The organism is Vagococcus fessus, assembly GCF_003987565.1.
GTDB classification, from domain to species: Bacteria; Bacillota; Bacilli; order Lactobacillales; family Vagococcaceae; genus Vagococcus_D; species Vagococcus_D fessus.
In genome coordinates this window covers 173,015-288,357 of the sequence record NZ_NGJY01000001.1, presented here as the reverse complement: position 1 = coordinate 288,357, position 115,343 = coordinate 173,015, and the positions used below count along the sequence as shown (strand labels likewise).

Genomic DNA, 115,343 nt, shown 5'->3' with positions numbered 1-115,343 from the left:
CATTGGCAATCACATTATCTGTCGGCAAATAAATCATATCGACCTCTGATGTCATTACTTGGACCATCTGTGCAATTTGATTACTTGATGGAACAGGGTACGTTTTAACGGTTAAGCCTCTTTTCTTCCCTTCTTCTTCAACACGTTTTGCTTGATAAGCTGAGTTATCCTCAGCTGATGAGTATAACACCCCAATTGTTTTAGCTTTTGGTAAGAGTTCAACTGCTAAATCTAATTGAGCATCAACAGGCGATTGATCGCTGACACCTGTAATATTTCCGCCTGGTTTTTCGTTATCCATGACTAAGTGAGCTGCTTTGGGATCGGTTACTGCGCCTAGTACGAGTGGTACTTCTTTTGTTGTATTGGCTAATGCCTGTGCTGCGGGTGTGGCAATACCTACTAAAACATCCGAGTCTTTTTCAAGGAGCTGCTGACTCATTGTTGCCAGTTTACTTTGATCGGCTTGTCCATTTTGAAAAACCAATTTTAGATTCTTGTTCTCTTCATAGCCTTTTTCTTTTAGACCATCTTGTACCCCACGGTATATCTCATCTAATGCGGGATGGCTCACATACTGCAAAACACCTACTGTCTTCATTTGAACAGTGGTCTCTTTCTCTTGTGACATCTCTTGTTTTCCAGTAATAAATTGACTAGCTAGTACCCCTAAAATAATTAGTACTAGTGCTATTAATCCTCTATTTTTCATTTTTGTTTCCCCATTTCTTATTTTTTTATATACAAAAAGGCAATGACCTTATATACGGTCATTGCCTTAGAATACGCCCTTAATAAACCATTAAGTCGCCAAATAAATGCAAAAAACCACATAGATATCCTCTATGTGGTCGGTAAAAAACGCTATAGTTAGCCACATAGATACAAGTTTAGAATGTACTCTAAAGTTGTATCTATGAACGGATTGTCATACATACAACTATCTACGCCAGCTTTGCCAAGATTGTCTTTGCTCGTTTGTCGTTAATGATAGTTGTCTCATGAAAATCCCTCTTTTCTGTATGATTTAATATAATACGCAGTTTACTTTGAAAAAACAAGAATGTCAATACTTAAATTTTTTAACCAGTTTCTACTGCTAAAAATAATTAGCTAGAAAAAATCTTTCCATCCACCAATCGAACCACTCTATCGCATCTTTGGGCTGATTGTTCATCGTGTGTCACTAATAAAATAGTCTTACCTTCTAGTTGTTTTGCCTTTAATATAAGCATCACTTGTTCAGAATTAACCACATCTAAATTCCCAGTTGGCTCATCTGCCAAAATAATGGCAGGATCATTAATCAAAGCTCTAGCAATCGCTACCCGTTGCTTTTGTCCTCCAGATAACTTTTTCGGTAATTTTTTTAATAATGCGGTAATCCCTAATTCCTCTGCCAAATCATCTAAGCGCTCACGACAAGCGTTGCGTTCGTTTTTTGGTAAATAAGAAACAGGCAACATGATATTTTCTTTGACTGTAAAATCATCCACTAAACCAAAATTTTGCAAAACGAAGCCTATTTTTTGACTTCTAAGCCGTGCTTTTTCTTTATCACTCAGCTTACCGGTACTCTTTCCTGCAAGCTTCACCTCACCACTTTCAAATCCATCAAGAACGCCAAGGACATTTAACAACGTACTTTTCCCACTGCCACTTTCTCCAACTATCGCAACAAATTCCCCTTCTAAACACGTAAATGCCTCGATATCAAGAACATTAAATGACTGATTTTCACCATCTTGATAGGTTTTAATGACCTGATTTAACTGATAGATTACCTTTGTCACGTTATCACCATCCGTTCTTTTTTTAATTGTTTCATACAGGTCATACTCACGATTAAGAGATACGTCACCACCCAAAATCCAAGTCCTATTACGATACTTTTTAACTCCCATTCATGTTGAAGGTAGTAGACTTGCAGTAAATATAATAACAGCAGCATAATAATAAATAAAAAACTGTACGCTAGTATAATCCCTAAGAATAAACTCTTTTTATCTAAACCTGTCGCATAAAAAATACGATAGGTTCGCATTCTTTTTCTAATTAACAAGGCCGAAACCACCATGACTTGTAATAACGTAAATAGCATAAATAAAACAGACTCATAGCCCAAAACTACCGCCTTATCTTTGAAAAAAGTCTTCTCAGAATCTTCGTATTGCCTTTTGTCTTGAACAGTCACTCTTGTGTACCCCGTTCCAGTCAGATTATCTCTGATGACTTTATCAAGGTGATAGGCTGTAAGGTCACGTTTTTCAAGAGGGAAATAATAATGGCTTAAATCATATTGTATAATTTTATTTTGGGGTAGTGTTTCAAAAAATAATGGGACTATCAATTCCGGACTTGGTGTGTCAGACGTTTCAGGTAACTTTTCGAAAAAACCACGTATGGTAAATGGAAGATTCTCCATTTGAAGGTCATTAGGTTTTGTTTCTCTTAACCAACTTAAATTAAACGTTTGACCTACCTTGTAATAGGCTTGAAAATCACTATTTAATAATAGTCCTCTATCCTCTTTTTTTGCCGTGAAATCGCTCGATTTCAAACTTTTTCCTTTTATTATCTTGATAGGCCACTCTTTTAAACCTTGTTCATTAACAATCACTTGATTAGGCATAGCATAGGAGTTATTGTCATACGTTAATGGAGGATTAACTTGTTTGACCTTCCAGTCTTTCTCTTTTGCAAAAAAGGTCGCATCCCCCCCTTTATATCTAGCGGATACACCTGACGCTTTTTCAAGTGCTTTAATAATGGGATAAGGATTAAGAGCAGTATCCTCCTCCCATCCCCCATAGACCACTTCAAGCATGTGCTCACTTGTTGAAGAAGAAAAAATGTCTGATTTGAGATAGTTGCGTTCACCTTGAATAAAATCAAGAGACATCACAACGGATAACAAGATGAGTAAAATGATGCCTCCTTTAATTACAAGATAGCTTGTCAATTCATTCCAGATTAGGAGCCGATACTTAGACATCTCGCACCTCCCTAAGTAACTGTGAGACCGTCATAATTTTGACTGATACCACACTTAATGAAAAGAAAAATAAAACCATAACGATAAAGACACCTGTCACCTGAGTACTCCCTAATAATGCAGACTGAAAAGTAAAGGGTAGACTTTTTTCCATGAATTTAGTGCCACTAAGTACAACAACTAAACTCAGTATAAAACTCAAGGTCATTGTTTTTAGGTATTTTTGAAACGTATCCCAAACCAAGCGGGCTTCGCTTGCCCCTACAAGTTTTCTAATAGCTAATTCCAATCGCCATGCATCCAGACGTTGATAAAACTGCATCATAACTGAAAGACTACTGACGAGAAGTAATTCGAGATAAAAGAGATCAAAACGATGACTGCCTTGTTCAAATTCATCTCTCGTTAAACTATAACTGGGCGAGCGAAACCCACTATCTGATTCAGGTATTTTTACTTTGTCTACTATCTGTTGCCATTTCTTATCCTGTTTGTATCGTGTCATAGAAAGGCCGGTCACACCAGATAAATACTTCTTTAAAAAATGAGGAGAGGCTGGATTTAGAAATACATTTGCATCAAACGGACTTTTAGCTAATACACCTACAATTGGGACCCACTCATTATCTAGTTTGACTTTACCTCTACTTCGTTCTTCTTTTGACAATAATTTAAACACGTCTTTTCCTATTACAACACTATCTTCTCGCTCACTCGGTTTAAAAAAATGACCAGAAGACAGTGTAAGACTATCCCTATACTTTCCAGGAAGAAGAAAGGAGTAATCTAATGCCCAGTTAAAACCTGAAAAATTTGCTTCTTTCAAATTAGCTTTATCATTTGACAGCGTCTGCCAGACTTCCTCGTTTAACCCTACTTTTGGGTAGGAAACGTTTTCGCTGGAATAATACTCCTCATAGGAAGTATAAAATGAACGCTCATCACTCACAATTGAAAAAAGAAACAAATACGTTGTAAAGACTAAGAAAAAAGTGGTCATTAAGACGGTTTGTTTCGAAATCATTATGGACTCCTTTCTATGCTTTGGATTTTACCGACTGTGTCAGCAAGTCATTACCTATCGTTAACTGGAGCGTGATATCTAATAGGTGGTTTTTCACCTCATCATATGGTATTTCAAAGCCTACTAAATATTCTGTATACACTCCTTGAACAGACCGTTCTTCACTAAGAGAAGGATCTGCATGATAGGTGGTATTAACCTGGTGATTGACAATATCAAAAGAGGTCAATTGATTTTTTTTAGAAGTTTCGACAAATAATGGGACATAATAGTAATACTTTCCTTCTTTTTTCGCATCAAAATCAACATCATAATCCGTAATACTATTTTCTGTTACACCATTCCCTCTATCTATATCAACTGAATTCTTTTTGTTAGGACTTTTCAAAAACGAACTATGTTCAGTTAAAGTATCAGGGGCTACATAGTAAATCTCATCCTTATGACCAGAGGAATCAAAACTAGTCAAATTCTTCGTTAATTTAGCTGTCTCTTGTGTGGCAGAATTTTTCATTACTTGGACAAGAGTTGGACTTGCGATAGGTTCTAAGTCATAATAGGTCACTGTTAAAGCTGAGTCCTTTTCCTTTGGATTTGCTTCTTTTTTAGCATTAAAATGAGTACTGACACTAAAAAATGCAACACTACTAAGTAAAACTAACACCGTTATGACTACTAATTTCTTCATAATTAAAACTCCTATCTTTATTTGCGATACGGATTAAAATCCTATTTATGTATTGTAACATGCTAAATAAATCCTAAGATTGTGTTTTTTGTGATTTATTTATGTTTATTTTTAGATATAGAAAAAGTTCACTATGATTATATTACGTATTAAAAAAGCACATGCTAGTTTATCACTAGCATGTGCTTTAATTTTATTCTTCCTATTCAAATACGAATTGGTTGTGGTACAACTCTGCGTAGAACCCACCTTGTTTAAGTAGTTCTTCGTGAGTTCCTTCTTCGATAATTTCACCCTGGTGTAACACCACGATAAAGTCAGCGTTAAGGATTGTTTTCAGTCTGTGTGCAATTACGAAACTTGTACGTCCAGCAATGATGTTTTCCATTGCTTTTTGGATACGACTTTCCGTTACAGTATCTACGTTTGATGTTGCTTCATCCAAGATTAATAAATCTGGATTAGTAATAATCGTACGGGCAATACTGATTAATTGTTTTTGACCCACACTGAAGATGTTATTTTCATCGCTTACTTTTGTATCATAGCCGTCTTCTAAGCTCATGATAAAGTCATGAATGTTGGCTTGTTTCGCTGCATCAATCATCTCTTCCTCTGTCGCATCAGGTTTACCAAAGACGATATTATCACGGATTGTTCCGCTAAATAACACTGACTCTTGTAACACGATACCGATTTGAGAACGTAAGCTTGGTAATGAAATATCACGGATGTCTTGACCATCAAGTAAGATTTCGCCACCGTCTACGTTATAGAAACGATTTAATAGATTCATAATTGTTGTTTTACCTGAACCTGTTGGTCCAACTAAGGCAACCATCTGACCTTTGTTCGCTTTGATGTTGATGTTTTTAAGAATGGGTTTATCTGGATTATATGAGAAATCAACATTTTTAAGCTCGATTGACTCGTCTAAACCAGTAATATTTGAAACATTCTCACGTTCAAATTCATCATCTTCTGCGAAGACTTCATTCAAACGACGAGCGCCTGTAAAGGCTAATTGCAACATGCTAAATTGTGATGAGATTTGTGTTAATGGCATGTAGAATTGTTGTGAATACATAATGAATGTTACGATTAAGGCTAAACCTGTCGCTCTATCCATCGTACCGTCTAACACTAACATACTACCAAAGAAAATCACGATTGCTGTATTTAAAACGGATAATCCTTGCATTGTTGGGAAAAGTAAACCTGAGTAAACTTGACCTTTAAAAGTTGATTTCTTAACTTTGTCATTTAAAACATCAAAACCTTCAATTGTTTCTTCTTCTAAACCATTGGTGATGATTACTTTTTGACCTGAAATACGTTCGTCAATATAAGCATTTAATTCACCAATACTATCTTGTTGGATGTTCACATTTTTACGTGCCTGACGGATAATAACAATCGCTACGATAATCGCAACTGGTGCTATACCTAATGTTACCCATGTCATTTTCACATTTTTTTGGAACATCATAATCAGAACACCAATCATCATTGAAAAGTTGGTAAGCACTTGAATTAACGCTTGGTTCATTGTGTTAGAAATATTATCTAAATCACTTGTAAAACGACTTAAAATTTCTCCATCTTGATGACTATCAAAGAATTTGATTGTCATGCGTTCCATCTTTTTAAATAATGAGATACGCATGTTATTTGTAGAATTACCAGTCACACCCGCCATCAACATATTTTGGATGAACATTGCGACCCAGTTCATAACATACATCATGATTAATAACTGGATGACTTTGATAAATGGTGATTTATCTGCATCACCAAGTTGGGTATACGTAAAGGCATATGTTGCTAATTCTTTAATCGCATCTCCGATGAAGCTTGTTGTATGAACTTGTAACCATGTCGATGCGATAATCGCAATGATAATGATGAAGAGTTGTAACTTAAATGCTTTTAGATACGTCCAGAAAAAGCCTGGAATACTATTTTTTTTGTTCATACTACTCCACCTCTTTCCCTTTTTGAGTATCGTAAATTTCACGGTAAATTGGGCTAGACTCAACTAATTCTTTATGAGTTCCCTCTGCTACTAATTTACCATCATCTAAAACTAAAATCTTATCGGCTTGTACCACTGATGAGATTTTTTGAGCAATGATAAATGTTGTTGTATCGTTTAATTGACTTGCTAACGCTTCTTTTACAAGCTTCTCTGATTTGGCATCTAAGGCACTTGTACTATCATCTAGAACTAATACTTTAGGTTTTCCAATAACACCACGAGAGATAGATAAACGTTGTTTCTGACCTCCTGAGAAGTTAGCTCCACGTTCTTCAACATCACCCATGTAACCATTTGTTTGACGGTCGATGAATTCTTTGGCTTGAGCAATCTTAGACGCTTTTTCCATGTCTTCACATGTGGCATCTTTTTTACCATGACGTAAGTTTTCTGCAATCGTACCAGAGAATAAAATAGCTTTCTGTAAAACTAACGCTACAGACTCACGTAAATCTTCTTTTTTCGTCTTTTTAAGATCAACATGACCAATCTCAATTGATCCTTCAGTTGGATCATACATACGCGCAATCATTTGAGCCAGTGTTGATTTACCAGAACCTGTCGCTCCGACTACCCCAACAACTTCTCCGTGTTTTGCGTTGAATGTAATATTTTCTAATGATGGACGTTCGTCTCCTACATATTGGAATGTCACGTTATTGAATGCAACATCACCATTTTGGATTTCTTCGCCATTTTCATCATCAAATGTAATATCTGCTTCTGTGTTTAAGATTTCTTTCATACGTCCTAATGATACAAACGCACGTGACGCCATCATTGTCATCATACCACCGATGATAATTGACATCATGATTTGCATTAAGTAGTTAATAAATGAATTTACTTTACCAATAATTTCTAAATTATCTTTAGCTAAATCAGCTGAGAAGAAAATAGTTAACGCCATAGCTAAACTTGAAATCAGTGTGAATGTTGGCACCATAACTGAGAACAAACGTCCTACAATAATCGTGTGCTTTGTTAAGTTTCCACTAACATCTGAAAAACGTTCTGTTTCGTTTTCTTCTTGTACGAATGATTTAACCACACGCATTCCGGCTAAGTTTTCTTTCGCGATTCCGTTAACACGGTCTAAGAAACGTTGAATCATTCCAAAATGTTTGCCCATGATACCGAATAGTCCCATTACGGTAACAAATACTAAGACAACAAGTGCAATAATGACCCACCATAATTGAGGAATTGTCATCATAGCTAGGATAAAACTCCCGATAAATAAAATCGGAATACGTAATAATGTTTGTAACATCATCATCACTAAGTTCTGAATTTGAGTGATATCGTTAGTTAAACGTACCACTAAGTTACCTGTTGAAAATTGTTCAATATTACTGAATGAGAAAGTTTGAATTTTCTCAAATCCGTCTTTACGAATATCTGCAGACACATCACGTGCAACACGTGCTGCTATCACAGTATTTAAGACACCAGCAAGTAAGCCAATTGATGCAATGATTAATAGCTTAATTCCTAATGACATAATCTTGTCTTTGTCATCCATTGATACAGCGTTGATAACATTTTCAAGTAATTTCGGTTGCCATAATTGCGAGGCAACAATCACAATAGTAAGGAGTAACGACATAAAAACGTACCCTTTTTGTGCTTTCATTTTATTTATTATTAAAGACATATCATACCCTCTTTCCTTTTTGCTAGAACCTCTTAATGATACAGAAATATATTTCATATATCAAGTGATAAGTATTATTTTTTGAACATTTTTTATAATCAAAAAGCCTCACAGTATTGTGAGACCCTTTTCATAACCTACTTATTTTGAAACAGGTTTATAAATAATATGATGACCTATAATTGCAATTAAACCATAAACCATTCCAAGTAGACAGACACCTGTCCATCCTGCTAATTGCCAAGCGAATGAGCCTAATAATGACCCACTTGCTCCTCCTACAAAGAAAGAAAACATGTAAATCGTATTATTACGACTTCTATTCTCATCACCTAACGACTGGATACGCGATTGATTTGATACTTGAGTAGTTGATGTTCCGAAATCTAACAACGTTAACCCTACGACAAGACCAGCAATGCTTGAGCCAAAAATCCATAACACAAGGAAAGATAACATCGCGATAAAAGAACCGATACCAACACCAAAGCGTGCTCCTTTTTTATCAGCGACACGTCCCATTAAGACAGATGCAGCCGATCCAATAACACCAACAAGCCCAAAATACCCAACTTCTTTTGAGCCTAAATTATAGGCTGGACTCTCCATATAGAAAATCAAAGTTGACCAGAAAATACTGAAGGCACCAAAGGCAAAGAAACCATTAAATGCACTTTCTCTTACAACACGTTGTGTCATAAATAAGCGCGGAAGTGATGTCATTAATTCGGCATAACTCATTTGAGAAACCGGCGTATTTCTTGGGAACATGAACCAAACTAGTACTATTAAGACTAAAGCTAACACAACACCTGCAAAATAAACGACGCGCCAACCAAAGGCATCTCCAACTAATCCACTAAATGTACGTGATAATAAAATCCCAATCAAGAGTCCTCCTGTGACAATTCCTAAAACAGAACCACGTTCTTCCGGTTTTGCTAACTGACCTGCAAATGGAATAATAAGTTGCGGTACAATCGAAGATAACCCAATCAATAACATTAAAATCATTAATACTAAATAATTGCTTGTTGATCCTGTAATAAATAATACGACTGCAACGATAGACAACATCGTCATGATAAGTTTCTTACGTTCAAAGATATCTCCTAGTGGTACTATGAATAATAGACCTAAAGCGTACCCCATCTGACTTAATGTAGGGGCCAAACCGATCTTAGCAACATCCACTCCAATTTCTTTTGCTACTAAGCCTTCCAATGGCTGAATGTAATATAGACTCGCTATCGAGATACCACACACAATCGCCATAATAAATGTCAATTGTTTCGTCATTTGTATTTCTTTTAGTTTCAAACAATCACCTTTCTTTCTCTCTATTTAACCTATGTTTATTCTACTACTAAAGACATTAAGCTTCTAGTCTATAATGCCATAAAATAAAAAAACTAGCTTGCGCTAGTTTTTAGAAATCGGTAATTTTGGTAATTTTTGTCGATCAGACGATTTCACATCCAATAAATCGAGTAAGAACACAAATACTGGAATTCCAATCACAAGTCCCCACACTCCGAAAAAGTGTTCTGAGAACATTAAAATAATGAAGATGTAAAATACTGGTAGATCGGTTTTACTACTCATTAGTTTAGGATTTAAGAAGTATGATTCAAACATATGAATCACTGCAATCATAATTAACACATAAACAACATCTTGAATTCCACCGACTGTATAGCCGATTAAAGCTAATGGAATACATGAAATGATTACTCCCGCTACAGGAATCAAACTAAAGATGAAAATCATCAACGCTAAACTCAGTAATTGCGGAAAGCCCATTAATGATAATCCAATCGTTGTTAAGGCTGTATTCACTAAGGCAATTAGAAATTGTGCTTCTAGAACTACACCAAATGTATTGATGAATTTTTTACCTAAGTAAGCAACATCTTGACTAAAACAGCCAATTTTACTTGTTAAAAAGCTTTTGCTAAAATCTTTAACCCAGTTTTCTTCTAAACAGAAGAAGAAACTTAAAATAAAGGACATTAAGAATGTCATACCCATTGACCCAACACTGGTCACATACGTCACTAACATCTTAGCACCAGATTTTAATTGATCTGTTATTTCTGAAAAACTAATTTTCTTACTTAACCATTCCACTAGACTATTGTCCGTTTTAGGATTTTGATAAAAATTAATCACAGATTCTACCATTGAAAACGTTTGGTTAATCAATCTTGGGACATAAATTGTAATCGAAAAATACATAAATACTACTATTAATATATAAAGCATGATCGCCAATATTTTTTTAGGTAATTTTATCCACTTATTTAATACACTTACAACACGAGTGATAAGATACGTTAAAATAAAAGTTAGTAATATTAGACTAATGATATCTCGAATCAAATATAGTACTAATAAAATAACTAACAATACTGCAAATCGTCTTAATCCATCATTCTTTTTGAATTTTTCAAAAAGTTCCACAAACATTCCCCCACTTCTAAATCTATACTTTTTAATTATCTCATACTCTAATCAGATAACAAGAATATTTTACAGAATTCTATTCTTTTTACAAAAATCCCACGTTATTATTATAACGTGGGATTTTTGTCGAAAGTCTTTATTATTTTGTATTATCAGTTGTATCTTTTTTAGGATCGGATACTTCTTTTTTTACCTCAGGTAACTTTAAATCATACCCCTCAAGATTATCAGTAATCATTTTAATGTAAATCGGAATTCCTTCTTCATTAGGATGCACAGCATCGCTGTTTAATAATTGAGGATTTGCTACCGCAATCGAATGCCAATCAATTAATCTGACATTATCTCTTTTATTTGCCGCAGTCAATAACATGTCATTAACTATTTGTTCCCAAGGCTTAGGTACTCTTGAATTGATAACTACAACATGAGCTTTATCAAAAAGATCAAGCAACTCATCTAATTGTTCCTGTTTAAACTCACTATTTGTACCCAATTCCAAAACAACAAGGCTATCTTCCGAATTATAATTTTTATATTTTTTCTTAATTAAATCCGTTGCTTGCCAAAGTTGTCTGCTAATCTTACCATCCACTTTGATACCAGGTATTTCTTCTTCTAGTTCTTTTTGAAGACTTAGCATGATTGAATCCCCAACAGCTAACATTTTATGAATCTCAACATTGTTTTGAGCATCTTTCAGATTGTCATCAGATTTTTTAGGAAGTACTGTAACCTCTTTTATATAGCCTAAAATTTTTCCTGAATCATAATAATCATATGCCATCGTTAGAGCTCCGCTAAGTCCTACAATAGCCAGTAAACAATACATTAATTTTTTTGAACGATAATTTAAACCATCTTTCAGTTTCTCAGCATACGCTTTGAATCCTAAACGACGAACTGGCTCTTCTAACCATTCATAGGATACCATTGCTAAGACCATTGTCAATGCTATCTGCAATACAATAAGTACTGGATGTAACGTTCCACTCGTTTTAATCGGTGTTGTTAAAACTGTGACAGGAAAATGCCACAAATAAATACTATACGAGCGCTTGCCTAACCAAACTAACCACGGATGCGAAAATAACAACCCCATTTGACTATCGGGGTGTACTAATGTCCCCAATAATAGCCCTGAAAGAATCGCTACTAATAAAAAGCCACCATAGTATAAGAAAGGCTGACCCGCACTCACCGTTGTTGCTATCACAAGCAAACTCACTAATGAAACTATACCAACACTATCGATAACATTCCGAGCAAATTCACTGATACCCGATTCTAAATAATAATACGGCCAAACAAAAGCTAAACTACATCCCACCGCTAATGTCAAAAGACGTGTATCTGTTCCGTAATAAACACGATCTATATTTTCTGGTGAGTAAAGAAAGGCCATCCATACAGCTGACACTAAAGCAGAACCTAATATGACTTTAAGAACATGTTGTCGTTTCTTTAAAGTTTTCAGTAGACCCACAAAAACTAACGGCCAAATCAAATAAAATTGTTCCTCAATTGCTAATGACCACAGATGCTTAAATGGACTTGGTATACCAAATGAGTCAAAGTACGGAATTTCTTTAACTATATACCACCAGTTACTTACATAGAATAGTGAAGCAACACCATCTTGCCAACTTTTTTTAAATACGGCTGGGAATAAAATCAGACAGACAAGTAGAGTCACACTGATCAAAATAATAACAGCTGGCATTAAACGCCTAATTCGTTTGATCCAAAAAACTTTCAAATTAATTTCTTTATGTGTTTGCCATTCTTGTAATAATTTACTCGTTATGAGGTAACCCGATAATACGAAGAATATATCCACACCAATAAATCCACCTTTAAAAAAGGACATATTAAAATGATAAGCTAATACTAAAATAATGGCTAACGCTCTGACCCCGTCAAGGCTGGCTAAGTAACTTGTTTGGTTACGGTTGGTCGTCATCTTTCCTTCCCTCCCGATTTATTTTTCTTTTGATAATACTATGTAACCCTACAGTAATTACTTGAATTTTTCATGAAAAATATCAGTACTTTAAAATAATTTATGACTAAATCTCTCATATAAAAATAAAAAAACATGAGTAAGCTTTTTGGGCTTCCTCATCTAGCACATGTTACATTGTATCATAATAATTACAGTAATGTAACAAAAAATACTATAACAAAACAAAAATTAATAAACAATTCATATTGTTGTGCGATTATCTTTTTTATTACCAAAATATTACTAAAAAAAGTACAGCTTTCGCTGTACTTTTAATTATGTTCAAGATATAATTCCCAAGCTTCATCAAAAATGGTCATATTATCTAAATAAGTTGTTGTCATTTCTAAATAATCACTTATCTCATGATAATCAGTCGACTGTTTGGGAAATAGACTATCATGCGCTAAATCATTAGCAAATTTCGTGACCGCATCGGATATTTTTGGACCTCTAAGGGTCATAATATAATGATAAAAACTTCTTTTCAAACGATCTACTCCTTGCTTTTAGTATCTTCTATCGGAAGGTACACATTAAATTTTATATCATCATCAATTAAATTAATTTTTTCTGCTTTTAAATACATCCCATTTTGTAACTCAAAATCATTGAGGTGCAGAGTTATAGTTTGTTCTTTAGGTTTAACCTCTACCCACTCAGGTAGTTTGAATTCTTTAGACACATACTTCATTATTTGAGAAATCGGTAAGGCTAGTTTTCCAATTGATAAACTTGTTGCCTTTAGTTGAACATTTCCATCATCCATAACAAACGGATCAAAGTAAAGATAAAACTGCATATCAAATCCTAACACGTTAAACGTTCCATTTAACAATGCATTTTGTTCTAGATAGAAATTGTATTTAACTCCAGATTCTTTCAAGTAATCATTTAAATAAAAACTAATAATTTGATTTACTTGCTCTTTTTTTAATTGAACTTGAAAACTTGGATCCTCGTTCTTTTGTTGTTGAGATACCTTGGGTTTGTAATCAGGTTCTCGTTCACCAAAGGCTTTAAAACTAACAACTAATGTTATAGCTAATAACAGCCCTGCTAATAATAGGAAAGCAAATTTCCAAGGATTACTTTTTATTTCATTTCCTTTTTCGACTAGTCTATTTTTCATTATCTAACCTACTTACTTTCTAACCATTCATTTTTAGTTCTTACTAATTCATCTTTAAAAGCGTTGGCTATAATTTGATAGCCCAAACTATTCGGATGGAAATTATCCGTATCTGAGATCAGATTATTTATACCAGACTCTTTCTCTTCCTCACCGTTCTTAATTGTTTCTTCAGTTCCAAATGCTTTTTGCCCATCTATTCCTTTATATAAGGCTTCATTTATAGAAATAAAAGAACTATTTTTAGATTTTTCGACCCTTTCTTTACTCGCCTGATTCCAAAAATCAACTATCTCTTGTAGTTGATCCATATTATCCAAACTTAAATAAAAAGGATTGTAAATCCCGAGTTGATAGATCGGAGCAGCCTTATTAAAATGTCTCACTAATTTATACAACTCTTTTAAATTTGATTGATACTCCTCACTTGGTTTTTTAAATGTTTCATATGTTAAACCATTTAATAATTCCGATTTTATCACTTTCATCAAATCATTACCACCAATTGTTATTGTAATGAAGTCAGATTTTTTTAAATCTTCTTGAATACTTTTAGAGTCGTTAATTCGTTTTATTAAATCTTTAACCGTATCTCCTGCTTTTCCGTGATTATAACTTTCTACAACAGAAATTTTTTCAGTATCTACCAAATCATTTTTTAATAAGGGGACATAACCACCTGACTCTGTACTATCTCCAACACCTTCAGTCAGTGAATCTCCAATAGCAGAAAAACGTATGACCTCTTTATATTTCATTTTACTTGATTGGGAAGCTGTTTTCTTTAATAAAGGTTTGGCGGTTGGTAATGAAAATCCCAAAACAGTTACACCAATTAATACTGTCACCAAAAATACTGTTATACTAAATAAATGTTTCTTTATATACGACATACAAATCCCTCTCTCATATACTTAGTTTCTAATTTAAAAAAACAGACCAACAATGTGGTCTGTCAAAGAGGTTACTCGCTATAATACATGACAGCAAATGCACCTTTACCTGTGTGAGTCGCAATAATAGAAGAAGCCTCTAGTACTGGTATTGTCATATCAGGGAACATTTCTTGAAGTTCCTCTTTAAATTTTAATGCTGTTTCTAGTCCATCAGCATGAGTAATTGCTACTTGTTTTACATTTTCTTTTGTGGCCAACTCTGATTTCAAATCCTCAAACCATTTAGCAAATGCTTTAGCACCGCGACCTTTATATAATGTCACCATCTCTTCTGCCAAAACTTGCATAACAACTCTAATATTGAATAAATTTGTGATAACACCAGTTGCACGACTTAAGCGTCCACCTTTAACCATGTTATCAAGAGATGCTACACCAATGTATAAATTAGTATCTTCCTTGATTTGATTGACTTTGGTAATAATTTCTTCTTTTTCAGCATCTTCTGCAGCCATTTTTGCCGCTTCAATAACTTGGAAAGAAAGACCTTGATCTGTGAATGTACTATTAATGACAGTCACATCACTTTGTGAAATTTGAGCAGCTTGTTCCGCGGTATTAACTGTCCCACTTATCAAATCTGTCATATGAATTGAGATAATTTGACTTCCATCAGCCCCTAGCTCATCATAGAGCTCAACAAATTCACCAATTGGCGGTTGACTTGTTTTAGGTAGGGCAGCAGCGCTTGCCATCATATCCATAAACTCTCCACCGGTTAAATCGGTATCTTTGTAGATTACACCATCAATCATTACTGATAATGAAATCACTTCAATGTTTAACTTTTCTGCTAATCCAGGCTCCATATTACAAGATGAGTCTGTTACAATTTTTACTTTAGACATATTTTTACTCCATCCTTTAAAAAAAGAAATTATTCATGTAGAATAGGTACCAGAGTGCTCTGATACTTTTAGTATAACAGAAACTATTTAGTTTTTCACTCTTTAGACTAATAAAAAAGGAGGGAAATTATGAATTCAACACAACATTCAAAAAAATATGAGATTATTAGTGAGGTTCTAAACGCTGTCACACATGGGATTGGAACTGCTTTGAGTATTGCTGGTCTCGTTATTTTAATTATCAAAGGTGCAAGACTTCACTCTCCTATTCATATCGTGTCATACTCGATTTATGGGGCAACACTAATCTTATTATTTTTAGCATCTACATTGTTCCACAGTTTAATTTTTACAAAGGCCAATAAAGTATTTCAAATATTTGATCACAGCTCGATCTACCTGCTTATTGCAGGGACGTACACCCCTTATTGTCTATTAACAATTAAAGGCTGGCTGGGTTGGACTTTATTTGGAATTATATGGTTTCTAGCAATTCTAGGAATTGTCTATAAATCAATATTTCTAAGTCGAAAAGGAAATGCTGCTGTCTTCATCTATATTATTATGGGTTGGCTTTGTTTAATCGCTGCCAAGCCGCTTTATGATGGTTTAGGATTCAATGGTACTCTTCTACTCGTCTTAGGTGGTGTTGCTTATACTTTAGGCGCATTAGTCTACAAATTTCAACACGTAAAATACATGCATGTCATTTGGCATCTATTTGTTATTTTAGCTGCTGCTTTAATGTATTTTTCAATCTTACTTTATACATAAAAAAGAAGCCCAATGTTGGGCTTCTTTTTTATGTTCTAGCACGTTTAATTGTTTCATCAATTAATACTGATTGTGCATCTACGACAGCATAATTATGTTTCGTTACTTCATTCATAAGAGAAAGTTCTGTGCAGCCTAAAATCGCAACATCGCAGTCCTCTTTAATTAAAACTTGATCTAAAATATCTTTAAATAATGATTCGTTTAAGAATTGATGCTCTTTTACATCACGGTAAATCAAGTTCATCACATCAGTTTGAACCTGCTCTGAAGGTGTCACTAATTCGTATCCTTCTTTTTGTTCAAACTCTTTATGATAGACACCGGAGTTAACCGTACCAAGTGTCCCTAATAAGCATACTTTTACAGCTTTATCTTCCGTTGGTTCGAAATCAAAGACAACTTTTTCAGCCGCCAGACGTGGCATATGAAGAATTGGTGTGTCTGTGACGTCACATAGCTCATCATAAAATGTATGAGCTGTGTTACACGTCAACACAAAAAATTCAGGCCCAATTTGATCGTGCTGCTTAATATCTTCAGCAAGAGCCGCAACAGGACTTGCTTTAGTATTATCAAGAATATAGGCTGTTCTATCTGGCACTGTCGCATGATTAACCAATACATAATTTAAGTAATCTTGGTCAGTCTTAGCGATTGTACGTTGGTTCAAGACACGAACAAAACTCTCGCTGGCAAGAGTTCCCATGCCACCTAATATTGTAAAGAATTTTTTCATGGACTCTACCCCTTGTTTTCTTTAAAGTATTCTTTGTAACGTTTGTGGTATAAATAGAAGCTATATTTCATTAAAGCATAACGTTTTGGACTTGAATCTTTTTTATAAAAGACTGTCGTTCCCCATTTACCTTTTGAAATCATATCCATTGCTTCATCTTTATCCTTACCGTCTTTAACGTAAGTCTTAACGATTTTCTTCGGTACACCCATCCATAACATATCACCGTTACCATAAATTGTTTCTGTGAAAGGTTTAGCCATAACACGGTCTTCAATAATATAACGTGATAAATTATAGCCGTTAAGTGTCACGTAGAAACTACTACGACCTTGACGTAAATTCATTTCAAATAATTTGTACTCTCCATCACGTGGGTCATACTTCATATCAAAGTTAGCAAAACCTGTATAGTTAATGCGTTCTAAGAATGATTTGATACGTTTGTAGATATCTTCATTAAAATCAGGTGCGATAACCACATAGTTACCAATAGCATCTGGTGTTGGGTCTTCTAATAATGGATGACCTAAACACATCATACGAACATTACTGTCTTTATCAACATATGCGTTTAATACACGCATACCTGAATCATCGCCTGGGATGAAATCTTGACAAATCATTTCAGCCGTATAGCCTGCATTATAAACACGGCCTAAAATTAAATCTAATTCTGCTTGGTCTTTAATTGTGAATGCTTTTTTACGGCCTTCAAAATCAGCATCTAAATACATCACGCTATCCGCAGGTTTTAAAGCAACGGGGAAATCAAAGGGAACTTCAACTGATTCGCCCTCTTTAACCATATCTTGTTTAATGATTAATGTATTCGGGTAAGGTAAATCATATTTTTCACATGTTTCATAAAAACTTACTTTATTCGCTAATGTTTCAAATAAATCATGATCGATTGCTGTACACACAAAATCTTTAGATAATTCTTCACGATGTTTTGAAACTAATTCAGCATAGCCATCACCACACGGAATTAAAACATACTTAATATCATTGTTCGTACGATTTTTTACAATCTTACGCATTGTTTCAATAAATGTTGGGTCTTCATGGAAACCAGGAAATACATTAACATTTACTAATTTACTGTGTTTTGTCGGTGCTAAGGCTGCAGAAGAATACGCTTCTGACACGATTCCAAATTCTTCAAAGAATGAACGTGCCATTCCGTATACATTAATATCGCTACCTAGCAATACTGGTTGAAATTGTTCTTTACTATTTGACATTCTAATATCCACCTTCTATTAACTTGTTTGCTATTTCTAAGTCACCTTCATATGGTGTTCGTTCGTCACCGATAACTTGATATTTATCTGACCCTTTACCAGCTAAAACAACCACATCATTTTCACCAGCTAGGTTTAACGCTAATTCAATTGCTTTCTCACGGTCTACTTCAATTTCACAACGCACATTATCTGTCATTGTTTCTTGGATTTCCGCAATAATATCTTCTGCTTTTTCATGACCTGGATCATCACTTGTTAGAACCGCGATATCTGCAAGTTCTGATAAAACATTACCAAAATCATGACGACGTGACACGCCTTTGCCACCGGTACTTCCGATTAAAACCACTAATTTACTCTCAGGATGTTCTTTTTTAACAAATGAAAGTAAGGTATGTAGACTTAAAAGATTGTGTGCAAAATCAACATAAACTGGAACGCCTTTGTTAGTCACACAACTGTCCATACGTCCTGGGACTTTAGCAAGAGATAAGCCTTCTGACATCGCCTCTTTTTTAGCCCCTACAAGAGCAGTTGCCATCATCGCACTAAGCGCATTTCCTTGATTGAAGTCACCAAGTAGGTTAATCGCATAATCGCCCGCAATCGCTAATGTATCTTCTTTAGCTACCACTTCAAATTTACCTTTGCCTTCTGAAGAAGGGATAAATGTATAATCAGCTTCTACTGAATCATCACCATATGTGATAACTTTATCTGTAGATTCCTTAGCTACATCTTCTAGAATAGCATAAAAATCACTATTTCTATTTAGAATCACTTGTTTTGAGTGCTTTAATAACTGTCTCTTACAATAGAAATAATCATCAAAATCAGGATGTTCGATTGTTCCAATGTGGTCTTCTGAAATGTTTAAGAAAATACCCACATCAAAATTAAGACCATAAACACGGTCTGTTTTATACGCTTGTGACGAAACTTCCATAATTAAATGACTCATACCATTTGTAACAGCTTCTCTCATCATACGATATAAATCAACAGACTCCGGTGTCGTAAGTAAAGACTTAATTGATGTTTTACCATCTAGGATTGTTTCCATTGTCGATAACAATGCTGTTTTTTGGTTCGTTGCTTTTTCTAAAATGTATTTACAGAAATAAGCAGCGGTTGTTTTTCCTTTAGTTCCAGTATAAGCAATCACTTGAAGTTCCTCTTGAGGAAAATCATAAAAAGCCATACTTATTAAGGCCATTGCTTTTTTTATATCTGTTACAATAATCCCTATTGCATCAGATTCAATTTCATAATTAACTTCTGTTACATAAAAACCAGCACCATCAGCAATCGCTTGTTCAAGATAATCTGATTTAAACGCTAGTCCTTTACAGAAAAATAACGAGCCTTCTTTAATCGCTCGTGAATCATAGGTTATATGAGAAATAGTGGACTCAGCTACGTCTTCACTGATAGCGTAATGCCACTCATTATCTATAATAAATTCTCTAACTAATTGGTGTTCTTTTAATAAATTAGCTATTTTTGCTAAAGTTATCATATCACTATCACAGCCTCTCTATATCAACACATTATATCACAAAACGCTAAAAAAAGTGAAGAATACCATGGGAATTTGCTCACAAAAAGTGCAAAAAAAAGCACAAGCTAGAAGCTTGTGCTTTAGTATTAACCAACTTTTGGTTTTTCTCCATCAATGAAGAAGATTTTATACCAAGTTAAGAATGTATAGATTGTCCAAATCTTACGACGCTCATCATTTTTCTCATTGTAGTTATCATCTAATAATTGAATGATTTTATCTTGTTCAAAGAATTCTGGTACGAATGACTCAGAGAACATCTCACGTACTTGTTTGTAGAATTTCTCAGTACGTAACCAATCTTTGATTGGCACTGGGAAACCTAATTTTTCACGATCAGCCCACTCATCAGGTAAATGACGGTTAGCTGCTTTACGGAAAGCATACTTCGTATTTTCTGCATTTAACAAGTATTTAGTTGGAATTTGTTCTGCTACTTCCATCATACGAATGTCAAGTAATGGGACACGTAATTCGATAGAATGAGCCATACTTAATTTATCAGCTTTAAGTAAAATATCTTTAGGCATCCATTGATGTAAGTCTAAATATTGCATTTTCTTAACTTCTGATAAATCTTTAACTTTTGTATATTGACGGTTAACAATTGTTTTCACTGTTTCACTTTCTTGGTAATCTTTCGTTAAGAATGTGTCAGCTTCATGTTCTTTAAATACTTCAGCTTGTCCAATGAAGAAATCTTCAGCAGGAGCAAGAGATGTATACATGTGCATACTACCTTTAAAGTTTGGTGCTTTTTTGATAGTACGTGCAATTGAATAACGTGCTTTTTTAGGTAATTTTTTAAGTGTTTCAGTAAACACACGAACAGGTCTGTTACGTGTATTAAATCCGTAGTTTTGGTAACCAGCGAATAATTCATCAGCACCCTCACCAGATAATACGATTGTAGAATCTTTACTTGCCATCTCTGATAAGAAGTATAATGGCACACATGATGGATTTGAATCAGGTTCATCTAAATGATATTGAATCAATGGGAAGTAATCGAAAGCTTCTTCACCCGTTACAACTTTAGATGTGTTATTTAATCCTAATTTATCCGTTAAACGTTTCGCTTCATGTGATTCGTTATAAGATTTGTCACCAAATCCGATTGAATAAGTATTATCAGGACGTAATACTGAGGCAACATAACTTGAATCTACCCCACTAGATAAGAAAGCACCGATATTAACTTCACCAGTTGTATGAGCTTTTACAGACTCTTCAACCGCTTCATCAATTAAGTCAACTGCTTGTTCTAATGTCATATCTTCTTCTTTAAAATCAGCATCCCAATATTTTGTGATTTCCAATTTACCATCTTTGTATGTATAGTAATGACCTTCTGGAATACGGTAAACATCTTTGAAGAATGTTTCTTCTAATGCTGAGTATTGGAATGTCATATAAGGTTTTAATGCTTTTTTGTTTAATTGTTTGTTGAAATCAGGGTTAACTAAGAAACTCTTAATTTCAGAACCAAACATAAATGAACCATTCATCTCTGCATAGTAATAAGGTTTAATACCGAAGTGGTCACGTGCACCAAATAATTCGTTAGTTTCACGGTCCCAAATCGCAAATGCAAACATCCCACGTAATTGTTTTACAATATCAACACCATATTCTTCATAACCATGTAAAATAACTTCTGTATCGGCACTTGTTCTGAAAACATGTCCTTTAGCAACTAGATCTTCTCTAATTGCTTGATAGTTATAAATTTCACCATTAAAAATAATGATTTTTGTTTCATCTTCATTATAAATAGGTTGTGAGCCACCTGATAAATCTACAATACTTAAACGACGGAATCCTAACGCTACTTGATCATCAGTAAATACACCTGAGCTATTTGGCCCACGGTGAACAATTGTATCCATCATATTTTCAATAATTTCAGCTTTATTATCTCTCGTGCTGACAAAACCAACTATACCGCACATAAACATCTTCCTATCTCTATATAAATTTACTATATTGTCTAATTCTATTATCTTTTGAAGTATATCATACAATTATAACGCCATCAATTGATAAGAAGATAAGTTTCTGTTAAGAAACTTATCATTAAAAAAACGTAATCTAAACGATTACGATTTTTTTTAAATTAACCTTTTCGTTGATATGTTTCAAAAGAATGTTTGTATAAATTATTTTCATCAGTTAAACCTTCACTGATATTTATCATCGTCCACTCTTCCCAATCAACTTCTGGGAAATAAGTATCACCTTCAAATGTTTCATGTATCACCGTTCTGTATAACACAGAACAATGTGATAAGAACTCCTTATAAACTTTAGCTCCACCTGTAATAAATGTTATCCCCTCAAAGGTTTCAGCATATTTTACTACGTCTTCAACTGAGTGTAAGACCGTTACACCCTCTGATTCGTAAGATCGATCAGACGTTAAAACAATTGTGTGACGATTAGGTAAGGCACGTTTACCCATCCCTTCAAATGTCGTTCTCCCCATAACAATTGTATTATTCTCTGTGGTATTTTTAAAGAAAGCTAAATCATGCGGTAAATGCCACGGTAATTTATTCTCTTTTCCAATCAAACCACTCTCATCTTGCGCCCATATGGCTGCTAACATAATAAAATCCTCCTAAAGTCTCCTAAACGGCTATCGGTGCCTTGATTGCTGGATGTGGCTCGTATCCTTCTAACTGAATATCATTCACATCAAACTCAAAAACTGATTTTTTATCTTTGTTTAACACTAGTGTTGGAAACTCACGTATGTCACGTTCTAATTGTGTCTTCATTTGTTCATAGTGATTACTATACAAATGTGCGTCTCCAATCGTGTGCACAAATTCCCCAACCTCTAAACCAGTCTCCTGTGCAATCAAGTGTGTTAATAAAGCATAACTTGCAATATTAAACGGAACACCTAAAAAGACATCGCCACTTCTTTGATACAATTGACAACTTAATTTACCCTCTGCCACATAAAATTGAAATAAAGTGTGACATGGCGGAAGTGCCATATTTGGTACATCTTCCGGATTCCAAGCTGATACTAATAACCGTCTTGAATCTGGTGATGTTTTAATCATCTCAATCACATCTTTTAATTGATCAATCGTTTCGCCAGATGTTGTTTTCCAGTTACGCCACTGAGAACCGTAGATATTACCAAGCTCTCCGTACTTATCTGCAAACTCGTCATCTGCCAAAATACGATCACAAAATTGTGTCAATTGTTCTTTATAAATGATATTAAATGCCTCATCTGTAACAGCTCTACGACCAAAATCCGTCATATCAGGACCCTTATAGTCTTCACTCTTAACAAATCGTTCAAATGCCCACTCATCCCAAATGTGATTATTATGTTCTAAAAGATAACGAATATTCGTATCTCCTTTTAAGAACCATAATAATTCGCTTTTGATTAAACCAAATGGGACCCGTTTTGTTGTAAGTAACGGAAAACCTTTACTCAAATCAAAACGCATTTGATGTCCAAATATACTTTTCGTCCCTGTACCTGTACGATCAGACTTCGTTGTCCCCTCGTCTAAAATCTTTTTACCAAGATCTAAATATGCTTGCTCCATTCGCCTCACCTTTCAAAACGTTTAATCGTCTAGCACCTTTTCGCTTTAAACAAATTCGCTTAAATATTCCCATCTTGCTAATTTGTTTTCTAAGTTTTCTTCTGCTTCGGTAATTTTATTTTGAATATCTTGAAGCGCTGTAAAGTCGCTACCCTGATGATTCATTTCTTCTGTTAAAGATTCGATTGAAGCCTCTAGTTTTTCAATGTCTGCTTCAATGGTATCCCACTCTTTTTTCTCATTATAGGTTAATTTTTTCTTCTCTTTAACCTCAACAGTCGGAGCTACCTCTGCTTTTTCTTTCTTAACCGTTTCGACTTGTTTACTCTCTTCTTTAGCTGTTTCGAGATAGTGTGTCATGTTCCCAAAATATGTTTCGATGACACCATTTCCTTTAAAGACTAGCAGCTTTTCAACCACTTTATCTAAGAAATAACGGTCATGACTGACAGCTATAACTGCTCCACTAAAATTAGCAATATAATCTTCCAGAACAGTCAATGTATCGATATCTAAATCATTAGTCGGTTCATCTAATAATAAGACATTAGGTTGTGCAATGAGTAGTTTTAATAAATAAAGTCTACGTTTCTCTCCACCAGAAAGTTTGCCAATAATAGTCCCATGACTTGAGCGCGGGAATAAGAAACGTTCAAGCATATCAGCAATACTTGTTGTTGTCCCGTCTGCTTGTCTGACTTCCTCAGCTACTTCTTGTAAATAAGAAATCATTCGTTTATTCGGGTCCATATCTTCGTTCTCTTGCGTATAATACGCTAATTTAACAGTCTCTCCAATTTCGTAGACACCAGAGCTTAGAGGTAAACGTCCCGCTAAAATATTAAGAAGCGTTGATTTCCCAGCACCATTTTGTCCTGTAATCCCAATTCGGTCACGCCCCTGAACTAGTAATTCAAAATCTTTAAGTAAGGTTTGACCATTCATCTCAAAATAGCCATTTTCAATACTTAATACTTTTTTACCTAGACGTTGGCTTCCCATAGAAATATCAACAGCACCATTTTCGTTCACCTGGTTTAAATCACCTTTTAAGTCATTAAATCGGTCAATACGGGCTTGCTGTTTCGTCCCACGAGCTTGAACACCTGCACGCATCCAAGCCAACTCTTGTTTGTAAAGTTGCTTGCGTTTGTGCTCTTGAGCTTTTTCTGTCTCTTCTCTTTCAGCTTTGGCCCCTAAGTAAGATTGATAATTCCCTTTGTACTCATACATTTTACCAAACGATAATTCAAAGATTCTATTTGTGACACGATCTAAGAAATAACGATCATGGGTAACCATCACTAAAGCCCCGTGATAATGTGCTAGATAGCCTTCTAACCACTCTATCGCTTTATAATCAAGATGATTGGTTGGTTCATCTAGTAATAGTAAGTCTGGCTCTTGTATCAAAACTTGAGCAAGTCCTACACGTTTCTTTTGACCACCTGATAGTTCACTGATTTTTTTAGAAATCTCAGTAATACCTAATTGTGTCAAAATCGTTTTTGCATTAGTATCTGCCAACCAGGCATCTTCTTTATTCATCACTTCTTCTGCTTTTGTATAAGCTGCTTGATACTCAGGATTATTGCCATCTTTTTCTAAATTAACTAGTGCTAATTCATAAGTACGCACCGCTCTTAGTAATGGCGAATCGCCTTGGAAAACTGCTTCAGCAACTGTTACATCTCCATCAAATTCCATTTGCTGAGACAGATAACCTACATGATACTCTTGAGGACGATTAAACTCGCCACTATCAGCTCCGTCCTTATCAGCGATAATATTAAGCAGGCTTGTTTTACCTGTCCCATTAACTCCAATCAATCCAACTTTATCTCCTGTACGAATAGAAAAGCTAATGTCGTCAAATAAGGTCTTTTCACCGTATGTTTTCGTTAAATTCTCGATACGTAATTCTTTCATTTAACTGCCACCTGTCTTTAATTAGTCAGTTAATTTTAACAGATATGACAATCTCGTGCAAACTGACATCTTTTTGTAATAAAAAAGAGACAGCCTAAGCCGCCTCTATTATCATATTCTATTAAAATTTATCGCCGTAAACATCTTCAACTGATTTAGTTGGGTCGATTACAATGTATAATTTACCATCTTTTGAAATTTTGCTTGATTGATGTTTGTTATCAAGACCTTCTTGTCCTGGTGTACCTTTATCTTCATAAGGGAAGTAAATTAAATCTTCTTCTCCGTTATCAAAAATGATGTTCATTTTTTCGATGTCTTGATATTTTAACGCACGCTCGAACATCCCTAATTCTAAACCACCAAGGTTGATGTCATCAGTTTGTACGTGATCTGCTTCTTCAAATATTTCAATTTTGAATCCTTCGCATGGATTAATTTTTTCAAATTCGCCACCATTGATACGACCAAAACTTGTTGTGATTTGTTTAATCCATAAATCACCAATGTTTTCTCTTTTGATAGTCCATGTTTCGTTATTTCTGAAGTAGAATCTAAAGCCTGTCATTTGTTTTGTCATTTTAATTAGCTCCTTTGTTTTGTTTATATGTTAATTATATCACAAACTTTTTAAATGTAAACAAAAACTTGTGAAATAATTCATAAATTATTTAAAGAACCTTTTTCGCTATATATTCGCCATAAAACGCTCGACGTCAATAACCGCTCGCTTATGTTGACCCGTTGCAATAACAGTATCACCACATGTGACCTCAAATTCAAAACTGGCCCCTTTAGGAGTTTGTTCGATAATAGTTGCACAAACTACGACTTTACTCTCCGTTTTAGATGCTCGTTTGTGTTTCATATCAATCCAGGTCCCAACACTAGCTTGACCTTCTTTTAACTCATTTGCTAACAATCGTTCACAACAATTCTCAGCAAATGCGACAACAGCAGGTGTAGCCAAAACATTTAGAGTACCAGATCCCATCACTTTTGCCGAATGACTTTCTTTAGGTAAATAACTTTTTTTAAATTCTTTCATTCAAACCGACCTCATTTCATCAGATTATAACTGTTATTTTTTAGCGTATGATAAAAGCTCTGCTTGGTCATTAGATAATTCCCCATCCAATACTTTTAATTGAAGATTATTTAGCATCTCGCCTAACCAAGGTCCAGCAGATTTCCCTGTCGCTTGGATCAATAGTTGCCCATCTACTGCCAAATCTTGTTTCGTTTTAATTACTAATTGATCGTACCTTTTTTCAGTCTCTAATACGTCAAATGGACGATCAAAATAAACCATTGACTGTTCAATAAGACTGGCATTCTCTTTTCCAACATTAAACAACCACTCATTTGTCCATTCGTTTTCTTGTCTCCAGTTAAGAGCTGATAAAATCAAAGTAATTCTTTTCATCAAGTTATTAGAGAGCTTCCATTTTTTCAAGAATCGTTTCGCATCATTAGGATTAATTTCTAAAAAACATAAGGTCAAGGCCCAAGCCTGAGCTTCATCTACAAATGGAGTCGAAGACGTATCACATAGAGCTTGTAACTTTTCTTTCTTATCCGCAAAGCCTGGACAATACTCATAGCATCCTGTATCAATAAAGGATACTAAGCCTAATTTTCTATCATGTCCTAATAATAATTTGATCCATTCTATTTGCACACGTTCTATTGATATCTTACTTAATAACGCCTTATTTAAATGAATAGCGTTTAGCGTTTCATCTTCAATAGAAAAACCAAGTTGACTAGCAAAACGTACAGCTCGCATCATACGGAGCGCATCTTCATTAAAACGTTCTGATGCCTCACCCACCGCACGTATTAACTTACGGTCTAAATCATCCATACCTGAAAACAAGTCTACGATCACGCCATCTTGTGACATAGCAAGAGCGTTTATCGTGAAATCACGACGTTTTAAATCTTCTTCTAGACTCCTAACAAATGTCACTTCATCTGGTCTGCGATAATCCTGATACGTTGACTCTGTTCTAAATGTTGTGATTTCGTATTGATCCTCTTCGTGTAAGACAAGTACCGTCCCATGTTCAATCCCTACATCAACTGTCCGAGGAAAAATAGCTTTAACTTCTTCCGGATAGGCACTTGTTGCGATATCGACATCATGAATTGCTTTGTTAAGTAATAAATCTCTGACACTTCCACCGACAAAATACGCCTCAAATCCAGCAGTTTCTAATTGCTCCATTACAGGTTTAGCTTCAGTAAATTCTTTAGGTACGTTCTTTATTTTCATACTATCTTATCCAATCTATTTGGTTAATTTGTTTCTTGAACTAATTTTTCTGACAACTCTTTAAACAAGGCACTATCATTCATTTCTAAAGCCTCGTCAATTTGTTTTAATAAGTTCTCTTTAGAAAAATCAGACAATACCGATTCAATCGCTTTATCAACTGACGCTTCATCTTCTGACGATATCGCATCATTCCATGAATTAAAGGGATTGTCTTCTAAAACTGCCAAATAACTCGACAATTCATTTGAATTTGGCAAAATTATTTCTATATACAATTCTTTTTTCCAATTTTTACGCATCTCGTGGAAAATCTGCTCTGGGTCAATAAATGTCATATCAAAAAGATAAAGGGTCATCGGGTCTTTTTCATTTATATCAGAAATAATCTTTAATCCACGAGTTGTTTTGTCAGCATGTTCTACAAATACAACATTTTCTAGAATCGCCGGGTGTGTTTCTAAATAATTTAAAACCCAATACACTTCTCTGCGTCCAAAAAGGTACTCATTTGTAACCTCATGCAAAAATGCTATCTTATCATCTAAAGTAGCCATCGTTCTCCTCCTAACCTAAAAGTTCATGAACATCCATATCATCTGGAACATGTTCTAAATAGTGAGAAAGAAGCGCATTCGCTTTCTCTAACTGACCTTCTTCTCTTAAGAATAAACCATATTCTTTCAAGAACTCCGGCTCATGGTTCAGTCCAGGCAAAGCCTTTTCAAAGAACATTGCCGCTTCTGAATACTCTTCTAACGCATTATAAGCTTGTGCAAGCGTCCAGAAAGCTTGTGGTTCATCACTTTCTCTAAATTCAGATAACGTATCAATAACGTCCTCATAGCGTTCATCAGCAAGTAACAAGTTGGCTAATTTCATAATGGAGAACTCTTTTGAATCTTCTAATAAAATAGCACGTCTTAGATATTCTTCTGCATCCGGAATCTTACCGAGACGGTAAGCATTATCAGACGCTAAGTGGAACATATCAACTGAGTATGGATTTTGTCTAATCCCCTCTGCAATAACTTCCTCCGCTTTAGGCAATTCACCTTCATCTAATAAAGCACTGGCTAATGGTAAGTACAATGCTTCAAATGTTGGATTCAATAAACGCAATTGTTCTAGTAATACGATTGCTTTATCACGATCCCCAACTTGAATATACGTGATGGCCAATTGGAAGGCACGCTCATCTGTAGGATCATCTTGATTTGCTTTCTCTAAATAAGGGATTGCTTCTTCAAATTCACCAACCATACCATACGCTGTCCCGATACGCTCATCCAAGTTAATCGTTTCAGTAATAGATGTTCCTCTAAGTTGCTCATATAATTCAGCTGACTTAACGTATTGGTTCATTGTGAAATAAATCTCTGCTAAAGCTAATGCGAGCACAGGTTCGTCAGGCATAATCGTTTTAGCTTCTTCAATTTTTTTAATACTTACTTCCGGCACACCTAATACTTGATAAATATCAGCAGTAACCATTAGAGCTTCTACATAACTTGGATCTGATTTCGGTATTTTTTCTAAATAGTCAAACGCATCATCTGTTTTATCATTTTCAATAGCAATCTCTGCCAATGGGATATATAAGCCATACTCCGAAGGGAATTGTTCTGTCAATTGTTCAAATATAAGTTTAGCTTCATCTATAAAGCCAGCACCCATCAATTGTTCTCCTAGTGCTGCTTGGATTTCTGGTGTATCCTTTTTTAGTGCATTTTCAAATTGGAGTTGTGCCTCTACACTATCTCCTTCATTTATCGCCACTAACATTTTTTCGCTATAAGTTTCCATTATTTCGCTCCCTCTTATCTATCCACTCATTATGTCAGGATAAATCATCTTTATACTCAAATAATGAGTCAATTCTACTTTTATAAATCCCCTTTTAGTATAGGCTATTCTTACAAAAAAAGCACGAAAAAAGCTAGTAAGTCGAAACTTACTAGCTCTATATCTGCTAACTATTTAACAGCATCTTTCAATGCTTTACCTGGTTTGAATGCAGGTACTTTGCTTGCAGGGATATCGATTTCTTTACCAGTTTGTGGGTTACGTCCTTTACGAGCAGCGCGATCACGTACTTCAAAGTTACCAAAACCGATCAATTGTACTTTTTCACCATCAGCAAGTAAATCTTGGATAGTTGAAAATACTGCGTCAACTGCAGTAGTAGCATCTTTTTTAGTTAAGTCAGCTTTTTCAGCAACTTTTTCAATTAATTCTGCTTTGTTTGCCATGTTCATTTTCACCTCCTGATAAATAATAGATGTTTAATTTGTAGACATCTTAAGTAATTAATCTAGAAAACTAAATCAACTACAGAAGTATTGATTAACTCAATATTTCTTTAATTAAGATAGCATAGAAATCCTTTTATATCAAGGTATTTCACTCTTTTGTAACAATTTAAATAAAATGTAATTTATGCCCATTAAATTTATTGCACATAAACAGACTTTGTGTTAAAATGCCGATTTCACGCTATTTACGTCTTCTTGCAATAATGTGAATCGGAGTTCCTTCAAATGTAAATGCTTTTCTGATTTGGTTTTCTAAGAAACGTGCGTAAGAAAAATGCATTAATTCTTCCTCGTTTACAAAAACAACAAACGTTGGCGGTTTAACCGCAACTTGTGTCGCATAGAAAATTTTCAAACGACGACCTTTGTCAGTCGGTGTTGGATTAATCGCAACAGCATCCATAATAACATCATTAAGTAATGATGACGGAATACGTAAGTTCTGATTCATACTTACTTTTTCAATCATATCTGGTAATTGGTGTAAACGTTGTTTAGTTTTAGCTGAAACATACACAATCGGTGCATAGTCTAAATATTTAAATTCTTTACGAATCTCATCTTCAAACTCTTTCATAGTATTTGTTTCTTTTTCAAGGGTATCCCACTTATTAACAACGATAACCATACCTTTACCTGCTTCATGAGCAAATCCTGCAATACGTTTATCGTATTCACGAATTCCCTCTTCAGCATTGATAACCATTAACACAACATCTGAACGGTCAATCGCACGCATGGCACGCATCACACTATATTTCTCAGTTGTTTCATAGACCTTACCACGTTTACGCATACCCGCTGTATCAATCATGATAAACGGCTGACCACTTGCTGAAGTAAACTCTGTATCAATCGCATCACGAGTTGTCCCCGCTACGTCAGATACAATAACACGTTCTTCACCAAGCATCGCATTGATAAGTGAAGATTTCCCAACGTTTGGACGCCCGATTAAACTGAAGCGGATAATTCCATCGTCTTCTTCTTCAACTTCAGTAGTAAAATGTTTCACTGCTTCATCTAAGACATCCCCTAAACCAATACCGTGACTACCTGACACTGGATACGGATCGCCTAACCCTAATGAATAAAACTCAAAAACATCGTTTCTCATTTCTGGATTATCTACTTTATTGACAGCTAAAATGACAGGCTTACCTGATTTGTATAGCATTCTAGCTACCATTTCATCAGCATCTGTAACACCTTCACGCGCGCTTGAAAGCAAGATGATAACATCTGCCTCAGCAATAGCGATTTCTGCTTGATATTTAATTTGATCCATAAACGGTTCATCCGTTAAATCAATCCCACCAGTATCAATAATACTAAATTCTCTACCTAACCATTCACCAGTAGCGTATAAACGGTCTCTTGTTACACCAGGTGTATCTTCTACGATTGAGATACGTTCCCCAGCGATTCTGTTAAAAATTGTCGATTTCCCCACATTTGGGCGTCCGACAATTGCAATTGTTGGATTTGCCATAGGACAATCCCTCCTTTATAATTCCAAAGCTCTTTAGTAGTTTACCCTATCAATCCACGCGACACAAGTCTTTACGTCCATTAAAGTGATAATTCTTAGTGCTTTTTCCTTTTTGAACCAAAAAAAGAGCTTGAGGTTAGCCTCAAGCTCTTTTAATTCTATCTAATCTTCGGTCGAATTAAGCGCATCTCCTAAGATATCACCTAAGCTAAACCCTGTTACTTCTTCAGGAATTTCTATAGTTTCTTCCTCTTGGAAATCTTCTTCTTGCTGAGGTTTCTCTTCTAACGCTTTAATACTCAATGCGATACGACGGTCAGGTTGGTTTACTTCTAATACCTTTGCAGTAACTTCTTGACCTTCTTGTAACACTTCATGAGGTGTTACAACATGATTGTGTGAAATTTGTGAAATATGAATTAATCCTTCAACACCTGGTTGCAACTCAACGAAAGCACCAAAACTTGTTAGACGTTTAATATTCCCAGTCATAACATCGCCTGCTCCAATTGTTTCAGCTACATTATCCCAAGGTCCGGCTAATGTTTCTTTGATAGATAATGACACACGTTCTTTTTCTGGATCTATTGATAAAATCTTAGCTTCTACTTCCTCTCCAACTTCTAATACATCCGATGCTTTAGAAACATGAGAATGAGAAATCTCAGAAATGTGAACTAGCCCATCTACGCCTCCTAAATCAACAAACACACCAAAATCTGTTAGACGAGCAACTTTACCTTTAACCGTATCGCCCGCTGCAAGACTATTAAGTACTTCTTCTTTTTTAGCTGCTTGTTCTTTCGCTAGTAATACTTTTCTAGAAAGAATTAAACGATTTTCTGAAGGCTCAATCTCCATTACTTTAAAGCGTAATGTTTGGCCTTTATAAACTGAAAAATCAGATACAAAATGAGTATCAATCATTGAAGCTGGTACAAAACCACGTACACCCAAATCAACAACTAATCCACCTTTTACGACATCTGTAACAGTTCCTTCTACTTCTTCATCCGCTTCAAAAGCAGCTTCAACATCTTCCCAGATTTTTTTAGCTTCTAGACGACGTTTTGAAAGTAGATAACTTCCATTTTCTTTATCCTTACCAATCGATGTAATTACTACCAAATCAAGAATCTCACCGATTTTTACTAAACTAGAAATATCCTCTGTTGGGAATGCTGTTAATTCTTTCACCGGAATAACCCCTTCAACACCGGTACCTAGAATACTAACAATTGCCTGTTTATCTTCTAAAACAAGTACTTCACCTTGAACGATATCTCCAACCTCAACATCTTTAAAACTTTTTAAAGCATCTAACATTACTGCTTCATCTTGCTCAATCTGGTTTTCTTTGATTTCTGACATGACTAACGGCCTCCCTATTACTAATAATCTAATTTTATTGTATCTTAAATATAAAGCGATTTCTACATTTTTATTTTATCTTTTTTTGTCCATTTTTAAGGTAACTTGATCTTTGATCGCTGAAACAACTTCCGCAATCCCCATACCGGTTGTGTCTATCTTCACTGCATCTTCAGCTTGGACTAAAGGCGAAATTTTTCGAGTTGTGTCTTTATAATCACGATCTTCAATTTCTTTCTTCAGCGTTTCGAAATCTGTTTCAATTCCATTTTCAATATTTTCTTTATAACGACGTTCCGCACGTTCTACGACACTTGCTACTAAAAATATTTTAACCTCAGCATTAGGTAAAACCGCTGTTCCGATATCACGACCATCCATCACAATGCCACCTTCTTCACCAAATGCCCGTTGTCTTCTCACTAAATCAGTTCTGACTGCCGCTTGCGCTGCAACTTGAGAAACGGCATTAGTAACATCTGGTTTTCTGATTGCTTCCGTTACATCCTCATCATTTATAAATACTAATTGTCCTTGCTCAGTCTGCTTAAATGTAATCATTGTAGTTGGTAATAATTTAGCAATAGCTTCTTCACTCGCTAAATCACAATTTGATTTTAAAGCAGCGTAAGTTATCGCACGATACATCGCACCCGTATCTAAATAAATATACCCTAAATCCTTTGCTAATATTTTCGCAACTGTACTTTTCCCCGCTGAAGCAGGACCATCAATAGCAATACTAATTTTACTCATCTCATTACCCCTTTATAATTCATCATACATCGTTTTTAATCATATCATTTTCCACGATAAAAAAAAAGAAGTTACCATTAGGTAACTTCTTTTTAACTATTAATTAAAGTTGATAACTTGCCCAACATGCAAGTCTGGAGAACCCATACCGTTCAATGCCATAACCTCATCAACTGTCATGCCGTGCGCCGCTGCAAGTGAATACAATGTTTCTCCACCTTGAATTGTTACAGCACTACCGCCGCCACCTTGATTTTGGTTTTGTTCATTAGCTTGTCCGTCATTTTGCGTTGCATTTTGATCATTTTGCGTTGCATTCGGATCATTTTGATCATTTTGTGTTGCATTTGGATCCTTAGGTGTGCCATCCGGATTTAACTGTTCACCAGTTTCACCATTTTGATTCTCTTGATCATTTGATGGGTCTTGCGTTTTTTCGCCATCTTGTGGGTCATTAGCTGTTTCACCATCATTTTCAGTTTTAGCTGCTTCTTTTTCGGCCTTTTCTGCTTCTTTAGCTGCTTTTTCTGCTGCCTTTTTGGCTTCTTTTTCAGCTTGTTCAGCTTGTTTTTCGGCCTTTTCTGCTGCTTCTTTTTCTTTAGCTGCTTCAGCTGCTTTTTGTTTTTCAGCCTTTTCTTTTTCAGCTTTAGCTTTTTCAGCTGCCGCTTTTTCTTTAGCTGCTTTAGCTTTGGCTTCTTCAGCTTTTTCTTTAGCTTCTTTTTTGATTTTATCTTTATCTTTTGATGTTTTATCTCCATTAACAATTACTGGACCATCATTAGGCTCTAGTGATTGTTTACTTGACATACTAAACATATAAACAAGTAACCCCGCAATAGCTAAAAGTAATAAAACTAATACTGTGATAAAGACGCTATCACCTTTCTTTTTGCTACGTTTTTGAGAACGTGATGAAGGCTCCTCTTGTTTTTCGCCTTGCTCATCTTCAAAAATAGGTTGTTCCCATGGTTCGTTATTTTTATTATCTGCCACGATTTATTCCTCCTTGATATTTCTTAATCTGTTATATTTTATCACACAATTTTATAATTGTGCCATTATTAACCAAAATTAAATAAATTCTTTAACATTTCTTCCCATGATAACTCCTGCACCTTTTTATAAACGGACACCGAAGTTTCACTGTCATTTATTTTACCATACCCATCGCAGTTATCGCAACAAAACGTTGCTTTTTTAGACTTTTTTTCACCAAAATATCGGAGTAGATGTACCCTTCTACAGTTTTTGTCTTTTAAATAACGTAAGACACTTTCAATATTCTCTTTTTTTTCTTTTGTTTTATCGTCTAATTTATCAAATAAATGATCCCAATTTCCACTCTGATGAGCGTTATTTTCCAACCATTTTAATTGTAACTCACTCAATAAAGAAAGACTATCTTTCTGCTTTTTTTCTGAAAGTGAAACAAATAGTTTAAAATTCTCAATTTCTTCAATCAGTGACTCTTGCAAAAAATGGTGAATTCGTTCGTCACCTTTTTGATACAGAATAATCGATACACTGTCTTTCCCGTCACGACCTGAGCGACCCGACTCTTGAAGATAGGCCTCTAAACTAGATGGCAAATGGTAATGAATAACAAAACGAACATCCTTTTTGTTTATTCCCATACCGAACGCATTGGTAGCACACAGAATTCTAATTTGACCATTAATGTATTGTGATTGGATAAGACTTCTCTCTTGTTGCGTTAAATCAGCATGATAAAAGGTGACCGGCTCAGATAAATCCACCTGTAATTGCTTAGAGATCAGTTCGGCTTGTTTTTTACTTGAAAAATAAACAATACCAGGGCCCGTCAACTTCCCAATAAGTTCTTTCAGTCTATTGTATTTGTCCTCTGTTTCTTCTACATAATAAGAAATATTTTCTCTATCCACTGATCGCCTAACGACAGCAGGTTCTAAGGAGAATAGTTTGGCTTTAATTTCCTGTTCAGCTTCTGGCGTAGCGGTAGCTGTCAACGCTAGTAAACGTCTAGCATTTAAAGTTCGGTATACATCAAGTAATTTTTCATATTCCGGTCTAAAATCTATACCCCATTCGATGATACAATGTGCCTCATCTACTACAAACAACCCAATTTCTAATTGCATCAACCGATTAAGAACTATAGGCTGAAGCAGTGTTTCAGGGCTAATAAAAATAAATTTATAATCTGACAAATGAGAAAGCACCCATTGCTTGTCGGACATCGACAGTTGGCTATTAAGAGCTACAACTCTCTTTTCTTTCAACGCTTGTAACTGCCTGACTTGATCTTCCATTAAAGATAGTAATGGAGAGACCACCAACACCGTCCCACGACTCATATAGCCTGCTAATTGGTAGCACAAACTTTTTCCGGTTGCTGTAGGAAGTATGCCGAGCGTTTGCCCTGTTTTCATCACAGAATCAATCACCTCAGCTTGTCCTGACTTGAACTCTGAAAAACCATAAATTTTAGTTAGAAGCTCTTCTTTAGTTTGCACGGGAACGTCGCTCCTTTTCTTTCATGATTTGGTAAGTCCTGAACGATAAAAATGAATGAGACTTATCTACTACCACTTCACGGAAACGCCACTTTTGAAAGTCACTATTTTCTGATAGATATTGTTCAAAATAGCGTTTTGAGTCGTCTGGTAAATACAACGAATACAACGGAGTATCATCCAAAACCAACCCTTCGATTATATGATCAACTATCGTACTCTCTTTTAACTTTCGCTTATGCTTAATAAACTCAATTGAATGTCCTTCTTTTGACAACCTATATGTTTCCGACGCACTATGATTCCCTGCGTTCTCCAGTAATATCCCGTATAATGAGTTAAACAAAGGATAGTCCTTTTCAAACTGAGTAACTTCTTTTATGAGCGCGTGCTGTAGAGTGGTTTTAGCTAAATAGTTTTCTAATTTATTTTGGTACTGTTCTGTTTGATAAAAAACTTGATCGAACGTTTGACCAACCTGAGTATAACCCGATAGCATCGCCACAAGGCCTCTTCTTTTTTCTTCGGGAATCGCCAAAACCAACCGTTGCCATTCTTCATAGAAATCAGCAATAAAAGAAGAGCTAACTTTATGTTTTGCGTACCACCTTTTCACTTGATAATGATGAAAATTATTAGAATCTATGGGGATATAGTTACTCTCTTGATAGGAGGCGTTAGATACAACTTGAGTGGCAAATAATAAAAGCTCAAAAAAAGACTGAGCAGTCCGGCTATAGGTTACACCATCAAACATACTAGCTAACTGGGTCCCTTGATTACTTAATAAATTCGCCCCCTTCTCTGTTATAACAAAATGGTCACCCTCTCTGCTTAGTAATCCTTTCGCAGAAAGCCCTATACAACTTTTCTCTAAAAATTCTAAAGTCATAGTAGGAAATAAACCAAAAAATGACAAACTATCTTGAAAAAAACCAAATGTCAAAACGGAAGCTGTTCGCTTACCATTCAGTAGATGACAAACACTTGAAAGTTTGAGCTTGTCACCTGACTTAAATAACGCTAAAATTAATGTATTCATATTTTATACCTCACTTAGGAGTGTGACTTAAATTGAAACTATCTATTGTTCCAGAAAAATGTATCGCTTGTGGGCTTTGCCAAGTCCTTGCTCCAGCCATTTTTGATTATACAGATAATGGTATTGTGTTGTTCAAAGAAAACCCTAACACGTTATCATTAGAATTAGAAGACAAAAATTTGACAGGAAACGATGCTATGGCAGCTTATAAAGAATGCCCGACACGTGCTATTATCATCGAAAAGCAAAAATAAAACAAGAAAAAAGCCGAAACTCTTAATTAAGAGTTTCGGCTTTTTCTTATGAACGTTTGACTTTAGTTTTCTTTTGTAACCAAGGCAAAAGTTTAGCATGTATCATTAAGAATACTGTACTAACCAACGCTCCTTTTATTAAATTAAATGGAACAACTCCAATTAAAACATATTTCGCATAAGGCATTCCTACATCAAAATTCAACACTTTGAAATACAATGGTAGTGCTACAAAATAATTTACAATACTCATTGCAACCGTCATGAAAATCGTACTGATAAAGAATCCAATTATCAAACTTTTTTTCGTCTGTCTATTTTTAGTGAAATAATAGACTGGCAATACGAAAGTCAATGCTGCCACAAAACTCGTAGCATCCCCTATTAATTTAGATAAATCGCCACCCGTTAAAATATAGTGTAACACTGATCGTATAAACGCTGTGAGAACACCGGCAAGCGGGCCAAATAAATAGGTACTAATCAAAATCGGAATTTCACTAAAATCAACCTGCATAAAAGGAAATCCTGGGATAATTGGAAACACAGGGATCATTAAAACGAATCCTACAGCACCTAGCATGGCTACCCCTACCATTTTTTGAGTCTTACTTCTGTTCATGTCATCCTCCTACAAGGACCCATCTCAGGCAAACTACTTAACGACACTTCTCAACGCAATAAAAAAGCTATTTTCTACATGAGGGCAGAAAATAGCATAGTCTTATCTGAGGGTATCATCAAATAAGCTCTATCTTCTCTTATCCAGACTATACTGTCGGTATTGGAATTTCACCAATTCAGCCATTACCCAAGGGGTAACAGGTCGTGGACTATACCACCGGTCGGGAATTACACCCTGCCCTGAAGACGAACCTTAAAATATTTTTATGTTCTATTGTATTATAACAAATAATAGATAAAATTCAATCGAAATACCTTATTAAATTAAAAAAATCACAAACGTTTAATTAGGCACCTTAAATCGATACCCTTTTCGCCATTCTGTCCGAATATAACCTGCAGCTTCTTGAGAATACACTGCAAGTTTTTTTCTTAATTTTTGAATTAAATTATCAACGGTTCGATTCGACCCAAACTTATCATAACCCCAAACCTTTTCTAGCAACTCTTCACGTGTTACCACTTCTTCTTTGTGGTGAATCAAATAAACCAAGACTTTATATTCCAACTGAGTCAAATCAATCGTCTTATTCAAAACCCTCACGGTCTCTTGCGCAAAATCAACTGATAAATCAGGAGAAATAAATGTTCCAGTTGCTTCATAGAAAGGAGAATTATGATAATAATAACGAAATAACCGCTCTACTCTACAAACAGCCTCTTCATAATGGTAGGGTTGCTCAATAACATCATCCGCTCCCATAGAAAAAGCCGTAATAACCGTTCGGCTAGTCTCTTGATTGGTCACAACGACAATCGGAACAGACGAAATTGTTCTTATTTCCTTTAAAAAATCTAACGATTCACCTTTATCTAGTTGACTATCCGTTATCACAAGATCAATTTGACTTTCACGGAACAAAAATAAACCATCGTTGTAGGTAGGGGCAACAACGACAGTCCATTTTTTAAGCTCTAGAGCTTCTTTTAATTTAAGTGCAATTCTATTCTCAGGTGTCACTATTAAAATACGATACTCACGAGTCTCCATTTTATATCCCCCACTAGATCGCTCAGTTTATTTTGATAATTCAACCAATGCTTTCACTTCACGTTTGCTTAATGAACGGTATTGACCAGGCTTCATACCATGCAGATTCAAATCACCATATAATTCACGTTTAAGTTTAGTAACAGGGTAACCCACCGCTTCAAGCATTTTTTTAACTTGGTGGTTACGTCCTTCATGAATAATCAATTCAACAATCGCCGTTTGTTTCACATTATCAGTTGAAATAATACGGTACTTAGCAGGTGCTGTCTTACGTCCATCAATCTTAACACCATGTGCTAACGGTTTTAAATCTTGCGGGAAAGGAACACCTTTTACTTTAGCGATATACGTTTTCTCTACTTCATGTTTTGGATGGGTTAATTTATTAGCAAAATCACCATCATTTGTTAATAATAACAAACCAGATGTATCATAATCTAAACGACCAACTGGGTAAATACGCTCTGAAACACCAGGTAAGAAGTCAGTTACTACTTTACGCCCTTTGTCATCCGATACTGCTGATATAACACCTCTTGGCTTATATAATAAGAAATAAACATAATCTTCTTGATACAACGGGACACCTTGTACCTCGATTGTATCATTTGCGTTTACTTTAACACCCATCTCTGTCACACGTTTACCATTAACATGTACGTGTCCTTCACGGATTAATTCTTCTGCTTTACGTCTTGAAGCCACACCGCTTTGTGCGATAACTTTTTGTAGTCTTTCCATTTAGTCGTCATTCTCCTCTGTGAGAGTTAGTGTCTCATCATTATTTTTAGATTCATCTAGCCCGCCCAATCCTAATTCTTCTTGGAAGTTGGCAAAGAATAAATCGGTTGGTAATTCTTTTTCTATTTCATTTTCCATCTCTGAAATCGACGGTAATTCTGAAAGGTCTTCTAGTCCGAAGTAATTCATAAAATAATCCGTTGTCCCATACAAAATAGCACGTCCCGGTCCCTCAACACGTCCAACTTCTTTAATCAGTTGACGCACGACTAACTTTTGAACGGCTCCTGATGTTTGAACACCACGAATTTCATCAATTTCACTTCTAGTGATAGGTTGTTTATAAGCAATAATCGAAAGCGTTTCTAACGCTGCTTGGGACAATGTATTAGAAAGCGGTGATTGCGCATAATCTTTAATGACATCCGCAAACTCTTTTTTTGTCGTTAAGATAAACTGATTACCTGCTTCTAAAATATGAAGAGCTGATAATTCCGACTCTAAAAGATGTTGTTTTAATTTTTCAATCGCTTTAAACACAATAGCAGTTGGTTCTTTTAACAAACCTGATATCTCTTCTAAAGAAATCCCTTCATCTCCTGCTACAAACAATAACGCTTCTATTTTACTTTCTAATTCCATACATAAACTCCTACTCTATTCCATCACAAGGTCATGATGTCTATACAACATAATGGGCTCATAATTATTTTCCTGTTTTGCTAAGATATGACAGCCTTTAATCAGCTCTAGTAATGCCATGAAGGTCGTGACAATTTCACTTTTAGAATAATCTTGGAACAAGCAATTAAACGCGATACCATCTGTTCCTTCAACACCTTCAACGATCATACGAATATGTGTCATTTTATCTTCAATCGTCGTTGTATCATGAACAATCGTTGTTTCCATCGGAGTTAAACGTTTTTTACGCTCTAACACTTCATGAAACGCTAGGAATAAATCAATTGTATTAACCTTTCCTGTCTCTAGAGGAACGATTTCTTCTTGGTATTCCTCTAAATTTGATGGTTCTTTCGTATAATATTGCCCACGTTCTTCTTCTAATTCATGTAAAACTGTTGCCGCATATTTATATTTTCGGTACTCCAGTAATTGAGCAACTAAGTCCGCACGAGGATCATCTTCTTCCTCTTCGTACTCACTATCCTCATCCATCTGAAGTTCTTGTTTAGGCAGTAACATCTTACTTTTAATCGACATAAGTGTTGCCGCCATCACGATAAAATCACCGGCTACTTCCAATTGTAATAATTTCATCGTCCGAATATACTCCATATACTGTACTGTTATATCTGCTATTGGTATATCATAAATATCAATTTCTAGCGTTTTAATTAGATGTAGAAGTAAATCTAACGGTCCTTCAAAAACATCTAGTTTAACATTTAATTTCTCCATGACTCGACTCCTTCGCAATTGTATATTATAGCATATTTTACGAGCGAAAGTCACTGAGTTATGGTACTAAGCTCTTGGAAAATAATCATTATAAACATCAGCAAGCCTTTGTTTACTAATATGCGTGTAAATTTGGGTCGTGGAAATATCAGAATGACCTAACAATTCTTGTACTATTCTCAAATCCGCACCATTTTCAAGTAGATGCGTGGCGAAACTATGACGTAATGTATGAGGTGTTACTTCTTTATCAATACCTGCCGTCTTAACATGTTTCACCAAGTTCTTCCATATTCCTTGTCGGCTAAACCCTTTACCGTGATGATTTAAAAATAAATGCGGATCGTTCTGGCCAGGCCGACTCAGTTTAGGGCGACTTCTCTCAAGATAAATCTCTATCCACTGGATGGCGATATCCCCTAGCGGAATAATTCGCTCTTTATCTCCCTTACCGATTGTTTGAATCAAACCTAGCGACAAATGTAAATCAGACATTTTTAAACCAATCAATTCTGATACACGTAATCCTGTCGCATACATTACCTCTAAAATAGCTCTATCTCTAATCCCAAACTTATCTGTAGTATCCGGTGCTTCAAGCAAGCGAACAATCTCGTCTTGAGAAAGAGATTTGGGTAGTTTTTGAGCCTTTTTAGGTGTTTCGATATGCTGCATAGGATCAACATCTGAATAACGTTCTTGCTTTAAAAATTGATGGAACTTTCTTAAACTTGAAATCATTCGAGTGATTGACGCAGCTGACTTCTTTTCATCTGTCAATTCTCTCAGAAAAGTTAAAATAACATAACGATCAAGGTCATCCCAACTCGCAATCGCTTGATTGTCTAAAAATAACATATATCGTTTTAAATCTCGTTCATAACTTACAATAGTATTTTCAGATAATCCTCGTTCTACTTTCAGATAATGGATATAGTCTCTTAAATCATCTTCTCTATTTTGCATAACTGAACACCTCTATCCTTTAGACATTTATTATACACTCTCGTATAAAAAAAGCATAGACGATGACCCGCCTACACTTTTAGATTTATTTTCCAGCCTGACATTTACGACACACACCATGAAACGTTAAACGATGGTCTTTTACTAAGAAATTGAAACGCTTCTCAACAATTTTTTCAACGTCTCCTAGTAAATCTTCTTCGATTTCTTCAATAGACCCACATTCCAAACACAATAAATGATGATGGAAATGTTGAGCCCCTTCTTTTCTCAAATCATAACGAGATACCCCGTCATTGAAACTAATTTTATCAATAATTTTTAAGTCCGTTAACATTTCAAGTGTTCTATATACCGTTGCTAGGCCTATTTCTGGGCTTTTTTGTTTTACCAACATGTATATCTCTTCAGCAGACATATGATCTTTATCATTTTCTAATAGAACTAAAACGGTCGCTTCACGTTGGGGCGTTAGTTTATAGCCACCTTCATGTAATTGTTTACGAATCTTAGTTAACATAGCTCCAGTATCCATATACCTACCCCTTAATTAGAATTATTACAATTTAAACCTTCTTGTGCTTAATTGAATTTATAACCATTATAATCTAAGCCTCTAATTATTTCAATCATTCTCAATTAGAACATAAAAAAAGAACAGTCTTGACTGACTGTCCTTTCTTTCCTGTTCTATTAGTTCGCTTTTTTCACTTCTTCAAATGATTTAGAACCAACGTAGACTTCTTCTTTAAGAACGTTACGTTTTTTAGTGACAATTGTGTAGATGTGGTAAACAAATACAGCAATGTTAACCACTAATGCAGCGAAACTTAGTACGAATAACGCTGTTGTACTATGTGAGCTTTGAACTGCGAATTGTGACTCACCAACAAATGCTGGGAATGTCATCGTGAACATCATCCAGAATGCTAATGTGTGAGCGCGGTGTTGTAACCAAGCTCCTTTTTTGATGAAGAATGCAGGAATAGTACATGATAATAATAACGCTAAACCAGCATAGAATGAGTGATCTGATACACAGTTGTAAACATATGCAAAGTTCCATACATCATAAGCAATAATCCAGAACCACATTTGGTCAGCCCAAACCATATCTTTTTGTTTATTTTTGCTGACTTGAATGCCCATCCAACCACAAATTGTGACGATGTTTAAGATACCAGCGATACCATTCATAATATTCCAGCTACCTGAAATCATACGAACGCCATCAACCATACCGTCTACATGCATGCCGTATACTTGGAAATCACGAGCAACTGCTTCCATAATATTAAAAGCTAAAATGAAAGGTGGGAACATTAATAAATATTTGCTTGCATTTGATCCTTTAACATAACGGATATACCAGAAACCAAGACACCCAGCTAAAGCTGAATACACTTTAACCCAGTGGAACCAAGTCCCCGTACTACTTCCAGGACCAGCTGTTGTCGGCCAAACAAAAACAGTTAGCACAACTGGTACAACGGTGAACATAACTAATGCGACCCATTTGTTAAGACGGCTGATTTCATTCAACCCAATCAAGGCACCTAATACGACAAACCACATTAGAGCTGATTGCCAAGGCATACTTTCAAAGAAAAACATATAACTCTCCTCCTACAAAATAAGTAATGTATGTAATAATTTCTACACCCTTATAATAAGCCCTGTGAATTTATAAACTATAGACAAAACTAGCCTTCTGCCCAAAATTTGGGCAAAACAAAGAAATTGCCCAAAACATTCTAGTGAAACTTAGAACATTTTGAAGCAATTCTATCAATAGCCCCTACCGTCATACGCTCAATACGAGCAAGTAGGTCTACTTTTTCTTCTCTTAAATTAATCACAAGCCAATGAATAATCTGTGCCACTATCGCACGTCCATAAAAATCAGCAATCTCTTTTCTTAACTCTTCCTCTAAATCAACCAAATGCTCATCCTCTGCCATGATGCCATCTAACATATTAAAGGTAATCTGGTATAAGAATTTTTCTAAACGATCACGACTCAAAGAGTGAAACGTATTCAAACAAAACGCTCGATTAGCTTCCGTATAATCTAGTACACGCATTAAGCCTTCTTGCCAAGTATTGATTTCCTTGAAAGTTCCTAAGCCATTGACCACCTCGTTATCATACGTCCAAGCTAACAATTCATTAATATCAGAGAAATGATAATAGAACGTATTGCGTGATAATTTTGCCGCTGTTGTCACGTGACTGACACGAATCTTATCCAGTTCAGTCGTCTTCATCAGGTCTTTTAGAGCAAGTGATAAGGCTTGTTTCGTCACATATCCTTGTTGCATCTCGTCCTCCTAAAAAAGCAGATTGCCAAGCAACCTGCTAGTTAATCTAATAATATAATACACCATCTTTTAATTCAGAATAGTACTGAATTTTATCTTTACTTTCGATAGATAGTTTGGCAATTTCATAATCTGAATAATAGACCATTAAGGCTTCTTCAATCATCGGAAGGATCTCGTCGGTCATCGCTTCTAACGCTTTTGGAACTTTCATCCCTTTAACGTAAATAACTTTAGCATCTTCTGAGCCTTTTTCAGCTTGATTGATAACAAAGAAAAAAACAAATTTTTCTTTAATTGAAAAACAAAAATAACGGGGCATTTCGTAAATAAATGAAATACGTTGGTTAGACAACGAAATCATGTAAGCCATATCACGTTCCGAAAGTGTCACATGCCTCGCCTCACTGGGCTGCATAGTAACAGGGTCTTTCATCCGCATATGTTCATATTGTAGTCTTTCCTCTTCAGTTATTCTTCTTTTGATATAAGTCATCTCAATCACTTCTTTCTAAAGTCATTCCTACACAATTAACAGCATTCGTTTAAATAACAAAGTATTAATTACCTATAAAATAACAAAAATAACAAAAAAGTGCTAGAAAAAAGGTGCGATTATTAAAACAAAAAGAGAAAACAGCGAGAATTACTCGCTGTCTTCTGATTTAGCTTTTAATAAAATTGTTTTACCGTCTTCTTGTTTAATACGGCGTTCTTTCATTAATGACCCTAACGCACGTTTAAATTGACCTTTTGAAATCGCAAATGTAGATTGGATTTCTTCTGGGCTTGTTTTATCTGTAAATGGAATAGTACCATCAGCTGATTTTTCTAAGAAAGCTAAAATCATCATAGCATCATCCGAAATCACTTCATGAGCACGTGGTTTTAATGAAATATTTAACACGCCATTTGGTGCTAATCCAACAACACGCCCTTTAAGAACTTCACCTAAACGAGGCTCTACAAAACGCTCTGATGGATGGACAAATCCTAAATATGAATCATTTGTAATAACATGTGTGCCTGCTACTTTTAGACGGTACGCTGTTACTTCTACATCTTTATTTAAGAAATCTTCTTTACTTGTTTGCGCCACGTGACGACCAACAGCCATAAAGATACTTTCGTCTGCTTGTGTTGCCCACATTCTATCTTTGTTATCTAAAATTAAAGTCACCATGATACGGTCACCTTTTTTAGGCCATAATTGTTTCATAGTTGGCAATTCATCAATAGAGATAACAACTTCCTTGTCTGGAAGACCGATATCAACGAATGCACCTAAATCTTTACGTGTTGCTACGACTGTTCCGTAATCATAACGCTCTCTCGTTACAGTTGGAATGTTAGTTGTGAAGCGGTTTTCTTGTTTTTGACCTGTGTATGCAAATCCTTCAACGGCTGAACCTAATTCGTGTTCGCCCTCTGACTTATCTAATTTAAATGTGACGCCCTCTTTTTGGACGAAATATGATGTGTCATTTTCATCTGTGATTAATGCTGTAAATACGTTACCTAATAAATTTTTCATGTGACTCTCCCTCTGTGTAGACATTTAGTCTATTATAGCATATCTAAGCACGTTACACACCTTTTCATGACACGAGACAAAAATAAAAAACTCCCTCTTTCGAGGAAGTTTTACATCTTACATTGTTGCAATCATAATAAAGTTTGCCACGAATAATCCTGTAATCACCCAAACAACTGGTGAAATTTCTTTTGGTTTACGTTTAGCAAGTTTAACAATAATGAAGAAGATAAACCCTGCAGCAATCCCGTTCGAAATACTGTAACTTAATCCCATAAAGATTGAAGCAAAGAAGGCTGGGACTGCGTCTTCTAAATCACTCCAATTAATTTCTTTAAATGAAGCTAACATCATGATCCCTACTAGTAACAACGCTGGAGCCGTCGCTTGTGCTGGAACTAGACTAATGTAGGGTGCTAATAAACTACTGAATAAGAATAAGATTGAAACGACAACTGAGGTTAAACCTGTACGTCCACCTGCACCAATACCTGCTGCACTCTCTACGAAAGTTGTTGTGTTTGACGTCCCAAATACCGCACCGATCGATGTAGCAATTGCATCTGAAAATAACGCTTTGTCCATTTTAGACTTAAAGCCACGACTATCTTCTAATGCTTCTTCATCTTCTTTACTAAAGATACCTGTACGACGTCCTGTTCCGATAAATGTTCCAATCGTATCAAACGTATCTGTTAAGCTAAATGCTAAAATCGTCATTAAAACTTGAGGTATTTTGGCTTTATCTTCAAATAGTGACGGTAAGCCTTCCGGTCCAAAAGCGGCACCAAATGTTACACCTAAGTCTTTAAATGAATTTGCTAATGAATTTTTTTGACTGTCTACTGAACTTAAATCAACCACGCCCATCAACACACCTAATACTGTTGTGCCGATAATCCCGATTAAAATAGCCCCTTTAACATCCATTAACACTAAAACAATCATCAAGATAATACCCATAATCGCAAGTAAGATTCCTGGATTATTGAAATTCGCTAAACTTGGAACAATTCCACCATTTAACGTCACATTTGTCGCTTTACCACCTTCTACTACTGAGTCAACAATCGCTTGATTGTCACCAGAGAAAGAAAGCAATCCAGCATTTTTAATTCCAACATAGGCTACGAAAACTCCGATACCGCCACCGATAGCATGTTGAATACTTTCTGGAATTGATTTGATAATCAACTTACGAACTTTAGTAACGGTAATAAAAATATTAATCATCCCGCATAAGAAAACCATTCCCAAAGCTTGTTGCCATGAATAGCCTAAACCAAAGACTACTGTAAATGTAAAGAACGCATTAAGCCCCATTCCTGGTGCCTGTGCATAAGGAACGTTGGCGAATAGCCCCATAATAAGCGTTCCGATTACTGCTGAAATAATTGTTGCTAAAAATACTGCTTGAAACGGCATTCCCGATAAAGATAAAATCGATGGATTAACAAAAAGAATATAACTCATTGCAAAAAACGTGGTGAAACCTGCCATAATTTCAGTTCCTACTGTGGTGTTATTTTCCTTTAACTTAAAAAACTTCTCCATTCTCTACCCAATCCCCTTTATAGTGGTTTTAAAAACGAACAATCCTTATCCGATAAATAGTATCGTTCGCTTCTTTTGAACACCCTTAGTATAGCCACTGTAAAATAACACCACAACAAAAAGTCGTTTGTTTAATCGTTTTCTAATTTAATCGTTCGTGTTTTTGTTCGTTTAGGTAAAATAAAAAGACCTAAATGGTCTTTTTATAAGTAGAAAACGTTTTATTTTATGATTCTATCCCAAAACTACCGACATACGTTACAATTCCCGAAGTATCAGCTAACGCTCCTGGAATAAGTTCTTTTATCATATAATACTCTGTCGGAACCTCTAAAGGAGACTCTACCTGATAATCTGCTGCTGGAGTATATCCGAAGCGACTATAATAAGCCGGATCACCTAAGATACTTATTGCACGGTAGCCCATCATCTCTGCTCGTTTCTCAAGCTCAGCAATAATAGCCCCACCGTAACCCTGACAACGTTCTGATTTCTTAACAGCTAGCGGTGCAAGGGCTAAAAAGCCCTTCTCTTCACCAATAGCAATATCACTTAACATACCATGAGCGATAATCTCGCCATCTTTTTCGATAACCAACTCAAACTCCTCGTCGTACGTCGGCTCTTCTCTTAATGCTTCTACTAATATATCTTCATTGGCTTCAGGGTCTTTTTCTAAAAAGGCTGACTTAATAACATTTTTTGCACCTGTAAAATCTTTGGGTCTAATTGTTCTTGGCATCTTTATCATTCTCTCCTTTTTGTGGACGACGTATATCTATAACGCCACCCTTTGCTTTTACTTTAACTTTCACATTAGGATTACTGTTAACCGTACCTGTTGCAAGGCCATCATGGATCTTCAATTTATCATCAAAGTCAGTCGAAATTGTTCCTTTTTCTCCCTTAGCCTCATAAGAAAAGGCTAGTTTTTCTGGAAGTAACAGTTTCACTTGACCCTTTTGAGCTTCTAGGACAAGTGCGTCCTCTAGTTCTTTAAAATTACCAATTACACTGCCTTCCTCTACTTTAATAGCAGCTGAGCCTTTAATATTACCGACTTTGATGTCACCTTGATTTGCTGAAAGAGCTAAATGCCCCTCTGTTTCCTTCGTTACAAAACTCCCTCTTACTAAATCAACGTCCAACGTATTCGATTGAACAGCATCAAACTTAAAACTTCCCTGATTTGCCGTAAAAGTGGCATCTGATACTTCTAAATCAGTTGCCTCTAAATTACTTTCTTCTAATTTAAATGACACATCATTTGTTTTAATACTATCTACAAATACCAACTTACTTTTTTGAGAGGTTACTGCAAGTGTATCCCCTTTAAATTCACCCTCAACTTCAAGGTTACTGTTTTTCAAGTCTATGATAACGGACTTTAAACTATCCTGTCCCACATTAATCGTAACCGTATCATTTTTCTTTTTTGTCACCTGTGTTAATACAATTGCCAATTGATCCTTATCATCATAAGTTTGAACAATTGATTTTTTACCCTCAATCGCAAAAGCTTTCGGGTCTTTCTCATTCACTTTCAACTTCACATCAACGCCAATTGAATTAACCAATAACTTTTTGCTAGTCTCCTCAACCTTTAGAGTCGTTGTGCTTGTTTCTTTGACTGTTGTATCGTGGGAAGGTTCATGCTTATCTGCGACCATCTCAGTACATCCCGTTAGTCCGAGAATAAGGCTACTCAAAATAAGCAGAGACATTACATGCTGTTTTTTTGCCATATTTCTTTGTTCTCCTAACTTTTTTTATAATTTAAGTATACCTTAATTTTTTTTAGATTCAAAATAATGACTATTATTTGACTAATATTTTAAATTTAGATAAACTAGACTAGCTAAAGATTATATTGTTATATAAAAGGAGCCCTATGAAAACTCAAATCATTGATGCCTCAATCCATTATTTAGTGGATAATGAATTAGAAAGTTTTACAATAGAAACGGCAGCCAAAGAAGCTGGCATTACTAAAAGCTGTTTACTTAAACAATTTCAATGTAAGCAAGAGTTGTTAGATGCTATTGCCTTACAAATATTTAAAAATTTTAAATCACGCATGCTATCACTAACAACCAGACAATGCAGACCTCTAAGTCCCATTCAAGCCTTCTTACATACGGCACAAGAAGATATTTTAAATGGTGAACAATTTGGGATTACTTGTAATATTATGAAGAAATCACCTCAACGTTTCAAAGAAATGTATGCTGAACTCATGGACAGTCTCTATACAGATACGGAACTTGATGCTGCAACCATTACGTTTATTAAATCGGTTGTAGGTGGTCTTTATTTTTCGCGCTATTTGGATCTCTATCCTATCAGTGATAAAGAAATTAAACAGCTCAGCAATCGATTGTTAAAAGCAAGCCGAACTGATGAGCCAATCGATAATCTATAAAAAATAACCTTCCTACTTAATCATAGGAAGGTTATTTTTTTATAAAGGATTAGCTTCAATAAATTCTGTAAATTCTTTAAGATAACTTTTTTTATCCCGTTTATTTTCAATCACTACATAAGCTTTTTTCTCGGTTAAATCATAGGTACAGTACCTCATGATAGATTTAATCCCATCTGATTCAGCAACAAAAAGAGTATTAGAATCTTGTTCTTTATAAAGAATGAAACGCGGAACATTTTTCACAAGCTCTGGGTTAGAGTCTGAAGCATCTACTACCGGATAATCCACTCCTTGCCACTTTGCATACAATCTGGCAAACTGTTCAGCTGTCATATCTGGTGACTCTTGGGTAGATTGGCGATCTTCAACAAATGACCCGACGTACTCTACTTCGGAAACATCTTGATAGTCTCGCGAAATAACAATCCAGTCATCTACAGCACTGTCCTCTCTAAAACGACCAGACTCTTCTAGTTCGCCTTGCTCATTAATTCTGAAACTCCCAATCAACTTACTCCCACCATCTACTGTTACATCACTATATACCAAACTATCACCACCAAGTTTGACTGTATAATTAAAATTATTTGTCCCAGATTCATCTTCTGATAGGTATTTTTTAGCTATAACGGATTGGACCCAGTTTTTCACTTGTGTTTCGGTAAGTTTGGTTGCATCTACCTCTCCTTCATCACTTTGAGATAAACTGGTTTCTGATAGATCCAACTCTCCAGACTCTGGAGCCGTTGACGTATTTGACTGTCCTGCTGACCCTGTAAAATAAAAAAGAGCCAATAGTGAAGCAAGACATGCCAGTAGGACTGAGGTCCCCACTAATATTTTTTTACGACGCTCTTCTTTTTCAATATCCGCCAATACCTTTTCAAGCGTGCGTTTAACTGTTCTATCTTCAGCCTTGGCGATTTCTATTTCCAATAAATATTTTCTATCTTTACTCTTTTCGTGACGCATTATTGCCGTTAAGCGATCAAGCTCATTGGATTGGGATCTATTGGTTGAATTATAATCTGTCATTTTATTTACTATCCTTTTATTATGTTATATTACCTTGTTAAATATAACATAATAAAAACTCAATAATAATATTTTATAAAATAAAAACTACTTTTTTTATTTTAATATAACTAAAAAGCCTCATTAAATTCAACTCACAAATTTAACAAGACTTTTTCTATATAGCTAATTCTTTTTTTGATTAGTTTTAATATAATCTGTTAATTCAGGTGAAAATTCTTTCTTTGCTTCTGCCTTATTTTCCCATTGATACGCTTTTTCTTCATCCATATCATACGTATAAAAATAATTTAACAGTTGATCCGGTTTATTCTCACTAACTTGAAGTGTGTTTGAATCTCTAAAATTATAAACAATAGCACTACCATCTGCATTCTTAGAAAAATCATCTGAGAATTGAGAAAGCGGCATTATAGGAGCATCGCTTTTGCGCCATGCAGCAAATAAACTCGCAAACTCTTCAATTTGTAAGCCCTCTTCTTCAAGCGGCTTCGCATTAACATCAAACTCTACCGTCTTCACTTTCGACACATCTGGATAGTTGCTTGAAAGAGCAACCCAATTGTCCTTTTGAACACCTTCGAGATATTTACCAGATTCTTCAAGCTTACCTTTAGCATTCACTCGAAACACTCCAATTTTATTTGTTGTACGAGTCGATATCATGTCAACATAAAGTAAACTATCCTCTCCTACATGAACCTTTAACTCATATTCAGGGACATTAGAACTGGTACCGTATTGTTTTTCTAAAGCTAGCGTCACCCATTTTTTTACCTGGCTCTCCGATAACTGCACTTTTTTAACTTCTTTTTCTTTAGGAGGTACCGTCTTTTTATCTTTCTTTTGTTTAGCGACTACTTTCTCAGACTCTTTTTTAAATGAAGGTAAGCTAATACCTTGTTTCATAATAAAGTAATACGCTCCACCTAATAAGACCACTAAACAAACAAGAGCTGCTATTATCTTCTTACGACGCTCTTCCTTTTCAATTCCTGTAAGCATATTTTGCAACGCTTTTTTTACGGTTCTATCTGAAGCTAGTGCCATTTCAAGTTTCAATAAACTTTTTTTATCTCTCGTCTTTTTCTGACTGATAATCATAGCTAAACGTTCGTAATCGATACCTTGGCTATTTGTCGACTCATCATCTTTATAATCTATCATTCTGTTCACTAATACCCCTTTTTATATTTTATTTATTAAATATAACACAAGAAGTATAAAAAAAATGTTCAAAAACAAAGAAAAAAAACATATTTTTATCAATATCAGACAATATTTTAGAATGATGAGTCATAATCGTACTTTTTGCACTTTAGAACAACACTAGTCTCATAGTAAATTTTTTGATAAATACAAAGCGAGATCATCATTATTTAAACACGGTTCAGCCATCTCGGCATTTTTATTATTAAACCACACACCTGAGCCATCTGGAATATAGCCGCGTTTAACATAAAGGCGTTGTGCAGGTCCGTAGCCCTTATGGAGTCCTACTCCAAGTGTAATGACTTTAGAAAAATCCTTCGCCTGAGATTCAGCTTCATCTAATAAACGATTGCCTATCCCCTGTTTTTGAAACGTTTCAAATACATTAAAATCTACAATTTCAGGATACTTTCCTTTAAATGGTCCTTCTTTTGCTAGCGGAACTAATGTCACATACCCTGCAACTTTGCCATCTAATAGCGCAACATACACCCATCTCTTTTTCGTTTCCTGTTCCTTCAAATAATTAGACAGAACTTCCAAACGCGAGCCCCATCCTTGTTGGATAAACTGTTCATCCAGTTGTGTCACATCACTTTCAATCATACTTCTTATCTCTCTACTCATTACCATTCTCTCTCACCTTTTCGACATGTTTTACTCACTATTTTAGTTTAGCACACCTATATTGTATGCGCTTTAATTATTGATTTTGTATTAAGTCTAATTCTAAAATAATCAGACGTTTCCGATGTTGAGATAAAGGCTGTTTCTGCATAGCCTAATTGTCTCGCAATCTCCATTTTTTGATTGGTATTTAGCGGTTGTTCCATCAGGACAATACCTGCTTTGTTTCCGCCTTTTTGATTTTTACTAAACGCACTTGCCACATAAACGGTTACTTCCATTGGACTCCATCCCCTCCTCATTTAAATTAGATTTTAGCATAGTGGATAGAAACTATAAAAATCAAACCTTCTTCCTACATCGTAGCTCTACTATTTGTTTTTTCATTCGCTCCATCGTTTGATTGAAATCTTTATGAAATACTCTAAAAACTTTCGAACTGGCATAGTATTTTCTTACGAGTTTTTGTTTGTTGACGGGTCTAGTTTCATCTTCAAAAAATTCTTCTAGCATCCCCAATACCTCATGCCACGACTGTAGCTGTTCCCAGGTATCCTGCAACTTGTAAATATCTTGGTGAGTTATTTCTTTAATCGGTTGGTTATTTTTTGTATGACTCATTGTAATCACTCCTTATTAGTTTGATATACAAGCGCTTTGTATTCTCTCTTAATTACACAAAAATCCCACAAAATCATAAAGTTTGTGGGATATTTTTCATTATCTAATTGTAATACGCCATTGTTTCCATCATTAATTGTTTAAATCTTGGTAAGTCTATATCAAATGCTACTAATGTCGTTTTATCACCGTCTGACAGATCATCATAATCAACAACCGTACTTCCTAGTGCTAACGTATCACTTGTTTCTACCTCAACAGCCATTGGATAAACGGTAAATAATGTAGGGTCTATCACATAGGCTACCGCACAAGGGTCATGCATATGAATTCCTTCTACGTGCCCTTCCTCCGCCCAAAAAGGAATGGTTGTTGTTAAGTTGAAGAAATCAAGTAAATCAGCCATTGTTCGAGAGACCTCATTATCAATAGCTCGGATGTCTTGGATATCATTTTCAAAAACTTGTGCTTTCAGCGTTACATCTAAACCAAACATCGCTGTTGGCACGCCTGATTTCAACACGATATCAGCTGCTTCTGGGTCAACGAAGATATTAAACTCGGCATGGGGTGAGTAATTACCTCCAAAGCAAGCTCCTCCCATGAATGAAATCATCTCTATTTTTTCTTTTAATTCTGGATGTGATAATAAAAAGATAGCAATATTCGTTAATGGACCTGTTGCAATAAGCGTTATTTTTTCCTCTGATGCTCTTAGTGTTTCGGCAAGGAAATCATTAGCAGATTGTTCTAATTCTGGTACTGTCGGATTTGGTAATTCTGCTCCATCCAGTCCTGTTTCACCGTGAATTTCTTCTGCAATAATTAACTCTCTACGGATGGGTTTGCTTGCCCCTCTTACTACTGGAATCTCTTCCTTATTTGCCAGTGCCACTAATTTCCTTGCATTTTGAAATGTTTTTTCAGGCTTTTGATTGCCTGCTGATGTGGTAATCCCGACTACTTCTACCTCACTCGATGCCATTGCCATAAATAACGCCATAGCATCATCATGCCCTGGGTCACAATCTATTATTATTTTTTTCATACTGTCGTACCTCCCTATTCGATTTTATCTTTTAGTTAACTCTAAGTGCTTATAAACCATTTTCTTCGTACTAATGAATAGAACTAATGCTGAAAATACAATAACACCACCGACTAAAAATACATTTGAATAAGTAGAGGCTAAACCAGACTCTACACCAGTAAGAGCTGAATGTGACAGTGCACCTGATGACATCATCCCTCCAAACACAGCGACACCTATTGAACCTGTGATGGCTTGAACCAAATCGTTCGCACCTAACACTCGTCCAGATTCTTCCGGATTAACGGTTGAAGTAGCTATGTCTACTATTGGAGAATAAAAGAATGACGTCCCAAAATAATAAAGACACGGGGCAATAGCCAATGTCCAGACCTTCCCATATGGAATGGCTACTGCTATGACGACTAATCCTAAACTCATAAATAAAAGTGCCATAATGATTGCTGCTGAACGCCCGATTTTTTTAACGACAGGCCCACAGACAAATCCTAAAACAGCGGCTAATAATATAGATCCTACTAATAGCAGTGATACCTCTGCCGAATCAATACCGTACACATTTAAACCAATCGCATTAACACCTGCGTTTATTGTGTAACTGAAGAAATAGCCGATAAAAATAACAATCATTGTTACGACAAAGGCTTTATTCTTAAAGAATTCCGGTTTTAAGAATGGCTGTTTTGTCTTGTTGATGTAACTCACAAAAAGAAATAATGTGATGAGAGAAGATACACCCCATAAGAGTGTCATATCCGTAAAGAACATTGTTACCGCTCCTGCAAATGCGCCAATCAACACAAAACCTATCCAGTCAATCGTAGCTCCTTCTGCCTTATCATCAGGTAGATTTTTGGCTAGGAGTGGAATAAAGAAAATACATAGGAGAGGTGCAGCAAACAACCAGCGCCAATCGACTTTAGTAATATAACCAGCAGCTACTACGCCTAATGCCGCTGAAAAACGAAAGACTGCGACAAAAATCCCATAATAGACGACTCTATTTTCTTTACTAATGTACTTTGAAACTAACACTAAGAAAACTGAACCTGCGACTTGTCCTCCCGCAGCTTGTAAGACTCTTGCCATAACAACTGCCCATATACTGCTTGGTCCTAAAATGAACCCAACCAGTGAGCCTAAAACAAAAATAATCACACCTAAGATTGTCATTTTTTTCAATGAAACGAAGTCACCTAATGACCCATAAATGACGCAGACAATACCTAGTATAATGCCAGGTATTGAAGTAATAAGCGGCGCCAATCCAGGTGTTCCCAGTTGCTCGCCGATATTAACAAAAATCATACCAAATGCTTGTTGTTCTAAAATCCCAAATGTAAAAATGATTAATAGTAATGGCACGGCTTTCTTTGCCATTTTATTCATTCTCTCAAATTCCATTGAGCCTTCCTCTGGAATTGGAACACCTGTTACTTGTAGTGCTTGTTCTGTATCATCCATCCTTACCCCAACTTTCAATTAATTATTACCGTATGTGTATCTACACGTGTATCAAACGACAGTCAGTTGATTTTTTTCCGAACAGTTGGCGGCCAGTAACAGACAACAAGTATAAGAGAATAAATCACCATAAAGGCTAAAAGAGCGCAAAAAGAGAGGCTGAACAAGTATCTGTCCAACCTCTCTGACATAGTTAAATAAGGCTCCGCCCTACTGGATAAAACTCTGTTTTTTGTTCGCTAAATAAACTTTAAAAAGCCTATAAAAAAAGCAACCAAAACGTTTACATTTTATCCAGTTGGTGTTAGCATTAACTATGGCAAGCTTGATTGGGTCGTGGTTCTTGTTGTGTGACCTGAGCAAGTCCTCGCGACTGGTAATCGTGAGGTGCCATTTTTTTATGCGATTTATTTCTTATGGGGTAATTGTAGTGCTAAGTGATACGAAAAGTCAAGGAAAAAAATCCTTCCCGATTTTCATCTCATTGTAAATATTTATCATAATTAACGTTCAAATACTCTATTCTGATACATATATAGTTTAAAAATTCCCATTAGCTCAAGCTATCTTCTACTGAATAAGTATAATTGCAATCAAATCCATATTTAATTTAGATAGGTCCACATTAGACCTTTTATTACTCTCTTTTAAAATTTTATCATCTATTTTATTGAATTCTTTTTCATATATCCTCATATGATTAGAAGATACTCTTAGCCACAATACTACATCAGGTTTTTTATTAGAAAATGTTGTTTTTCCATTATCAGAAGTACATTTTATTTCATAATTTTGATTTCCGCACTTCGCATCAAAATCTGAACCATCATATTCTTTCAAACTTAAAGCATTTCTTACTATATTTTCACTAAAATTTTTGGGTATTGCTACATGTTTTTCTACCCCATAATATTCTTTATGAATATTATTAAAATTTTTATAGCTATTGTAATACTCCAAAAAATCAGATTCTTTTGATAATTTTGAAAGTTTTTTTATTTTTACTACATGATAATACTTTACACTACATTGACAATGCTTCATATTTAAATATTCCTTAGATTTTTGCTTATTAATTTTCATATGACATCCTTATTCTGGAATTTTAAGTACATATTTTTAGATACAATATAATTATTTAGTTTAACCTTTATTTGATATTTATTAAATAAATTAATAACTGAATATACGCCTAAAAAAATTTTTAACTAGCTACGAAAATGCTAAATCGCTTATATAAATTATATTTGTACCACTTTTTTCAGATTTCTTCATTAATTCTACCGAATCAGAATCTTTCATAGTAAGACCTACTATTGTCTGAACGTTTTTTAAAGAGTTTATTTTTTCAAGAAAAGACTCCATATCAGCCTCAATAATACTATGTTGACCAGGCTCATCAAATATCAAAAAATTTAAATGATTCCCTCCATAGTTTTCTGAAACTTGTTGTAAAGCAATTGTATATGCCCATATTCCTCTAATATGATCACTCGCAGAAGAATCAAATTTCAAATCATATCCCATTATTTCTGGAAGCAATGTCTCTTTAGAGATATTTATATTCCCTTCCACATTGATACTTTTATAACCAAATAATCCTAAGTTAGTTACAAAAAATGATTTAAGAGCTGATAGCTTTTGATTATCTTTGTCTGAAAATACTTCTTTTCCTATTTCTAGAAGTTCAGATTCTTTTTGCCTTATCTCATTAGAGATATTTACAAATTTTTTTCGGTAACTATTTAGTTTTTTGCTAGCTTCTTCAATTTCAGCTAACCTTTTATCTAAATTTATTTTTCGTAACAACACATTTTCATTATATTCTCCATTCAAATTAAACAAATCAGATTTGATAGCTTTTGCTAATTTACTTAAATTTTCTATTTTATCTTGATTTTGTATTACTGTTCTTTCTATATCCTTAATTATTCTTTCTTTTTGAATTAAAATAGATTCAAAAAGAACCTCTTGGTTTTTTAAATGTTTAATATTTTGTTCAGGAGTCATTACTCTAGATTGATTTTGTGAAACTATCAAAGAATCGTTAATAGTTTGACTACATGTAGGACAGATATTTTCATAAAAATTCACTGAATGTTCAGCTCCATATTGCTTCACTTTATTCAGATCCTTGTTATTTTGAATATCATTCCTCAGTATATCTAATGCATTACTAACTTTATTTTTTTCTAACTTTTCTTGATTTTTTTTACTAATTAATTCTTTATTAATAGCTATACACTCATCAATAGCCTTAATTGTTTCAGTTAATTCCATACTTAACTCTTCATTCTCATAAATTTCAGAATATTTTAGTGATGAAATACTTTCTTTTTCTTTACGTAGCTTACATGTCAAGTTTTCTATATTCATTTCTGTCTCAGTATCTATAATATTTATTTCATTACTCTCTATATAATTAGCTTTTTCAGTTACTCCTTTCAAATCAAATTTTAATAATTTAAAATACTCATTAGCCTCTATAAACACCTGCATCCATTTAGCTTTTTTTGTTTCTAAACTACTTTTTAACACTAATCTTTTCTTTGAAAGTTCTATAGAATCGGTATCTAATAAATATTCTATAGTTTTTTTCTTAGAGTCTTTAATCCCAAAATTAGGAACTCTTGCTAGAATATCACTCCAGCCTCTTTTTTGCTCAATTATCATTGCTGAAAAAATATTCTGCAAATATAATTTTTTTTCTTTCCCGTCATATCCTAAAACATTAGGTAACTTTAAATTTAAAAAATTTTCTAAAAAGTTAAAGAAACCATATTCACCTCTGGCAGAATTAGCATCATGTACATAAAAATCACTTCTCTTACTTTCCGGATTATTAATTTCTAAATAATCGCTTTCAATGATCGTTACTAAATTATCGTGTCTTGTATTATCATTTACTGTTCTTAAAATTGTTATAATCTCATTTCCATTGGAAATCTCTAGGTATAACTCTGCTTTAAGCACGCTATACACCATATCATGAGTATCTTTAATTTTATTATTGAACGCTGCGCTCAACACTTTTGAACCTTTACCGCCAATTATTTCTTCCATTCCTAGACAATACATTATCCCCGAAATAATAGAACTTTTGCCTGACGTATTTTGTTCACTAGCGATTATATTAACCCCTTCTTTAAACACTTCGTTAAAATAAAAATCTTTAGATTCTGTTATTATTTTAATAGCTAGATTATTTACTAATAACATAAAATCACTCCTCATTTTAATATTAAAATAATTTTTTTTCTATATCGCAAACAAGTTTTTCGGTCAGAGAACTACCTATACTTGTTATAAATTTTTTTTCAAATTCTAAAATTTCAGTATCTTCCCACATTGTATTCGATATTTGTTTTCCTTTATCTGTTAAAGTAAAACTCCCATTATTTTGAATATTAATTAACTTATCTGCTAACAGAAATTCAATAGTTTTGATAATAGTTGAATCAAACCTCAAAAAAACAAATGTATCTTTTTTTTCAAGAAACTGAATTAACTCTGCCTGCTTTTCAGATGAATACATATAATTCATAATAATTTGAAATTTTGCTATAGAGCAGCCTCTGCCTCTACAATTCTTTAATAATATAAATAATAAAATAGTTCCTTTATACGATAATCGATTTTGATAAGGTACGGACTCATCTTTTTCAGAAAAAATAACTCCTGCTATTTTTAAAATTTCCATACGTTCCTCCTAATAAAACTCCATATGACAATCAGCTAACCAACTTGCAACAATAGATTGCTTTATTAAATTAATAGTACTTTCAGACAAATAATCTAATTCACTAGATAACGATTGACTAAACTCATCAGAAAGTTGATGGTATAAATCTAAATTCATTTTATTATCATCCAACATCATACACTTTTCTTGAACATCCCTCTTAAAAACTGATTCTACTTTCTTAATATCTTCCCAAATCTCTCGATACTCATTACAAAAATATTCCATCGTTACTTTACCTTGAATATATTTTTTTACCTCAAAATCAATTAATTTTTTCATTCGTTCTGCATTACTATTTATCGTAGGCGATACTGCTTTCATCTTCCTTATTATATTATCAGATTTTTCGGAATCGACTTCACTCCAATCAATAGGACAATCATCTAATTCCGGAACATCAAGTTTGATATCTGTTATACCACATCTAATTAATCGTGCTATTTCTGTTTTATAATCTGCCGCAACACGAATGATAATTTTAAAATCTTCAGATATCAAACTCAATTCATCAGGGTTATCTATCTTTGCTTGAATAATCATTTCTTGTTTGACTTGACAATGCTGTAAAATCCTCTTGTCCCTATATTCTGGAACCATAAAAATCCACTTTGATATTTTGGGAACTCCCAAACCTTTCAATATTTCATGATTGTTTATTATTTTATCAATATCTTCAGTTACTTTATCTCGTTGAGCCTTATATAGGCTATCATTATCTCTATTTTCATCACTTGGACAATAGCATTGGATTACTACCCCTAACTCTGATTTAGTAAAACCTTCAATACCACCATCGCCTTTATAGTTAGCCGGAACTTCATGAAAATCATCTTTCTTATAGTAAATACGACATATCTCAATACAAAGTTCCTCCCACTTATTACCATCCAGCTTATAATTTAACCATTCTAAAACCATTCCCTATCTCCTTCAAGTAATTTTATTGAGATGAAACTTTCATTAATTGGAGCATCAGATAATTGATTAGAACTTAAAAACTCAATTTTTTGATTTTCCATAAATTTAATTAATGTTAATTTGAATTCATAATCAATTTCTACTATTTCTACTTTATGATATCTATAGTAAACTATTTCACCTATATTCATCACGCACTTCCCTCATTAAGCTTCTTAAGTTATTTACTTTAGTATACCAAAAAAGACCGCTAATTAAAGCGCTCTTTTTTAATTAATAATACCATAGTTATACCACATTAATATTTTTTCTTGAGACTTTATAGTATCACTTATTTATAAAGTCTATTTGTATTTAATTAGCATGATACAAACACTTTAAAAAAAGATATTAAATAAATATTTCTTTATTTTTATCAGACTAATGTATTACAAAATCATTTAATAAAATTGGGTTTATCTCGTTAATTCGTATATCATTGACCACTTTCAGCATTATTTCTCTATCTAACCTAATTACTGTCCTATTTATATTAGTATTATATATAATGTCTACAATACTCTCACTTGTTATATATTTATTTCTTTTATCGGCCAAGATAATTTCATTATAATGTCCCAAAACTACTGAAATCGAATCCCAAATCCAACGATCCTTATCCACAGAACTCTCTCCAGAATCAATAACAGCAGTATGATTTTGAATAATTATTGCCAACCATTTTGGAAGATACTTAGATACTGCATCTGTAAAAACATGTCCAATTATTTCGATTCCCATTGATTGATCTGTAATGGCTATCTCGGAATCATAAATTAATTTGTATTTATTTTTAGAATCACATACCATTTGTGTTGTATTTCTACAGTAATCCTGAGATAAATAGGTCTTTAAAAACTCATCATTTTTTATATGTACAACTTTAGGTGTCACCCAATACTCTATTGAGCCCGTTGTTGATATAGCTGTTACATTGGATATCGGAACTACTGTAAGAAATACTAACATTACTATTATCGTAATACTTTTTATTTCCTTCATATTTCATCACCTGTCTTCACTTTTTTCAACACTATACATACCGTAGCACGTTGGTTTTCATTTTTAATAAACAACGAGCCTTTCATTTTCTTTACCATCAACTCTGACATATATAAACCCAACCCAAAATGTTCTTTTTCCCTTTGAATTTCATCAGAATAAAAAGGGACAACACCTTGCTCTAAATAATCATCCGAAAAGAGTGAGCCCGTATTACTAATAGTTAGGACTGTTTCTGTAGGTTGACATACCACGGAACACACAATTTCTCCACCTCTATCTACATGCTCGAGTGCATTTGATAAAATATTTTGCATAATTCTAGTTAGCATTAATCGATCACCGTACACTTTACCGTTATCATTTTCGTATTTCTCTCGAAAGCTAACCTCTTTTTTATTAGCTAGTGACGAAAACTCTAATAGAGTTTCGTGTAAGCTAGAAACACAGTCCACTTCTGAAAAATTTAACGTGTAACTCTCAGTATTTAAACGTGTTATTTTAAGAAGTTCTGTTAACAACTGATCCACTCTCGATACTTCTGATATAATAACGCTGCACCGTTCATCAACTATAGTATCAATTGAACACAATTCTATTAATTCCGTCTCGGCATTTATAATAGTTAGCGGGGTTTTTACATCATGTGCAATCGAAGAAAATAAGTGTTTCTGAATAGTTGCTTTTCTTTGAGAATCATCTAATAACTCCTTCAATTCAATTCTCATCTTATTGATTTGTCTTGATAATTCACCAAATTCTTTATCATTGAAATGAGGGACTGGTGTTACCAGATTTCCTTCTTCTATTTCTTTTAAATGGTGCTCTACTCGTTTAAATTTTGTACGAATCTCTTTATATAAACTTGTTGTAAAATAACTAAGAAATATAATAAAAAATACAAATGGACTTGTTACTAAGATATATTGTAGCCCTATACTGATGTCATCGATGAGCGGTTTTCCAGTAGAAAAAGCTGGGAATATCATTAATACTTTTACAGTCGGATACTTCTCAAATACCTTAAAAGAATACATCTTATTATCTTTTACAAATGCGTGAGTTCCACTAGATGTTTTGTTTAATTCTATCTCTTCTAAAGGAAAGTCTTTACTTTTTAGTTTAATTTCATCCTCACTCACTATCAGATACTGGAATCTAGAATCTTTATTAGAGATGCTACATTCCTCGCCTGATAATAAGTGCGGTAATTGTTTTTCTACAGTATCTAAAAATGTCGTTGAGTAGGTTTTACTGTAGTACGTTCGAGGAAATACAGTTAACCAAATTAACCAACCCGCACTAACAACAAGTACTGATACAACAGTGGCTAGTACTACTTTAACAACCAATGAGCTAAAAGAACGTTTAAGAGAATAGTTATTTTTCAATTTTAGGCTCCCAACTATAGCCTAATCCATATTTTGTTTGGATATATGAAAAATCCTCATCATATTTAGTTAGTTTAAATCTTATTTTCTTTATATGTTCGGTAACTGTATTAGTACTACTATTACTATCAAATCCCCATATCGCCTCAAAAATCTGTTCCTTACTTAATACATGCCCACTATTTTCCATTAATTTCTCAATAATCAAATATTCTTTTTTAGGAAATATTACCACGTTATTATTTATACTAATCTCTTTTCTTTCTTTATTTAAACTGATATTTTGCGTTTGAATTATTTTTTTAGGTGTATGTTGTCTGTGCTCTCTTCTCAAGTGACTATCAATTTTTACTTTTAATTGTTTTAAACTAAATGGCTTTGTCACATAATCATCACCACCACTTTCTAGACCACAGATAATATCTTCCTCTAAGCCAAGTGCACTAATAAAAATTATGGGATAAGATACTGACTCTCGAATACGTTGACAGATCTCAATTCCATTAATAGCAGGTAACATGACATCTAGTAACATCAAGCCAAATATATTTAAATCTATCTCTCTTAATCCCTGAAAAGAAGACACTATCGTTACGTGATAGTCGTACATCTCTAAATACTGTTTGACCAATGTTGTAATTTGCATATCATCATCAACATATAAAATTTCTTTCATAAAATTATCTCCTTATATTATCTAGTTAAGTAAAAAAACCGCATCCCAATTTGTTTTTTTATCACCCAACATAGACAATAAAGGAAGTAATATTCCCACTACTCCATCTAATATACCCATACTATTTATTATTTTTTTTATTTGATAGTTCTCTTCATTTAAATTATTCTCCAAATTAGGGTAACAGAATGGTAAGTTTTCATCATAAAAAAATAAAGTTTCTTCAAGTAACCTACGATACTCATAATCAAATTCCTTGATACTGGTAAGCTCAAAGAATTTTTTGTAAATATACGATACACCGATATATCCATGACAAAAAGTTGGCGATATTAAACCCATTTCAGTATGAATACCAGATAACATAGATTCACAAGCTATACCCAAAATTTCCTTATCATTTAGTGCCTGGGATGCTTTTAATAAGGCGAAGGCAACTCCGGGCCTACCATAACACCAAGCATCCCTACTATTTTCATATATTCTCTCATTATTGGCTATATCACGAATATCAACCATACTAGGCCAATTTTTATACGTAACATCCATTTTAGTTATTAATAGCTCTGTTATCGATAATATTGATCCTCTAAGACCATCAACATTTATATCAGACTCAAGAGCTTTGGACATAACAATTAATGGACCTGAAATACCATGAGATACTCCTAGGTTAATAGCCCCTTCAGGAAATAGTTTTTTTTCTTCCTCTAAAAACAAATCTTTAGAATCAATACGCCAATGCGGAATGTCATTCCCTTTATAGTTAGACTTACTAGATAATCTAATAAAATATTTAAGAATGACTTCTATTTCTTCTCTAAAATATTTTTTGTTTAAATTATCTAACAACATATAATTAAGAATACCTGCTAAGCCTTGCATCGTATCATATTCGAATATTATAGTATTTTTTTCTGAATTAATAACGTTAAGTTTATCTTGAACAAGCTTTTTTAAAAATTCGTCTACACTACTTTTAAACTTTCTATAAAACTTTCCATTATTCGAACTTTCACCAATAGCTAAACAAATTCCACATAATCCAGAAAATAGTGAAGAATCTTCGATTTTAGTTTGTTTTACTATTTCCACTAATTTTTGTATATATATATCACAATACTCCATCCAGCCTTCCTCTGGATATTGCCTATCCAATTCTGCATAGAGAAGACACAATCCTGGTAGTCCATGACTCATTGTTACTGGGTCACTGGGGAATATCTTATTCCCTGAATAATTCAAAAAATTTTCTTTCTCTAATAAAACCGTCTCTATATAATCAAAATCTCTTAATTTCAAAGCTACACTCTTTATATATTTATCTATATCATTCATGATACGTCTCCTTTCAATAAGATATTTCTTTTTCATATAGTTTTCTGTAAACCGAACAAACAGATAAAAGCTGATTGTGTGTCCCTACACCAACAATTGAACCGTTATCCAGTACAATAATTTTACTAGCATTTTTAGCAGCCTCTATTTTATGAGTAATAAAAAGACCAATCTTTTCTTCAGAAATATTAAAGAAATCGTCAAATACTTTAGATGCAGCTTTCGTGTCTAGAGCAGCAGTAGGTTCATCAAGAAAGTACACATCACAAGATTTATAGTACGCTCGTGCCAAGGCAATTTTTTGCCATTGCCCACCTGATAACTCTTGTCCTTCATCAAACCAATTTCCTAATTGATTATCTAGCAGATATTTATACCTATTTTTACCTTCTTTCAAGAAATCAACATCTAAATCAGTTAAAATATTATTTACCCTATTATGATTCTGCTCATCAGAAAATTTCCCTAAGGCTATGTTATCAATTACGCTCATTTCCAACTTTAGAAAATCTTGAAAAAGAACTGATATTCTCTCACTATACTTCTCTTTGTTTAAAGAATTAAATGGTAAATCATTAACATATATTTCTCCCTTAGTTGGACTATACAACCCTATTAGCACCTTTAAGAAAGTTGTTTTTCCCGAACCATTTTCACCTATTATCGCTACTTTATCACCCTTATAAATCTCAAAATTCATATGATGCAATACCTCTTTTGAACCATACGAATACGATACATCTTTAAACTTTATAGATTTTATTTGTGTTATTTCTTCCCCTTCATTTGACAAATCAGAAGGTAATTTCAAAAAAACATCAAGTAATTCCATGTACAGATTACTACTATAAATAGAATATAAGGAAGTAATAATTCCCATCGTATTACTTTGAATCATGTTTACAGATTTAATATATGAAGTTAAATTCCCCAAAAGAATCTTCCCTTCAAAAGCTTCAATTATTGCAAAAATTAATACTATAGAACTTACTATTTCTTGTAACAAATTAAAAAACACAGAAATTATTCCCTGTTTCTTATTAATAATATTTTCTTGTACTATAAACTCTTCTTTTAAATCCCAATACTTTTCTAAAAAAAAATGTTTCAGATTATTAACTTTTAATTCTTTAAATGCAAAATCATGAGTCATAAGGTAACTCAAATACCAACTCTCTCTCTCTTTACTGCTCCGATTGTATCTCATTTCAAATTCTTCTTTTCCAATTTTCAAATAGTAAAGTGCAGAAATACACGGAATTAACATCACTAAAAGAATTGCCCACGGTTTCCATAGGAATACTATGATTGAAACTGATATTAAGGTTACAAAAGATGATATGAAAGATAGAATTGCTTGAAAAGTTTGATAAGGTTTAGTCGAAATATCATTTTCCAATCTCGTGATCTGATCATATATATCAGAATTTTCAAATTGTTCCATTGATAATTCTCCACATTTTTCCATTACCATATAGTTGAGTTTATAATTTAATATTATTTGAAGTTTGTTAGAATAATATGAATTAATACTACTTACTAAATCTGAAAAAATTGAAAATAAAATATAGCAACTGAAAATACCAATCGTATTTTTTATCCCACTGGTTCTAAGTTGTAAACTATTTAGTAATAATTGAGACAATAAAACAGAAACTGTTGGCGAAAGACCACTTAACACAGTGAGTATTAACACCAAAATTGAAAGCTTCTTACTAACTGAAAAAATCAAATAAAATGTTTTTAAAACCCTTTTAATATTACTACTAAGTATTTGTTTCATTTTCTATCAACATCTTTCGTTTATATCTTTGTCCTTTTAAAGTACTCCATGCAAAAAAATAAATTTTCTTTTCATAAAGCCTATCGGTACCTAACAATCTATTGCAATGCAAATGAATAACACTAAGAATAATATCCTCAAAATTATTTGTTAAATGCTTGCTCTCAAATAATGATTTCAAATATCCTTGAATTGCTATATTACGTAGATCTAAAAGACTAATCAGCTCTTTATTTTTCGGATTTTTTTTAAATATGTACCAATTATTATAAGAGTCCAAGTTAGTTACATACTCATTTTTTTTATCTTTAAATTCTAATTTAAAACTATCTTTACCTACCACAGCCTCTAATAATAACAATTGATTTTCAAAAGTAATTCCAAAAGAATTTAAGTAGTGCAGTACTGAAACTACAGCCTTTTTTTCTTTTTCTTCATCCAGAACCATTAATTTAGTAACTACTCTACTATCAATTTGAAATACTTTCTCAACTAGTTCCATCTGATCCTTACCACCATATCTTTCAAATTCTGGTTGATAAGTATCGATTAAATATTTTGAAATTAATTTCAAATTCTGTAATGGTAAAATAAAAATATTAAATCTTTTAGTAATTTCAAAGAGATGATCAGCTTCTGCTTTTATTCTCAATCTTATATGAGGAAATGGGTCATTGTACCTCATAAAATAACTGATAAAAATAGGAAAATCTTTAGAAATTTCTTCTAAAAATTCACTAATTAATTTAATTATTTCCTCCTCATTTTGATTTGAACAATAAATTTTATAAAATATCCACTCATCAAACGGATTAAATTTATTGTCCTGATGAATACTTTTATTGATTTTTATCTCTTTTGTTATTTTGACCTCACTTTTTGAGGTTTTAAAAAAAGGGACAACAATTTCAACTGGTCTTTTTCCACTATAAATAGTATTTAAATTTCCCCCAACTTCTATACCTCGTAAAATCATTTCTCCAAATTGTTTGTATTTTTTATACATTAAATCTATATAAACTCGATTAGTAAAGTCTATAAGTATTCTATTATCTGCACTTTGCAAATAAAATATATTTGGTATTTGTAATTTTTTCTGTAGTTTTATGAAGTGGCTCTCAAATTTTTCTATTGATACTTTAGTATCAGTTAGTTCTAAACTATATTTATTTATTTTCCATAATTCGGTATCAATTATAATGTTTTCAAATTCGATTTGCGGAACGTACGAGAATTGAGCATAGATTTCACTCCAAGCGAAATTACTCCAAGATAATTCATCTTGCAACGATATTTCTTGAAGTAAACGAATACCGTTATCTGAAATAGTAGGATTTAGCATATTATTGCTCGTTACAACTATTTTTTTATTGTCAGCGAGATTCCGAAGATATAACTTATTATCTTCTACCCCTACTAAAACAGATGATATTTTAATTTCATTTTTTTCGTCATAAGAATTTGTATATAAAGATATATTTTTAATATTTGACGAAGAATTCCTTGTAACATTTCCTGATCTGACATCTTTTGGAAAGTATACTAGCTCACAAACATCCTCTGTACTTATATTTTTAAATTGTGAATCGCACTCCTTCATAAATCCTAAAAACGAATCCGAAAAATATGAAAATCTTCCAAATGATTTTCCTGCTTTAATGGATCCTATATTAGTTCCCAAATAAAACTTTTTATTTTTTTTAACTGTTTTTATTAAAAAATTTAGTTCTAAATTTTTAGTTAGTATTTCATCATTTTGTTCCTCATTATTTACATTTAAATATAAAGTAATTTCTTTTAAACTTAGACTAATTGACGTATTCATTTTAATTGCTTCAATATATTTCTTCATGAAATAATCAGTTAAATCATCTGCTGGAACGTGATTTTCTAAAGAAGAAATATAACGATTTTTAGGGTTCATATAATTCATTGGGGCACCAATGCCTAGTGTTTCATCCAACACTTCATAAATCGGAATCTCTATGTACTCACCATACTTTTCTACAAACCTTAATTTAAATTCCTCCAAGTATTTATTCCTTTTATTTTTTGATATTTTAAGTAAAAATGATACGAAATTTTCTAATTCTTGAATATCTTCCTTAATTAAAATCGATGCATTAGTTTTTATTTCACAATCTACTTGTAAATAACTTTTACTCTTAATTTTATTAATATTTTTCATTTTTTCTAAAATAGATTCGTATAAATCTATTCCAGCACCAATTTCTGTTTTACTATATTTCAAAATATCTTCTTGTAATCCTACTAGTAGTTCTTTATACATAAGTAAATCTGGATTATCACTTAGTTTCGATATAACCCAATCTAGCTCATCGGTATTGGTTAGAGGTGGTCTGAGACTCGATATTAAAAATTCATTCTCTACTAGAGTGAGCAAATAAGATATAAATACTTCTATCTCACGAGAAGGATATTCATTTTGTAAACAAACTATTAGATTGTCAAAACTTAAATTTTTTTTCTGATCAAAAACACTATAAAGTAATTTAAATGGTTTTGTTAGATTAATACTTACTCTATCTGTTCGAGAATCCGTATTGTATGGTAAAAAAACTCTATTGCCAATAATATATATGCTTCCATTTAACCTAAAATTTAATTTTGAATAATGATTTTTCTCAATTTGCTTAATAAAATTCATTAACCACTCTATATCTATTCGGGTATGTTTAATAAACATATTATTTTCTTTATCAAGGTTATTTAATTGGTTATTATTTATATCGATTAATCCTACACCTGAAAATAACCCAAAAGGTGTTGTTCGTGTTGCTGATCTATTAATATAACTTGCCACAGCAACAATAAGATTTCTTCTTTTTTTAGAAGTTAATTCATTAAACTCACTCTTTATTAGTAGTTCATACAAAGAATTTGAAGCTATTAGTAACTGTTCACAAAATACTTTATTATTTTTTAATTCATCAATATTATTCGAAATATCTATAGCTTTATTTTTAAATTTTTCATCCTGAAAAGGTATGCGTATCATAATTTTATTACTTGCACTTAGATATTCTTTCATACATTATCCCTCCTAAAAAAAGCGGATAATAATATATCCGCAATTTGTATTAGCATCCACCTAAAGAACAGATAAGTGATCCCCCACAACAATTTGATTTCAATGTCGAATTACCTTGACACGTATTATTACAAGTGCCTGGAGTACACCACTTAATACTAGTTATACGTGGCTCCTTATTATTTGAATTAGATATATTTTGTTTTAAATTCAAATCAAAATCATCATATTTAGGCATTTCTTTTCCTCCTTATACTTTTAAAATTAAGCACATGTCCAACAAGTTTTAGTTACACAAACATTCGAACATAGCCAATTTGTATTTGGACATTTGCTGTTACATGTTCCAGGTGTACAAGCAATAAGACTAGTAATTCTAGGGTTTTTATGATCAGTGTTAGAAACTTGCTTTAAGTTCAAATCAAAATCATCATACTTAGGCATCTTTTTCACTCCTTTCTTTTCGTAAGTAACCGGTTACAATACGTAGTATATCGTTAGAATATAAAGTTCTTATAAACTTATTATCTTTTTATTTATAAGAACTTTGTTTATAAAAACTTTATTGTTTGGTGTTATTCTAAAAACTATCAATTGAAAGAGAGGATTAAAATAATATGGCGTTATTACTACAAACAGAGGATTTAACAAAACGATTCAATAAGGAGGTGGCTGTCGATTCTCTTTCCATACACGTAGAAAATAAAACAATTTACGGATTAGTAGGGCCTAACGGTGCTGGCAAGTCTACGACTTTAAAAATGCTAACAGGAAGTTTAAAGCCTACAAGTGGTTCTATACTCCTAACTAACACGACACTTAATCCCCCTACCATTGGCTCATTAATCGAAGAACCTGCACTATATAAAAATCTAACTGCAGAAGAAAACCTTTTAGTTTTAGTAAAGCTTTTAGGTCTAAAAAAGACGAGAATTAAAGAAGTTTTACATCTTGTAAACTTAAAGAACACTGGTAAAAAAACTATTTCTAAGTTTTCTTTAGGGATGAAACAACGTCTAGGTATTGCAGCAGCTTTAATCAGAGAACCTGATTTACTTATATTGGATGAACCGACGAACGGCCTTGATCCAATAGGAATTAAAGAACTACGAGAACTAATTAGATCATTTCCAGAACTTGGCATTACAGTCATCGTATCTAGTCATAATTTAAATGAAATTCAACATATGACAGATTTCGTTGGAATTATGACAAATGGATGTTTAAAATTTGAAGGCACAATACCCAAAAATACTGATTTGGAAGATTTCTTTTTAGCTACTATAAATCCTAAAGAATATGAGGATAAATAATATGAGACATTATATAGAGGCTGAATACATCAAAGGAAAAAGAACATTTAGTCATTTTTTCTTTACTTGGCTACCTATACTAGCGGTACTAATATGTGTTCCATTTTCACAATTTATGTATTTTGATATCAACTTTTTTGTACCCTTAACTTATAATTGGTGGCCGTCACTTTTTTTGCCCATAGGGTTATCTGTATTAAGCTACCAAACCATTCAAAGAGAAAATGAAAGTCACACTTATAACTATTACTCGCTATTGAATCAAAAATTGTTTTGGAAAACCAAAATGATAACACTCGTCATGTATTCATTCTTAGCTAATAGCCTAATTGCTATCTTAACCATAGTTTTGGAACATATAATGTATGAGCCGACGACTATCATTACTTTAAATGTTCTTGTCACCTCATTTATTCTTTGGCTAACAACATTATTTATTATTCCAACTTCAATCCTAATCGCACAATTAACGACACCGCTGGTTTCGATTGTTATAAACCTATTTGGGATTATTATTGGCATTTTTACAACTGTAAAAGATTACTGGTACATAAACCCTTGGGGATGGTCTTTACGCTTAATTACACCTGTTATTAAGACTAATCCTAATGGAACACTACTTAAAGAGAACGACCCCCTAAACACACCCTCTATTATATTTCCGGGTCTTTGTCTGTCAGTACTTGTATTTACAGTCTTGTACTTCAGTGTCCCTATAATCTTATCCAAACTAAAGGGGCGTGATTAAGTTATGTCTTTTTCTCTTGGCGCGGAATGGTTAAAAACAAAGAATACTTTTATAAGAATGATTTTGTACAGTTCACCTATTTTATTTAATCTGGTAATCTTTGGTTACATTAATTTAACCAATCAAAAAATATCTGACGACAGTTTTTATTTTAATTATTTCTCAATCCTAAATTTCCTAATTCCTTTTATAATTTGTTTCATACTCGGATTGATAATGAACTGTGAACGAGAAGCAGGGAACTTTAAGAATATTTTTGGACTGAACCGTCACTACTATTCGTTACTTTCATCTAAATTTATTTTTACTTATTTATTGCTAAGTCTCATTTTTTTTATTAACTCACTTTTAACATTTATATTACTCAAACTAACTTTTAACGTTTCTTTTACAGCATTTTATATTCAGTTTCTTTATGGCTTTACTTTAACATGGTTTTCCTTTCTAACATCATTTGTCCTTTACTTTTTTTTGAGCATAATTTTCAGTTTTATAACTATCCTTTTTGTTGGTTTAACATGTTCATTGTTAACAGCTATTATAGGACTCACCGCATTAGGTAATGGTATCTGGATATTTTTCCCATTTACATGGGGAAGTCGATTGTTGATGCTCGATATAAAAACCAGTTCATTTATGACACTGTTCCATCACTTGTCCAATAATTTAGTCTATATTCTCTTCTTATCTCCTATCGTCTTGTTTATTCTACTTATTTTTGCTTGTGTTACTCTATATAGAAAATAAACAAAAATTCAAAAAGACTAGCTATTAAATATTAATAACTCTCTACTGTGATACAATAGACATGACAGTATCATTCCTATCTTTAGATTGGAGGGTTTCATCTTGAAAACATTATCTAGAACCTCTTTTATAATAATCATTAGCTTGATTGCTAATATTATTTTCACCTGTCTAAACCAAGCTTTTATTGGTGTTCTTATTTCATTCGTTGCACTTGTCTATTGTTTGATTCATGAAATTAAAAGGAACCAACAAGCTCATAGCAAATGATGTTACTGTATCGAGAAAGATACTCAAACTCCCTATTTTATATAACAGAAAAAATCAAAAAAATAACCCTCGAAAGACTATTTTTACAGTCTCTTGAGGGTTTTTATTATTCTATCGACTCACTGTTAAATAAACTATCTACTGGTGTATCCAATGTCTTTGCTAACTTGAACGCCAACTGTAAGGTTGGGTCATACTTATTATTCTCAATGGCATTTATCGTTTGACGGCTGACATTACATTGTTTTGCTAGAGTGTCTTGCGATAGACCTAATTCTTTTCTAAGCTCTTTAATTTTGTTTTCCATTTATTATCCAAACTTTCGCTTGTTATGAACTAATGAAATATAAAATACAATCGCAGCTACTGTCAGATAAATAAAACTTGATGTATTTTCTACTGGTGTGTCTGGATCCATAAAGACCCTAACCATTTTCTCAATGATATCCAAAACCAATAGACCCATTATTATCCCAAATGTTGAGGTAGCAGATTTCTCAATAATCATAACTCTTCTTTCATCACCCATTACAGATAATGAAATAAACATTTTAACGATTAAACCGATTGCTACCACGATAAATAACAGAAATATACCTACTAATAAAAGTTCCATTCTAACACCCCTTTGTCAAATGTGTTTTACATTTTAATTTAACTACAGTTAGCACAAAATGTAAAGACCTTTTGACATTTTAAGACTTAAAAAAGACCACAAACATCTTTCAACGTTTGTGATCTTCATTCTTTATTTAAACATACCACTCATCTCTAGTATCTCTTTTGAAGATGTTAGGGTTGCTTCAGCGATTGTTTGACCTGTCTGTTCTAGATATCGTTTGACCACATGGTAACCGATGGTATAGCCAGCGTTTCGTGAGACACCTACTGGCAAATAGCCCATACTTTTAGCCACCTCATCACCGTACATATAGGCAGCCACTTGTTCAAATCCTTTAACATCCAGACTATCTTTAAATACCTCAATCGTATAGTCCATTTCTTCCTCGTCATAGTCACACACCCACGGTCCTCTGTTTTCTATACCGTAAAGTGATTCAGTAAAGACCTCTGCCAAGCCTTCAATGACGATGTACTCACCCACTGTCACATCCCCATGATTAAAAGGCTCATGGGTAAATCTAACATTATGATTAAACTCATGGGCTAACGCTGACTTCAATCGTGTTTTATTAAAAGCATTAGGTACAACAACCAATAAAATATAACCCGGAATACCACCAAAGCCACTGTACCCCTCACTTGCCATTAAAATCGTATTTTCCTTATCACCTAATAAAATATTAATCACAACATCCTCTAAAGGAATCGTGTAATTAATCGCCTCAAATTGTTGGATCGCATTTTTAATAACCTTTGCAGCTTCGTCATAAATCCCTGTTTCACGTAATGCCTCATAACTTTGTTTTATCTCATCTGTACTCTTTCTAGGCGTCCAAATCCCAAGCATCTCTGATGCCATCACCACATCATACCCACCTGGTGTTTTCGCCGTCATTGGGGCATTCAGATACTCCCACATTTCCTTAACAGGTGCCATGACCTCATATTTGAATTGATCTTCTGTGACAGTCTCAGTACATGCTTTAGTATAAAAGTGTTGTGTATCTACTAGTGTTATAGTCATCATTATCTCCTCCTCGTGTTTATCATAAATGATGACATCACGAGAAGGTCAAGAGTGTATTTTGGAAGAATTAAAATAACACTATACCTGATAACCATATGACTAAATCATGTTAACGATTAGTAAAAGAGATAACTTTCATTTGAAACTTCTAGCCATCTAGCGTATAATCCAAATTGAAAAGAGAACCATGTATAAACATGATTCCCTAGTCGTAAAGCCATTAAGATGGTGACGTTGTTAATCAAAAAAAAAATAACCAATTAACCGTTCAAAGTTAAGGATTGGTTATTTTTTTTTGTCATTTTCTGATATCAGCACGACTAATGTAATCACAGCTATAGTATACTTCCCTATATTTATGATTAGATTAATCGTATCTAACGCAGACAAAAGGCCTCTCCTTTCATAGATTTCAGCACTTATTTTCATAAGCACCACCTCCACTCTAAGATAGCCACCAGCTTAACTTCTTTACCCGACCATTATAGCACTCCATATAAATAAAAAAAGCGAACAAACATTGATATAACAGTGTTTGTTCGCTTTTTTATTACTTTAAAACTATAGAATTAAACGGTTCTAATGGCTTCTTATTACGTGAAATTTAATTATAAATAACAATCTAACCAATTATCTTATTGCTAAACTACGCCTTTTTCCAAATAAAATAACTTAACGTCATAATTAAATCAATTCCAAGTACAACTAACCATGCCTGAATCATATCTGTTAGTATTTTCGTTCTATCTGGATCGCCTACAATAACTGTTGTAAGTATAAGCAGTGCTGCTCCCAATATGAAGGCCAAGACATGTTTTTGCCATCCTTTAAACTGATGTTTGGCATACTCTATTCCGACTAACTTTACCGGTTTATCACCTGTTTTCATAATGTAATAAGCAAAACGTTCATCTGCCCATTCAATCATACTTTTTCCAAACACAACAGAAACGCCAATATAAATTCCTGCTAGGGCATGTGCCGGTGTTGCTGTAGCGCCGTGATACATGTCATAACCTGCTGCTAGTAAAAGAATTAAATCCAGTAACGGTATTAATGAAAGGATTCTAAAGCCTAGTCGCTCCTTTTTAAAAATATATCTGATGGTCAAGCCTAAAACAATGGCTACCCAAAATAAAACCTCACACAATACTATCAACCCAATAATCAAAACTATATCCTCCAACATAATATTACCCTTTATATATCTAATTCTAAACAATATGACCAAAAAAATAAATGCTTCTATAGTCTTTATTGATCTCAGTCTTTAGACTTAGTTTTAAGATCAATTTAAAAGGACTCATATTCTATCTAAGATGAGTATGGAATTGATACACTTTTTTTCAAACATTATCATTATACAGAAAATAATAAATTCGATTTGAAACTTCCAACTATCTAGCGTATAATCCAAATTGAAAAGAGAACCATGTATAAACATGATTCTCTAGTCGTAAAGCCATTAAGATGGTGACGTTGTTAATCAAAAAAAAATAACCAATTAACTCGCCAAAGTTAAGGATTGGTTATTTTTTTTTGTCATTTTTTGATATCAGCACGACTAATGTAATCACAGCTATAGTATACTTCCCTATATTTATGATTAGATTAATCGTATCTAACGCAGACAAAAGGCCTCTCCTTTCATAGATTTCAGCACTTATTTTCATAAGCACCACCTCCACTCCAAGATAGCCACCATCCTAACTTCTTTACCCGACAATTATAGCACTTCTTATAAATAAAAAAAGCGAACAAACATTGATATAACAGTGTTTGTTCGCTTTTTTATTACTAGATACCCCTCAAATTTCTTTAAAATCAGACATTATTATGGAGTCGTATCAACTGTAACTTTTTTTAAATAACAAAAAATTAAGTAATGGTTTCTTATTTCTTAATCATCACTTTCTTCATACTCATTTAAAGTAATGACTTTTTTGGCCCAATTAACGTTTACTGATGCTATTTGCCACGCAGTCTCTAATATCTCTATAGAATTCTCTGACAATATAAATGAAATGATTGGTCCGTTTTCCAGACTACCTCTAACAATATATTCATTTTCATTTTCTGTATTTGAGAATAATTTAAACTTAGAATCATCATTTCCATAGTCTATTTTCCATCCATTACTTAATTTCATCTATTAATTCCCTCTTTCCAAACCATAGTTGTCTTTTTCTTAGTATAACATAGCCCTTAGCAATTTTTACTTAATCCTAACCATCTTAATACCTATAGTAACTCATCAAAAAACTAATAAATTACCGAAGAGTTTTATTGATAGTCATAGTATCTTTTTTTAGTTTCATTATAGGTACCATCCATATAATTAAATAGATAAATAAATAAATTGTATTTGAAACTTCCAGCCATCTAGCGTATAATCCAAATTGAAAAGAGAACCATGTATAAACATGATTCTCTAGTCGTAAAGCCATTAAGATGGTGACGTTGTTAATCAAAAAAAAAATAATCAATTAACCGGTCAAAGTTAAGGATTGGTTATTTTTTTTTGTCGTTTTTTGATATCAGCACGACTAATGTAATCACGGCTATAGTATACTTCCCTATATTTATGATTAAATTAATCGTATCTAACGCAGACAAAAGGCCTCTCCTTTCATAGATTTCAGCACTTATTTTCATAAGCACCACCTCCACTCTAAGATAGCCACCATCCTAACTTCTTTACCCGATCATTATAGCACTTCTTATAAATAAAAAAAGCGAACAAACATTGATATAACAATGTTTAAAGGCTAGTTCATCTTCTGATTTCTTTATCTAAAGTATTACTTTCTCCAACATTTATTTTTAAATAACATCACAATTTATCACTTTTAAATTTATAGCTACTCCTGTCTATTTATAGTGTGTTTTTTTGATTATTTTACTTGAATCTCAAAATATATTGGCGTATAATCCGAATTGAAAGAGAAACATGCGGAAACATGATTTCTTTTCCCAAAGCCAATTAACTGGGTAAAGTTAAGGCTTAGTTATTTTTTGTCATTTTTTGATAGCAGAACAGCTAAATAAAAGGCGGTCTAACTTTAGTTAAAAAGTTAGACCGCCTTTTATTTGATTATCTAATCCCTAAAGCGATACGTGCATATCTGCTCATTCTATCTATTGTCCACGCTGGGTACCATACTAGTTTCATTTATAAAACTTCACTACTTTTCTTTTTTAGTATTCAAGGACTCTGATTCACGATATTCTTCAGCATCTACAGTTTCTCTAAAGTCTATAGTTAATTCTCCATAATCTTTCAATTTTTCCTTAATATTTTCAATGGGTACTCTAAAGAACTCTTTACGATTATTAACTTTATTTATTCTATAAGAATCAAAATATTTATGTAATTCTGTTTCAAGTTTATATGCATCATAGCTAAATATTAGAGCGTGTACATCAAATTTAAAGGGTACTGATGCACTACTCAATTCACTTATTCTTTCTAACGGGTCCATTCTTCTTGTTACTCCAATTTTTACAACATCCTTACCAAATGCACCAATATTACTAATTATATAGACATATCCCGCAGATGCATGGGCTGTTCTATAATCTAGCTCTTCTTTTTCTTCTTGTCTCTCTTTTGACTTCATACCAATGTCTGTAATTTGTTGCTGAATTAATTCCTTTTCTTCATCAGAATTTGATAATTCAATTTTTTTATTTAATTCATCGATTAAATTTTGATAGTGTTTAATATCTTTGTCAATCAATTTCTTTTTATTTTGAATTTCTTTTTGCAAGGCCTTCTCTTCTCTTTCTCGTTCACGTTGTTCTCTAAGTTCTTCCTTCTCGTCTTGTTTTTTTCGTTCGTATTCATAAGCTAAATATAACTCGTTTAATTTTAAGTTTAAAAATTCATTTGTCAGCGATAACCTATTTGATTCATTTATCTTGTTCAGTTGTTCAAAAGACTTTACTATTCTTTTTTCAATCGATTGAATATTACTATATTTCACTTTATTTATTGATGCTTCACATTCATTATTAAAAGATCTTAGAATCTGCTTTATGTTATCATTAGACATTTTTCTTCCTTTAGCTTTACTCCCATCAACTGTCCAATTATCGAAATAATCCACTGCACTTTTGTCCTTAATCATCTGTTTTTGGTCTAATCTAATATCAGCCAACTTATCTTTATAGCCCAATGAGCTTGCAAAATCATATTTTGGAACGTATAAACCGAATGATTCCATTAATATGTCCTCTTCTAATACAATAACTTTTGATTGTAATATATCAATTTCATCTCTTTTTTTATTCACTTCTTTTTCAATTTCACAATATTGTATTTGCTTTGATTTTATTTTCTCTTCAAGTATTTTTAAATCATTTCTTTGTCTTAGAGTCTCTTCTTCTAATTCCAAAACTGTCATTTGCTCTACTGATAATTTCTTGTTTTTCATTTTTGAAAAATCGTCTTTTAATACTTCTAATTCTTTTTTATAATCATTTACTTTCAAAAAATCTAACAACCCCATATATGCACCTCTTTAATATTTTTTTATAAACTCGTTTTGTTTGTTTAGAAAATATCAATAAATCTATTTATCATTCCATCAAAATTTATCTAATTCATACAATGTAATTATATCATTGACTACAAGATAGTTAAGTATCTTTTTATATTTGTACTATTATTGTTTTTACAACCTAACTCATTAAAATTTGGTACTTTTATTTTTTTATACTTCATCAAATCAAACTTACTCTTTAACACAAAAAAAACTCTTCCACCAACTGATTAGCTAGTGAAAGAGTTTAATCTTAATTTAGTAAACCTTATCTAATCCCTAAAGCAATACGTGCATATCTGCTCATTCTATCTGTTGTCCACGCTGGGTACCATACTAGCTTCACTTCTGAATCTGTCACTTCTGGTACGTCTTTTAGGGCTTTATGGATATCGTCTGTAATTACATCTGCTAATGGGCATCCCATTGTTGTTAGAGTCATTTTGATTGTACAGAAACCATCTTTTGCTAATTCTACTTCATAAATAAGACCTAAGTTTACAATATCGATTCCTAATTCTGGATCGACTACTGTTTCTAGGGCTGTTACAATTCTACCTTGGATTTCTTCTATTTCTTCAGCTGACCACTCGTTTACTTCGCTCACGTCAGTTGCCTCCTTAATTATCCTATATTCTTCATCTATAATAACCGTTACACTAGCGTTTGTAAATGAGAAAGTCTTGAGAACCGCTATAAAAAAAGAGCAGTGACCTTTTATAGTCCCACTCTTTACAATTTATTTTGTTTGTAACGCTTTACGATGCTCACGTTGCTCATCTTCATTTAAGAATTGTCCCATAACACTTTGCGTTGGCACAATGTTAACGAAGGCTTTTTCATCAATTTCATAAACTAATTTTTCTAAATCATATAATTCGTACTTGCTTACAACCATCATGATGACTGTATTTTCTTGATTTGTAAAACCACCACGTCCTGGTAATAATGTCATGCCACGAGGAATCGCTGAATGAATAGCGGCTTTAATCTCATCAGATTTACTAGAGATAATAAAGGCTGTCATTTTTTGGCTTCCTGTATGCATCTTGTCTACGATTTGCGTTAAGCAGAAAATAGAAATAATAGTATATAATGCTGTTTCCCAATCGTACATCAAACCTGACACTAGGATAATTAATAAGTTTTGTAAGAACAAAAGACTTCCGACTGTTTTACCTGTTGTTTTTGCTACGACTAATGCGATAATATCAAGTCCACCTGTTGTAAATCCGAAAACAAGACAAAGTCCTGCACCTAGACCTACTACTACACCACCGGCTACTGTATTTAATAACACATTATCTGTTATAGAATATTGTGGAATAATCATTGTAAAGACTGACATTGAGACTACTGTTAAGAAACTGTAGACCGTTGCCTCTTTACCTAATTTCAACCAACTGATTAAAAAGATGGGAATATTCAGTACAAAAATCAATATCCCAGTATTGATCGTCATCCCTAAGTACATATCAAATGCCCCCGAGACTAATTGCGCAACTCCGTTAAGTCCTGCTGAAAATACATTGGCTGGTATTAAAAATATATTTAATGAAACAGCCGCTAAAATACCTGTTACGACTACTACAATTAACTTCGTTAATAATTCGTTCTTAAACGTCCATTTTAAATTTGTTTGCATAACGTTCCTCCTTCGTTCTGTCATCATTTTGTTCTCCATTAGATAGAATAGCAGTTTATTCTGTTTAAATAAAGCTTTTTTAATCGTTTTTACCGTTATTTTACATACTTTCTTGTCTCTTCTATTCATGGTATAGTATGAGTACGTTTACACTTAAATAGTAACGCACGATTGAGTAGCGTTTTAGGAGGAATAAAACATGGCAAAAGACCCAAGTTTTGATATCATTTCAGAAATTAACGAAGAAGATGTAAAAAATGCCCTACAAGTGGCAACAAAAGAAATAAAAAACCGTTTTGATTTTAAAGGATCAATCGCCAGCATGTCATTAGAAAACGGTAAACTATTATTAGTGGCTGAAGATGACTACAAAGTTGAACAAGTAAAGGATGTTTTATTTAGCAAATTAGTCAAACACAATGTGCCGATTAAAAACATTCAATTTACTGATAGCGAACACGCACTTGGCGGAAATGCTCGTCAATATGGTGACTTAGTGAGTGGGATTGACCGCGACAATTCTAAAAAAATCATCAAAGCGATTAAAGACTCAAAACTAAAAGTCAAAGCAACCATCCAAGATGAACAAATTCGTGTTACAGGTAAGAGCCGTGATGACTTGCAAGCTGTTATTAAATTAACACGTGACTTAACACTACCAATCGAATTACAATTCACTAATTTCAGATAAATAAAAGTCCTCCTATTAGGACTTAACCTATCATGAAACCTCAAATAAAGCCACTACTACTAAAAGTAGTGGCTTTAGACTGTGAGGAGATTAGACACTCGTTGGGAACGAAAAAATACACATGAAAATTGGGCTTACTTTGGCTTGTCTAACTATAAAAATAATTAGCAAAAATGATGAAAGCTGGAGGACGTTTATATTTTCTTGTTTTTCTCTGTAATCTGTCTATCTGAAAAGATAATAGAATATTAAGCTTAATCAATAAATATACATGCTATACTTGACAAACCATCAGTTTACAATTGAGGAGGAATTATTATGATAGGCAATTCAATTTGGTTACCTTATATATTAGCTGGAATTTATCTTCTGCTTATTGGTGTAGTTACTTTTAGAACAAGGATGTTTAAGCCATTTATAATTTATGGCATTGTAATGCAATGTTTGTTCCTAGTCTATTGGCTGTTCACAAGATCAAAATTACAAGGAGTCAGTGGAGGAGAAAATATGCCTTTGTACATGCAGTTTTTAACAGTGATTGAATACTCTTACTGTTTACTTGTCGCCCCCATATTCATTGCAATAAACGTTAGAACTCTTTCTTTTTTCAAAAAGAATACAATTGATAACATAACTAGAGGTGTTGCAAGTACCTTTTTTATTATTTTATTTGCCAGTGTTTTCTATTTATTTGCGTACGTTTTTGTTACTCTATATTACGGATTCGGACCATAAGTTATATAACGTATTATTTTTTTAAGCTATTCTATTCGTACGACATAATCCCTTCTGTAACATACAGGTAGTGAGTTTAAATTATTTTTTATAGAAAGTATGTTATAGCGAGTTCAGAGGCGCTTTAAAAATAATGCAAGATAATCATGAATAATGAAAAAGCTGAATCAGAAGGTGAATCAGAGATTATTTATATGGGAAAACAATTTAATTATATTTCTCATTCAATGATTACTACTCACACAGACGATAAACTGCTGGAAAAACTAAGAGCTTTATTTCCAATCGGTTCATACGGAAATTGGTGTGGAAAAGGTCATAATTCTAAAATTTTTTACTAATATTTTAAAATATTTCATCAGAAAAAGCCACTACTATTATTAGTAGTGGCTTTTACTTATTCTCCTAAATCTAATTCTAAATTACCTAAGCTAACGTTCTGACTACTAATATTTCCACCTATATAAGCTTGATCTCGATCGTATTTAGGGTGTTTATTTTTTCCAAATCCATGGAGTTTTTTTAGATCAAAACTAACAGTTCCCAACCAGCCTTGACCTTGCTCAAAGTGAACATCCGTTACAACTGGTTCTTTGTGTAAGAATGTTGTTGGATCAGAAAAATACTCCTCTGGGATAGTATTGCTGGAAACATATCCTTTATTCCCTAACGTAAAGGCTACTAAACTTTGTTCTAAATCTTCTTTGCTATAATCCTCCGATAAATTTGGAAATGTCACAGACATTACAATTTTATTTTCCGCTTCAGTCACATCCATAACTTCCATCGTAAAGCGTTCATCTTTCGCTTGAAGAACACGGGGAAAGTTATCTTTGACTGCTACTACAGGCTTATTCTTTGGTGCATTTGCGATATCAAACTTAACAGAAATAGTTCCTAGTACATTTTCTTCCTCGCCTTCATTATCAAAGTAGCGGTTTGGCAAAATAGCACGGTAACTACTGATATCACTAGTTGAAGATTTTTCTACTTTTACAAGAGCTCCAGTTGAATAAATAGGCCATTCCACCTCTTGCCCATTCTTATCTTTTCCCATAAACCATGCCCAACTCGCGCCAACACTTGTTCCTTTCGGTTGTTCAATTTTATAATCAATCATGGTGCGTGACTCACCTTTTAATACTTTAGTGATAGTTGCCGTATAAGGACCTTCCTCTGTTTCAGTCCTTACTGAATAACCCGATGGTAATGCTTGACTTACAACTTTTTCAACAGGAACATTAATTTTTTTCTTACTACCATCAGTGTAAACAATTAAAGGAACAATCAAATTATCAGGTATTTCATCCTTAGATAAATCTATCGTTAACTTCCCATCAAATAATGCCCCTCCATCTTCTGATTCACGCATATCATTACTTACATCATTTCCCTTAATAAGTGATGATTCTTCAACATCAACTCCTAACTTTAAGTCTTTTTCATCTGGTTTCTTATCTCTATCTGTTGAAGTTATTTGATACACAATATCTATTTTACCAGCATCATAATAACTGCCAACAATATGCACCGTTAAACCGTCAGTTTCTAATGGCTCAATTAAATCCAATTCTGATAAAGAGGTACTTGCAAGGTTTATATCTGGGTCAAATCTTTGAAATAATTTCCCTACAAATGGAATGTCGGCATAAACCTCTCCTAAAGATGGAATCAGATAACCCGAGCCAACAAATAAGATGCCTGCTGCTACAAGTGACAGTAAGACTTTTCCTTTCTTGCTGATTCCTTTTTTGACGCTCCCAGTCTTTTCTTGTTGAGCTCGCTCAATCCCTTGTTTGACTGCTTTTTCCAATGCTTCTGTCGGTACTTCAACCTCTGACATTTTCTCTTTAATTTGTTTGTCGTTCATCATGTTTACCCTCCTTTAACAAGACCTCTTTTAACGCTTGTCTGCCTCTAGCTAGATTCGTTTTGACTGTTCCTTCTGATAGTTCTAGCACTTGACCGATTTCTCTTACGGATAAGGACTGGTAATAATAAAGAATAATCACTTTTCGGTAACTTTCTTTGAGTTGTGCTAGTGATGCCGTAATATCAATTTGCTTGTCCGTCTGTCTTTCTACTGATTCTTCATAAATAACAGCATCCATACCCTCTCGTTCATCACCCTCTGGGAAGAAAATCACTTGTGCTTTTTTCTTATTTAAAGCCATCGCATTATTAATGACAATCCGCATTAGCCACGTTTTAAAATACTTTGGCTTTTTGACTTGCTTAATATTTTTTAGTGCTTGATAGACTGATTCTTGGACTGCATCTAAACTATCAGCCTGATTTCCTAAATAAAGATAAGCTGTACGGTACATTTGATTTTGGTAGATTGACATTAACTCTTCAAAAGCATCACTGTTCCCTTTTATGGCCCGTTTGACCACTACTTCCTCTTTCATTTACTCACTCCTTTGCCTCTATACTTATTAGAGTAATCATCTCACGAAATGGTTTCATTTTATTCAAACTAATTTTCTTTAATTCGCTCACTATAACACAATGTTAAAAGTTTACAAGCCTATGGAAACATGCTATATTGTTTGGGTTCAGATATTTTTGAACACTATAACGAACTATTAGGAGGTCACTTACATGAGTGAACATACATATATAAACAATGATTTTAACGATATTTTAAAAGGACGTCGTTCAATTCGTCAATACGACCCTAACGTGAAGATTGACCGCGATATTATGAAACAAATCTTAGAAGATACTACAACGGCTCCTTCATCAATCAACATGCAGCCTTGGCGTTTTGTTGTGGTAGATACACCTGAAGGCAAAGATAAATTACGTCCACTTGTTGGCTTTAATTCAAAACAAAGTGATTCATCAGCCGCTATGATTTTAATCTTTGGTGACTTAAAAAGCTTTGATAACGCTGAAAAGATTTACTCTAAATCAGTTGAAATCGGTGGCTTAACCGAAGAAATCAAAGAAAAACAATTAGATCGTTTCGCTCAAATGTACGACAACATGCCAGAAGAAGGCTTGAAACAAATTGCCCTAATCGATGCTGGACTTGTGTCAATGCAATTAATGTTAGTAGCTCGTGCTTACGGTTATGATACAAACGCTATTGGCGGATTTGACCGTGCGAACTTAGCAGAAGCTTTTGACATGGACCCTACTCGTCATATGCCTGTTATGATCGTTAGTATTGGTAAAGCCGCAGAAGAAGGCAAACAAACAGCGCGCTTACCTATCACTGATATTACAACTTGGAAATAATTTAAAGCCCCGAACGTTACCGTTCGAGGCTTTTTTAGTATTTAAATTCCTATGATACGATTGTTTTATTCAATACACGCCCCACATCCCAACTGTTTTATTCGTGTCACTAATCCGATTCATCAGCTCAAATATAATCTGACACGCTTCTCTGACTTCGTCCTCTACTAAAACATAACCTCGATGCACTGCTTTATTTCTCAATGTATAGACTGTGTTCCAATAAATATAGAGCAAGGTCCCCGGCTTATCAAGCCTACATGGATTATCTTTGCTGTCCAAGAGTTTACTCACTTCTTTTTTTACTAGATTATGGTAGTTCTGAGATTTCACAGCAGATAGTTGTTTAAGTCCCCCTCCATTTGCAAGGACTGACTCTTCCACAAAAATATACATCAACTGCTCCATACAACAATGAAGGGAAATGAACCCACGATATAAATCACCTGACTCAATGGCAAATTGACTATCGACTTGAAGTAATTTTAAGCGACGTAATTCAAATTTATTTTTCATAATAAAATAGGTCTTATCTTTTTCTATCATAGGGTCCACTATTCCTTTCATTCGCTTTTCCTTTGGCAACACCCAAACTAAACATAACCATCATTGCCACATCAACATCAGGTGCATAACGCTCCATAATTTCTTTCGATAATAAATAAGCTTCTTCGTCAAATAATAGATAAGGTGTTAACTCAACAAATTCTTGTGATGCCATGATAGTCATCCTCCTTTAAACCCTACACAACGGACGTGTGATAACCGTGATACCTCTAATAACACGGATAGAAACAACAACAAACAGAACACAAAAAAAGAGATTAAACAGAGTCTGTCTAATCTCTTTACATAGTTAAATAAGCTCTATCTCCTAACGAATTTATAACGATTAACCTTAAGTTAGACGTAAAAATAATAGGTAATTATTTTTAGAAACCGTTTACATTTAATTCGTTAGATGATAGCATTAACTATGGCAACACGATTAGTCAGGTTAACTGGCTGGCTATGAGTGGCTCTTCGATGGCTGTCGAAGAGTGCCTTTTTTTATTGTGTTCTATCTATCCTTATTGTACGAAGTGTTCGTCCGAACAGTCAAGGATTATTTTCCTTAAACACTCTTGAATAACACTAAAAAAAGACTCACTTCAAATGAAATGAGCCTTTATGTGAGATATTATCCTCTGTAATTTTTTATACGTTCTAATTGCTCTTCTTTCGTCCATCCATCAAAGGTAATTTCCCAGATAATATCACCAAGTAAACTAGCATCTTTTGGTAACTCTTCAGCCATCATATAATTAAACACCACTTCAAAGGGAACTAAATCTGTTGAAAATTGTTCTTCAGTTGCCACTTTCACAAGGGTTGGACTCCAATATTCTATCTTTGTGATTGGTTCGATCTCTTTTTCAATCAAAATTTTAAATTCATCATTTGGCTGATCGCTAAGTGATGCGATTGAATTTTTAAAACTAACTAAAGCATGTCTTAATGAATCCTCTTCTAATTCTGTTTCATACATCTCTACTAAATGTGCCGCTACGTTTGGAATCATTGCTTCATCTAATTCATTTAATAACGCTTCTTTAAATGTTTTCATGTTTTCTTCCTTTCACGTCTGGTTATATCGACACCTTCATTCTACCTCATATCTGACTCCAACGCACATGCTAAATACTATAAATCACTACTTTTTTATGGTCTAAATTCTATCATTTAAATACTAACTTTAGTTATAGTTCTTTTCTAAATAGTCAACCAAGACTTTTGCTTTCTCATTTGCCGCTCCATTTTTTCTAGAATCTTCAGAAAAAACGAGTCCCATAAACTGACTTTTATCTTTATCTAAAAATAACAGGAAACTATTTTCAGTTCCAACTGTATCTTGTTTCTCTTTAATCTCAGCTGTTCCTGTTTTAGCTGCTAAATTAAAACCTGGTTGATAGAGATTATGAGCATAACCATCTTCATTTGCCACAGTCCCAACTAAATCATCTAAGACTATTTTAGCTGATTTATCACTAACAATACCATCTGTCTTTTCAGTCTTAGCATCCTCTATCAGCTTAGGAGTAATCAAATTCCCTTCATTCATAAAGACACTGTACATCTCAAGTTGTTGAAGTGGTGTGATCATTAATTGACCTTGTCCATAAGCTGTATCTGCTAATAAAATATCATTTTTAAATTTCTCTTCATTTGAGATACTTGCGGGTTCCATTGGAATAGGTAGTGTCGTTTCTTTATTAAATGGAAATTTAGCTAGACCATCCATTAACGTTTTCTCACCCATTTTTAGAGCTTGTTGAGCAAAGTAAATGTTATCTGAATACACCAAAGCTTGTTCTAAATTAACAGTCGGTTGTTCTTTAACTCGCGTTGTCCAAAATCCACCCCAACTTTTATCTTTTTGCCATTTCAAGCCATCGATGGGTAAAGCTTCCTCTGGTTTAATAACACCTGCATCTAAACCGATTGCAGCGGTAATTGTCTTAAAGGTTGAACCTGGTGCATAACGATTAGCATATCTCGCAAGAAATGGTAAATGTTTATCCTCAGATAACGCCTTATATTCTTTATCTGCCATTCCTGTAATAAATTGGTTTGGATCAAATGATGGTGAACTTGTCGCCACTAATAAATCGCCTGTTTTTGGCTGAGAGGCTACCATAGCACCTGGTTTATTTTCCAAGGAATCAAACGCTTTTTGTTGCGCTTCACGGTCAAGTGTTAATTTAACCGTTTTCCCTTCAACTGCTTTTCGCTTAAAGACAGTTTTTTTGACATCACCTTTTGCTGTTGTGATAACAAGTGAAAGCCCATTTTTCCCTCTTAAATCGTTATCTAAAGCTTGCTCAAGTCCCATTCTACCTATTGGAGTAGTCTCATCTAAGTCAGGATTTTTATCCAAATCTTCCGCAGTAGGTTGCCCTATATAACCAACCAAATGAGCAGCAGCCTTCCCTAATGGATAGTAGCGTTGTGTTTTGCTAGCTAAACTTGTCCCCCTTGGCAGCTTATCTTTTAAAGCTTCGACTTGCTTATCATCCAGTACTTTTATAGGAACAAAAACGTCTCCTTTTGTCCATTCTGGTTCTAATAAAGCTTCTAACTTATCAACTGGGGTATCAATCGCCTCGCTGATTTCTTTCAATGCTTCTTTTTTATCATCACCTAATTGACTAGGATTCATTCCAATTTGTTCAAATTCTTTATTTTCAGCTAAAGGTTCACCTTTACGGTCTAAAATAGCCCCACGTTCGACAACATCATTTTGCAACGACACTTTATCCGTTGCTTCCATCCCTGGGAAAATCAAATACGAATTCCACTTAAATTCAAACTTTCCATTATTAGATTTAGAATAAATTGCCTTATATTTCTCTGGTTTAATAACACCTTCTGGAGTAGTTAATTCTAAGTTATAAGTCAATCTATAGTTCTTTTTACCATACTTCTCATCTTTAAGATTAGTTACTTTCACTTTAGTAACACCAATGCTACCAAAAATAGTCTCATAACGTTCTTTTACTGCTTTATTCGTTAAGGTGTAATCTTCTAGTGATTTTTTTGAAAACAATTGACTATAATCATCAAAGTTTTGCTTTTTTAAATCTGAGACAAAACTATCTACTGCTTTCTGACGATTTTTATTATCTGTCATAGTTCTATAGCCGTAAAATGAAGCGCCAGCAACTAAGACAACACTCGTACCTATTAGTAATTTCTTTTTCATTTGCCTCTCACTCCTTATACATTAGTGTTATTTATAGTTTAACCCAGAATCAGTCTAAGCGTACAGTTATTACGTCCTTTTGTTTCTTAAATTATCCTTAAGATAACTCTATTCTTATTAGGACGTGCTAATTTCAACACTCAATCCTTCTGCCTCACTCAAATAATTAAAAAAGTATTGAATAACAGCTGTTTCACTTATGTTTCTAACAAAAGTAATGCTCATATTGTCATTATAAGAGATAGCACAACAATTAATTGGAACATTTGAAGTAGGATAAGAAACTACATTAATCGCTTTTACATACGCTTGTAGTTCTTTTGGTACTTGGAACCGCCCTAAATTTGAAAATGTTAGTGTTTTTTTATGCTCGCCACGTTTGGCAAAAGCTAGTCTCATGATTTGTTCTTTGATTACAAGTGGTGTTAAGCGAGAATACTGCTTAGATTCCATTTTGACATTCTCATTAATCATTCTTTGAAGCATTTCTTTAGTTAAGCGGTCTTTAAACTGTATTCTAACCCTCTCACAAATATCAGATAACGAGAGTTCTTTAGTTCCCTCTACTTCAACTGTGATAGTTCCAAAGAAATTAGTTAGCGTCTTTGAAGGAAACAACCCTCTTAAATTAACCGGAATAGATACTACTACTGAATCATCTGTCTGGGTTTCTTTAATCTTTGTTTGGTAACAGCTATAACTAAGTAAACTAGCCAAAAAAGCTGTCATATTAAGGTCATAAGAGGCTGCACATTTTTTTAATTCTATCAGTGAGACTGTACCGTGGATAACCTCTACCTCTCTTAACGGCGTCCCCTTAAGTCGGTAGGCATTAGGTAGAGTCGTGACCTTATTATCTTCAGTTGTTGCATATCTTCTAAAAGAATCTTCCCACTCATCCAGTTTGGGCTCCTCACTTAATTTGAATAAAAAAGAACGATCATCTAACTGACATCCTGTTTCCCTTAAATAATAGAATAGCAACACTTTAAAAAACTCTAATGCTCCTGCCCCATCTGAGACAATGTGGGACACTTCAAGAGATAATTTATTATGATAATAGAGCACTCGAATAAGATGCTCATCATAACTCGTTAAATCAAATGGCGCCCCAATTAATGGTGTTTCTTTTTCTATTTTGACTCTGTTTGTATTTTGTTCCAAGTAGTTCCAGAAAACACCACTTTTGATTGTATAGCCGAATCCTGGAAACCTTTGAATGACTTGATCTGTTACGTGTTGCAACAAGGTCGTATCGATAGCTTTTTCTAACGTAGCGGATACCCTAAACACTGCACTATTTTTTTCTGTTGCCACTGCACTAAATAATTTGCTAGCATTATCTAGTTTATGCCATTTTTTAATCATTTTTCAGCAACGACATTTCTAACTCAATTAAGCGGGCTAGGTTCTCTACTGTTGTTTTGATGTACGCCTTATCTTTAAAGGTATGAACAAAGACTAATGCACCTTCAAGTGAGCTTTCAATCATACCTGCTAATTGATACGCACGTTCTGAATTCATGCCCTCTGCTTCAAACTCTTTAGCCAATCGACTTAAGATATAGCGGTAAGCTTGCTCACACTGCTCTCTGATAGCCTCGTGACTTTCTGCTGTTTCAAGAGCGATAAGCGCGAAGGGAACGACACCTTCATAAGAATCGTAAGATCCAACTTCTTCTAATAATTTGTAAATACGTGAAAATCCTGGTTCGATTCCTTGAAACAACGTTGCTAAGTAAGCATCATTTTCTTTAGTCGTCGCCTTTATTGATTCAATTAGCAGTTCTTCCTTACCACCCGGGAAAAAATGATACAATGAGCCTTTTGGAATGTCTGCTGCTCTCAAAATTTGTGTAATACCTGTTGCTGCATAACCTTGCTTTTGAAATAAGCCTTTAGCTATTATTAATATATGTTCTTTTGTCGATACGTCTTTCATATTAATCATCCTTCCTGTTGTCAATCACACGTGTCGCTTTTCCTTCAAAACGTTCTAGTGTCTGTTCTTTTAAAACCTTAACAGGCAGTGATAAACCTATTTCTGTTTTAAAAAGAGAATTTAAATCCTTTTCCAGTTTAACAACGTCTCTTTCATTAATCAATCGACTCTCTACTTTAATACTAAGCTCATCCATATGATTAACTGTTCTAAGTTCAAGTTGATAATGTGGCAAACAATTCGTATTAGAAAGAAGTAATGCTTCTATTTGAGAGGGATAAAGATTCACACCCTTTACAATCAACATGTCATCTACTCGGCCTGTTGGTTTTGCCATTCGTTTGAATGTACGACCACAGCTACATTTTTCTGGAATTAACCGTGTAATATCACCTGTACGGTAACGCAATAGTGGAAAAGCCTCTTTCGACAAGGTAGTAATAACTAATTCTCCCTCTTGACCATCTGGTAAACGACATCCTGTTAGCGGATCAATTATCTCTGCGATAAAATGATCTTCATTAATGTGCAATCCCTCTTTTTCTTGACACCCATACGCCACTCCTGGCCCCATAATTTCAGATAAACCATAAATATCAAAGGCTTGTATCCCCAAGGTCGTCTCTAATTCTTCTCGTATTTCATTACTCCACGGTTCTGCTCCAAATAAGCCAACTTTTAGCTTTAAATCAGCCGATGTTAGGCCTTGTTCTTTGAGTGCATCCGATAAATACAACGCATACGACGGCGTGCAACAAATAACACTTGTTTCTAAATCCTTCATAAATGTTAATTGTTTGAGAGTATTACCTGCTGATGCAGGAATAACAGTTGCCCCGACTTTTTCCGCACCGCCGTGAATTCCTAAACCACCAGTGAACATACCGTAACCAAATGAAATTTGCATCTTATCTTCTGATGTGACACCAATCGCCGTTAATGACCGCGCTACTAAAGTTGACCACACATCTAAATCATTTTTAGTATACGCCACGAATGTCTGATTTCCTGTTGTACCAGAAGAGCCATGCAATCTCACAACCTTTTTCATATCTGTGGCTAGCATTCCTAATGGGTAATTATCTCGTAAGTCTTGCTTGGTCGTAAAAGGTAGTGTCTCTAATTTAGATAAGTTACAGTCACTGGCTTCTATTTGTTGCAGATTTTCTTTATAAAAGGGGACTGATTTTTTCAACTCACTTACCAAACATTTTAACTTTGCTTCCTGTGTTAACTCAATTGACTCCTCTGATGCAACTTCTGTATAATCCCAAATATTTTTCATACTATTAACCTCTTTCAATAATGTAATTTTTTTTTGATTTCTTCTTTTAATTCGTTAGGTTTCAGCCTTATTAAAATAATAAGCATCACACCCATAAAACAATTTGATAACATGTTGGGCCAAATGACCCGTGCTGAGTCTGAAAATAACATCAGAACGGAAAAAACATTGGTCGCAAACAGTGTCAATATATACCCAAATTCACTGGTCCAAAAACTGCCTCGATAAAAGGCAATACTACCGATTAAGATTACACTTATAATTCGTAAAAACGGAATGACGTAATTTAAAGACCATCCAGAAAAACCTGTAACCCAATCGATTGTTGTCACAAAAAAACTCAGAAAAATATAATGAGTTACTAAGGACCTACCGAACTTCCCTTTCCAAAAATCTCTCATATAAACGGTGAGAAATTTCCCAGCATATAGATAGGCTGCTATCACCACAAATGACCATAATACAGGCTTTATAACCCACGTTAGAAGATTGAGTAAGAGACAGATGCCGCCTAAAATGACGCCCATTTTCAAAATCAAACGTTCTGTTTTTTTTACATCTTTAGTCGTAAGTGGCTTTTTAGGATAATAAATCGGATTTTTTACGACGCCTTCACTTGATATTAATTTTTTTGAGCAAAAAGGACAGTGCTCATTTTTTGTCACTATTACTAGTGCACAACTTTCACATTTTTTCATATACACCTCAACTAGACAGACTGGTCTATTATTTAGTTTTATAATAAAAGAGACTCAGATTTCACAGTCATCTTTCGTCTCACAGATTAATCTATTTTATGCGACATTACGATTTCTTTTTTATCCATATCATAAGATACTGATAAGTATGGTTTAAATATAAACCCTATTAGCATCAAGCTTGCTCCTATGCCCAACACGATTAATTTTTTAGTCATGGTAACTCACCTCGCCTCTTTTTTTAGGTCTAATTTTATTTAATAAAAATTTGTAAACAGACAGTGATACTTGTTTTGAAAATGTGATAAAGTACGGTGTTAAAATCCAAGCTAAGGCAATTAGAACTAAGCCACTTCCTAGGTTAAATAAGCCTGTAGGCACATGATGAAAGAGTGTATATGCACTCATCAAAACAAGTACACCGCCTATTCCCCAACACAAAACAACAATCAGATTTAGTAAAAATAAGCCTATTCCTAATATAATTAACGCACTTAAGACAATCAGAATCCCTGCTAAAATTAATGGTAGCCCCACTGGAGCGGACAATAATAACGTAATCGGTAGTAACCACTTCACACGACGAGTTGATTCTTTATTTTCCAGTTGATCTTCCTGATAATCAATAATCGCATTGTAACTTACCTCTTTGGGTGTTCCTAACTTTTCTTCAATCTCACCATAGTCTGAAAGCTCTGCTTCTAAAATATATTCTTCAAAATATAAAAAAGCATTTTCCGCTTCTTCAGTCGGTAAGACTTTGTTTAAATTAAGTTTTAATTCTGATAAATACTCCATCTTATTTTTCATATTATTCTCCTATTAACTCATTAAATTTAGTATAAAACTCTGTCCACTCATCTGTTAACTCCTTCAACCGTTTGATTCCTTTGGCTGTTTTAGAATAATATTTTCTATTTCGACCTTGGAATTCTTGGTTATAGGTTTCAACAAAATCATTCTTTTCAAGTTTTCGTAGAACAGGGTATAGTGTTGATTCCGAAATATCAATGACTTCTTGTACTTTTTGTGTAATGAGGTAACCATACAAATCTTCTTTTTCTAGCAAACTTAATACACTTAACTCTAATATCTGTGAACTGCTAAGTAATTTCAACTCTATCACCTTTTCTTTTTATAATACTATACAACGTATAATATGCTACTTAAAATAATATGTCAAGTTTTTTTTAAATTTAATGTTCAAAAAAAGACCCTCATCAGGTCTTTTACGGACTATACTCTCTTCACTACGCTCTATAATTTTTTTGTCTCTTGCCTTTTTAATAATAATTCCGTGAAACCTATTGCTAACGCTACTGCAACACCATTAACAAGCACTACTCCTCCATAACTACCTACTTGAGGAAACCTGATTCCTACAACTTGATAAAGACAATTAATGCCAGTAATGATAACTAGACTAAAACTTTGTGCCACATCCCAAGAATACCGTGACGATTTTGCTCGTTTACTGCTATAACCAATCTTATAGCGGTACTTCTCTTTTCGAAAAATAAAACTACTAACCACACACACTAAAGACACTCCTGTAGACACCATCAATGGTACACTCACAACGTTCACACCTTTCATTAAATAAAAATTGAAACTCCGACACAACTAGCGTATAATCCTAAGTGAAAAGAGAATGACAGTCAACTTGCACTTATCACTCTCTATGTAAAGCCATTTAAGATGGTGACAACATTATCTGATTAAAAATAACCAACTAACTCGTCAAAGTTTAGGGTTGGTTATTTTTTTTCGTCATTTTTTAGCAAGTCGACCACTAACCTGATTAAAGATATAGTAAACATCCCTATAGCTAAAATTAGCTTAACCGTCTCTAATGCTGACAAAAGGCCTCTCCTTTCATAGTATTTAGCCCTTATTTTCATAAGCACCACCTCCTATTTATAGATAGCCACCACCATAACTTCTTTACTCGGCTATTATACTGCTACCATATGCATAAAAAAAGCGAACAACCGTTGATATAACGGTGTTCGCTTTACTTTTTTTTGGACAATTCTATAAATATTTAGCATTAGTTTCTATTATATTTTTATACCACTCAAATGAATCTTTTTTATAACGCTTCATACTCCCATTTCCTTCATTATCTCTGTCTACATAAATCATACCATAACGTTTTTTCATCTCACCTGTCGTAAATGAAACTAGATCGATAATTCCCCATGGTGTATACCCCATCAACTCTATGCCATCTCTCTCAATCGCTGTTTTGAATGACTTGATATGTTTTTCTAGATAATCTATTCTATTTTGATCGTGGATTGAATTATCACTCTCAAGGACGTCAACCGCACCAAACCCATTCTCTACAATAAATAATGGTAATTCATAGCGATCATATAATCTATTTAATCCATATCTCAGGCCCTCTGGGTCAATAGCCCATCCCCAGTCACTACTTTCAATATAAGGATTTTCGACACCATTAGGTAAGCCTCCATTAACTACATCACCTAAGCCATCATTTTCAACACCTGACTTAACCACTGTAGACATATAATAACTTAAACCAATATAATCGACAGTACCTTTTTTTAGAATTTCTAAATCTTCTTCACGAATATCAAGTTGATATCCTTCTCTTTCAAACTCTTTTAATGCATAGTTAGGATATTTCCCTCTTGCATGCACATCTGAGAAGAAATATCTTTGATGCATCGCTTCTTCCGCAGCCATTATATCTTTTGGATTACATGAGTATGGATAAATAGGAACATGTGAAATCATACATCCAATTTGAAATTCTGGATTGATTTTTTTACCAATTATTACGGCTTTAGCACTCGCAACTAATTCATTATGTCCCACTTGATACATTACTTCTTTGGCATTCTCATCTTCCCCAACAATTACACCTGAATTTGTCCATAAGAAAATAGGATTATTTGTATCCATTTGATTATTAATTTCATTGAATGTCATCCAATACTTAACTTTATCCTTATATCGTGTGAAACAAACTTCTGAAAAATTAGCAAAAAAATCGATTACTTTTCTATTTCTAAAACCACCGTATTCTCTAGCTAAATGTAATGGCATTTCAAAATGTGAAAGCGTAATTATTGGCTCTATGTCATTTTTTAATAGTTCATCGAAAACATCATCATAAAATTTTAAACCTTCCTCATTTGGTTCCTTTTCATCTCCCTTAGGAAAAATTCGTGTCCATGCAATAGATGTTCGCAAACATTTTAATCCCATTTCAGCAAATAAAGAAATATCTTCTTTATAATTTTCGTAAAAATTAATAGCTTCATGATTAGGATAAAATTTATCTTCCTCTATTGTTTCTGTTATTTCTCTCGGTACGCCATGAGCCCCCGCAGTCATCACATCAATTACACTAGGACCTTTGCCACCAGCATTCCAACCACCTTCAAATTGATGAGCAGCTAAAGCGCCACCCCATAGAAATTCTTTATCCATTTTATAATCCTCCTAATTAAACCAAATTAAGTGCAGCTGCTTCTTCACCTAATTTTATCTTACCGTCTTCTTTTATTTTAAAACTACTAACAGACTCACTATTAGTTACAATAACTGGTGTTACTAAAGATAGTCCTGCATCTTCAATAGCTTCTCTATCAAATTCAATTAAAAGATCTCCTCTTTTAACCTGAGCATTTTCTTCAACATGATATTTGAAAGGTTTACCTTCTAACTTAACAGTATCTAATCCAACATGGATTAATACTTCAACACCGTTATCTGATAGTAATCCAATTGCATGTCCTGAAGGCATTTCCATTGTTACCACACCGTCAAAAGGTGCAAATACTTTATTTCCACTTGGAATAATTCCAAAACCATTTCCCATAGCCCCTGAAGCAAAGATCTCATCTGGAACTGTGTTTAATGAGACTAATTCGCCTGACATCGGTGAAATTAACACTTCATTTTTATCTATGACATTATTTGAAAAAGTCGCATTTTCAGAAACTACTACTGTTTCTCCAAACCCAAATAATTGAACTAGAAGAATTGGACCTACAATTGCTATAGCGCAACCTATCATAATACCAATAAATGACATCGGATTTTCACTGCTAATTCCGTTTACAGTTGTTAATAAACTTGGTAAGCCCGCATACGCATAATAATATGGGTTAAAGAAACTTGCTACCATAGCCCCTATAGCACCTGAAATACATCCATATATAAATGGTTTTTTATATTTTAAAGTAACACCATAAATAGCAGGTTCTGTAATCCCAAAGATACCTGTTATAAAAGCTGATAACGATACTCCTTTTAATTCTTTATCCTTCGCTTTTAAAAATACCGCTAAAGTAGCCCCAACTTGAGCAACAACTGCAATAGTTTGGAAAGCCTGGAAAGAATCTTTTCCGTATAAATCATAATTAGCTAAGTTAACAGGCGTAATTCCCCAATGAACACCAAAAATGACAATAACTTGCCAGAACCCACCAATAACTGCTCCTGCAAGTGGTGGTGCTACCTCAACAAGAAAATTATAGCCATCCGCAATCATAGTTGCGCCTGCTGCTGAAAGTGGTCCAATTAATAACATAGTAAGAGGAACCATAATTACTAAACAAATTAATGGTGTGAATAATTGCGTAACAACTTCCGGTAAATGTTTTTTTACAAAACGTTCTAAATAAGATAATACCCATACCATTAGTAAAGGTGGTAAAACTGAAGACGTATATGTTGTTTCACTCAGTGGTAACCCTAAAAAATTCATAGACTCTCCACCAGCAATTTTAGCTGCCATTTCAGCCCAACTAGGTGAAACAAGTGCCGCACTACAGGCTACAGCAATATATGTGTTAGTTTTAAAATGTTTTGATGCTGTTAAAGCTATAAATATTGGTAAAAAGGTAAATGGTGCCCAAGAAATCATACTTAATACCTGATAAGTATCCGTATTAGCAAAAGCTGGAAATCCAAGATTTATTAAAATTAAAGACCCTTGTAAAATTCCAGCTGCAGCCAAAATATAGATAAATGGTGCAAATACTGCAGACATTGTAGCAATAATTCTATTCATGACACTTTCTTTAGGTACGTCTACTGAATCAAGTCCCTCCACTCCGCCAGTAAGTTGGTTAAACTTTTCGTAGACTTCTCCAACTCGATTACCAATTACAATTTGAAACTGTCCGCCGTTCTCTACAACTGTAATAACTCCTATTAAAGCTGCTATCTTCTCCTTAGCATCTTTTGGAGTCTCTTTTAACACCAATCTTAACCTTGTCGCGCATCGGGTAGCGCTTACGATATTATCTTTACCTAAAATATCAAGAATATCGTTTGCTAATTTTTGATAATCTTTTACCTTACTCATTAATACCCCTCCTTTTTATAGTACATTCACATTTTAATTGTGCATTCACAGTTTGTCAATGTGTTTTTGTTTTTTAGCTATACAAATAAATTAAAACTAGGTAGAATGAATATAATACAGATTTAGAAAAGTAGGGATAAAATGTTAAAATATCAACAAATTGCACAACTCATCGAACAAAAAATAATAGAAGACAATATGGGCCAAGGTGAAAAGTTACCTAGTCTAGGCCATCTGATTGATTATTATCAAGTGAGTAAAAGTACTATAGTTAAAGCATTATCTATACTTGAGAACCGTGGCGTTATCTATCAAATACAGGGTAGCGGGATTTTTGCACGAAAAAGAAAGAAAAAAGGCTATATTAATATGTTAGAAAATCAAGGTTTTACCTCTGATTTAGAAAATTTCAATCTTTCTTCAAAAGTGGTTTTTGTTAAAATTATAAAACCTACTGAAGAATTAATTAACAATTTAAATTGTTCTAATGATGATGATATTTATCATATAAAAAGAATTCGTTATATCAATGGACAAATATTATGCATAGAAGAATCTTTTTATTTAAAAAATATTGTTAACTATCTTAATGAAGATATTGTTGAACACTCCATCTTTCACTATGTGAAAGATATTCTAAAATTAAATATCGGTTTTTCAGATAAACATTTTCACGTTGAAAAATTATCTGAAGAGTCCGCCCAATTATTAGAATTGAAAAAAGGAGATCCTTCTCTACATATTGAGGAACTTTTTTATCTTACTTCGGGCCAAGCTTTTGATTTTTCTAAAACGATTTATCACTATGAACACTCTCAATTCTTTCTTCAAAGCTCAAATTTCTAATCATCAATAGTGCTTAATAAAAAGAAGGACAACTAGTTTAATAACAAGTTGTCCTTCTTTTTATTTTTTTACCCAATACACGCCGCCCTCAAATCCTCCACGTTCGGCTTTCTTGTCTTGTTTTTTTAGAGACTACTGTTTCTTTATCAAATCCCTCATATGTCACTAAGGCCTCTAATACTTCATAGATATCAGCTAGTTCTTCCAGTTTATTGTCTCGGTTTGGTGCTTCGATATATTCTAAAACTTCTTCTTGTAATTTATCTGTTAAGGCCGCTTGTAATTCTTTACCCGTTAGCTGAGTGAATTCAGCATCTGGAAAGGTCTTGGTAATCGGTTCTTGAAGTAAATCTCTAATTAATTTTCCTGGCATCATTAACTTCCTCCTTCAATTTATAACATTTTTGATTTCTCGCGTTGAGAAATATTCCACTGAATTTTAGCCAAGGTTACACCAAAGAAAATCAGTAAAATTGGGAATAATAGGGCAAAGACTAAACGCATTCCCGCAAATGGAAGTTCAAATAAAAAGGCTTTGGTAAAGGCACTACCTGTTTTTTCCCATAGTCCCGGAGTTAGGAAAAACTGCGACGGATTTGTAATCGCCGATAAACTCCCTTTTTCAAATAAAACATAATAAATGACTAAAATCGGTAACATAGACATCGCATACCCTTTTCTTAAGCGTTTATCTCGTTCTAATTTTGAATCATCATCTGAATAGAGTTCCATTTGATTCGACTTACTCCCAATATAGTAATGGGTGCCACTATCTTTTTTGCCTGCCAAATGCTTCCATCCTGCATCTTCCATAAATTGAAGATAGTCTGAATACGGCGCTGTTTTTTCAAATTTTCTGTAATCAACACGAATAACCTTATCACGGTCAACTGCTTCAACTTCTCTAAATTTATAACGACCCATAGCTGTTATACCCGTAAAGCGCCAGCCATTCTCCAATTGTTTGTTTAACCACGCTTCTTCTTTATCTAATGATACAAATATCTTCCACTTTTTCTTCTCTCTCATTATGTTCTCCTCCAATACCTATCGATTCAGTTTTTCCCAGACACGTACACAATGACTTAAACGTGCGACTTCTTCTTCCAATACTTCATTACCGTAAGCTGTTGTTTGATACATCTTACGTCGTTCATTTTCCGATGACACTTGGACAATCATCTCTGACTTTAATAAATTTTCAATCGCACCGTACATCGTTCCTGCCGCAATCCTGACGTCACCTTCGCTTAATTCTTCGATTTCCTTAATAGCTAAATAGCCATAGGTCGGCTTTTTAAAGACTAATAGAAGATAATAGACTGTCTCGGTTAACGGTAATCTTGAATTTCTCATTTTTTCACCTCTTATATAGTCAAACTGTATAGTTAAACTATATAGCGTGACTGTATAAAAAGCAAGTCTTTTTTATTAAATGAGCAAATCGCAACCGCTCTGTTCTTACGCAACCACTAAATATTGTGCTACGATGAAGAAAACTCTAGGAGGAGTAGTCATGGATTTATCAGAAAAACTCGTTGCCTTACGAAAAAAGAAGGCCTCTCTCAAGAAGCCCTCGCTCAAAAACTCAATGTCACTCGTCAATCTATTTCAAAATGGGAACGCGGCGAAGCAAAACCTGACAGCGCCCATCTCATTCACTTAACCCAAATTTTCCAAACCTCTCTTGAGGATAGCGTTGAAACAATACCAACTCATTTCCGGTTGAGACGTTATTCTATCCCTATCCTAATCGTTCTCACTTTTATTGCGAGTTTTTATTTACATATCGTAATGACCGTCAGTTGCTTTTGGCTCCTAATTGCTATGGGCTACTTTTTATACCGGTTACTCTCTCTAATTTAATACAAAAAAAAGAGGCCTAAGCCTCTTTTTTATTATCCAAACCACCCTGTTGTAAGGGGTAATAACCCAAGGAATAGTACCAATTCAATGACTGAAATAATAAATCCAATTAGCCATAATTGTTTCTGTGGCGTATAACCTAGTGAGAAATAAAGTCCAGATGTCCCTGTTCCGTAATGCGTCATACCTGGTGTAATCGCAAGTAACGTTGTTAAGGTTAGGACTGCAAGTAAACTTGGTACGCCGAAGCTTAACATAATCGTTAAGAATGGTAAAAATAACACTTGCAAATGAACCACTGTACTCGTAAAGAAGTAATGTAAATACACATATAATAACGATACGATAAGATAAACACTTACCCATGAGACACTCATTGGTAAGTTCTGTGCTAACTGAACCACACGGTCAATCACACCTTCTTTGGTCATAATTGACGTTAAAAGTAATAAAGGAGACATCCATATTAAAATATCCCAAGCATTCTTTTCCTTTAAGATATCATCATACGCAATCACATTTGTCACTAATAAAATTGATGTAGCAATCATACACACCACTGTGGCGTTCACACCAAACTGCTTTCCGAATGACCATAGGAAAATCATCAAGGCAAAGGTTGCGATTAAAATCATCTCTGATTGTTTTAATTTCCCCATCTCAGCTAGTTTAACTGACGCATCATGTTTTATTTTAGCTGTATCAAAATCTACAGGTTTAATCAGTCGTTTTAAGATATATGGGATTAGTAATAAGGCTAAGACACTAGGGATAGCCATAATCATTAACCATTTTCCCCAACTTAGATCAATATCTACTAAATCTTTTGCCATTGAAAGCGCCATTGGATTCGTCGCCATCGCTGTTAAAAATAACGTACTTGTCAGTAAATTTCCGTGGTAACTTACCATACTAAAATAGGACCCTGCTCGTCTGCGTTCTTCTTTATTCTCAATTTCTAAAGACTCAATCACAGATGTCGTAATCGGATAACCGACACCTGCTCCCCTTGCATTACTACTTGGGATAAAGGGTGCGACAACAAGATCACATAAGATAAGTCCATACCCCACTGACTGGACCGAGTTTCCAGTTAAACGAATTAAACTATAAGAAATTCGCTTACCTAAACCAGTATTACGAAAGCCAATGGCAATGAAAAAGGCAAAAATAACTAGCCAAATACTTTCCGAACCAAAGACTGCAAATAACGCTTTACTGTCTGGCGTTAGCTTAAACAACCCTATTAGCGTTAAAACGATTAAGGATTGAACACCAATAGGCGCCAAGCCTAATAAACTACTTATGATAAAACAAGCGAATATGACTGATGCACGCCACCCTACAGTGCTCAATCCAAACGGGGCACTTTTCAGCAAGAAGCCGATCAGAAATTCTACTAAAAGTAATGCTAAAAATTTATTTTGTTTTGTTAATGCCATGTTACCCTTTCCTTTCAATCATCATTAAACTACACGTACTATGACTAATCACACGTTCTCTATCGTCTGTTATCGTCACTTCCCAGACTTGAACCGTCTTCCCTATCGATACAGGCTCCGCCTCTACCGTTAATCTTCCTTTTGCTACAGACTTAACATGTCTCGAATGGATGTCCATCCCTACAGGAATACGACCTTCCTCTGCATTCTCAAGAGCGCCTAAACTTGCTGCTGTTTCAGCAAGTACCGCAGAGACACCACCATGCATAATACCAAAAGGCTGACAATGTTCTTCTCTTACTTCCATTGATAACACTACTTTTTCTTTCGTGACTGTCTCTTGGACAATCCCTAATAAGTTTATAATATCCATTTTATCCCTCCTAACTCTCTTGAATCGTCTCTTTTCCCTTAGTAAGTAAATCACATATAACAAGTCCATTCAACAATATTAGCTTAATTTGAGCCAGTTTCAATGTTTTTTTCTGAAAATAATGTATAATGTTCCTAGATATACGAGAAAGGAATGATCCAATATGACTTGGTCAACTATTAAAGAATACAACGAAATTTTATTTGAGCGTCAAGGTGCGATTGCTAAAATCTCAATCAACCGTCCTCAAGTTCATAATGCCTTTACACCACTTACAGTTTCAGAAATGATTGAAGCTTTTACTATCTCTCGCGATGATGCTTCAATTGGTGTTATCATCCTTACAGGTGAAGGCGATAAAGCTTTCTGTTCAGGCGGAGACCAAAGTGTCCGTGGGAATGGTGGTTACATCGACGAAAACAGCATCCCTCGTTTAAATGTTTTAGACTTACAACGCTTAATCCGTGTGATTCCAAAACCAGTTATTGCAATGGTTAAAGGATGGTCTATCGGTGGCGGTAACGTCTTACAATTAGTCTGTGACTTAACAATTGCGGCTGATAATGCTGTATTTGGTCAAACTGGCCCTAACGTAGGTAGTTTTGATGCTGGATACGGTTCTGGCTACTTAGCACGTGTCGTTGGACATAAGAAAGCTAAAGAAGTTTGGTTCACATGTAAACAATACCCTGCTGAAGAAGCCTTACAAATGGGTTGGATTAATACGGTTGTTCCTTTAGATAAAGTCGAAGAAGAAACAATCAGCTGGGCTAAAGAAATTCTTAAGAAGAGCCCTACTGCTATCCGCTTCATCAAAGCAGCTATGAACGCTGATACAGATGGACTTGCTGGCTTACAACAATTCGCTGGTGATGCCACAATGCTTTACTACACAACTGAAGAAGGCAAAGAAGGTAAAAACTCATTCTTAGAGAAGAGAGAACCTAACTTTGACCAATTCCCTAAATTCCCATAAAAAGAAGGCTAAGTATGGAAAACTGGTTAATCAAACGGGCTAAGATGAGTCCGAATCAATTGGGTTTAGTATTTAACGATACATGCTGGACCTTTAAAGAATTAGAAACTGATGCGACACAACTTGCCACTGCGATTACCTCACAGTCACCCACTTTACAACGGGTGGCTGTTTTAGGTCGTAATCATGCAGACTTTTATTTACTACTCCTTGCCCTTCACTTGCTACAAGTCGAAGTGGTGGTCTTAAATAACCGATTAACGGCTGGTGAAATCGCCCAACAATTAACAATTGCTACACCGGATTGCGTAATAGTTGACCCACTCTTTCACGACAAATTGAAAGACTGTTCGTGTCCTGTCCTTGATTTAACTAAACTAAGACAGATTACAACAGAGGGTCTAACTTATACTCAGAAGCCATTAGAGCTTGATAACGTCGCGACCATCATGTTTACCTCTGGTACGACAGGCGTGCCTAAAGGCGTTAAACAGACCTATCAGAATCACTTTTCAAGTGCGACAGGCTCTGCTCTTAATGTCGGAATGACTCCTGATGATAAATGGCTCCTAACCGTTCCTTTATTCCATATTAGTGGCTATTCTATGATGATGAAGAGCTTAATCTATGGAAATACGGTTTACCTTGTCGAAAAATTTAATCCAACACTAATTTGTCAGCTGATTAAAGAAGCTAGTATTACGCACATTTCATTAGTCCCAACGATGCTAACGGCACTTCTCAAAGTCCCTGACTTTGCTGAGAATAAAGACTCACTTCGCTGTGTTTTACTAGGTGGTGCACCTCTAACGGTCGCTCAATTAGAAGAAGCCCATGCCCTTGATTTGCCGATTATTCAATCCTTTGGTATGACGGAAACAGCATCGCAAGTTATTGCACTAAACGCTCGTGACGCTAAGCGAAAAATCGGTTCAAGTGGTCAGCCACTCTTCCCTGTGGAACTTCAAATCGAAGACCCTAACGAAGATGGCATAGGTGAAATCCTGATTAAAGCACCAAATGTGTCACCGGGTTACATCAATGCAGAGATGATTAAAACAACAGATGGCTTCCTAAAAACAGGTGACCTTGGTTATCTTGATGAGGAAGGTTTCTTATATGTCGTTGGACGTAAGAAAGAACTGATTATTTCTGGTGGTGAAAATATCTACCCACTCCGCGTGGAAAATGCCCTACTCACGACGTCACAAGTGAAAGAAGTCGCCGTAACAGGTGAGCCTGATGAGTATTGGGGTGAAATCGTCACCGCTTATATCGTCCTCCATCCAGGTCTTTCCTTTGACAAAGAGCTTATCAAACAAGAGATAGACGGACTGGTGGCTCACTACAAACAACCTAAGCGCTATTACGTGATTGATGAACTCCCACGTAACTCGTTAGGTAAATTAGTTAAACGAAAACTGCCAGAGATGGTTGAGAAATAAAATAAAAGAAGCCCGACATTACCGTAATAGAGTAATGTCGGGCTTCTGTTTTGTTTAAACAAATAAAAATAACTTTAAAGTTTAGTTAACCCATTATTAAATATAACAATAAGTTTAATTATAACTATATATTCTGAATACTCATTTTATTTTATCTAACTCAATACATATTTTTCAGACTGAATGATTATTTTTTCCTCAGAACCTTCGACGCTCTTATTAAAAGAATCTAATCCTTTAATATTAAATGTTATATCATGTCCTCTCCATGAATAAGGAATCTCAAATAAATGACTAAATTCTAATACAGAACGATTATCCTTGTTATCCATTACTCTATTAACCGATACCGGTTTCACTATTTTTTTGGTATCACCCTCACATGATACTTCATAATATAATTGGTTTATTCTATTTCCAATAATAAATGAATTATCTTCCAAATGCTGAATATCTTTCTCATCATTTTGAATAGGTGTTACAACTCCTGATAATGATATGAAATTATCATGTCCAACCGATACTTTATGGTCTGTAATTCCTGTAGAACTGACCTCTTCTGTATCATTTGATGTTACAACTTTGCCTTCCTCAAGTATCGATGCTTTATCTGTTGAATCTACCCTTGTTAATTCTAATGAATCTCCTGGAGTAAACTTTCCAATGGGACTATTCTTACTACCCAACACGGGTTCTCCCCATTTATAATAATAATAGGTAACTCGTTCTGGATTATCTATAATTTGTTGCTCCTGCAATGTCCCAACTTCTACATTATAAGTCGCGCTAGACTCTTTTACATTATATACATAAAAATGAGTTTTACCACTTTGATACTCTGCTAAATCAGCATGTCTCCATTCTGGTAAAATTTCTGCAAAAATATTTTTCCCTATAAGACCTGGAATAAAACTATCAGGTGACCAATAACCAGGAAACGGATCTAGAAAAACTTGATAATCGTATGTTTCTGCCTCTCTAAGTACCCTTTCAAAATGATTCTTCGGAGAGAAACGGCTCAATACTTTATTCAAACTATAACCTATTGTAATCTGTTTAGATTGATTACTTAAAAAATTATTATTTTCATCCATTAATATAACTGAGATAATATATTCTCCCTCTGATAGCGGCACATAAGGCTTTCCATTTTGGTCAAATTTGCTGTACATATCATAAGACTGACCATTATTGATTACTGCTGTAAAATTACTATCTGTAAAATAACCTTTCATCCAGGGAGAGAATAGCGATAAAGGATTACCGGGGTTATAAACCAAATCAGGCATCAAAGATTTTGACAGTTCTTCACGATTATTTCCGTAATAACTGAGTAAAGGATGATTGATATCCATGCCTTCTTCATTGTCTTTTTTACTCACGATAACTTTACGAATAATTTTTTTAGTATTCTTTTCCTGTACTGTAACCATCAATTGACTATCTTCTGGTACGATACCTGTTATATTTCCTATAATGTAAAAATCTCTATCTGGTGCAATTTTAGTTTGCCCAACACTTGGTATAGTTATATCAATAACTGGTTTTAATTGCTCTGCTGCTACACGAAAAGATGAGAATACTGTAAAAGCAACAGTTATTCCTATAGAGAAGAAAAACATTGTAATTTTTTTCATAACGTCTCCTTTAATGTATCGATAATCAGAATAGTTATTAAAACACTTATTTTTTAATCAAGGTGACCTTAAAGTTATTTCTACCCCTTTAATAAAAAAAACAGGTATCTATACTATTTACCTGTTTTTTATATTCACTTATCCTTTATTCGACTTCAATCAACTGTACATCCACAGCTTCTAGTTTCCTAACTAACTCACTATTCAATGGAATATCCGTTACGATATAATCTACCTCTTCAATATTTCCAACAATAGAAAAACCTGATTTTGGGAATTTTCCTTTTTCAATCATCAAAACAACCTGTTCTGAGTATAGAATAGCATTTTTTTGAAATGCTACATCTTCATCAGTATAACCACTTAGCCTAAATTTACTATCTAATGCAGCACCACTTAAAAAAGCCTTTTTCACATGTATCGATTTTAGTGTCTCCATTGTATGCAAACCAAATGTTCCATGTTGCTCAAAATTTGTCCATCCTCCTACGAAAAATAATCGGCAAGTTGTTTTATATTCTTTAAAAATTTCATCTAGTTGTGCCGCTATTTTAAAAGAGGTAGTGACAATAACTAAACTATCTAATAATTCTTTATTTTTACATAGCTCTCGAGCTAAGGCCAATGAAGTCGTACTATTTTCTAATAAAATAACATCATCTTTTTCTACTAACCCTACTGCTTTTTTTCCAATTTTTTGCTTACTTTTGCTATTTATCTTCATTCGATAATCAAAAGGATAATTTATATTTTTTCCTTCAGATAAAGCAACACCACCATGTGTTTGAGTTATTAATTTCTCTTCGGATAGTATTTTTAAATCTTTTCTTATTGTCTCACTTGAAACACCTAGTTTTTCTGAAAGTTCCGCTGTTGTTGCCAACGGCGTAGACGATAATAATTCTAGAATTTTTTTATGTCTTTTTTCAATTTTAGTCAAAATTAACGCCCCTTATTTATCAAATTTCGTTTTCTCACAATTTATGATGTCTTCATCATGAGCAAATACATCTAACAATTTATCAAAATACTTTTGATCTAAAGATTTAATTTCAAAAATATTTGTATATAATTTCATTTCTCCATATACTTGTACATCATATTTGATAGTCGTATATTGCAAATTCAATCGTTCTAAGTCTAATCTAATCTTATCTAGAGTATGCACGCCCCCAGTATACTTAACAATTAATTTTGTTGGAACTGATAAATTTACAAATCGTTTCAGGATATACAGTATACTAAATATTGCTAAAAAGCCAATAATAGAAATATTTACATACCCCATACCTATTGAAATCCCTAAACATGCTACAGACCAAATAGATGCTGCAGTTGTTAATCCTGAAATACTGTGTCTTGTAACTATAATTGTTCCAGCACCTAGAAACCCAATACCAGAAACAACCTGAGCTGTTAATCTTGCGGGATCTGCACTAAAAAAATTAGACATCTCTGGATAAGCCAAAGCATTAACTAAAGCTTGATGGCCAATCTCCGATTGAATGATAGCCACTAGAGCAGAAGATACTCCCACAAGTGCATGTGTTTTTAATCCTGCATTACTCTGATTTTTTTCTCTTTCATAACCAATCACTGACGAATAAATCAACGCTAAGCAGATTCGGAATAAAATATCTCTTACTGACATTATATCAATCCTTTATTTTTTTAAAAGTCTTTATCCTAGCATTTTTTAAAAGTCTCCATTATTATAATTAAACATGTTTTACTCTTTCTTTCAAATCCTTTTTCTTCATATTTGATACAAATAGATAATCGATTGCTTGAAGTGTTGTAGCATTGACTTCTTCCCGTGTTATAGGATATTTATGTATATCAATTTCTTCAAATTCCCTCGTTATTGTTGTATTAGAAACAGTTCTATTATCTGTATTAAAACAATAGTTCACGCCGAATTCTTTGAATAAAGAAACTGGATAATCCTTCCAAGAATAAGAAGCTCGTGTTTGAATATTACAAACAGGACACATCTCTAACAAAATATTTTGTTTAGCAATTTTTTCTAGTAAAACTTTGTCTTTAGAAAGTGCAATTCCATGTCCTATTCGCTTAGCACCAAAATCAATGGCATCCTTAATATTTTCAACACTCCCAGTTTCACCAGCATGAATCGTATAGGGAATCCCTAAACTTTCAGCTTTCAAAAATATATTTTTATAGTCTTTAGTTGCATATTTTAATTCATTTCCAGCTAAATCAATCCCTACTATACCGTATTTTTGATATTTTTGGGCTAATCTAACTATTTCTAAATTAACTGAATCTAATTGACCTCTCATACAACATGCAATTAAACCAACTTCAACAGGGTAAAACGGTTGTAATTCTTTTTTTGCTTTAACTAAACTCTCTACAACATCTTCCATTGAAAATGTTGAGGTTGACAAGTGTTTTGGTGAAAATCTTATTTCTTGATAGATTAAATTTTCTTGAGACGCTTGTTCCATAACATCCATTAGAGCTATTTTTAACGATTTAGGTGTATTTAAAACGGCTGTTACTAAAGGAAAACATGAGAGATATTCTGTTAAATTATTGCATTTTTCAGGTGCTCTAACTGCTTTTAATAGTTCTTCATCCGACAACATTAACAATTCAGAAGAATTTTCGTATATTTTTTTTAGTGTACTAGGTCTAATTGAGCCATCTAAATGACAATGAAGCTCTACTTTAGGAAGTTGTTTTATAAAATTAGTCATTCTTATACCAACTCCTTTTTATCCTCATATAACTTAATTAATCCCTGCCCTATTTCATAACTTAGACGAATGGCACTCTCAACATTTTCCATCGGCATAGTTAATAAATAGCGATGAATTTCTAAATCAAAATCTCCTTTATAATCAATCTCTGCAAAAGCTGACATCAACTCATCCCAATTTACTTTACCAAGATACGGTAATAAATGAATATCTTGATTACTCGTATAATCAGAAATATGCGTGGCCTTCAATCTATTTCCTAATAGCTTCATAGATTCCAATTGATTCTGTTGCATAATTGCACCATGTTCAGCATCCCAACACGCTCCTAAATATGGGACTTCATCAATTAGGTCTACCATTTCTTCAGCAGTGGAACAATATAATTTAAATGGAGACATATGGCAATCCCACATGTTTTCGATTACGATTCCTACATTATGGTCATTAGCGAAATCACACCATTTTGTGAAAAATTCTATATTTTTTTCTCTAGAATCTTTAAATGGTGTTGCTGTATTCCTAACTGTTGATGGATGCATAACTAGCCAATTTATACCCAAAATTTCAGCACCTAAAATATTTTTCCTCAAAATCTCTTCAAAATACTGATGGTCTAGGTCACAATTACAAAAATCATAAACAACTGCATGCCCCTGACTAAATTCAATTCCCAAACCGTCTGCTGTATTTTTAACCTTATGCATGTATGTTTCCCAATTTCCTATCATAAATTCACTATTATATGTAGTTAAATCATGAAAACAAAAATCCAAGACATCATATCCTGCTTTCTTACACAGTTTCATACATTCAATTGGGTCAATTGGGTTTCCATATGTTCGTTCAAATAAAATATTAGTTGAAGTGGACAGTCTCATGTTTTATAGTTCCTCTCTATTTATTTCTTTTATTTTTTTCAAAGCACTAGCAGCACCCTGTATAGCAATTCCTTTAGCTTGAAAATCTGCTATATTCTTTAACTCTATCGTTGCATTTTCTACTGCACAACCAAAGCTTACTGCTGCTATCATTTCAAAATCATTTTCATTATCTCCAATTGCTGCGGTTTCTTCCAATGAACCATTTAACTCTTTTAACACTCGCTCTATGCCTTTTAATTTATTAACACCTTTACTTACTAACTCTAATCCATATGAACCATATCTGGTAATTAGAATATCCTTTTCTATATCTTTAAAGTCTACTTCAAAAATACTCATATCTTTAGAACTATCATCCTGTAGTATATTCAACTTTACTATATCAAGCGTCAGCCATTCCTCTTCTGTCGGTTTTCTTAGTGGGTGATAAGTTCCTCTCTCTGTTCTTTTTCTAACTGTCGCTGAATTTTCCGCCATGACATATTCTAATTCATCAATCGCATACAAAACTGTCATATTTGAATTCAATGCCTTTTCAACTATTTCTTTTAGAATTTGTAACGAAAATTTTTTCTGATAAACAGTTTTATTACCTTGCTTTACTAAAGCACCATTACATGCCACATATAACTGATTTGGTAATCCTACTTGCTCCAATAATGGTTGAATCATATATGGCAATCGACCAGAGGCAAACGTAAAATATGCACCTTGTTTACTCACTTCTTTTACTTCTTTAATAAATTCTTCTATTAATGGTTCTCTATTTAGAATCAAGGTTCCATCAATATCACTAAAAATATAATTAATTGCCATGACAGCTCTACCTTTCCTCTCAATTTAAAATATGAGGTTGATAGCTATCAACCTCATATGCACTAGTATTAACCATTTGCTTCATGATATTCATCCAAAGCTTTATTTACTTTATCGACAATATCTTTAGCAGTTTCTTCTTTACTTAATTTTTTCTCAGCAAATTTTTGCATAGCATCGGTAATAATATCATTAATTTCCCAGTTTACTAAATCAAAAGGTTCTTGTGCTAATGGATCAGATGCTTTTAATTGATCTAATGCTGTTTTAAACTGAGGATTATTTTTATAAAACTCTTTCATCTCAGACAATTCTTCTGTTTTAACATTCACAGGAATATAACCTGTCAATTGTGACCACTTCGATTGAACTTCTGGTGATGTAGCAAAAGCAACAAAATCCCATGCAGCAGATAATTTCTTTTCATCGTTGTGATTGTATAGTACTAAAGAACTACCACCTGTACTTGCACCACTAGTATCATCTGCCGATACTTTTGGTAAAAATGCTGTTTTGAACGTAAAATTACCTTCTGATAATGTTTTGATTGCACCTAATCTTGATGATGATAAAAGAGCCATAGCATTCATGCCTGTTGCAAACTCTTCATTGGCATTATCCTCAATGTGTTTGTAACCACCACTATCAATAACTTTTTGCCACTCTGTTAAAAACTTATCCAACGTTCCGTCTTCTTTAATCGTTACTTTCGTCATAGGTGCCTTACGACCACCTTCATTATCTCCTACAAAACTTTCTGGAAATTGACTCACTAAAAAATTAACAAGTTGATAACGAGAGATTTGAGTATTTAAACCATTAACATCTTTAATTTGACCTAATTTTTTAGTATATGAAGCTAATTCATCAATCGTTTCAGGTGCTTTATCAAATCCTTCTTTCTTCAATAATTCTTCATTATAATAAAGGAGTAATGTTGAAACTGCCATTGGTACACCAACAATTTTATCTTCATAAGTGAATCCACGTAATAATTGTTCATAATAGTCATCTTTTGTTATTGATGAGTTTTTATCATCTAAAAATGTCTGAGCAGGAACAATTTGAGGTAACTTTGAAATTGATGGGATATCCATACCTACCGTTTGAATAATATCAGGTGCATTTTTACTATCATTTGTAGAGGAAGTCATTTTTACTTTACTAGCAATCTCAGTATCTTGAAAAACTGTGCTAACTTTCACACCTTTTTCCTTACCCTGAGTATCATTATAGTCCTTAACAATCTTGTCTAAAGCTTCTCCATTGCTACCTGACATTGCATGCCAGAGCACAATTTCTGTATCTGAAAAATCTTTTACTAGCGATACATCTCCTCCACTACTAGCGTTATCATTTTTACCACAAGCTGCTAAACCAACAATCGCTCCTACACATACTAATCCTGCTAAAAATTTTTTCATTCTTATCTCTCCCTTTCTATCCTTTTACTCCACCAGCCATCATGCCTTTTTTGATATAACGTTGGAATGTTAAAAATACAACAACAGTTGGTATCACAATTAAAATTGAAGCGGCCATTATAATACCGTGCGGACTCTCATCTGGGAAATTCAATAAAGTAACAGCTACTTGAGCAGTTCTCATTTCATTTTGATTAGTAACAAGTAACGGCCATAAATATTGATTCCATACGCCTACAAATGAAGAAATAAACGTAGTAATTAATACCGGTTTTGAAGAAGGTAATAGTACTCTAATAAAAAACATAAAATTAGTACATCCATCCATTTTAGCTGCTTCATAAATAGATTTAGAATAAGCTAAAAAGTGTTGTCTCATGACAAAGATATTTAAAGCTGTTACAAAAAAGATAACCATCATTCCTAGATAAGTATTAATTAATCCCATATTTGCAACTGTACGATAATTCTTTACGATTAATAAATCAGGTGGAATCATCATTGTTCCTATAATTAAAAGAAACACAGCTTGTTTTCCTCTAAAATTATAAAATGATAATGCAAAAGCTGCTGTACCTGCTGTCACTAATCTAACTGTAGAAGAACCCACTGTCATAATTAGAGAATTAAATAAAAATCTAGCCAATGTTGTTTTTTGAAAGGCTGCTATATAATTTCCTAAATAAAAACTTCTTGGTAATAAGTTAACATCTCTACTTAAAATTTCTTCCGGTCTCATAAACGAGATAGAAAGCGCGTACAAAACTGGAGTTAAAACTATAATCCCTAGTAACAAAGCAAGGATTTGGTAGCCAATATCTTTTGTTTTTCTCATCCGTAATGAACTCCTTTCTTCTCATAAATAAAGCTAATTCCTACAAATATAAATGTTATGATAAACCCTATCACTGAAGCAGCATATCCAATATTGTAATTTTGATTTAATATTGCATTTTTATAAATAAAAGAAACAATTGTTTCAGTCTTACCATCCGGTCCACCTTGAGTAAGAATCAGCGTCAAACCACTCGTAATCATAGCTTTAGCAATTGATGATACAAGTAAGAATAGAATTGTTGGGGAAATATAAGGTAAAATTATCTTATAAATTTTTGTAAAGCCAACTGCCCCATCAATTTCTGCACTTTCTAAAATCTCTTCTGGTATACCTCTTACAGCTGTTAACATGAATAAGAAATTAAATCCAGTATTTAACCATGTCTCGATAAACATTAAAACTGGTAATGAGGTTACTTCATTACGTAACCAGTTAATATCCAAATCAAACATTTTATTAACAATTCCTAAAGTAGGATTCAACATTAATTGAAAAATCATAGCTACGGCCGCCAATGTCATAGCCATAGGTAAAGAGTACATTGCTTCATAAATTGGTGATGTTTTTCTTTTTTCACGGGCAACGAGTGCTAATAATAAGCCTACGATAAGAGATGCAGGAATCGTCACTACCGAGAATAAAATAGTATTTCCTATAGCTTGTAAAAATTTAGTATTCCCTAAAATAGATTGATAATTTTGAATTCCTACAAAATCACCACGATTACCAAAAGAATCGACTCTAAACAAACTATCAAAAATATTTGTTATAAATGGATAATAGGTGAATAAACCTATAGCAACAAGAGATGGTATTAAATACATCCATGGCTCAAGTTTATTAAAAAACTTTTTGTTAGCTGTTTTTTTAACTTCCTGAGTAGCTGATGTCATTATACTGGACCTTCCTTTCTTAGTATATTAGCTAGGGATTTTAGATATTTTTGTGAATAAATCATTCATTAAATTATCTCGTTCAATACGATAAACATATTTAATAAAGTGACGTCTTGGATCAAAACTATAATAATCATTATATTGCATAATTGGACTCTTAATTAACGTATCTAACATGAACTCACCGTCTAATAACCACGCTACAGGAACGACATCCCATATTGCACGCGACCAAACTTTTCCACCATAACAGATTCTGGCTTCTTCTTCTGTTTTTTCAATCATGTAGTCACAAAAGGCGTTTTTTCCTTTTAACCAATACTCTAATT

Annotated in this window: 125 protein-coding genes, 1 pseudogene and 1 riboswitch (2 of these 127 running past the window's edge); of the genes and pseudogenes, 15 read left to right on the top strand and 111 right to left on the bottom strand. The window is 33.9% G+C overall.

The genetic code is table 11. The features are described from left to right. The 14 genes from trpX to CBF31_RS01405 form a co-directional block, all read right to left on the bottom strand. On the bottom strand, positions 1–712 hold the 5' portion of the coding sequence (gene trpX, locus CBF31_RS01470; protein WP_126830252.1) for a tryptophan ABC transporter substrate-binding protein. The gene continues 290 nt to the left of window position 1, outside the view; 712 of the gene's 1,002 nt are visible here — the first part of the coding sequence; the start codon lies at positions 710–712; the stop codon falls past the left edge of the window. A gap of 397 nt (positions 713–1,109) precedes the next feature. Continuing rightward, entirely contained in the window at positions 1,110–1,793 is a 684-nt protein-coding gene (locus CBF31_RS01465; RefSeq protein WP_126830250.1) for an ABC transporter ATP-binding protein, read from the bottom strand. Continuing rightward, positions 1,790–2,995, bottom strand: coding sequence for an ABC transporter permease (locus tag CBF31_RS01460; RefSeq protein ID WP_126830248.1), 1,206 nt, complete (start codon positions 2,993–2,995; stop codon positions 1,790–1,792). Before CBF31_RS01460 ends, CBF31_RS01465 begins: the two co-directional genes overlap by 4 nt. After that, positions 2,988–4,019 carry an ABC transporter permease gene (locus CBF31_RS01455; RefSeq protein ID WP_126830246.1) on the bottom strand — a complete coding sequence of 344 codons (1,032 nt, stop codon included), beginning with the start codon at positions 4,017–4,019 and terminating at the stop codon, positions 2,988–2,990. Before CBF31_RS01455 ends, CBF31_RS01460 begins: the two co-directional genes overlap by 8 nt. A gap of 13 nt (positions 4,020–4,032) precedes the next feature. Further along, the gene (locus CBF31_RS01450; protein WP_126830244.1) at positions 4,033–4,707 is read right to left on the bottom strand and encodes a hypothetical protein; all 675 of its coding nucleotides are present in this window, start codon (positions 4,705–4,707) and stop codon (positions 4,033–4,035) included. A gap of 202 nt (positions 4,708–4,909) precedes the next feature. Next, complete coding sequence (locus CBF31_RS01445; protein ID WP_126830242.1) at positions 4,910–6,682, bottom strand: ABC transporter ATP-binding protein; 1,773 nt, start codon at positions 6,680–6,682, stop codon at positions 4,910–4,912. Position 6,683: 1 nt separating this feature from the next. Further along, positions 6,684–8,402 carry an ABC transporter ATP-binding protein gene (locus tag CBF31_RS01440; protein WP_126830240.1) on the bottom strand — a complete coding sequence of 573 codons (1,719 nt, stop codon included), beginning with the start codon at positions 8,400–8,402 and terminating at the stop codon, positions 6,684–6,686. Positions 8,403–8,543: 141 nt separating this feature from the next. Next, a complete protein-coding gene (locus tag CBF31_RS01435) occupies positions 8,544–9,701 on the bottom strand; it encodes an MFS transporter (RefSeq protein ID WP_126830238.1) in 1,158 nt (385 codons plus the stop codon). Positions 9,702–9,824: 123 nt separating this feature from the next. Continuing rightward, entirely contained in the window at positions 9,825–10,871 is a 1,047-nt protein-coding gene (locus CBF31_RS01430; protein WP_425469933.1) for an AI-2E family transporter, read from the bottom strand. 136 nt (positions 10,872–11,007) lie between these two features. Then, on the bottom strand, positions 11,008–12,831 hold the full coding sequence (locus CBF31_RS01425) for an acyltransferase family protein (RefSeq protein WP_126830234.1): 1,824 nt from the start codon (positions 12,829–12,831) through the stop codon (positions 11,008–11,010). A 314-nt stretch (positions 12,832–13,145) separates the two neighbouring features. Continuing rightward, positions 13,146–13,364, bottom strand: a complete 219-nt coding sequence (locus tag CBF31_RS01420) for a YozE family protein (RefSeq protein WP_126830232.1) — start codon at positions 13,362–13,364, stop codon at positions 13,146–13,148. Between the two features lie 5 nt (positions 13,365–13,369). Continuing rightward, complete coding sequence (locus CBF31_RS01415; RefSeq protein ID WP_126830230.1) at positions 13,370–14,005, bottom strand: YpmS family protein; 636 nt, start codon at positions 14,003–14,005, stop codon at positions 13,370–13,372. An 8-nt stretch (positions 14,006–14,013) separates the two neighbouring features. After that, the gene (locus CBF31_RS01410; protein ID WP_126830228.1) at positions 14,014–14,898 is read right to left on the bottom strand and encodes a GDSL-type esterase/lipase family protein; all 885 of its coding nucleotides are present in this window, start codon (positions 14,896–14,898) and stop codon (positions 14,014–14,016) included. Positions 14,899–14,969: 71 nt separating this feature from the next. Continuing rightward, on the bottom strand, positions 14,970–15,809 hold the full coding sequence (locus CBF31_RS01405) for a DegV family protein (protein WP_126830226.1): 840 nt from the start codon (positions 15,807–15,809) through the stop codon (positions 14,970–14,972). Positions 15,810–15,938: 129 nt separating this feature from the next. Between CBF31_RS01405 and trhA the strand changes: the two genes are divergently transcribed. Beyond that, positions 15,939–16,583, top strand: a complete 645-nt coding sequence (trhA, locus tag CBF31_RS01400; RefSeq protein ID WP_126830224.1) for a PAQR family membrane homeostasis protein TrhA — start codon at positions 15,939–15,941, stop codon at positions 16,581–16,583. Positions 16,584–16,611: 28 nt separating this feature from the next. On the opposite strand, the gene CBF31_RS01395 is transcribed toward trhA, so the two are convergent. The 19 genes from CBF31_RS01395 to CBF31_RS01305 form a co-directional block, all read right to left on the bottom strand. Further along, positions 16,612–17,322, bottom strand: a complete 711-nt coding sequence (locus CBF31_RS01395; protein ID WP_126830222.1) for an aspartate/glutamate racemase family protein — start codon at positions 17,320–17,322, stop codon at positions 16,612–16,614. 5 nt (positions 17,323–17,327) lie between these two features. Then, positions 17,328–18,569 carry a carboxylate--amine ligase gene (locus CBF31_RS01390; RefSeq protein WP_126830220.1) on the bottom strand — a complete coding sequence of 414 codons (1,242 nt, stop codon included), beginning with the start codon at positions 18,567–18,569 and terminating at the stop codon, positions 17,328–17,330. Between the two features lies 1 nt (position 18,570). Next, positions 18,571–20,091: a UDP-N-acetylmuramoyl-L-alanyl-D-glutamate--L-lysine ligase gene (locus CBF31_RS01385; protein ID WP_126830218.1), complete on the bottom strand. Its 1,521-nt coding sequence runs from the start codon at positions 20,089–20,091 to the stop codon at positions 18,571–18,573. 128 nt (positions 20,092–20,219) lie between these two features. Then, the gene (gene asnB / locus CBF31_RS01380; RefSeq protein WP_126830216.1) at positions 20,220–22,085 is read right to left on the bottom strand and encodes an asparagine synthase (glutamine-hydrolyzing); all 1,866 of its coding nucleotides are present in this window, start codon (positions 22,083–22,085) and stop codon (positions 20,220–20,222) included. Positions 22,086–22,249: 164 nt separating this feature from the next. Next, positions 22,250–22,741 (bottom strand): dihydrofolate reductase, encoded by a 492-nt coding sequence (locus CBF31_RS01375; protein WP_126830214.1) that lies wholly within the window; start codon positions 22,739–22,741, stop codon positions 22,250–22,252. Between the two features lie 22 nt (positions 22,742–22,763). Then, on the bottom strand, positions 22,764–23,711 hold the full coding sequence (locus tag CBF31_RS01370; RefSeq protein ID WP_126830212.1) for a thymidylate synthase: 948 nt from the start codon (positions 23,709–23,711) through the stop codon (positions 22,764–22,766). 45 nt (positions 23,712–23,756) lie between these two features. After that, the gene (locus CBF31_RS01365; protein WP_126830210.1) at positions 23,757–25,640 is read right to left on the bottom strand and encodes an ABC-F family ATP-binding cassette domain-containing protein; all 1,884 of its coding nucleotides are present in this window, start codon (positions 25,638–25,640) and stop codon (positions 23,757–23,759) included. Between the two features lie 121 nt (positions 25,641–25,761). Further along, positions 25,762–26,220, bottom strand: a complete 459-nt coding sequence (locus CBF31_RS01360; RefSeq protein WP_126830208.1) for a hypothetical protein — start codon at positions 26,218–26,220, stop codon at positions 25,762–25,764. Positions 26,221–26,328: 108 nt separating this feature from the next. Continuing rightward, positions 26,329–26,688, bottom strand: coding sequence for a thioesterase family protein (locus tag CBF31_RS01355; RefSeq protein ID WP_126830206.1), 360 nt, complete (start codon positions 26,686–26,688; stop codon positions 26,329–26,331). A 33-nt stretch (positions 26,689–26,721) separates the two neighbouring features. Beyond that, complete coding sequence (locus CBF31_RS01350) at positions 26,722–27,918, bottom strand: CCA tRNA nucleotidyltransferase (protein ID WP_126830204.1); 1,197 nt, start codon at positions 27,916–27,918, stop codon at positions 26,722–26,724. A gap of 23 nt (positions 27,919–27,941) precedes the next feature. Beyond that, complete coding sequence (locus tag CBF31_RS01345; RefSeq protein ID WP_126830202.1) at positions 27,942–28,475, bottom strand: YpiB family protein; 534 nt, start codon at positions 28,473–28,475, stop codon at positions 27,942–27,944. A gap of 10 nt (positions 28,476–28,485) precedes the next feature. Then, complete coding sequence (locus CBF31_RS01340; protein WP_126830200.1) at positions 28,486–29,724, bottom strand: tetratricopeptide repeat protein; 1,239 nt, start codon at positions 29,722–29,724, stop codon at positions 28,486–28,488. A 170-nt stretch (positions 29,725–29,894) separates the two neighbouring features. After that, on the bottom strand, positions 29,895–30,170 hold the full coding sequence (locus CBF31_RS01335; RefSeq protein WP_126830198.1) for an HU family DNA-binding protein: 276 nt from the start codon (positions 30,168–30,170) through the stop codon (positions 29,895–29,897). Between the two features lie 244 nt (positions 30,171–30,414). Then, positions 30,415–31,725 carry a ribosome biogenesis GTPase Der gene (gene der, locus CBF31_RS01330; RefSeq protein WP_126830196.1) on the bottom strand — a complete coding sequence of 437 codons (1,311 nt, stop codon included), beginning with the start codon at positions 31,723–31,725 and terminating at the stop codon, positions 30,415–30,417. A gap of 162 nt (positions 31,726–31,887) precedes the next feature. Continuing rightward, positions 31,888–33,096: a 30S ribosomal protein S1 gene (gene rpsA, locus CBF31_RS01325; protein WP_126830194.1), complete on the bottom strand. Its 1,209-nt coding sequence runs from the start codon at positions 33,094–33,096 to the stop codon at positions 31,888–31,890. Between the two features lie 75 nt (positions 33,097–33,171). Further along, positions 33,172–33,852 carry a (d)CMP kinase gene (gene cmk, locus CBF31_RS01320; RefSeq protein WP_126830192.1) on the bottom strand — a complete coding sequence of 227 codons (681 nt, stop codon included), beginning with the start codon at positions 33,850–33,852 and terminating at the stop codon, positions 33,172–33,174. Between the two features lie 99 nt (positions 33,853–33,951). Continuing rightward, positions 33,952–34,845, bottom strand: coding sequence for a LysM peptidoglycan-binding domain-containing protein (locus CBF31_RS01315; RefSeq protein WP_126830190.1), 894 nt, complete (start codon positions 34,843–34,845; stop codon positions 33,952–33,954). Between the two features lie 68 nt (positions 34,846–34,913). Further along, on the bottom strand, positions 34,914–36,347 hold the full coding sequence (locus CBF31_RS01310; protein ID WP_126830188.1) for a RecQ family ATP-dependent DNA helicase: 1,434 nt from the start codon (positions 36,345–36,347) through the stop codon (positions 34,914–34,916). Then, the gene (locus tag CBF31_RS01305) at positions 36,337–37,389 is read right to left on the bottom strand and encodes a helix-turn-helix domain-containing protein (RefSeq protein ID WP_126830187.1); all 1,053 of its coding nucleotides are present in this window, start codon (positions 37,387–37,389) and stop codon (positions 36,337–36,339) included. The genes CBF31_RS01310 and CBF31_RS01305 overlap by 11 nt, the downstream gene beginning before the upstream one ends. Before the next feature lie 32 nt (positions 37,390–37,421). Here CBF31_RS01305 and CBF31_RS01300 point away from each other — a divergent pair, with 32 nt between their 5' ends. Then, positions 37,422–37,643 (top strand): ferredoxin, encoded by a 222-nt coding sequence (locus tag CBF31_RS01300; protein WP_126830185.1) that lies wholly within the window; start codon positions 37,422–37,424, stop codon positions 37,641–37,643. A gap of 46 nt (positions 37,644–37,689) precedes the next feature. Here CBF31_RS01300 and CBF31_RS01295 read toward each other — a convergent pair whose 3' ends face one another. The 14 genes from CBF31_RS01295 to CBF31_RS01230 form a co-directional block, all read right to left on the bottom strand. Next, positions 37,690–38,265, bottom strand: a complete 576-nt coding sequence (locus CBF31_RS01295; protein WP_126830183.1) for an ECF transporter S component — start codon at positions 38,263–38,265, stop codon at positions 37,690–37,692. A 127-nt stretch (positions 38,266–38,392) separates the two neighbouring features. Beyond that, positions 38,393–38,519: riboswitch (FMN riboswitch) on the bottom strand. A gap of 91 nt (positions 38,520–38,610) precedes the next feature. Further along, on the bottom strand, positions 38,611–39,318 hold the full coding sequence (locus tag CBF31_RS01290; RefSeq protein ID WP_126830181.1) for a response regulator transcription factor: 708 nt from the start codon (positions 39,316–39,318) through the stop codon (positions 38,611–38,613). Positions 39,319–39,345: 27 nt separating this feature from the next. After that, complete coding sequence (locus CBF31_RS01285) at positions 39,346–40,062, bottom strand: pseudouridine synthase (RefSeq protein ID WP_126830179.1); 717 nt, start codon at positions 40,060–40,062, stop codon at positions 39,346–39,348. Beyond that, positions 40,063–40,704, bottom strand: a complete 642-nt coding sequence (gene scpB, locus CBF31_RS01280) for an SMC-Scp complex subunit ScpB (RefSeq protein WP_126830177.1) — start codon at positions 40,702–40,704, stop codon at positions 40,063–40,065. A gap of 15 nt (positions 40,705–40,719) precedes the next feature. Then, positions 40,720–41,484 carry a segregation/condensation protein A gene (locus CBF31_RS01275; RefSeq protein WP_126830175.1) on the bottom strand — a complete coding sequence of 255 codons (765 nt, stop codon included), beginning with the start codon at positions 41,482–41,484 and terminating at the stop codon, positions 40,720–40,722. 66 nt (positions 41,485–41,550) lie between these two features. Continuing rightward, positions 41,551–42,450 (bottom strand): site-specific tyrosine recombinase XerD, encoded by a 900-nt coding sequence (gene xerD, locus CBF31_RS01270; RefSeq protein WP_126830173.1) that lies wholly within the window; start codon positions 42,448–42,450, stop codon positions 41,551–41,553. An 85-nt stretch (positions 42,451–42,535) separates the two neighbouring features. Then, positions 42,536–42,985: a ferric iron uptake transcriptional regulator gene (fur, locus tag CBF31_RS01265; RefSeq protein ID WP_126830171.1), complete on the bottom strand. Its 450-nt coding sequence runs from the start codon at positions 42,983–42,985 to the stop codon at positions 42,536–42,538. 158 nt (positions 42,986–43,143) lie between these two features. Further along, positions 43,144–44,064 carry a DUF5692 family protein gene (locus CBF31_RS01260; RefSeq protein ID WP_126830168.1) on the bottom strand — a complete coding sequence of 307 codons (921 nt, stop codon included), beginning with the start codon at positions 44,062–44,064 and terminating at the stop codon, positions 43,144–43,146. A 140-nt stretch (positions 44,065–44,204) separates the two neighbouring features. Further along, on the bottom strand, positions 44,205–44,771 hold the full coding sequence (locus CBF31_RS01255) for a TetR-like C-terminal domain-containing protein (RefSeq protein ID WP_170167834.1): 567 nt from the start codon (positions 44,769–44,771) through the stop codon (positions 44,205–44,207). A gap of 46 nt (positions 44,772–44,817) precedes the next feature. Beyond that, a complete protein-coding gene (locus tag CBF31_RS01250; RefSeq protein ID WP_126830166.1) occupies positions 44,818–45,267 on the bottom strand; it encodes a hypothetical protein in 450 nt (149 codons plus the stop codon). A gap of 150 nt (positions 45,268–45,417) precedes the next feature. After that, complete coding sequence (locus CBF31_RS01245) at positions 45,418–46,305, bottom strand: CvfB family protein (RefSeq protein ID WP_126830164.1); 888 nt, start codon at positions 46,303–46,305, stop codon at positions 45,418–45,420. Positions 46,306–46,422: 117 nt separating this feature from the next. Beyond that, positions 46,423–47,859 (bottom strand): NCS2 family permease, encoded by a 1,437-nt coding sequence (locus CBF31_RS01240; protein ID WP_126830162.1) that lies wholly within the window; start codon positions 47,857–47,859, stop codon positions 46,423–46,425. A gap of 226 nt (positions 47,860–48,085) precedes the next feature. Further along, complete coding sequence (locus tag CBF31_RS01235) at positions 48,086–48,601, bottom strand: GNAT family N-acetyltransferase (RefSeq protein WP_170167833.1); 516 nt, start codon at positions 48,599–48,601, stop codon at positions 48,086–48,088. After that, complete coding sequence (locus CBF31_RS01230) at positions 48,585–49,604, bottom strand: DUF4097 family beta strand repeat-containing protein (RefSeq protein ID WP_126830158.1); 1,020 nt, start codon at positions 49,602–49,604, stop codon at positions 48,585–48,587. Before CBF31_RS01230 ends, CBF31_RS01235 begins: the two co-directional genes overlap by 17 nt. 146 nt (positions 49,605–49,750) lie before the next feature. Here CBF31_RS01230 and CBF31_RS01225 point away from each other — a divergent pair, with 146 nt between their 5' ends. Then, complete coding sequence (locus CBF31_RS01225; protein WP_126830156.1) at positions 49,751–50,281, top strand: TetR/AcrR family transcriptional regulator; 531 nt, start codon at positions 49,751–49,753, stop codon at positions 50,279–50,281. Between the two features lie 39 nt (positions 50,282–50,320). Here CBF31_RS01225 and CBF31_RS01220 read toward each other — a convergent pair whose 3' ends face one another. The 20 genes from CBF31_RS01220 to CBF31_RS11270 form a co-directional block, all read right to left on the bottom strand. Next, positions 50,321–51,319 (bottom strand): hypothetical protein, encoded by a 999-nt coding sequence (locus tag CBF31_RS01220; RefSeq protein ID WP_126830155.1) that lies wholly within the window; start codon positions 51,317–51,319, stop codon positions 50,321–50,323. A 165-nt stretch (positions 51,320–51,484) separates the two neighbouring features. Continuing rightward, positions 51,485–52,486: a hypothetical protein gene (locus tag CBF31_RS01215; protein ID WP_126830153.1), complete on the bottom strand. Its 1,002-nt coding sequence runs from the start codon at positions 52,484–52,486 to the stop codon at positions 51,485–51,487. Positions 52,487–52,654: 168 nt separating this feature from the next. Then, positions 52,655–53,158 carry a GNAT family N-acetyltransferase gene (locus tag CBF31_RS01210; RefSeq protein WP_126830151.1) on the bottom strand — a complete coding sequence of 168 codons (504 nt, stop codon included), beginning with the start codon at positions 53,156–53,158 and terminating at the stop codon, positions 52,655–52,657. A gap of 56 nt (positions 53,159–53,214) precedes the next feature. Then, entirely contained in the window at positions 53,215–53,439 is a 225-nt protein-coding gene (locus tag CBF31_RS01205) for a PhzF family phenazine biosynthesis protein (RefSeq protein WP_126830149.1), read from the bottom strand. Between the two features lie 61 nt (positions 53,440–53,500). Then, positions 53,501–53,779: a hypothetical protein gene (locus CBF31_RS01200; protein WP_126830147.1), complete on the bottom strand. Its 279-nt coding sequence runs from the start codon at positions 53,777–53,779 to the stop codon at positions 53,501–53,503. A gap of 103 nt (positions 53,780–53,882) precedes the next feature. Beyond that, positions 53,883–54,827: a nucleoside hydrolase gene (locus CBF31_RS01195; protein WP_126830145.1), complete on the bottom strand. Its 945-nt coding sequence runs from the start codon at positions 54,825–54,827 to the stop codon at positions 53,883–53,885. 24 nt (positions 54,828–54,851) lie between these two features. Continuing rightward, a complete protein-coding gene (locus CBF31_RS01190; RefSeq protein WP_126830142.1) occupies positions 54,852–56,294 on the bottom strand; it encodes an MFS transporter in 1,443 nt (480 codons plus the stop codon). A 570-nt stretch (positions 56,295–56,864) separates the two neighbouring features. After that, on the bottom strand, positions 56,865–57,377 hold the full coding sequence (locus CBF31_RS01185; RefSeq protein ID WP_126830140.1) for a hypothetical protein: 513 nt from the start codon (positions 57,375–57,377) through the stop codon (positions 56,865–56,867). Positions 57,378–57,506: 129 nt separating this feature from the next. Further along, complete coding sequence (locus CBF31_RS01180; RefSeq protein WP_126830138.1) at positions 57,507–59,513, bottom strand: hypothetical protein; 2,007 nt, start codon at positions 59,511–59,513, stop codon at positions 57,507–57,509. 22 nt (positions 59,514–59,535) lie between these two features. Beyond that, complete coding sequence (locus tag CBF31_RS01175; protein ID WP_126830136.1) at positions 59,536–59,994, bottom strand: hypothetical protein; 459 nt, start codon at positions 59,992–59,994, stop codon at positions 59,536–59,538. Positions 59,995–60,003: 9 nt separating this feature from the next. After that, the gene (locus CBF31_RS01170; protein WP_126830134.1) at positions 60,004–60,957 is read right to left on the bottom strand and encodes a hypothetical protein; all 954 of its coding nucleotides are present in this window, start codon (positions 60,955–60,957) and stop codon (positions 60,004–60,006) included. After that, complete coding sequence (locus CBF31_RS01165) at positions 60,948–61,151, bottom strand: hypothetical protein (protein ID WP_126830132.1); 204 nt, start codon at positions 61,149–61,151, stop codon at positions 60,948–60,950. Before CBF31_RS01165 ends, CBF31_RS01170 begins: the two co-directional genes overlap by 10 nt. A gap of 226 nt (positions 61,152–61,377) precedes the next feature. After that, positions 61,378–61,998: a hypothetical protein gene (locus tag CBF31_RS01160; protein ID WP_126830130.1), complete on the bottom strand. Its 621-nt coding sequence runs from the start codon at positions 61,996–61,998 to the stop codon at positions 61,378–61,380. Beyond that, on the bottom strand, positions 61,995–63,389 hold the full coding sequence (locus tag CBF31_RS01155) for a sensor histidine kinase (protein WP_126830128.1): 1,395 nt from the start codon (positions 63,387–63,389) through the stop codon (positions 61,995–61,997). Before CBF31_RS01155 ends, CBF31_RS01160 begins: the two co-directional genes overlap by 4 nt. Continuing rightward, positions 63,379–64,065 carry a response regulator transcription factor gene (locus tag CBF31_RS01150; protein WP_126830126.1) on the bottom strand — a complete coding sequence of 229 codons (687 nt, stop codon included), beginning with the start codon at positions 64,063–64,065 and terminating at the stop codon, positions 63,379–63,381. Before CBF31_RS01150 ends, CBF31_RS01155 begins: the two co-directional genes overlap by 11 nt. A gap of 21 nt (positions 64,066–64,086) precedes the next feature. Beyond that, positions 64,087–65,403 carry a lanthionine synthetase C family protein gene (locus CBF31_RS01145; protein ID WP_170167832.1) on the bottom strand — a complete coding sequence of 439 codons (1,317 nt, stop codon included), beginning with the start codon at positions 65,401–65,403 and terminating at the stop codon, positions 64,087–64,089. Between the two features lie 13 nt (positions 65,404–65,416). Next, positions 65,417–67,186 carry an ABC transporter ATP-binding protein gene (locus CBF31_RS01140; RefSeq protein WP_126830122.1) on the bottom strand — a complete coding sequence of 590 codons (1,770 nt, stop codon included), beginning with the start codon at positions 67,184–67,186 and terminating at the stop codon, positions 65,417–65,419. Then, complete coding sequence (locus CBF31_RS01135) at positions 67,170–70,238, bottom strand: lantibiotic dehydratase (protein ID WP_126830120.1); 3,069 nt, start codon at positions 70,236–70,238, stop codon at positions 67,170–67,172. The genes CBF31_RS01140 and CBF31_RS01135 overlap by 17 nt, the downstream gene beginning before the upstream one ends. A gap of 49 nt (positions 70,239–70,287) precedes the next feature. After that, positions 70,288–70,476, bottom strand: coding sequence for a gallidermin/nisin family lantibiotic (locus CBF31_RS11275; RefSeq protein WP_126830118.1), 189 nt, complete (start codon positions 70,474–70,476; stop codon positions 70,288–70,290). Between the two features lie 26 nt (positions 70,477–70,502). Then, positions 70,503–70,682, bottom strand: a complete 180-nt coding sequence (locus tag CBF31_RS11270; protein WP_126830116.1) for a gallidermin/nisin family lantibiotic — start codon at positions 70,680–70,682, stop codon at positions 70,503–70,505. A gap of 173 nt (positions 70,683–70,855) precedes the next feature. Between CBF31_RS11270 and CBF31_RS01120 the strand changes: the two genes are divergently transcribed. The 3 genes from CBF31_RS01120 to CBF31_RS01110 are packed head-to-tail and all read left to right on the top strand — an operon-like array spanning position 70,856 to position 73,046. Beyond that, a complete protein-coding gene (locus tag CBF31_RS01120) occupies positions 70,856–71,551 on the top strand; it encodes an ATP-binding cassette domain-containing protein (RefSeq protein ID WP_126830114.1) in 696 nt (231 codons plus the stop codon). Next, complete coding sequence (locus tag CBF31_RS01115) at positions 71,538–72,299, top strand: lantibiotic immunity ABC transporter MutE/EpiE family permease subunit (protein ID WP_126830112.1); 762 nt, start codon at positions 71,538–71,540, stop codon at positions 72,297–72,299. The genes CBF31_RS01120 and CBF31_RS01115 overlap by 14 nt, the downstream gene beginning before the upstream one ends. Positions 72,300–72,302: 3 nt before the next feature. Further along, on the top strand, positions 72,303–73,046 hold the full coding sequence (locus CBF31_RS01110) for an ABC transporter permease (RefSeq protein ID WP_126830110.1): 744 nt from the start codon (positions 72,303–72,305) through the stop codon (positions 73,044–73,046). 376 nt (positions 73,047–73,422) lie between these two features. Here the strand turns inward: CBF31_RS01110 and CBF31_RS01105 are convergent, their stop codons facing one another. From CBF31_RS01105 to CBF31_RS01050, 12 genes and pseudogenes are all read right to left on the bottom strand, one after another. Continuing rightward, the gene (locus CBF31_RS01105; protein ID WP_126830108.1) at positions 73,423–73,623 is read right to left on the bottom strand and encodes a helix-turn-helix transcriptional regulator; all 201 of its coding nucleotides are present in this window, start codon (positions 73,621–73,623) and stop codon (positions 73,423–73,425) included. Positions 73,624–73,626: 3 nt separating this feature from the next. Beyond that, positions 73,627–73,932 (bottom strand): hypothetical protein, encoded by a 306-nt coding sequence (locus CBF31_RS01100; protein ID WP_126830107.1) that lies wholly within the window; start codon positions 73,930–73,932, stop codon positions 73,627–73,629. Between the two features lie 132 nt (positions 73,933–74,064). Then, positions 74,065–74,964, bottom strand: coding sequence for a DUF2268 domain-containing putative Zn-dependent protease (locus CBF31_RS01095; protein ID WP_245977895.1), 900 nt, complete (start codon positions 74,962–74,964; stop codon positions 74,065–74,067). 288 nt (positions 74,965–75,252) lie between these two features. Then, positions 75,253–75,396, bottom strand: coding sequence for a putative holin-like toxin (locus CBF31_RS01090; RefSeq protein ID WP_126830103.1), 144 nt, complete (start codon positions 75,394–75,396; stop codon positions 75,253–75,255). A gap of 217 nt (positions 75,397–75,613) precedes the next feature. Then, positions 75,614–76,138 carry a hypothetical protein gene (locus tag CBF31_RS01085; RefSeq protein WP_211330802.1) on the bottom strand — a complete coding sequence of 175 codons (525 nt, stop codon included), beginning with the start codon at positions 76,136–76,138 and terminating at the stop codon, positions 75,614–75,616. 358 nt (positions 76,139–76,496) lie between these two features. Then, on the bottom strand, positions 76,497–76,640 hold the full coding sequence (locus CBF31_RS01080; protein ID WP_126830099.1) for a putative holin-like toxin: 144 nt from the start codon (positions 76,638–76,640) through the stop codon (positions 76,497–76,499). 227 nt (positions 76,641–76,867) lie between these two features. Beyond that, entirely contained in the window at positions 76,868–77,116 is a 249-nt protein-coding gene (locus CBF31_RS01075) for a hypothetical protein (RefSeq protein WP_126830101.1), read from the bottom strand. A 362-nt stretch (positions 77,117–77,478) separates the two neighbouring features. Further along, entirely contained in the window at positions 77,479–77,622 is a 144-nt protein-coding gene (locus tag CBF31_RS01070; RefSeq protein WP_126830099.1) for a putative holin-like toxin, read from the bottom strand. Positions 77,623–78,061: 439 nt separating this feature from the next. Then, a pseudogene (locus tag CBF31_RS01065) lies at positions 78,062–78,139 on the bottom strand (metal-sulfur cluster assembly factor); the annotation flags it as partial. A gap of 13 nt (positions 78,140–78,152) precedes the next feature. Continuing rightward, the gene (locus tag CBF31_RS01060; RefSeq protein ID WP_126830097.1) at positions 78,153–79,478 is read right to left on the bottom strand and encodes an SNIPE associated domain-containing protein; all 1,326 of its coding nucleotides are present in this window, start codon (positions 79,476–79,478) and stop codon (positions 78,153–78,155) included. Between the two features lie 301 nt (positions 79,479–79,779). Continuing rightward, positions 79,780–80,118, bottom strand: a complete 339-nt coding sequence (locus CBF31_RS01055; RefSeq protein WP_126830095.1) for a metal-sulfur cluster assembly factor — start codon at positions 80,116–80,118, stop codon at positions 79,780–79,782. 132 nt (positions 80,119–80,250) lie between these two features. Next, positions 80,251–81,156, bottom strand: coding sequence for a YitT family protein (locus CBF31_RS01050; protein WP_126830093.1), 906 nt, complete (start codon positions 81,154–81,156; stop codon positions 80,251–80,253). A 199-nt stretch (positions 81,157–81,355) separates the two neighbouring features. Here CBF31_RS01050 and CBF31_RS01045 point away from each other — a divergent pair, with 199 nt between their 5' ends. The 3 genes from CBF31_RS01045 (at position 81,356) to CBF31_RS01035 (ending at position 82,923) form a co-directional block, all read left to right on the top strand. Further along, on the top strand, positions 81,356–81,847 hold the full coding sequence (locus CBF31_RS01045; RefSeq protein WP_126830091.1) for a YajQ family cyclic di-GMP-binding protein: 492 nt from the start codon (positions 81,356–81,358) through the stop codon (positions 81,845–81,847). Positions 81,848–82,165: 318 nt separating this feature from the next. Beyond that, positions 82,166–82,582, top strand: a complete 417-nt coding sequence (locus tag CBF31_RS01040) for a hypothetical protein (RefSeq protein WP_126830089.1) — start codon at positions 82,166–82,168, stop codon at positions 82,580–82,582. A gap of 146 nt (positions 82,583–82,728) precedes the next feature. Next, a complete protein-coding gene (locus tag CBF31_RS01035; RefSeq protein WP_126830087.1) occupies positions 82,729–82,923 on the top strand; it encodes a hypothetical protein in 195 nt (64 codons plus the stop codon). A 56-nt stretch (positions 82,924–82,979) separates the two neighbouring features. Here CBF31_RS01035 and CBF31_RS01030 read toward each other — a convergent pair whose 3' ends face one another. Together CBF31_RS01030 and CBF31_RS01025 are read right to left on the bottom strand one after the other, a co-directional pair. Beyond that, entirely contained in the window at positions 82,980–84,452 is a 1,473-nt protein-coding gene (locus CBF31_RS01030; RefSeq protein ID WP_148112184.1) for a DUF4179 domain-containing protein, read from the bottom strand. After that, complete coding sequence (locus CBF31_RS01025) at positions 84,433–84,993, bottom strand: sigma-70 family RNA polymerase sigma factor (protein WP_126830083.1); 561 nt, start codon at positions 84,991–84,993, stop codon at positions 84,433–84,435. Before CBF31_RS01025 ends, CBF31_RS01030 begins: the two co-directional genes overlap by 20 nt. Before the next feature lie 193 nt (positions 84,994–85,186). Between CBF31_RS01025 and CBF31_RS01020 the strand changes: the two genes are divergently transcribed. Next, a complete protein-coding gene (locus CBF31_RS01020) occupies positions 85,187–85,828 on the top strand; it encodes a nitroreductase family protein (RefSeq protein ID WP_126830081.1) in 642 nt (213 codons plus the stop codon). A gap of 69 nt (positions 85,829–85,897) precedes the next feature. Here CBF31_RS01020 and CBF31_RS01015 read toward each other — a convergent pair whose 3' ends face one another. The 15 genes from CBF31_RS01015 to CBF31_RS00950 form a co-directional block, all read right to left on the bottom strand. Beyond that, a complete protein-coding gene (locus CBF31_RS01015; RefSeq protein ID WP_148112183.1) occupies positions 85,898–86,374 on the bottom strand; it encodes a hypothetical protein in 477 nt (158 codons plus the stop codon). Continuing rightward, positions 86,358–86,549 carry a hypothetical protein gene (locus CBF31_RS01010; protein ID WP_126830077.1) on the bottom strand — a complete coding sequence of 64 codons (192 nt, stop codon included), beginning with the start codon at positions 86,547–86,549 and terminating at the stop codon, positions 86,358–86,360. Before CBF31_RS01010 ends, CBF31_RS01015 begins: the two co-directional genes overlap by 17 nt. Positions 86,550–87,008: 459 nt before the next feature. Continuing rightward, positions 87,009–87,434: a hypothetical protein gene (locus CBF31_RS01005; RefSeq protein ID WP_126830075.1), complete on the bottom strand. Its 426-nt coding sequence runs from the start codon at positions 87,432–87,434 to the stop codon at positions 87,009–87,011. 129 nt (positions 87,435–87,563) lie between these two features. Beyond that, on the bottom strand, positions 87,564–89,570 hold the full coding sequence (gene pbp4, locus CBF31_RS01000) for a penicillin-binding protein PBP4(5) (protein WP_126830073.1): 2,007 nt from the start codon (positions 89,568–89,570) through the stop codon (positions 87,564–87,566). A gap of 117 nt (positions 89,571–89,687) precedes the next feature. Beyond that, on the bottom strand, positions 89,688–90,938 hold the full coding sequence (locus CBF31_RS00995) for a hypothetical protein (protein WP_126830071.1): 1,251 nt from the start codon (positions 90,936–90,938) through the stop codon (positions 89,688–89,690). Further along, positions 90,931–91,512, bottom strand: coding sequence for a TetR/AcrR family transcriptional regulator (locus tag CBF31_RS00990; protein WP_170167830.1), 582 nt, complete (start codon positions 91,510–91,512; stop codon positions 90,931–90,933). The genes CBF31_RS00995 and CBF31_RS00990 overlap by 8 nt, the downstream gene beginning before the upstream one ends. Position 91,513: 1 nt before the next feature. Next, on the bottom strand, positions 91,514–92,797 hold the full coding sequence (locus tag CBF31_RS00985) for a phenylacetate--CoA ligase family protein (protein WP_126830067.1): 1,284 nt from the start codon (positions 92,795–92,797) through the stop codon (positions 91,514–91,516). Between the two features lie 14 nt (positions 92,798–92,811). Beyond that, on the bottom strand, positions 92,812–93,495 hold the full coding sequence (locus CBF31_RS00980; RefSeq protein WP_126830065.1) for a DUF6320 domain-containing protein: 684 nt from the start codon (positions 93,493–93,495) through the stop codon (positions 92,812–92,814). An 86-nt stretch (positions 93,496–93,581) separates the two neighbouring features. Beyond that, positions 93,582–93,713, bottom strand: a complete 132-nt coding sequence (locus CBF31_RS11245; protein ID WP_281272801.1) for a hypothetical protein — start codon at positions 93,711–93,713, stop codon at positions 93,582–93,584. Beyond that, positions 93,706–94,305 carry a DUF1700 domain-containing protein gene (locus tag CBF31_RS00975; RefSeq protein WP_126830063.1) on the bottom strand — a complete coding sequence of 200 codons (600 nt, stop codon included), beginning with the start codon at positions 94,303–94,305 and terminating at the stop codon, positions 93,706–93,708. Before CBF31_RS00975 ends, CBF31_RS11245 begins: the two co-directional genes overlap by 8 nt. A gap of 1 nt (position 94,306) precedes the next feature. Next, positions 94,307–94,612, bottom strand: a complete 306-nt coding sequence (locus CBF31_RS00970; protein WP_126830061.1) for a PadR family transcriptional regulator — start codon at positions 94,610–94,612, stop codon at positions 94,307–94,309. Positions 94,613–94,752: 140 nt separating this feature from the next. Then, a complete protein-coding gene (locus CBF31_RS00965; protein WP_126830059.1) occupies positions 94,753–95,073 on the bottom strand; it encodes a hypothetical protein in 321 nt (106 codons plus the stop codon). A gap of 179 nt (positions 95,074–95,252) precedes the next feature. Beyond that, positions 95,253–95,396, bottom strand: coding sequence for a putative holin-like toxin (locus CBF31_RS00960; protein WP_126830058.1), 144 nt, complete (start codon positions 95,394–95,396; stop codon positions 95,253–95,255). Positions 95,397–95,529: 133 nt separating this feature from the next. Next, the gene (locus tag CBF31_RS00955; RefSeq protein WP_126830055.1) at positions 95,530–96,960 is read right to left on the bottom strand and encodes a 6-phospho-beta-glucosidase; all 1,431 of its coding nucleotides are present in this window, start codon (positions 96,958–96,960) and stop codon (positions 95,530–95,532) included. A 16-nt stretch (positions 96,961–96,976) separates the two neighbouring features. Beyond that, complete coding sequence (locus CBF31_RS00950; protein WP_126830053.1) at positions 96,977–98,845, bottom strand: beta-glucoside-specific PTS transporter subunit IIABC; 1,869 nt, start codon at positions 98,843–98,845, stop codon at positions 96,977–96,979. A 141-nt stretch (positions 98,846–98,986) separates the two neighbouring features. Here CBF31_RS00950 and CBF31_RS00945 point away from each other — a divergent pair, with 141 nt between their 5' ends. Continuing rightward, complete coding sequence (locus tag CBF31_RS00945; protein WP_126830051.1) at positions 98,987–99,691, top strand: GntR family transcriptional regulator; 705 nt, start codon at positions 98,987–98,989, stop codon at positions 99,689–99,691. 88 nt (positions 99,692–99,779) lie between these two features. Here the strand turns inward: CBF31_RS00945 and CBF31_RS00940 are convergent, their stop codons facing one another. Genes CBF31_RS00940 through CBF31_RS00930 form a run of 3 tightly spaced genes read right to left on the bottom strand, consistent with a single transcriptional unit; the run spans position 99,780 to position 101,047 of the window. Beyond that, positions 99,780–100,067, bottom strand: coding sequence for a nucleoside triphosphate pyrophosphohydrolase (locus CBF31_RS00940; RefSeq protein ID WP_126830048.1), 288 nt, complete (start codon positions 100,065–100,067; stop codon positions 99,780–99,782). Between the two features lie 17 nt (positions 100,068–100,084). Further along, positions 100,085–100,720, bottom strand: coding sequence for a DUF2812 domain-containing protein (locus CBF31_RS00935; RefSeq protein WP_126830046.1), 636 nt, complete (start codon positions 100,718–100,720; stop codon positions 100,085–100,087). 18 nt (positions 100,721–100,738) lie between these two features. Beyond that, positions 100,739–101,047, bottom strand: coding sequence for a PadR family transcriptional regulator (locus CBF31_RS00930; RefSeq protein WP_126830044.1), 309 nt, complete (start codon positions 101,045–101,047; stop codon positions 100,739–100,741). 160 nt (positions 101,048–101,207) lie between these two features. Here CBF31_RS00930 and CBF31_RS11170 point away from each other — a divergent pair, with 160 nt between their 5' ends. Continuing rightward, complete coding sequence (locus tag CBF31_RS11170) at positions 101,208–101,357, top strand: hypothetical protein (RefSeq protein WP_245977924.1); 150 nt, start codon at positions 101,208–101,210, stop codon at positions 101,355–101,357. After that, positions 101,300–101,557 (top strand): hypothetical protein, encoded by a 258-nt coding sequence (locus CBF31_RS00925; RefSeq protein WP_245977915.1) that lies wholly within the window; start codon positions 101,300–101,302, stop codon positions 101,555–101,557. The genes CBF31_RS11170 and CBF31_RS00925 overlap by 58 nt, the downstream gene beginning before the upstream one ends. Before the next feature lie 32 nt (positions 101,558–101,589). Here the strand turns inward: CBF31_RS00925 and CBF31_RS00920 are convergent, their stop codons facing one another. Together CBF31_RS00920 and CBF31_RS00915 are read right to left on the bottom strand one after the other, a co-directional pair. Then, positions 101,590–102,999, bottom strand: coding sequence for a DASS family sodium-coupled anion symporter (locus CBF31_RS00920; RefSeq protein ID WP_126830042.1), 1,410 nt, complete (start codon positions 102,997–102,999; stop codon positions 101,590–101,592). Position 103,000: 1 nt separating this feature from the next. Then, the gene (locus CBF31_RS00915) at positions 103,001–103,372 is read right to left on the bottom strand and encodes a PaaI family thioesterase (protein ID WP_126830040.1); all 372 of its coding nucleotides are present in this window, start codon (positions 103,370–103,372) and stop codon (positions 103,001–103,003) included. Positions 103,373–103,535: 163 nt separating this feature from the next. On the opposite strand from CBF31_RS00915, the gene menB reads away from it, so the two are divergent. Both menB and menE read left to right on the top strand, forming a co-directional pair. Then, entirely contained in the window at positions 103,536–104,348 is an 813-nt protein-coding gene (gene menB, locus CBF31_RS00910) for a 1,4-dihydroxy-2-naphthoyl-CoA synthase (RefSeq protein WP_126830038.1), read from the top strand. A 14-nt stretch (positions 104,349–104,362) separates the two neighbouring features. Continuing rightward, positions 104,363–105,793 carry an o-succinylbenzoate--CoA ligase gene (gene menE / locus CBF31_RS00905; RefSeq protein ID WP_126830037.1) on the top strand — a complete coding sequence of 477 codons (1,431 nt, stop codon included), beginning with the start codon at positions 104,363–104,365 and terminating at the stop codon, positions 105,791–105,793. A 155-nt stretch (positions 105,794–105,948) separates the two neighbouring features. Here the strand turns inward: menE and CBF31_RS00900 are convergent, their stop codons facing one another. From CBF31_RS00900 to CBF31_RS00855, 10 genes are all read right to left on the bottom strand, one after another. Next, positions 105,949–107,430 (bottom strand): hypothetical protein, encoded by a 1,482-nt coding sequence (locus tag CBF31_RS00900; RefSeq protein WP_126830035.1) that lies wholly within the window; start codon positions 107,428–107,430, stop codon positions 105,949–105,951. 145 nt (positions 107,431–107,575) lie between these two features. Then, positions 107,576–108,370 (bottom strand): DeoR/GlpR family DNA-binding transcription regulator, encoded by a 795-nt coding sequence (locus CBF31_RS00895; protein ID WP_126830033.1) that lies wholly within the window; start codon positions 108,368–108,370, stop codon positions 107,576–107,578. Between the two features lie 12 nt (positions 108,371–108,382). Continuing rightward, positions 108,383–109,081 (bottom strand): MgtC/SapB family protein, encoded by a 699-nt coding sequence (locus tag CBF31_RS00890; RefSeq protein WP_126830031.1) that lies wholly within the window; start codon positions 109,079–109,081, stop codon positions 108,383–108,385. Positions 109,082–109,148: 67 nt separating this feature from the next. Further along, positions 109,149–110,153, bottom strand: coding sequence for an adenosine deaminase (gene add, locus CBF31_RS00885; protein ID WP_126830029.1), 1,005 nt, complete (start codon positions 110,151–110,153; stop codon positions 109,149–109,151). A gap of 2 nt (positions 110,154–110,155) precedes the next feature. Next, positions 110,156–111,037, bottom strand: a complete 882-nt coding sequence (locus CBF31_RS00880) for a sugar phosphate isomerase/epimerase family protein (RefSeq protein WP_126830028.1) — start codon at positions 111,035–111,037, stop codon at positions 110,156–110,158. A gap of 3 nt (positions 111,038–111,040) precedes the next feature. Continuing rightward, positions 111,041–111,856, bottom strand: a complete 816-nt coding sequence (locus tag CBF31_RS00875) for an HAD family hydrolase (RefSeq protein WP_126830026.1) — start codon at positions 111,854–111,856, stop codon at positions 111,041–111,043. A gap of 68 nt (positions 111,857–111,924) precedes the next feature. Further along, on the bottom strand, positions 111,925–113,280 hold the full coding sequence (locus CBF31_RS00870) for an extracellular solute-binding protein (RefSeq protein ID WP_126830024.1): 1,356 nt from the start codon (positions 113,278–113,280) through the stop codon (positions 111,925–111,927). A gap of 16 nt (positions 113,281–113,296) precedes the next feature. Then, on the bottom strand, positions 113,297–114,115 hold the full coding sequence (locus CBF31_RS00865; RefSeq protein ID WP_126830022.1) for a carbohydrate ABC transporter permease: 819 nt from the start codon (positions 114,113–114,115) through the stop codon (positions 113,297–113,299). Next, complete coding sequence (locus CBF31_RS00860; protein ID WP_126830020.1) at positions 114,112–115,011, bottom strand: carbohydrate ABC transporter permease; 900 nt, start codon at positions 115,009–115,011, stop codon at positions 114,112–114,114. The genes CBF31_RS00865 and CBF31_RS00860 overlap by 4 nt, the downstream gene beginning before the upstream one ends. 27 nt (positions 115,012–115,038) lie before the next feature. Continuing rightward, on the bottom strand, positions 115,039–115,343 hold the final stretch of the coding sequence (locus CBF31_RS00855; RefSeq protein ID WP_126830018.1) for a nucleoside hydrolase. It continues 619 nt past the right edge of the window; 305 of the gene's 924 nt are visible here — the last part of the coding sequence; the start codon falls outside the window, past its right edge; the stop codon is at positions 115,039–115,041.

What these genes read in the sequence shown, in the direction of transcription:
- CBF31_RS01460 (WP_126830248.1), bottom strand. Translation starts at nt 2,995, where the DNA reads ATGTCTAAGTATCGGCTCCTAATCTGGAATGAATTGACAAGCTATCTT.
- CBF31_RS01455 (WP_126830246.1), bottom strand. Translation starts at nt 4,019, where the DNA reads ATGATTTCGAAACAAACCGTCTTAATGACCACTTTTTTCTTAGTCTTT.
- CBF31_RS01450 (WP_126830244.1), bottom strand. Translation starts at nt 4,707, where the DNA reads ATGAAGAAATTAGTAGTCATAACGGTGTTAGTTTTACTTAGTAGTGTT.
- CBF31_RS01445 (WP_126830242.1), bottom strand. Translation starts at nt 6,682, where the DNA reads ATGAACAAAAAAAATAGTATTCCAGGCTTTTTCTGGACGTATCTAAAA.
- CBF31_RS01440 (WP_126830240.1), bottom strand. Translation starts at nt 8,402, where the DNA reads ATGTCTTTAATAATAAATAAAATGAAAGCACAAAAAGGGTACGTTTTT.
- CBF31_RS01435 (WP_126830238.1), bottom strand. Translation starts at nt 9,701, where the DNA reads ATGACGAAACAATTGACATTTATTATGGCGATTGTGTGTGGTATCTCG.
- CBF31_RS01430 (WP_425469933.1), bottom strand. Translation starts at nt 10,871, where the DNA reads ATGTTTGTGGAACTTTTTGAAAAATTCAAAAAGAATGATGGATTAAGA.
- CBF31_RS01425 (WP_126830234.1), bottom strand. Translation starts at nt 12,831, where the DNA reads ATGACGACCAACCGTAACCAAACAAGTTACTTAGCCAGCCTTGACGGG.
- CBF31_RS01415 (WP_126830230.1), bottom strand. Translation starts at nt 14,005, where the DNA reads ATGAAAAATAGACTAGTCGAAAAAGGAAATGAAATAAAAAGTAATCCT.
- CBF31_RS01410 (WP_126830228.1), bottom strand. Translation starts at nt 14,898, where the DNA reads ATGTCGTATATAAAGAAACATTTATTTAGTATAACAGTATTTTTGGTG.
- CBF31_RS01405 (WP_126830226.1), bottom strand. Translation starts at nt 15,809, where the DNA reads ATGTCTAAAGTAAAAATTGTAACAGACTCATCTTGTAATATGGAGCCT.
- trhA (WP_126830224.1), top strand. Translation starts at nt 15,939, where the DNA reads ATGAATTCAACACAACATTCAAAAAAATATGAGATTATTAGTGAGGTT.
- CBF31_RS01395 (WP_126830222.1), bottom strand. Translation starts at nt 17,322, where the DNA reads ATGAAAAAATTCTTTACAATATTAGGTGGCATGGGAACTCTTGCCAGC.
- CBF31_RS01390 (WP_126830220.1), bottom strand. Translation starts at nt 18,569, where the DNA reads ATGTCAAATAGTAAAGAACAATTTCAACCAGTATTGCTAGGTAGCGAT.
- CBF31_RS01385 (WP_126830218.1), bottom strand. Translation starts at nt 20,091, where the DNA reads ATGATAACTTTAGCAAAAATAGCTAATTTATTAAAAGAACACCAATTA.
- asnB (WP_126830216.1), bottom strand. Translation starts at nt 22,085, where the DNA reads ATGTGCGGTATAGTTGGTTTTGTCAGCACGAGAGATAATAAAGCTGAA.
- CBF31_RS01375 (WP_126830214.1), bottom strand. Translation starts at nt 22,741, where the DNA reads ATGTTAGCAGCCATATGGGCGCAAGATGAGAGTGGTTTGATTGGAAAA.
- CBF31_RS01370 (WP_126830212.1), bottom strand. Translation starts at nt 23,711, where the DNA reads ATGGAGCAAGCATATTTAGATCTTGGTAAAAAGATTTTAGACGAGGGG.
- CBF31_RS01365 (WP_126830210.1), bottom strand. Translation starts at nt 25,640, where the DNA reads ATGAAAGAATTACGTATCGAGAATTTAACGAAAACATACGGTGAAAAG.
- CBF31_RS01360 (WP_126830208.1), bottom strand. Translation starts at nt 26,220, where the DNA reads ATGACAAAACAAATGACAGGCTTTAGATTCTACTTCAGAAATAACGAA.
- CBF31_RS01355 (WP_126830206.1), bottom strand. Translation starts at nt 26,688, where the DNA reads ATGAAAGAATTTAAAAAAAGTTATTTACCTAAAGAAAGTCATTCGGCA.
- CBF31_RS01350 (WP_126830204.1), bottom strand. Translation starts at nt 27,918, where the DNA reads ATGAAAATAAAGAACGTACCTAAAGAATTTACTGAAGCTAAACCTGTA.
- CBF31_RS01345 (WP_126830202.1), bottom strand. Translation starts at nt 28,475, where the DNA reads ATGGCTACTTTAGATGATAAGATAGCATTTTTGCATGAGGTTACAAAT.
- CBF31_RS01340 (WP_126830200.1), bottom strand. Translation starts at nt 29,724, where the DNA reads ATGGAAACTTATAGCGAAAAAATGTTAGTGGCGATAAATGAAGGAGAT.
- CBF31_RS01335 (WP_126830198.1), bottom strand. Translation starts at nt 30,170, where the DNA reads ATGGCAAACAAAGCAGAATTAATTGAAAAAGTTGCTGAAAAAGCTGAC.
- der (WP_126830196.1), bottom strand. Translation starts at nt 31,725, where the DNA reads ATGGCAAATCCAACAATTGCAATTGTCGGACGCCCAAATGTGGGGAAA.
- rpsA (WP_126830194.1), bottom strand. Translation starts at nt 33,096, where the DNA reads ATGTCAGAAATCAAAGAAAACCAGATTGAGCAAGATGAAGCAGTAATG.
- cmk (WP_126830192.1), bottom strand. Translation starts at nt 33,852, where the DNA reads ATGAGTAAAATTAGTATTGCTATTGATGGTCCTGCTTCAGCGGGGAAA.
- CBF31_RS01305 (WP_126830187.1), bottom strand. Translation starts at nt 37,389, where the DNA reads ATGAATACATTAATTTTAGCGTTATTTAAGTCAGGTGACAAGCTCAAA.
- CBF31_RS01295 (WP_126830183.1), bottom strand. Translation starts at nt 38,265, where the DNA reads ATGAACAGAAGTAAGACTCAAAAAATGGTAGGGGTAGCCATGCTAGGT.
- CBF31_RS01290 (WP_126830181.1), bottom strand. Translation starts at nt 39,318, where the DNA reads ATGGAGACTCGTGAGTATCGTATTTTAATAGTGACACCTGAGAATAGA.
- CBF31_RS01285 (WP_126830179.1), bottom strand. Translation starts at nt 40,062, where the DNA reads ATGGAAAGACTACAAAAAGTTATCGCACAAAGCGGTGTGGCTTCAAGA.
- scpB (WP_126830177.1), bottom strand. Translation starts at nt 40,704, where the DNA reads ATGGAATTAGAAAGTAAAATAGAAGCGTTATTGTTTGTAGCAGGAGAT.
- CBF31_RS01275 (WP_126830175.1), bottom strand. Translation starts at nt 41,484, where the DNA reads ATGGAGAAATTAAATGTTAAACTAGATGTTTTTGAAGGACCGTTAGAT.
- xerD (WP_126830173.1), bottom strand. Translation starts at nt 42,450, where the DNA reads ATGCAAAATAGAGAAGATGATTTAAGAGACTATATCCATTATCTGAAA.
- fur (WP_126830171.1), bottom strand. Translation starts at nt 42,985, where the DNA reads ATGGATACTGGAGCTATGTTAACTAAGATTCGTAAACAATTACATGAA.
- CBF31_RS01260 (WP_126830168.1), bottom strand. Translation starts at nt 44,064, where the DNA reads ATGTTTTTCTTTGAAAGTATGCCTTGGCAATCAGCTCTAATGTGGTTT.
- CBF31_RS01255 (WP_170167834.1), bottom strand. Translation starts at nt 44,771, where the DNA reads ATGCAACAAGGATATGTGACGAAACAAGCCTTATCACTTGCTCTAAAA.
- CBF31_RS01250 (WP_126830166.1), bottom strand. Translation starts at nt 45,267, where the DNA reads ATGACTTATATCAAAAGAAGAATAACTGAAGAGGAAAGACTACAATAT.
- CBF31_RS01245 (WP_126830164.1), bottom strand. Translation starts at nt 46,305, where the DNA reads ATGAAAAATTTATTAGGTAACGTATTTACAGCATTAATCACAGATGAA.
- CBF31_RS01240 (WP_126830162.1), bottom strand. Translation starts at nt 47,859, where the DNA reads ATGGAGAAGTTTTTTAAGTTAAAGGAAAATAACACCACAGTAGGAACT.
- CBF31_RS01235 (WP_170167833.1), bottom strand. Translation starts at nt 48,601, where the DNA reads ATGCCAAGAACAATTAGACCCAAAGATTTTACAGGTGCAAAAAATGTT.
- CBF31_RS01230 (WP_126830158.1), bottom strand. Translation starts at nt 49,604, where the DNA reads ATGGCAAAAAAACAGCATGTAATGTCTCTGCTTATTTTGAGTAGCCTT.
- CBF31_RS01225 (WP_126830156.1), top strand. Translation starts at nt 49,751, where the DNA reads ATGAAAACTCAAATCATTGATGCCTCAATCCATTATTTAGTGGATAAT.
- CBF31_RS01220 (WP_126830155.1), bottom strand. Translation starts at nt 51,319, where the DNA reads ATGACAGATTATAATTCAACCAATAGATCCCAATCCAATGAGCTTGAT.
- CBF31_RS01215 (WP_126830153.1), bottom strand. Translation starts at nt 52,486, where the DNA reads ATGATAGATTATAAAGATGATGAGTCGACAAATAGCCAAGGTATCGAT.
- CBF31_RS01210 (WP_126830151.1), bottom strand. Translation starts at nt 53,158, where the DNA reads ATGAGTAGAGAGATAAGAAGTATGATTGAAAGTGATGTGACACAACTG.
- CBF31_RS01205 (WP_126830149.1), bottom strand. Translation starts at nt 53,439, where the DNA reads ATGGAAGTAACCGTTTATGTGGCAAGTGCGTTTAGTAAAAATCAAAAA.
- CBF31_RS01200 (WP_126830147.1), bottom strand. Translation starts at nt 53,779, where the DNA reads ATGAGTCATACAAAAAATAACCAACCGATTAAAGAAATAACTCACCAA.
- CBF31_RS01195 (WP_126830145.1), bottom strand. Translation starts at nt 54,827, where the DNA reads ATGAAAAAAATAATAATAGATTGTGACCCAGGGCATGATGATGCTATG.
- CBF31_RS01190 (WP_126830142.1), bottom strand. Translation starts at nt 56,294, where the DNA reads ATGGATGATACAGAACAAGCACTACAAGTAACAGGTGTTCCAATTCCA.
- CBF31_RS01185 (WP_126830140.1), bottom strand. Translation starts at nt 57,377, where the DNA reads ATGAAAATTAATAAGCAAAAATCTAAGGAATATTTAAATATGAAGCAT.
- CBF31_RS01180 (WP_126830138.1), bottom strand. Translation starts at nt 59,513, where the DNA reads ATGTTATTAGTAAATAATCTAGCTATTAAAATAATAACAGAATCTAAA.
- CBF31_RS01175 (WP_126830136.1), bottom strand. Translation starts at nt 59,994, where the DNA reads ATGGAAATTTTAAAAATAGCAGGAGTTATTTTTTCTGAAAAAGATGAG.
- CBF31_RS01170 (WP_126830134.1), bottom strand. Translation starts at nt 60,957, where the DNA reads ATGGTTTTAGAATGGTTAAATTATAAGCTGGATGGTAATAAGTGGGAG.
- CBF31_RS01160 (WP_126830130.1), bottom strand. Translation starts at nt 61,998, where the DNA reads ATGAAGGAAATAAAAAGTATTACGATAATAGTAATGTTAGTATTTCTT.
- CBF31_RS01150 (WP_126830126.1), bottom strand. Translation starts at nt 64,065, where the DNA reads ATGAAAGAAATTTTATATGTTGATGATGATATGCAAATTACAACATTG.
- CBF31_RS01145 (WP_170167832.1), bottom strand. Translation starts at nt 65,403, where the DNA reads ATGAATGATATAGATAAATATATAAAGAGTGTAGCTTTGAAATTAAGA.
- CBF31_RS01140 (WP_126830122.1), bottom strand. Translation starts at nt 67,186, where the DNA reads ATGAAACAAATACTTAGTAGTAATATTAAAAGGGTTTTAAAAACATTT.
- CBF31_RS01135 (WP_126830120.1), bottom strand. Translation starts at nt 70,238, where the DNA reads ATGAAAGAATATCTAAGTGCAAGTAATAAAATTATGATACGCATACCT.
- CBF31_RS11275 (WP_126830118.1), bottom strand. Translation starts at nt 70,476, where the DNA reads ATGCCTAAATATGATGATTTTGATTTGAATTTAAAACAAAATATATCT.
- CBF31_RS11270 (WP_126830116.1), bottom strand. Translation starts at nt 70,682, where the DNA reads ATGCCTAAGTATGATGATTTTGATTTGAACTTAAAGCAAGTTTCTAAC.
- CBF31_RS01120 (WP_126830114.1), top strand. Translation starts at nt 70,856, where the DNA reads ATGGCGTTATTACTACAAACAGAGGATTTAACAAAACGATTCAATAAG.
- CBF31_RS01115 (WP_126830112.1), top strand. Translation starts at nt 71,538, where the DNA reads ATGAGGATAAATAATATGAGACATTATATAGAGGCTGAATACATCAAA.
- CBF31_RS01110 (WP_126830110.1), top strand. Translation starts at nt 72,303, where the DNA reads ATGTCTTTTTCTCTTGGCGCGGAATGGTTAAAAACAAAGAATACTTTT.
- CBF31_RS01105 (WP_126830108.1), bottom strand. Translation starts at nt 73,623, where the DNA reads ATGGAAAACAAAATTAAAGAGCTTAGAAAAGAATTAGGTCTATCGCAA.
- CBF31_RS01100 (WP_126830107.1), bottom strand. Translation starts at nt 73,932, where the DNA reads ATGGAACTTTTATTAGTAGGTATATTTCTGTTATTTATCGTGGTAGCA.
- CBF31_RS01095 (WP_245977895.1), bottom strand. Translation starts at nt 74,964, where the DNA reads ATGACTATAACACTAGTAGATACACAACACTTTTATACTAAAGCATGT.
- CBF31_RS01090 (WP_126830103.1), bottom strand. Translation starts at nt 75,396, where the DNA reads ATGAAAATAAGTGCTGAAATCTATGAAAGGAGAGGCCTTTTGTCTGCG.
- CBF31_RS01080 (WP_126830099.1), bottom strand. Translation starts at nt 76,640, where the DNA reads ATGAAAATAAGTGCTGAAATCTATGAAAGGAGAGGCCTTTTGTCTGCG.
- CBF31_RS01075 (WP_126830101.1), bottom strand. Translation starts at nt 77,116, where the DNA reads ATGAAATTAAGTAATGGATGGAAAATAGACTATGGAAATGATGATTCT.
- CBF31_RS01070 (WP_126830099.1), bottom strand. Translation starts at nt 77,622, where the DNA reads ATGAAAATAAGTGCTGAAATCTATGAAAGGAGAGGCCTTTTGTCTGCG.
- CBF31_RS01060 (WP_126830097.1), bottom strand. Translation starts at nt 79,478, where the DNA reads ATGGGGTTGTTAGATTTTTTGAAAGTAAATGATTATAAAAAAGAATTA.
- CBF31_RS01050 (WP_126830093.1), bottom strand. Translation starts at nt 81,156, where the DNA reads ATGCAAACAAATTTAAAATGGACGTTTAAGAACGAATTATTAACGAAG.
- CBF31_RS01045 (WP_126830091.1), top strand. Translation starts at nt 81,356, where the DNA reads ATGGCAAAAGACCCAAGTTTTGATATCATTTCAGAAATTAACGAAGAA.
- CBF31_RS01040 (WP_126830089.1), top strand. Translation starts at nt 82,166, where the DNA reads ATGATAGGCAATTCAATTTGGTTACCTTATATATTAGCTGGAATTTAT.
- CBF31_RS01035 (WP_126830087.1), top strand. Translation starts at nt 82,729, where the DNA reads ATGAATAATGAAAAAGCTGAATCAGAAGGTGAATCAGAGATTATTTAT.
- CBF31_RS01030 (WP_148112184.1), bottom strand. Translation starts at nt 84,452, where the DNA reads ATGAACGACAAACAAATTAAAGAGAAAATGTCAGAGGTTGAAGTACCG.
- CBF31_RS01025 (WP_126830083.1), bottom strand. Translation starts at nt 84,993, where the DNA reads ATGAAAGAGGAAGTAGTGGTCAAACGGGCCATAAAAGGGAACAGTGAT.
- CBF31_RS01020 (WP_126830081.1), top strand. Translation starts at nt 85,187, where the DNA reads ATGAGTGAACATACATATATAAACAATGATTTTAACGATATTTTAAAA.
- CBF31_RS01015 (WP_148112183.1), bottom strand. Translation starts at nt 86,374, where the DNA reads ATGATAGAAAAAGATAAGACCTATTTTATTATGAAAAATAAATTTGAA.
- CBF31_RS01010 (WP_126830077.1), bottom strand. Translation starts at nt 86,549, where the DNA reads ATGGCATCACAAGAATTTGTTGAGTTAACACCTTATCTATTATTTGAC.
- CBF31_RS01005 (WP_126830075.1), bottom strand. Translation starts at nt 87,434, where the DNA reads ATGAAAACATTTAAAGAAGCGTTATTAAATGAATTAGATGAAGCAATG.
- pbp4 (WP_126830073.1), bottom strand. Translation starts at nt 89,570, where the DNA reads ATGAAAAAGAAATTACTAATAGGTACGAGTGTTGTCTTAGTTGCTGGC.
- CBF31_RS00995 (WP_126830071.1), bottom strand. Translation starts at nt 90,938, where the DNA reads ATGATTAAAAAATGGCATAAACTAGATAATGCTAGCAAATTATTTAGT.
- CBF31_RS00990 (WP_170167830.1), bottom strand. Translation starts at nt 91,512, where the DNA reads ATGAAAGACGTATCGACAAAAGAACATATATTAATAATAGCTAAAGGC.
- CBF31_RS00985 (WP_126830067.1), bottom strand. Translation starts at nt 92,797, where the DNA reads ATGAAAAATATTTGGGATTATACAGAAGTTGCATCAGAGGAGTCAATT.
- CBF31_RS00980 (WP_126830065.1), bottom strand. Translation starts at nt 93,495, where the DNA reads ATGAAAAAATGTGAAAGTTGTGCACTAGTAATAGTGACAAAAAATGAG.
- CBF31_RS11245 (WP_281272801.1), bottom strand. Translation starts at nt 93,713, where the DNA reads ATGACTAAAAAATTAATCGTGTTGGGCATAGGAGCAAGCTTGATGCTA.
- CBF31_RS00975 (WP_126830063.1), bottom strand. Translation starts at nt 94,305, where the DNA reads ATGAAAAATAAGATGGAGTATTTATCAGAATTAAAACTTAATTTAAAC.
- CBF31_RS00960 (WP_126830058.1), bottom strand. Translation starts at nt 95,396, where the DNA reads ATGAAAATAAGGGCTAAATACTATGAAAGGAGAGGCCTTTTGTCAGCA.
- CBF31_RS00955 (WP_126830055.1), bottom strand. Translation starts at nt 96,960, where the DNA reads ATGGATAAAGAATTTCTATGGGGTGGCGCTTTAGCTGCTCATCAATTT.
- CBF31_RS00950 (WP_126830053.1), bottom strand. Translation starts at nt 98,845, where the DNA reads ATGAGTAAGGTAAAAGATTATCAAAAATTAGCAAACGATATTCTTGAT.
- CBF31_RS00945 (WP_126830051.1), top strand. Translation starts at nt 98,987, where the DNA reads ATGTTAAAATATCAACAAATTGCACAACTCATCGAACAAAAAATAATA.
- CBF31_RS00940 (WP_126830048.1), bottom strand. Translation starts at nt 100,067, where the DNA reads ATGATGCCAGGAAAATTAATTAGAGATTTACTTCAAGAACCGATTACC.
- CBF31_RS00935 (WP_126830046.1), bottom strand. Translation starts at nt 100,720, where the DNA reads ATGAGAGAGAAGAAAAAGTGGAAGATATTTGTATCATTAGATAAAGAA.
- CBF31_RS00930 (WP_126830044.1), bottom strand. Translation starts at nt 101,047, where the DNA reads ATGAGAAATTCAAGATTACCGTTAACCGAGACAGTCTATTATCTTCTA.
- CBF31_RS11170 (WP_245977924.1), top strand. Translation starts at nt 101,208, where the DNA reads ATGGATTTATCAGAAAAACTCGTTGCCTTACGAAAAAAGAAGGCCTCT.
- CBF31_RS00920 (WP_126830042.1), bottom strand. Translation starts at nt 102,999, where the DNA reads ATGGCATTAACAAAACAAAATAAATTTTTAGCATTACTTTTAGTAGAA.
- CBF31_RS00915 (WP_126830040.1), bottom strand. Translation starts at nt 103,372, where the DNA reads ATGGATATTATAAACTTATTAGGGATTGTCCAAGAGACAGTCACGAAA.
- menB (WP_126830038.1), top strand. Translation starts at nt 103,536, where the DNA reads ATGACTTGGTCAACTATTAAAGAATACAACGAAATTTTATTTGAGCGT.
- menE (WP_126830037.1), top strand. Translation starts at nt 104,363, where the DNA reads ATGGAAAACTGGTTAATCAAACGGGCTAAGATGAGTCCGAATCAATTG.
- CBF31_RS00900 (WP_126830035.1), bottom strand. Translation starts at nt 107,430, where the DNA reads ATGAAAAAAATTACAATGTTTTTCTTCTCTATAGGAATAACTGTTGCT.
- CBF31_RS00890 (WP_126830031.1), bottom strand. Translation starts at nt 109,081, where the DNA reads ATGTCAGTAAGAGATATTTTATTCCGAATCTGCTTAGCGTTGATTTAT.
- add (WP_126830029.1), bottom strand. Translation starts at nt 110,153, where the DNA reads ATGACTAATTTTATAAAACAACTTCCTAAAGTAGAGCTTCATTGTCAT.
- CBF31_RS00880 (WP_126830028.1), bottom strand. Translation starts at nt 111,037, where the DNA reads ATGAGACTGTCCACTTCAACTAATATTTTATTTGAACGAACATATGGA.
- CBF31_RS00875 (WP_126830026.1), bottom strand. Translation starts at nt 111,856, where the DNA reads ATGGCAATTAATTATATTTTTAGTGATATTGATGGAACCTTGATTCTA.
- CBF31_RS00870 (WP_126830024.1), bottom strand. Translation starts at nt 113,280, where the DNA reads ATGAAAAAATTTTTAGCAGGATTAGTATGTGTAGGAGCGATTGTTGGT.
- CBF31_RS00865 (WP_126830022.1), bottom strand. Translation starts at nt 114,115, where the DNA reads ATGAGAAAAACAAAAGATATTGGCTACCAAATCCTTGCTTTGTTACTA.
- CBF31_RS00860 (WP_126830020.1), bottom strand. Translation starts at nt 115,011, where the DNA reads ATGACATCAGCTACTCAGGAAGTTAAAAAAACAGCTAACAAAAAGTTT.